We start from the raw sequence: 112,684 nt of genomic DNA, 5'->3' as shown, positions 1-112,684 counted from the left end.
CAGGATCATTGCCCGGCCCGCCGGTGCAAGGTTACCAGCCTGATTTCGGTTTCGGTTAATTCGGGGCGGTTGATCACCTGTATCAATGCGTTTGCGGGCGCTTCGCGGTTGATCAGCAGGTGCAGCACCACCGGCTGTGGCAGGTTTTGCAACGCCACGTCCAGCAGGTCCGGGGCGACCTCGTTGCCGTTCAGGTCCCACGTCCCGTCGGCGTGGATCACCAGGATGGGGGAGGGCAGTTGATCCAGCGGCAGCTCGGACGTTTGGGACAGTTCAAGATCGGGGCCAACAGGGTTCAGCAGCCGCCCTGTGGCCAGAAAGAAGAAGATCAGCAGTAAGACGATATTCACAATCGCCAGCGAAACGTCCAATCGGACAGGGGGCTTGGGTCGGGGCAGGGGACGGGTCATTGCGTCCCCCTGCTGACAATCTGCACTGAGGCCACGTTGGCCGCTGCCAGTATCTCAAGAACCGTGACGATGTCCTGCACGCGCGCCCGGGCGGATGAAATCAGAAGCACCCGTGGTGTATCGGCGGCGACGAGAGCCTGGGCCAGCTGCGGCAGGGACTCGAAGCCGAAGCGCTGCCCGTTTGCGACGATCTCCCCGTTTTCGATGGTCCAGCTGGCGGCGGCCTCCCCCGGTGGTTCCACGGTGGTTTCTTGCGCGCCGGGGGCCGCGCCGGTGCCCGGACCACTTTGCAACGTCAACAGGGAATAGGGCGTCAACGACGACGTCAGCATGAAGAATATCAGCAGCTGAAACATAGCGTCCGCCAACGGGGTCAGCGCAAACGTGTACCGCCGTTCAGAGCGCGGAAGCTCCCGTATGCTGCGCTTGGCCACGGGGGCTAGCGGGCAGCGCTGGTGTCAACGCGGCCGTGGATTGCGGCTGAGATTAGGGTTTCGATCGACTGCCGCTCCCCCTCGATCCGACTTTCAAACCAGTTGGCGATAAAGAAGGTTACCAGCGCAATGGCCAGCCCGACGGCAGTGGTGGTCAACGCGGTCCAGATGCCTCCCGCCAATAGGGCCGGGTCGACCGCGCCCTGGCTGGTGGACAGGGTGCCGAATGCGTCAATCATCCCGATCACGGTGCCCAGCAGCCCCAGCATCGGGGCGGCCTGAACCACCGCTTCAAGCAGCCGCATGCGCTGCGACATGGCGGCGAGTTCGACCAGCGCGGTTTGGCGGCCCAGCTCTTCGGCGTAGTCCTGATCGTTGGGACGCGCCCGTAATCCCGACAACACAGCCTGCAGCACCCGCGCCAGCACCGAGTCGCGGGTACCAGCGGCGCGGATCGCCTCTTCTGGGCGGCCATTAAGCCAGTTGTCGATGATACTTTCAGCGCCGGTGGTACGCCCCACTCCCAACCGGTTGAACTGGATCACCTTGTAGAAGCTGACGGTGACGGCCATCACCGACAACACGGCCAATGCGGCAAAGACGACAATTGTGGTAGGATCAAAGGCAGCCAGCATGGGCGGTCTCCATGGTCAATTTGGTGTGGTGTGATTCAATTGGGCCTAGATGCCAAATTGAACCTCCGTGCGTGAACTGGTAACCAGCCCGGTCAGGCAAAAATCGGCGGGTTGGCCATCCGCCAGCGTGCACTCAGCCACGTCATTCACAATGATACGTGAAATATCTGTGCAGCTTTGGTCGCCCAGATCAAACAGCACGATGCGGGTTTTGCCATTGGTCAGCGCGCCAAAGCCAAGCACCAGAATGCGGGTCACGACGCCCTCGGCGTTGAACACGCCCACCTGATAATCTGTCTTCGCCAGATCCTGCCCGCTGCGGTTGGTGGCAACATAGGTCAGCCTGCATCCGCCAGTATCGGTGTTGGCCGCGTTATTCAGCTCGAGGCTAAATTTTGCGTCGGCGTCCTGCGCCGCCGCGCCAAAGGCCGCAACCGAAGCTGCCAGCAAAACAGCAGATAGTGTCCTGAAAACCATCTCTCTCATCCCTCAAATTAGGCGACCCGCGGCCAATATTACAGCACACCGCAGGCGGATCATTTGCCGTCAGTTGGGACCATGTTCAAGTGGGGTGTCAACAGATATCAGCGGTAAACGCCGATGATCCAGGTCTTCGCGAGCTCCTGCTCCTGAAATTGGCGCTGAGGGGCTTCGGTGAGCCCCAAGCTACCGTTTTCGGCGGGCTGCGAGGTCGTCAGACTGTCCAGAGCCAGCCCTGCGAAGGGGGAGATGTTTGGCTCGGACGTTGAGGGGCCAAAGTTTTGCGTACCGACGTCAACCGGTGTCGCCGCAGTCACAAGTGGTTCGGATTGCGGAACAGAAACGCGCGCTGGTGCTTCAGCGACTGGGGGCGTCGGCAAGGGGGGCTTGGCCGCCACTTCTGGGCTTTTTGGCCCCACAACAGGTCTTGCTGGTCGCTTTGCACTGGGCGAAATTGTGCCGAAATCAGGTGAAACCAGCGCGGTTTGCGGGACCACATGCCGTTTTACGCTGCTGTTTTGCGCCATGACCAAAGCCAATGCGCCGCCTACAGAGACGCCGCCAATCAGCAAAACAAGGGCAATATTGCGATACATTTGCCCTCCTTTCTTAGCTTGGATGGCGATTCAAAGACCCTACGCCGATCACCTGCTTTTTTCAATGATACTCACTGTTGCGCTCGCGTTGACAATCGATTGTTGTATCTTTGTGTTCGGCGATATTATCGCCATGATTTGAGTCTACACATATGCCGATGCTGAATAAATTTGCCATATTAGCTGCCCTTGGACTGCCGTTTTTCGGTGGCACGGCCCCTGCGCAAGCCCAGTTTTCGGTCTGTAACCAGTCCTTCGACGTGGTGAATGTGGCGGTAGGGCAACTCAACCGCGGTGCGTTTCGCACACGGGGCTGGTGGAAAATCGGGCCCAACCAATGCGCAAACGTCATCCGCGACCCGTTGGACACACGCTACATCTACGTTTTTGCCAAGGATGTGTTTGGCAAGGAAATCCTCAGCGGGGCGGTGTCGATGTGCGTGGCCCCGGACCGGTTCGTCATTGATGGGGAGCAGGACTGCCTCGTGCGTGGATACCTTGACGCCCCGTTCATCGAGGTTGACACCCAAGACACAGAGCGTTGGACGCTCTTTATTGCGGCGCGGCCAGAATGACGCAGAACCGCAAGCATAAGTGGCGGGGCCGGGCAGAATCTGGCATGATGCGCGGCATGGGGTTTACGGTTTTGTTCAAACGCCTGCTGTTTTCGCTGGCCACATGCATCTTCTGCGCTGCTCCTTTAGCAGCGCAGGAGCGGCTGGCTTACGTAATTGGCAACGGCGCGGATCAACCGGCCAAGGATGCCGTCGCCGTCTCTCGCGCGCTGCTGGGCCTTGGCTTCGACGTCATCCGACGCGCAGACGTGTCGCCCGCCAGCCTTCCGCTGGGCAACCGTGCCGCCCGCACCGTCGCGTTATACTTCTCCGGCCCAACTGCCATAGAAGATGGCCGCACACGGTTAATGGCGGCTGATGGAACCGGGTGGGATCTGCTCGACACGGCACGTGGCTTCCGCGCGAGCGGGGCCGATCAGGTGTTGGTGTTTGTGCAGACCTGCTACACGGATGATGCGGGCGTTGCCCCGCTGCCCACCGACGACATGTCCGGTATTTTCATGGCACTGTCCGCCAGTGCTGAGGAGGGCTGTGCGTCGTCAAATGCACCGCGGTTCACGGACCGCGTTTTGGTCGCACTCGCAACCCCGGATACCCCGATCTCGGCGGCGTTTGACGCTTCTGGCGGCGCGGGGGTGGCTGTGTCCAACCTGACAGCCCCTCTCATCCTTTGGCAGAGCGAGACGCAGAACATCACTCTGTCCGAAGACGATATGAAAGTGCTCGACCGGCTGGCCCCGGCTGACCGCGACCGGATGCGCGCGCTTTGGCAAAGCGCCGGGCTGATGGGGGAGGCATCATCGCCCGCGCCCCAGGTCAAGAAGGTCGAAAATGAGACGATTGTGCTGACCGGGCGCGTTGCGGCCGTGGATATGGGCGCGGTCATCGCGCCAGCCGCTGTCGCCAAGGTCGAACCCGTTTCTTTCACCCCAAGCACCGGCGGCGTTCAGATATTCAACGCAGCCCCACGGTCAGAGGTTGCCGCGCTGCCGACAGCCGCTGGCCTGCCGCGCCCTTCTGTCATTGTCGGGCGTATTCAATCCGACGACCCGGCGCAGGCCGCGACCCAAACCGGGGGCGCGTTGACCGGAACGGCGCTGGACGGGTCCAACTTTGAGGCGCGCCAGACCATTCGCAGCCAAGATGCGGAACTTTACGCCGAATTGGTCAACAGCGGGGCGTTTGATCCTGCCGAGGCGCAGCTTGCCGTCGCATTGCAGACCGAGCTGAAGCGGATGGGCTGCTACACCGGCGGTATTGACGGCGACTGGGGTCCGGGCTCGCAAGGCTCTGTCGACCGGTATTTCCAGCAAATCGGCGAAACCCCGGTCAGCAGGGCCGCCACGATTGACCTGTTCAGGACCATCGCGCTGAGAGATGACGTGACCTGCCCAAGGGTCGTGCAGGCCCGCGCCGCACAACCGCGCGCAACCACGCGGTCCCAGCCCAGAACCACGACACGTGCCACGACAGCGGCGCGCAAACCTGCACCTGCGGCCAAAAAGCCCGCCACGACCGGCAAGATCAATGCAAACGCGCTCAACGGTGTGTTCCGCTAGGGGGCGCCTGTTCCTATAGTCATATTTCTATGATCAAGGTTGATCCGAGTTTTCAAAAGGGCCGCAAGCACGCGCGCTCCCGCCGCAACCGCAAGTTGGCGGGTCGGCTGGCTGTCGCGGCCGTTGTGCTGGTCGTTGTGGCAATTCCCGTAGCGCTCTTTACCACTCTGCCAAGCCAACTTGCCGGGTGGGTATCTACATCCGAGGATGACTTCGATCTCGTACAGGTGGAAACGGATTTCGACGTTGCGCCCGTGGTGCAGAACAACGCGTTTATCGACATTGCGGGCGACCCGACCATCCTGCGCTTTGCCGAGGTTGATGAGGACGCGGAGGAACGCCAAAAACTGATTGAAGGACCGGGCATTCTTGACATTTCGCGGTTCGGGCTGCCGCAGGCAGAGCGGCTGGTGATCGTGCGGGACAATCTGGTGGTCAAGGAAACGCGTTTGATCACTGCGCTGCCTTCCTCCCGTGAAGATTTCGCTTTCTTTCAGGCGCAGCGCAACCGTGCGCTTGCCGACCCGTTGAGCCAGCTGGAAGACGCTGCCGTAGAAGAGCTGACCGCCCTGGACACCACGGTGGAATTGGGTGACTTGACCGACAGCTACGGCACCTCCCTTGAAGCGGGGGAAACTGCGGCGACAGATGCCGTTGCAAAAACGGAGATCGAGAACACCACCTCCGTCACCTATGTCAAACCGGAAGCATTCCGCGCCGAGTTGTTCAAAGATGTGATTGTGCAGGTAGAGCTGGACCGCGACCTGGCGGGGCTGATGGCGGAAAACGACCTGTCCGAGGGGGACACTGCGGGGGTACTGGCGCTCTTTCCACAAGCCGAGAATCTGAAACGTGGCTCAATCGTTGCGCTGAGGACCACCGGCAAAGGCAGCGCCAGCCGGATGCTGCAGCTGTCCTACTACGCGCAAGAGGGTTACGTCGGCACCGTCGCGCGCACCCGCGCTGACACGTATCTGCCCGGCTCCGACCCGTGGCTGAAAGAGAACCTGATGGCGCTGTCGACGCTGGGACGAGACGGCAACAACGCTGAAACCACTGACGGCAAATTCCGACTGCTCGATGCGGTCTATAGCGCTGCCATTCGCAATGGGGTCCCCACCGCGCTGGTGGGAGAGATCGTCGCGATGATGTCCAAAACGCATGATCTGGATAAGCTGGCTGTGGACGGGGACGAGGTCACCATTGCCTTCTCGCGGCAACATGGGCCCAACGGGCAATTGGCGGGGCAGGTCATGTTTGCGGGCATTCGCGGGCCATCCGGGACGATGCCTTGCTATTTCATCCCCGATCGTGCGGAGGGTGGGTTCAAATGTTTTGCGCCGGGCCGGGCCGGCCCGCGCGGAGGCGGGGCGTTCATTTCGCCGGTCACCGGTATCCTGACCTCGAAATTCGGCCCCCGCAAACACCCGATCCACAAAGTGGTGCGGCTTCACGCTGGGGTTGATTGGGCTGCCCCAACGGGAACACCGGTCTACGCCGCCGCTGCGGGGCAAATCAGCCATGCGGGCGACGGAAAGGGCTACGGAAATCTGGTGATCATCAAGCATCCCGGCGGGTTGGAGACGCGTTACGCGCACCTCAACAAGTTTGGCCCCCGCAGCAAGAAAGGGGAGCTGGTCGCCCAAGGTGAGGTCATCGGGTACGTCGGCACCACCGGTCGCTCCACCGGACCACACCTGCATTTCGAGACGCGCCAAAATGGTGAACCGATCAATCCGATGCCGCTCTTGTCTGGCGGGCAGGTGGTGGTGGCCTCCGGTGCAGTCGACGCTTTGGTGCAGCAAATCATCAAGGTGGAAAGTGCGGGCAACCCCAACGCCAAGAACACCCGGTCAACGGCAACGGGACTTGGCCAGTTCATCGAAAGCACCTGGTTGCGTATGATGCGCAGCTACCGTCCCGAGCTGGTTGCCACCATGTCCCGCGCCGACCTTCTGAACCTACGCCGCGATCCGACGATATCGCGCGACATGGTCACCAAACTGGCGCAGGAGAACGAGGCTTTCTTGCGCGCGCGTGGCCACCAGTCCACGCCGGGCCGCCTGTATCTGGCCCACTTCCTTGGCCCCGCCGGCGCCCATACCGTGCTGGGGGCCAATAACGAGCGGACCATATTGGATGTCATGGGCGCAAGCGTCGTGCGCGCCAACCCATTTTTGAAGAATTACACCGTGGCCGACCTCAAGGCCTGGGCCGACCGCAAGATGCGGCGCAAAGGCAGCGGCGCGACCACGATCGCCGCGGCGCCGCCGCCCGCTCCGATTGAGCCGGAGGTGAAGCTCTACAAAGACATTGTCGACCAGATTTTGCGGGAGACCAGTTAGACCAATCCGATGCTGGACTCTGGGGACAGACCAGCTAGATTCGACCCAACAATTTTAGATCGAACGGTGAGAATTATGAACCAATGCATTATGCCGCGAAGTGATGTCTGGGGCGGCGCCAGCTCCCACTCCCTGATGCGCTTTGACCCGCAGAGCTGTTCAACGGAACAGCAGAAAGTCGCAAATTTGCGCACCCTGGTGGCCGATGTCGAGGCTCAGATCAAAGAGGTGGAAACCCTCGCCGACAAAATGGAATTCTACGCCACAGGCGAACTGGTTGCGGCCATCGTCATGGAAACCTCGATTGGCTTTCTGGATCTCGCCGCCTCCGCGTTTTCGTCGCTCAACCCGGCGGCGTCCCGGGCCGCCAAGGCGGGCGTGCTGTCGATCAAATCCGCTGAGACCGCGGGTCAGGCCTATACCGGGCAAATCAGCGGATCAGCCGCCGCCGCAAACCTTGCAAACAACGCCGTGCAGCTTGGGTTTTCCCAGGCGACCCCCAACACGATGGGCGGGAAAGTGATGCTCAACAAGGCGAAGATGGCCTACGACTCGGCGGTGCTGGGCGTCAAATCGGCCACCGGCGCAAGCGAGGCGGACATGCGGCGCGAGGGCATCGACTACCTGGCCGGGCAGATCAGCGACAACGGAAATCTGATGGCTGATGGCCTGGAAAAGGCGGGCATGGACACCGCATCAAATTCGCTCAAAAGCCTCGTCGTTGTGGGCGATATGTATGTCGCAGCCGGGCGGTATCAGGAAGCGCTGGAAAAGCGTTTTGATGCCCGGATCGAGCAGATGGTGAACACGCAAACCTGGGTCATGAACCAGAAGATGACCCTTTCTACGCTGCTCACCACTTTGCGCAGCCGGTTGGACGAGGCGGTGCGGGCGCTTGAATCCTGCCAGCTCGCCACATCCTGATTTGCAGGCAAGCAGCTAGCTGAACTCGTAGTGATAGGTTCCGTCCTTCATCACGATCTCGACGCTGGACATCTCGTTGCCTGACACCATGCGACCCAGCACTTGCCGCGAAAGGTCCGGCAGGATTGAGTTGGTGATGATGTTGTCGATCATCCGCCCGCCGCTGTCGGGGTCGCGGCATTGCTCGACAATATGGGCCAGCACCTCGTCGCTGTAGGTCAGCGTCGCGCCATGCGCGTCCTTCAGGCGTTTTACCACTGCGTTCAGCTTCAAACGAGTAATGCCGCCCAAGACCTCTTGGCCCAGCGGAAAATATGGAATTGTGACAATCCGGCCCAGCAATGCTGGCGGGAACACATCTGTCAGGAACGGCTTCATCGCGGCATTCAGTTCGTCCATATCTGGCGTGGTTTTGCCCTCGTCCGCCATCTCCATGATCACATCGGTGCCCACGTTTGAGGTCAGCAATATCAGCGTGTTCTTGAAGTTGATCGCGCGGCCGTTGCCGTCCTCCATGATGCCCTTGTCGAACACTTGAAAAAACAGCTCGTGGATGTCGGGGTGGGCCTTTTCGACCTCGTCCAGCAGCACCACCGAATAGGGTTTGCGCCGCACAGCTTCGGTCAGCCGTCCGCCTTCGCCGTAACCGACATAGCCCGGAGGCGCCCCTTTCAGCAGCGACACGGAATGCGCCTCCTGAAACTCCGACATGTTGATGGTAATGATGTTCTGTTCGCCGCCATACAGGCTTTCGGCAAGCGCAAGCGCGGTCTCGGTCTTACCAACGCCCGATGGGCCGCACAGCATGAACACCCCGATGGGTTTGTTCGGGTTCGACAGGCCCGCACGGGAGGTTTCAATCCGTTTCGCAATCATCTTCAGCCCGTGATCCTGCCCGATCACGCGCTCTTTCAGGTGATCCGCCAGCATCAGGACTTGCTGCAATTCGTCTGTCACCATCCGGCCCGCCGGGATGCCCGTCCAGTCGGAAATCACCGAGGCCACGGCCTGCTCATCCACATGCGCATAGACCATGCGGTCGTCGGGGTCGGTCGCGTCCAACGCCTCCATTTTCTCGGCCATCTCGGCGCGCAGGGCGTCTTCGTCGACCTCTTCTTCCTCGTCGGACGCAATCGCCAAACGCAGCTCCAAGATCTTGTCGACCACGCCCTTCTCGGTTGCATAAAGCGCCTCAGCGGCTTCCAGTTCTTCCTGCTTTTTCGCCAAGGCTTCTTCCGCCTCTTCGCGGCGGTCCTCATTGGCCTCGCCCAGATCACGCTGCGAAATCTTGCCTTCTATCTCTTTCTCTAACGCTGCGATGGATTGCTTCAGATCCGCAATCCGCGCTGGGGTGGAGGCCTGAGAGACAGCCACCCGCGCGCAGGCTGTATCCAGCAGAGACACCGCTTTGTCTGGCAATTGCCGTGACGGGATATAACGGGCCGACAGGCTGACGGCGGCCACAATCGCCTCATCCGAGATGCGCACCTTATGGTGGTCCTCCATCGGGGCCAGTATGCCGCGGATCATGTAGCAGCATTTCTCGATATCCGGCTCATCCACATTTACCGGCTGAAAGCGCCGCGTCAGGGCGGGGTCTTTTTCAAAATAATTGCGGTACTCGGCGAATGTCGTCGCCCCAATGGTCCTGAGCGTCCCGCGCGCAAGCGCCGGTTTCAACAGGTTGGCGGCGTCACCCGTCCCTTGCGCCCCGCCCGCGCCGATCAGCGTATGCGCTTCGTCAATGAACAATATGATCGGGGTGGGTGACGACTGGACCTCGTCGATCACCGATTTCAGCCGCTGCTCAAACTCGCCCTTCATCGAGGCACCGGCCTGCATCGATTGGATATCCAGCATATGCAGCCGCGTACCTTGCAACTTGGGCGGCACGTCATTCGCGGCCAACCTTTGCGCGAAGCCTTCGACCACAGCCGTCTTCCCGACACCGGCTTCCCCCGTCAGGATCGGGTTGTTCTGGCGGCGGCGCAGCAGCACATCCACGATCTGCCGTATTTCTTCGTCACGGCCGACAATCGGGTCCATCGTCCCGCTTTCCGCATCCGCCGTCATATCCACCGAATACTGACCCAGCGCGGTAGATGCGCCGCCTTCTGCACGGCCCGGCCCACCTGATGCGCCGCCCACGGACGTGCCATCCATCGGCTGCATCTGCTCCTCTTCCGAGGTCGACCACAGGTTGCGGGCCTCCTTGCCGATATGCTCCGCCGTCATCTCCCGCATTTCAGGCGCGGCCTGGCCCAGTTCGCGTTTCAGGTTGGCGTCGTTCAGCACAGCCACCAGAACATGTCCGGTGCGTATCTGCGCTTCGTTGAAAAACAGCGATGCGTAGGTCCAGGCGTGGTTCAGTGTGTCCGACAGGCTTTCCGAAATGCCCGGCGTCTCGGTGACGTTCTTTTGCAGCTTGGCCATGGCCTTATCGAGCGACTTCAGCACTGCGCCGCGGTCGATCCCCAGCTCTTTCAGTGTGACCGAGATGTCGGCATTCTGGTTCGACACCGCGTGAAACAGCCAATGCGCCAGCTCGACGTTGCGGTTCCCTTCGCCACGCGCGTAGCGCATCGATTGCAGGAAGGCGTCGTAGCCCGCGCGGTTCATCTTGCCGGCGAATTTTTCAATGCTGATTTCGGTCATCTAAATAATCCTATTCTTTAACGGCTCACGCGGCCTTGGCGTTCGGGTCTAATGTGTATCGGGCGACCGCCACAAATTCGGGGGTCTCAGGGTCGTTGGAGGGTTCAAGCGCCGCCATCCATCCAAGTTCGACAGTCTGTCCAAGCTGCGCCTGCGGCACCTCAGAGGAGGGCAAGGACAGCTCAACCCCCACTTCCGTGGTCTTGCCGAGGTACCAAAACACGATGTCGGACAGGTTGGCATGGGCATCGCCGCCGGGCAGGTAGCGGCGGTAATCCTGCAGGCTGTCGGTTTGGATGTGCAACACCACGCGCTCGCTGACGGACTGCAGCCGCGCGCCAAGAAACATGTCCCGTCCGAGGGTGGAACCCTGCATTCCCATACGGTTCTGGTCGCCCTTCTCAAAGTCCAGCCAGGTCGGCGCATGTTCTTCAACCTGCACCTGCGCGCTGAGATGGTGTTCGATCATCTGGCGCAGACGGACTGGGCTTTTGATGCGGCTGGCATGCAGCGGCACCATCGACGTCTTGAACATGTCGGGGATGCTGTCGCGGCCGCGAAACGCCTTAGTACCGACCCCGCTGAGCGCGCCGATAAATTCCTGAAACCGGTCCTTGTCGGGGTGATCGAACTGGCTGATCGCATGGGCGTCCGACCAGGACCGGAAAAACAGCTGCAGGAAGCGGGCGTTGAAAATGTCGGCAAACTTGACGAAGGACTCGTCGCCGCTATGCACCCACCTGGTGACTTCTTCTGTCGTGTTGATCGGTAGCGCGCCTTGCGGGCCGAAAAAGCCTAGCACGGGGGTGCGGATGTCGGTCCGCGCGCCATGTTCCAACCTGGTGATGTCGGCGTCGGGGAAGGTCAGGAACGGGTCCTGCCCCATCGACACATATTCCTGCTTGAGGTTGTGGCTTTGGCCAATGCGGGGGCGGTCCGGGTGTTCGCGTTCAAGGCGGCGCAGCAGGGCCAGCAGGCCATGGCGGCCGGCAATCGCCTCGGGGGTGTCCTCGGCCGCGCTCATAGCAGCGGCCCGCTTCCGGTGCGGGCGGGCCAGGTCTTGATGACCCCGCGCTGCCGCGACGCAATGACGGTCTGGGTAAAGCTGTTGATGGTGGCGTATTCGGCAAAGAACCGGTCCAGAATTGCGCCCATCAGGATGATGCCGCTGCCCTCATACGCCTCTTCGTCCAGGGTCAGTTTCACCTCGACGCCACGGGCGGGAAAGAAGCCATCGCTGCGTTGGATGGACCGGGTGATCTGCCGGGTGTCGAGGCCAATGATGCCCTGCACCTGCGCCTCGACCGAGGCGTCGCCAAGGTCGGCAAACAATGACAGCACTTCGCGCAACGCCGCCCCGCCGTCGTCCCCGCCCCGGTCGTCCAGCCCGAAATGCGACAGCGACAAATAGCTGATGATCCGCCAGTACACGTCGCCTTGAATGGCGCGGTGCGGCGCGGATTTTTCCAGCTCGCTCATCGGTTCGCGCGGCGGGGTGGGGCCGCCCACGCAGGCCAGCGAGACCGTCACATCGTCGGTCATGTGAAAGTCGTCCAACGAGCCCGCAATCGGCAGGTATTCCGGCAAATGCCGATTGGAGCACAGCGTTTTGATCTGCAGCCGCTGTGCCGCCGCGCCGTCTTCGGTGTTGGGCGGTTCGTAAAGGGCGACAAAGGTTTCGGTGCCGCGGTACCGGTGCCGTCGGCCAAACCGTTTTTCGTGGTCGGTCAGGCGGCGCTCTTTGCGCTTGGTGGTGAAGTACAGGGCGGAGCGCGGGTTGGTCGCGTCCTCAGGCAGCCCGTAAAGCGGGGCGACTTTCACCTTGGTCTGCGCACCGGTGTAGTGGGCGAAAACCTCGGTGATCTGGTGAATCTCGTAATGCGTGACCGGGCTGCTGTCAGGGGTCACCACAAATTCGTGCCGCTTCTGGTCCAGCCGCACCTGGCTGGCGGATTCCTCAAATAGGTTCACGGCGGTTGCCACATGGATGCGCACGTCGTCAGATTTCAACCGGGCCGCCAGGGTGGGGCTGGACGTGTCAAACTCGAACACCAGCTGGCAGGTGTCCGTCGCCACGCTGCGCAGCGCGTCCTGCAGCCCGGTCAGCCGGAACCCGAGGTACTTGCGTGGGAAGACAAACGCCTCCCGCAGCTGCGCGAAGCCGTCGAACAATTTGCTGGAGCGGGGGAAAGCGCGTTCTTCTGGGTCAAATCCGATCTGTTCGATCTGATGCGGGGCAAGCCGCACGAAAACCGGGTCGCCGTTGCTGTTGAGGTACCGCAGAGATACCCGCAACAGGTCGCAATGGATCTGTTCGTAAAGTGCGACAGCGTCAGGCATCGCGGCGGTGAAGTAAAACGGAAGGCTGTCCAGCTTGAGGTCGGACAGCTTGCCCCCACCCGCTGCAGCGGGGCGCTGCAATTCGATGGACAGGCCGGCGACGGTGCTGTCGGTGATCTCCAGCCCGGTCGCTGCTACTGGGGCTGGGCTGGGGTGGTATTCCATGGCGGATAGTTTCAGCGGCCACAATGTCAGTGGCGCGCCCAGACGAAACCGGCATGACACGCGGCGGTCGCTGTCGACAAATCGGGCATCCAGGTAGTCGCCTGGTTTGAAGGAAATCCCGTTCTCAAGGTCCTTGTTCTCGAAGGGTGGGTTGGCCTGAACCAACATAACGGACGGGATTGGCGCCAAGGCGTCAGGGAAAATCTGTTCCAGCAGCTCGGTGGTGAAGTTACGGAACTCTTCGTCCATTTTCAGCTGGACGCGGGCGGCCAGAAAGGCGCTGCCTTCCAGCAGGCCAGCCACGGCGGGGTCGGTGTTTTCGCGCAGCAGCCCGCCAAGGCGGTCGGCGATGCCCGGGTATTCGGCCGAGAATTCCGCGGCGCGTTCATAAAGCAGCGAAAGCTCGCGGTTATAGGCGTCGCGGAAGGCCTTCTTCATGTCTGCACCCGCAGGCGTTTCATCACCATCTTGCCCGCGCCCAGGTCAACCTCGGCAACGAAATCCAGCGGGATGTCGACGGGGTCGGCCACCATCTCGGCAGAGATGTCAAAGGCCACCTGCTGGGTCAGGGCGCGGTCGTCCTTGCGGATCACCACTTCGATGCTATCGGGGATGAGGCGGGGTTCGTGGTTGATCAGCGACTCACGGATCGAGGTGGCAATTTTCTGGTCGGTGAGATGCGACTGGGTCAGGCTGCTCATGTCGGCAAAGCCGAAATTGAGGACCGATTTTTCGACGCGTGGATGGTCTTCCAACTCTACTGTGGCGTCCAGCCTGATGGTGTTCATCAAGTTGTTGAGATCGGCGTTCAGATGGCGGCGCAACTCGCTTTCATCCACCCCTTCGCGGCGCTGCTTGGCGCGCACGTTGATGGACCGGTCGCCGTCCTGATAGTCCTTGCCGTCTTTGCGTGCGTCGCCGCTTTCGGCGGAGGCGCGGAACACATGCATCAATGAGACCTGCCGCTGGTTTGACCGCGACGGGTCGCGGTTCGGGGGAACGGTTAGGTCATATGGTTTACGCATGCGGCAGCTGCAAAGTCAGGTTCGGTGTAAAAAAGGCCGGCGAATAATAATCGCCGGCCTCAAATTCATTCCAAAAAGGGGGGAGCTTACGCGCTCCACTCTTTGTTTTCTGCAACGTCCCAGCCGTGCATGGAGGATGCGCCGGTTGCGCCTGTTTCTTCCTGCAGGGTGTACTTCACCTCGAACTTGCGGAAGTTCAGGGTCAGCGTCTCTTGGATGCGGTCCAGGCCGTCCTTGGAGCCGCCGGTGTTGTAGGACGTGATCATGATGTTTTCCATCGACAGGATGAAATACTCAACCGGTGCGTCGCCGCCGGATTTGCGCACGATGAGCTTACCGTCGTCGATATGCGCGCCGGAAGTACAGCGTTTGATCAGGTCGTTGGAGGCCAGGTCAACGTATTTGGTCAGTGTGATGTCCTGGACATTCACTTTGCCGCCGCCGCCGCCGCCGCCAACATGCGTAGTGCCGGACTGGGTCATACCCCAGGACCATGCCAGCACATCAATGTCATCGCGGTATGTGGAATCTTGGGATTCGCCTTTGATTTTGTTGGAAAGTGTCAGAAAAATATCGACAGCCATTAGGTAAGCTCCTTGTTACGGCATTAGTAGTTCAATGTGAGCAGCGCTTCGCGCCTTATTTATTGTTGGGCAATTTGGACACCAGGCTCATCCCGATATCCATCCCCTCCAGTTGGAAATGAGGCTTAAGGAAGAACTTGCCAACATAGTAGCCGGGGTTCTCCTCGTCTTCAATCACCTCAACTTTTGCACCAGCCAAAGGTTGTTTTGCCTTTTCCTTCTCGCTCGCGCTTTCCGGGTTCGCAGAAACGTATTTGTTCACCCAGGTCTGAAGTTCGGTTTGCAGCTGGTTGCGGTCAGGGGACTGACCGATTTTGTCACGCACCATACACTTCAGGTAATGGCTGAACCGTGACACTGCAAAAATGTAAGGCAAGCGGGACGACATGTTGTCAGAGGCCGTGGCCAGCTCGTCTACATATTTCTTTGGTTTGTACAACGTCTGCGCGCCGATGAAGGCGGCTTTGTCTGTGTGTTTGCGATGGATCAGGCCCATGATGCCTGCCGCGCTCAACTCGCCTTCACGGCGGTCGGTGATCGACACTTCCGTCGGGCATTTCAGGTCCTTGGACCCGTCGCCGGTGTCAAACGTATGGGCCGGCAGGTTCAGAACCTCACCACCCGATTGCACGCCGCGGATTTTCACGGTCCAGCCGTGTTCCTTGTGGGCGCGGTTGATGTTGACCGCCATGGCATGCGCTGCGTTCATCCAGGCGTATTTCTCGCCCTGATGGCCGTCAGTCTCTTCCTCGAAGTTGAACTCTTCAACGATGGAGGTCGAGTTCTGGCTGTAAGGCTCACGCGCCAGGACGCGCGGCATTGTCAGTGCGACGTAGCGGGAGTTCTCGCTGTCGCGCAGGCCGTTCCAAGCCGCAAAGTCGGGCGTGTCGAAAATCTCGGATAGATCAGGCGGGGTGCCGATCTCGTTCCAGCTGTCCATGCCCAATGCTTCGGGCGCAGCCGCCGCGATGAACGGGGCATGTGCAGCAGCGGCAATCTTGCCGATGTCGCGCAGGAAGGCGACGTCGCCGGTGCCGGGGCCAAAGTAGTAGTCCCCGATCAGCGCGCCGTATGGCTTGCCGCCCAGCGTGCCGAATTCCTGTTCGTAGATCTTCTGGTGCAGCGGGCTCTGGTCCCACTTGGCGCCGGGGTAACGGCGCATCACGGCCTGAAGTTCCGACTTGGATGCGTTCATCACCTTCACGCGCAGCGTGCTGTCGGTTTCCGAGTTGTTGACCGTGTAGGCCAGCCCACGCCAGGACGATTCCAGCTTCTGGAATTCCTCGTGGTGCATGATCTCGTTCATCTGGTCGGTCAGCTTTTGGTCCAGCTTGCCCAGGATGGCGTCAATCGTGTCGATGACGTCGTCGGCAATAACCGTCTGGTCGTCCATCGCTTCGCGGACAAGGGCCACAACGGCGCTGTCAACTTCTTTGGCGGCCACGTCGGTGCGGGGCTTGATGGTCTGGCGCAGAATGTCGGAGAACTCGTCAAGCTCCGTAAGCTGTTCGCCGCCGGCTGTTTGTGAACTGGTGTCGCTCATCTTATTCGTCCTCCTCGGCCTTCTGGCGTTCTGCCAGGGCCGCCATCAGGTCAGGGTCGTTGAGAAGCTCTTTGATCTTCTCCTGGGCCTTTGGCTTGCTGTTCATGTAACGCTGCAAATTGGCGAGGTGTTCCCGCGCTTCAAGCAGCTGCTTGAGCGACGGCACCTGGCGCGCGATCTTGGCAGGGTTGAAGTCGTCCATCTCTTTGAAATGCAGTGACACACCCAACTTGGTCTCGCTGCCTTCATCAAGCTTGTTTTCGACGTTGAAAGACACGCCCGGCTGGATGTCTTCCATGAAGGTGTCCAGCGTTGCGCCGGTCACGTCGCGGAAGTCGCGCTCTTCAACCGGGGCCTTCTCAACTTCGGAGGCGTTGCCCGACAGGTCGGACATGATGCCCATCACGAAGGGCAATTCCACCATCTTCTCGGAATCGTAGGGGTCTTCGTAGGAAATGTTCACCCGTGGGGGGCGATTTCGCTTGATAAAATCTGTGGCTTTATCCGAGGCCATAATCAATCTCCTTAGTTGGGCTCAGTGAACCCGCGACGATGGGTCAAGTCAACGCTTTTTGGTTAATCTAATTGGGATTAGGGGTCAGTTGTCCTCTTTGGGAGCCATTGGGATAAGCTCGGCAACAATTGCGTCAAAATCCTTGTCCAAATAGCTGCGCGCCCGCACCAATAGGGTGGGGACGGGGCTGGTGGGCTCGTTGCCCCGAAAGTAGTTCTCGACGGACCGAATGTGGCTGGCCACGTCGGCGCGGCTGGTCAGCTTCGGCGGGGTGGGGTCCGGCTCTTCCTCGATGGCGATGCCGGGGGCCTCGCCGGACAGCGCGCGCAGCCGGTCCATGTTTAGCGCAAACCCGGTGGCCGGGCCAAAATCCACAATCGCGCGGCGCGATTCCTCGGGAAGCAGGGTCTCAAGCGCCTCAATCAACGGCTTGCCGATCAGCAGCCGGGCTTGGGTCACCAGTAACAATGCGGCGGAGGATGGCTCTTTGCTGCGCAAATACCCTTCGACGGCCTGCAGTGTCACCTTGGCAGCGTTCTGTCCGGTGATCTCGCCCGCCGGGCCTGCTTCGCCAACGGCAACCGCTGCGGCTGCTGGGGCATCAGACCCGCCGCCATCAGCATCGGAGGCAGGTGCAGGCTCGTCAGCGGCCGGCGTTTCTTCAACTTCGGCCGCCGCAGCCGCACCAGCGCTGTCCCAGCCGGACAGGTCAGGCCGCGCCAGCTGAATCAAGTCCTGCATCTGGGAAATCATTCCCATAAGGTCTTCGAAATTAAGGGACATCGGCTTGTCCGGATGCGCTTTGCAGGCGCGTTTGATACGGTCCAGGCCATCGGCGGCCCGCGTCAGATCGTCTTGCGTTTTGGTAACCTTGGCTTTGTTGCCGTCGTTTTTCAGCGCATCGAGAATGCCCGAGCTCGTCGCTTCGCTTTCACCAGCGCGCGCCGTCACGGTGCCCGTCGCCACCTGATAGAGGCGGAACGTCACATCGGCCTCGCCCGTCAGAGACACGTATTGCAACGGAATGACGGACGTCACTGGGGTTGCCAAATTGTCGATCGCTCCGCGCCGATCGCTGTTGGATCCGGCAATCACCGGGTGCACAGCTTCCGGGAACGCTTCCAGCAGATCCGCCATACCGGCAATAGCGTCCGCAAACCCAGTCGTGCGACCGGCAAGAACCTCCCATCGCGCCATCAATGACAGCAACCGCAAGTCGCGCGACCGTTTCAGCAGCCCGTCAATCGTCGCACGTTCTTTCTTGATGTCCACAGATTTCGGGTCGAACAGCTTGTCGTCGCTGCCCTCTTCCCCGTCGCGGCCGGACCGCATGCCTGGGATGAAGTAGCGTTCGGGCAAGCGGCCTTCGGCTTCGAAGTAATATTCGACAAATTCCGGGTCATCGGCCTGCTCAAGATCCGGCCCGCAGGGCGTGTCCTCTGACAGTGGCTCTTTTAGCCAATCCAATACCATCAACCAATTCCCCCGCGCAGGATGCGCCGTACTATTTCGCGCATAATCAAAGGACTAGCCCGCCGAGTCAACCAAATGGCAGGGAAACGACCCGTTTCCGTTAAAGGGTGGTATTTGGGTACTATCCCGGCACTAACCTTGCTCTGGCCCAACCATGTCGGCATAGGCTTTGGCGAAGTGGACCAGAAACTCGTCAAGGATGCCGTTTTCGTGCGGATGGGTCTTGGAATCCCATCGCGCCACGTAGGTGTCCCATGATTTGGCGCGTTTGCCGCTGCCCAACACCGACCCTTTGGTGTCGTCCTCAATGGCTTCGGGGGCCAGGTCGCCCACCAGCTTGGCAAGCGCCGGTTGGATCGCGGCAAAAACGGCGGCTTGATGGATGCGCACGTCGCGCAGCGCCTCGGCCAACCCGTCCGGTCCGGTCAGGAACCCGGCGCGGTATTTCAGAAACATCGCTTCGATTGCCTGATCCGCATCGGGCAGAAATTTCAGCGGGTTGTTGTCCGATCCGCGCCGCTCCGTGCGTTCGCCGCCGCGGGTGAAATACTTCGCCTCCGCCCGCGATTGCAGCATCGCCATCACCTCGGTCGAAATCACACGCAGGGACTGCCCGAGCATCTTGGCCAGCTCTTCGGGGGGCACGTCGCCATAAGCATCGGGTGACAACCCGGCCCCTTCGCAAAAGGCGCGTACAATATCTGTCGGTCCGCTTGGGACCGGGTTGGCGTCGGGATGCGGGGCCGCCGCGACCGGCTGCGGCACGGCGGGAATGGGCGGAGATTGCACAGGCGCGGCCGCAGGGGCGGGAACCGGCATGGGCACGGATGGTGGCACATCAATGGCGGGGACTGCAGCCGGGACGGGGTCGGTGGGAACGGCGGCAGGCGCAGGCGCTGCCACTGGTGTGGAAATGAAGTCGTCGGCAAAGTCGTCCCGCCGTGCGTTCGGGTCCGGCGGGTTGGGGTCAATCGGGTCGAACGACCCGCCAACCGCCCAAGGGTCGCTGTTGTCGACGCCGGCGCCTGCGCCGGTCCCTGTGCCCCACACATCGGTATGTGGCGCCGGGGACAGGCCCGCAGGCTGGGTCGCGCCGACTTGCGCGACGATGATGTAATGACCCACCTGAAACCGTTCGCCGTTGGACAGCTGGTGGGCGCCCTCGATGCGATAGCGCTGCCCTTGCAGGAAGGTGCCGTTGGTGGACACGTCGCGCAGCCAGTAGGTGCCGCCCTCAAACACCACGTCGAAATGGTGGCTGGAGATGTGGCGGCTGGCGTCCGGCAGCACCCAATCCATGCCTGCGGCCCGCCCGACATGGCAGCCGCGCCCCTCCAGCACAATCTGCGCCGGTCCGCCGTCCTCCAGGACGTCATAGTTTTCAATCTGCAGGACGAGCGTCATCTGGTTCTAATCATTCAACTGAAGGCACATTAATAGACGCGATATAGCGATTCCGCCATGTCGATAAACCGCGCAAGGTAGATCGGGCGGCGCGACAAATCGGCCCGTGCAAGGCAGCTCAACACCGCCGAGTTGATCGACCGCGGAGCGCGGTAGGCGGGCACGGGAGCGGGGTCATTAGGGGCGATGGAGCCGCCCGACCAGCCGACGGCCAACCCCAGCATGACGGCAGGGGACCGAGTCTGGGCCCAAAGCGCCTCTTTCATGACGCGGTGCCGCAGGTCCTTGGTGGGGGTGGACACCCAGCCGCCCACCATCTCCAGGATTTCGCGGTCGCGGGCGTCCAGCACGTCGGGCATGCAGCGCAGGCATTCGTGCCCCCACCAGATGGCCATTTGCGGCAGGGCAGCGAAGGCGGTGTAGGTCACCGCTTCCTCCGGGGTAGTGGATGAACGCAGCCGCCCCATGAACACCATAGCGTCCTCACCGTCGCGTGGCCGGTGTTGGGTCAGTTCGGCCAGCTGCGGCAAAGCAGCGTAAAGGTCCTGCGGGGTTTCAAAGCGCAAAGCGCCCGAGGGTGGGCGGGTCTTGTCCGAATCGTCGACCCCGTGAAGGGCGCCAGGAGGCAAGGTTTTGTTCATGCGGCGTGGCCCAAAAATCAGCTAAAGCAATGCGATGCCGGCGCAACTGTCCTTGCAAGCGGCTCTGGCGTCAAGGTCAACTGCGCAGCAAGGCGCAATAGCAAGACTATTGGGGTCCACCCGATATCAAGACATCGAAGTTATGACGTCAGATGACGATTGTTTGTCAGTTGTCGCCAGAGGCAGGAACTTTGCGTGGTTGCTTCGCAGAAATTCTATCTGCTGGGATCAATACCATTTCGCGACAGGGGGCAGGCTCATCAGCACCGCGTTTGCGTCGTGGCCAGTTTCCAGCCCAAACTTGGTGCCCCTATCATAGACAAGGTTATATTCTGCATAGAGCCCACGATGCTCTAGCTGGATATCCTTCTCCTTTTCGCCCCACTCCATGTCCCGCCGTTTATCAACCAGCGGCACAAAGGCTGGCAGAAATGCCGTGCCCACGTCCTGCGTCAGCTTGAAATCCGCCTCCCAATCGCCGGTGTCGCGGTCATCATAGAAGATGCCCCCAACCCCGCGCGCGCGGTGCCGGTGGGGAATATAGAAATACTCGTCTGCCCATTCCTTAAGCTCGGCGTAAAGCGTGTCCCCGTGAGGATCACACGCAGCTTTCATTTCATCATGAAAATGCTGCGTGTCCTCTGCGTATTCAATGCAAGGGTTCAGGTCCGAGCCGCCGCCAAACCACCATGCATGCGGTGTCCAAAACATCCGGGTATTCATATGGACTGCCGGAGCATGCGGGTTCTGCATGTGAGCGACCAGCGAGATACCCGACGCCCAGAACCGAGGATCATCCTTCATCCCCGGAATGCCCTTACGCGCCGCCATGGCGTTCTGCGCCCGTTCGCCCAACGTGCCGTAAACGGTTGAGATGTTGACGCCCACCTTCTCAAACACCCGCCCGCCGCGCATGACGTTCATTTCGCCGCCGCCAGCATCAGATCCATCATCCGACGTCCGTTTGGTCTTGGTCACCTCAACGCGGCCAGCCGGATTGTCGCCGCCGTGCCGGTCTTCCAGCGCATGAAACTCCGCCACGATGCGGTCCCGCAATTCTCGGAACCATGCGGCGGCGCGGGTTTTTTCGGATTCAAAGTCGTTCACTGCGTCCAACATCATATTGCCTTTGCTCATTCATCTTCGGTCATAACTGTCAGGAGGGCCATCGGTTTTCTTTGATTCACATCAATTCAGCCGGCTGTTCAGAAAGCTAATTATGTGGCTCGCTACTGCCTGTCCGTCTTCTTCATGCGCGAGATGTCCAAGACCCGCAATTTCGATGACTTTGGCGTCTGGCATGATCGCCGCAATTTTCGTCGAAGTCGTCGGAGGCACAGCTTTGTCTCCGCTGCCCGTGATGAACAAAGTTGGCGCGCACATTTCCGGAAGCGCAGCCAGCAATGGGTCCAGTCGCCACTGCGCCATCATGGCCAGCGTGCCTTCAACATGGGCTTTGTCGCTGATCAACCGCCGATAGAACACCTGGTCTTCGGGCGTCAAAATCGACCCTGTTCCCGCCAAAAGTCGATCTACCGAGTGCGGGCGCGATGTGGATGCCGTAAAGAGTTGGGCCACCCAAGGCGTGGATGCCAAAACTTTTGCGATCAGGGGAAACGCGACGCCAGCAAGGCCCTTGAAGTTCCCAAGCGCTGGGTTGATGCCAATGACCGGCGGTGACGGTGACAATGATGAGGCCAGCTGAAGCGCAATCGCTCCCCCCGCGGAATGACCTACAACGGCGTCAACGTGCCATCCTTCCTGGTTGCAGAGCCTGGCAATATCTTCGCTCATTGCCTCTAGGCCACAACGCTTGGGTGTGCCCATCTTGGTGAAGCCCTGGCCTGGAAGATCGATTGCGATGATGCGGTAGTGCCCAATCAGTTGGTCATACATATGCCGCCACGTCTGGGTGGCCCCGCCAGCCCCGTGCAAAAGCAACACAGTAGGCCCATGCCCCAACTCCTGCACGTGCCATTTATGGGGTTTGCTGAGCACGAAGCGCGAATGACTTGCCTTCGGCCAATCGGCATTGCGCGCCCAATCCATGACTTTAGCGGTCCAGCGAGATGGTCACGGCGTCCGACAATTTCCGCGCGTCCGCTCGCGGCAAGGCAATGTAGGGCGCATCCATAACGCAGGCCAGCTCGTTTAACGCGGTTGCCGGTCTGTTGCCGGTATCTATGACAAGTGCGTCAATACCTTGGCTTACAAGCGCACGGGCCATGTCGGTTGCGTCCTGCCCCGCCTTTGTCCGGTCCGAACTGCCATCCAAAGCGATATTGCTGCGCCCATCCGTCAGCAAAACAACCGTTGGGGTCAGACCCTTTCGGGCGGCGGTTTGGGCCATGGTCAATGCAGCGGCCAACCCAGCTGCCGTGGGTGTGCCGCCGCCGCCGGGCAAGTCGGCCAGGCGCCGCTTGGTTTGGACCAGTGATCGCGTTGGGGGCAGTAAAACGTCTGCTTCAGTGCCACGAAACCCGATCAGGGCCACGTGGTCGCGGCGGGCATAGGCCTCGGCCAGCAACAGCTCGACTGCGCCCTTTGCCTCGCCCAAGCGCGCAAGCGCTGCGGACCCCGACGCATCCACTGTGAAGATCAGCAACCGATCGGAGAGTTCTTGGTAACGTTTGGCGCGCAGGTCACCGGGTTTTACGATGGCACCTGTCCGGTGCGGCGCGGCGTCTTTACGAAGTTTTTGCCATGGGATCGCGGCGCGCAGTGTGGCCATGAGATCAACACGCGCACCTGGCTTTGCCCGCACGTTTCGTGCAGGGAGCGGCCGTCCGCGTCGATTTCCAAGGCGGCGCTTGCCGGAGCCAGAACCAGTACCTGTTTTCGCGGGGCCCGCACTCAGCTGGTCCAATAGATTGGCGGGAAGTGCCGTTTTTACTGCGTCGAGCAACAATTCCTCAGGCAGGTCTAGCTGGTGTTCTTGTTTGGGAGTTGTATCGGGTTCGGCCGCCTCGGCCTCCGTTTCTGGGTCGTCCACATTTGGCAAAATGGTCGTTCGGTGCGCGTAGACCAACGCCACGGCTATTGCGACATCGTCTTCGTTTACAACGCCCCTACCGGAGAATGCCGCATGCGCCTTGGCAACACGAAGCGCATGCATTGGTGCGCGCAAGCTGGTGATGCCAAGGCGCACTGCCAATGCCACCAGCGTCTCGGGCAGTTCGTCAAAGAAGTCTACGGCGGGCAATGGTGACGGGACCGTCTGGATTTCGGCGGAGGTCAATTCCGATACCTGCACCCCGTCGAGGCTGACTTGCATTGCGATCCGGTCAGAAAGGGTCGCGGGGATACATTCGCCGTCGTCGACACCTTCGTCGAGGCAGATGAACGCGCACTCTTTGCCCTGGTCAAGAGCGGCGGCCAATTGGCCAGCCATCTGCGGTCCCGTGCGTTCTGCCATGGGTAACACAAAACAGGCTCTATCTCGGCCCAAAAGCCCACTCCTGTATGTCAAACTTCCAGAATTCAACGTCGCCGCCAGATCAATGCCGCCGGTCAGGTCTTCGGTGGACATAGAGGGGTGAAGTCTGACCATTTCCGGGAAAATGTCTTGGGCAAACCTCATTGCCGCATCCCGCGCCGGGCCTGCTCGGGCGCGCAGCACAACACCTCCCATGCCAACGGGGTCAATCGCCAAAAGGCGCAGCGCTGTCATTGTGAGATGCCACGGCGTCATCAGGTGCCGAGGACGTCTTCGACGATGCGGCTAACACGCGTGCCCGACCCTGCCTCGTCAAGCGGGTCACGACGCAAACGATGCCGTAGGGCCAGCGGAGCTACGTCACGGATATGGGCGCGCCCCAGAATAGTATCTTCTCGGTAGGCCGCATATGCGCGGGCGGCCTTAAGCAGTGTCAGCTCGCCGCGAAGTCCGTCAGATCCCAGTTTGACACACAGCTCCGCGACGTCGTGAAGGCTCTTTTCCGGCGTTTTGAGTTTTTTCAGCGCTTTGCGCGCCTGCAAGATCTGGTTTTGCAACGCGGCGTCCTCGGCCTGCCAGCGAAGCATGAAGGCTGCGTGATCGTTGTCATACGCATCTCGGCGTTTGATCACGTTGACGCGTTCTTTGATGTCGGTGGGCGAAGCCACGTCAACGGACAGGCCGAACCGATCCAGAAGTTGCGGACGAAGTTCGCCTTCTTCCGGGTTGCCGGAGCCGACCAGTACAAAGCGGGCAGGATGTCGGATGGACAGGCCTTCCCGCTCGATTACGTTTTCGCCGGATTGGGCCACATCCAAAAGCAAATCGACAATATGGTCTTCCAGCAGATTCACCTCGTCAATGTAGAGATATCCCCGGTTGGCAGCAGCTAGTAAGCCGGGCTGGAACGCCTTTTCTCCGTTGGTGAGAGCCTTTTCGATATCCAGCGCCCCGGTCACCCGATCCTCAGACGCGCCCAGCGGCAAATCTACCACCGGTGTGGGCAGCTCTTGTGTTTTCTTCGAAGTTACGTTGGCCCAGTCCGGGCAATCTGCCGCTCGCTCGCTGTGAACCGGGCAGCCTTTCACCGCGCGTATCGGGGGCAGCAAGGCAGCAAGTGCGCGCACGGCTGTTGATTTGCCCGTGCCGCGGTCCCCAAAGACCAGGACGCCTCCGATTGACGGGTCAATCGCGGTCAGGATCATGGCGCGTTTCATGTCAGCCTGCCCGACGATCGCGGAAAAGGGGAAAGGCTGTTTCATACGGTTTCCAGTACCTTTAATGGAGACCCGCCGTTCCAGGTCCCTTGGTCGGATAGGACATGGAACCTGGCGTACAATTCTTCGCTGAACCAGCCCTCTTCCCGGACCGACTTAATGGCTTCGGCGTGATGCCCCGTTCTGGCGAAATTGGCCATTTTGGTCGCGTCTGGCCAAATCGAAAATGTCACTTGGTGAAGCCAAGGCACTTCCCCGATCCCAACCTTGAATGCCACATTCGGATCGTTGCCGATGACGCGGGAAATATCGGGCACCCTTTTCCAGAACCGCATCAGTATGCTGGGCCGGATTGTAGCGCGAGTGAGGACGGCCAGAGGGCCGTTGTTAGCCAACTTAGACACTATAAACGGGGTTTGGCCCGCCCATTCGCCCCGTACAGAGCCGGCCGACATATACACGGTCCAGTTTTCTACGGATTTAGTGCGATATCTTGCAAATGTTCTCTCTGATTGCGTTTGTTTCCGTGCCGTCTTTTCGTCAGGCCAAGTCGCTAGAATTGCATAGACCGATGTATTGGGAATAGGTGTAAATCCTTCGCCGGTGCCAGACCCGCATAGCTTCCAAAAGCCGATTTCTGGCACTCGGGACATCGCTCGCCTTGCAAGTCCCATCATTGCGAACGCCCAGATGCGCGCGGCCATCGAGTCGAAGCGGAAAAAGCTGAGGCTGACAACTTGAGTCATGTTGCACAGATTCCTTTAGTGTAAACGTAGGCTTACACAATTTGGCCTGCATGGGAAGATATCTGACAGATTTATTGTAAACCAAACTAGACAGTAGTAGCGTTTTGGTAAGATGACAGAATCTTCCTCACATATGTTCGACAACCGGGCCATCGTGATTGGCGCGGGACTAGGTGGGCTGGCGGCGGCGATGCGGTTGGGCGCAAAAGGCTACGCGGTTACGGTTCTGGATCGCCTCGACCGGGCGGGTGGACGTGGCAGTTCAATTGAGCAGGACGGGCACCGATTTGATCTTGGGCCGACCATTGTGACGGTCCCGCAGGTCTTTGAAAAGTTATGGCAGGACTGCGGGCACCGCTTCCACGACGACGTAGATATACGCGCCATTGAGCCGTTCTACGAAATTCGCTGGCCTGACGGTACCAAATTTGAGGCCTATGGCGAAACCGAGCGGATGAAGGCAGAGGTCGCAAAGATCAGCCCGTCGGATGTCGCAGGTTATGAAAAGTTCCTAAAGGACAGTCACACGCGTTACGTGGTTGGATTTGAAGGAATGTTGACCAAACCGATGCATCGCCTTTGGGAGACAGTGAAGGTCTTGCCGCTCTTCGCGTGGCTGCGCGCTGACCAATCCATTTACAAGCTGGCCAGCAAGCGGGTCCGGGACGAGAAACTGCGCATGGCGCTGTCCTTTCATCCGCTGTTCATAGGCGGCGACCCCACAATGGTGACCTCTATGTACGCTTTGGTCGCCCATCTCGAAAAGGAATTCGGGGTGCATTACGCAATTGGCGGTGTTCAGGCGATTGCGGATGCAATGGCGCGTGTGGTGCGGCGTCAGGGCGGGGTGGTGCGCCAAGGCGCTGAGGTCGACGAAATTCTACTGGAAGGGCAAAGAGCCCGGGGAGTTCGTCTGACAACCGGTGAGACGCTCGAGGCGCCGTTGGTCGTCAGCAATGCCGACGCCGGGCACACCTACGACCGTTTGCTGCGAAACCATAAGCGCCGCCGCTGGACCGCCACGAAGCTGGGCAAGAAACGGTGGTCGATGGGGCTGTATGTTTGGTATTTCGGAACGAAAGGGACGGCGGGGAAATGGCCCGACCTTGGTCACCATACCATTCTGAATGGCCCCAGGTTCAACGGGTTGCTGAAAGACATTTTCATAAAGGGCAAGCTGTCCGATGACATGAGCCTGTACATTCACCGACCCGCAAAAACAGACCCTAACGTTGCCCCAGCGGGGGATGACACGTTCTATGTTCTCTCCCCTGTGCCACATATGGGCTGGAAGAACGCGGTCGATTGGCAGGCGGAAGAGCCGATCTACCGCAAGAAGGTCGCCGCGGTTCTGGAAACGGTGATGCCAGGGTTTCAGGATCGTATCTCAACCGAACTGGTCTTCACTCCGGACACCTTCCGCGACAGATACTTGTCGCCCCATGGTTGCGGTTTTTCGATCGAGCCTCGCATCCTGCAAAGCGCCTGGTTCCGGCCCCACAACGTCAGCGAAGAGGCGGAGGGGCTGTTTCTTGTCGGGGCGGGAACGCATCCCGGCGCAGGGTTGCCGGGTGTTGTATCCAGCGCCGAGGTCATTGCAAAGCTTATCCCCGATGCGCCGGTTGTCGATCTTCAGGCACGGGTGGCCGCAGAATGATTGACCCCCGCGACCTTGAACATTGCCGCAATGTGATCCGGACAGGGTCCCTGTCTTTCCATGCGGCCTCGAAGCTTTTGCCGAATTCCGTTCGCGATCCGGCTTTGGCGCTTTACGCGTTTTGTCGCTTGGCCGACGACGAAGTGGACGAGGGGACCCAAAAGGGCCGTGCCGTGCTGGATTTGCGCGACCGACTGGACCTTGCCTACAACGGAACGCCCCGCAATGCGCCCGAGGATCGGGCATTTGCAGCAATCATCGACGAATTTGACATGCCCCGCGCCCTGCCGGAAGCGCTTCTGGAAGGGCTGGCATGGGACGCGATGCAGCAGAGATATGACACTCTTTCGGGCGTGCGGGACTATTCCGCGCGGGTGGCAGCCGCTGTTGGCGCAATGATGTGCGTCCTGATGCGGGTGCGGGACGCGAATGCCCTAGCCCGGGCCTGCGATCTTGGTGTGGCGATGCAGCTGACAAACATCGCTCGTGACGTGGGGGAGGACGCCCGTGCCGGGCGCATCTACCTGCCGCTTGATTGGTTCGAAGAGGCGGGGCTGGAACCAGACCGCTTCCTGTCCAATCCGGAACCAACGCCCGAAGTAAGGCGCTTCGTCCGTCGTCTGCTTGCGGAGGCGAAGCGGCTCTATATTCGCTCAGAAGCGGGGGTCGGCTCGCTGCCATTGTCGGCGCGGTCTGGTATTTTTGCAGCGCGATACATCTACGCCGGCATCGGCGGAGCGGTCAGGCGCAATGGTCATGACAGTGTGACGATGCGTGGCCGGACGTCAAAGGCGCACAAGATCGGGCTTATCGGTAAATCTGCTTTGCGCGCGGCGGCGACAGTCATTTTGCCCCAGTCCCCGGTCATCCTGGCGCGGCCACTGTCCGAGGTCGCATTTCTCGTCGACGCCGCGGCAAATGGCACGCCGAGTGCCGCGCATTGGGAACACACGCGGGCCGGCGCTTTGCTGGGCGTCTTGGCCGAACTGAAAGCGCGCGAAAGCGGTTCAACCGGAGCGGCGGGCGTTGCGGCGGAGTGATTGCCGCCTTAAGGGTGAGACATGGATCTAGTTCTTTTTTCGATCTTTCTAATCTCTTGCGGCGCGGCAGGCGCGACGGGCGGCGTATTCCCTCCCGGGCCTTGGTACAAGACCCTGAACAAGCCAAGCTGGACGCCTCCCGACTGGGTGTTTCCAGTCGCATGGACCACAATTTACCTGTTGATCTCCTTCGCAGGGGCTCGGATCGGCGGCATGGAAGGCAACGGTTATGCGCTCGCGTTTTGGGCGATGCAGCTTGGGTTCAGCACGTTGTGGAGCCCTGTGTTCTTTGGCCTGCGCAGGTTGCGGGGCGCGCTGATTATTATGGTGCCGCTTTGGTTGGCCGTGCTCGGCGCGACCCTTGCCAATTTTCAGCTGGATTTCTGGGCCGGCCTTGCGTTCGTGCCTTATCTGGTTTGGGTCACCGTTGCAGCCGCGCTGAATTTCACTGTCTCGCAGATGAATCCCGACCAGAAGCCAATTGACCTGGCCAGCCTCTAGAAGCGCCAGTTTGATCGGCGCGGGACGCGGACAGCCAGCATTGGCTTGAGCAGCGGGTTTGCATAGCGTCTGAGATCCAACGCCTCGTGAACGCCCTGCACAGTTTCGCCGTTGATCTGCGTTTCCACCAAGGATCGCGAGTAGAACGGCGCATCCAGCATAGCCTTGATCTGCTTCGGGGTGGTCCCGGGGTCGGCCCGTGCCTCCCGCCGCAGCGCCCAAAGGGTGCGTTTGAACGGCGTGCTTTTTGGTGCATCGATGATCCTGCCATGCCCGTCCGGGCCAAACGCAATGGCGGCGTGCAAACTTGTGCCGTCCAGCCTTTGCGCGTCATAGAAACAGGTTGATCCGCCCGCGGTCGGGAACCGGCCCCATGTCCAATAGCTGAAATCTTCCTCAAGTGACCTGGTGCCAAAATTCGCGTCAAAATATCCGTGCCCTTCAAATTGCCAGCCGTTGGCCTCAAGGTCGACCTGGATGCGGGACGTCGGCGCAAAGGGTCGCCAAACATGTGCGCCGTCCGACGTGAGCGGCAGCTCCAGATCTGTGACAGCAGACGGGGTCACTGCAATGGTTCCCCGCACGCGGGAAATCAGTGGAAGAGAAGACATCTCGTTGATGGATATGACCAGCTCAGACCCTGTCCACTTCATGCTGGAAGGGCCAACCTGCAATATGTCGCTGCTTTGGCGTAGCGCCGTTTCGCCGCGGTCCGTCATCGTGAACCGGCCGCCGGGTCCGTAGGTGGCCACGTTGATACAGCAGTTATTAGCGGGATTGCCGCGACCGGACCAATGGTACCAGGGCGAAAAAACAGACCCTATGAAGCCGATGACCGAGACGGCGCGCTTGCCGTCGTCGCTGACGCCGTCGACATACCACCACGCGTAGCCGCCTGCGGGGACGTCGATGTTGAAGTTTGGTCGTGCAACATCGCCTCGACCGCATGCTTGGCGGAGAGCGTGGCCATCGGAACCCCCGCGCCCGGATGTGCCCCGCCGCCCACCAGATAGAGGCCCTTCATTCTGGTCCGCGCCGTTGGTCGCTTGAACGCCGCCATCAGCCCGTGCGGGGATCGCCCGTAAAGTGACCCGTTCGATGCCGGGAACATTTGGGCGAATTCCGCCGGCATCGTCAGGGTGCCGGGGTTCGGTTTGGGCGTGAAGGTCAGACCGAACGCCTTTAGGCGGCTGAAGACCAGTGTCTGACATTGCTGCCTCTCTTTCTCGCTGGGCGTGGTGGGGTGCTGTGCCGGGGGACCATTCAAAATGATCTCGAACCGCTCGTCCCCCGTTGGTTGCCGCCCGCCAAACCTGTCTTGCGAGCAGATGTAGAGGGTTGGATCATGCGGCATCCGACCCTCGGACAGTGGCAGGAATTCCCCATCTGATGAGTCGCCAAAAAACACCGTGTGCGGTGCCAGGTCGACGCCGACGGCCTTCGCGGCAAACGCATGCACATATGCCGACAAGCTGCGGGGCGCTGTTGCGTCCGAGGAAACAGCGTTCTTTGCGTGCTCACCTAAAGCCCCTGTCGTCAACGCATTCGGGTCGCCATTGAAAAGGGTCTGATCAACTGCAATGCGCGCCCCTTCGACCAACACCGCGTCCGGCTCAAGCGCTGTCACCGGAGTATCGTAATGGAAGGTTACGCCCAGCTTGATGGCAAGCTGTTCCATCGCCTGCGCCAATCGGTGCATGCCGCCGTCAACGTGCCAGACGCCCTGCGCTTCTGCATGCCAGATCAGGCTTAGGATCGCGGGGGAGGCGTCGGGCCTGCCGCCAACATAGGTCGCATATCTGCCAAAAAGCTGGGCGAGCTTTGGCTCTCTGAACTGCGTAGCCAATGATCCGGCCAATGTCTGATGCGGGGCCATGTCACGGATCAATGATGGGTGCCGCAAAACCCGCGCGGTCAGCGACAGCGCGGAAGGGTTGCCAGCATGCATCATCGGCACATCAAACGCGTCAAACAAGCGGGCGGCGCGGGCGGAAAAACGCTCAAACTCAGACGCCGCGCGCTTGCCAAATGCCGCCGCGACATTGGCAATGCTGTCGCTCTGGTTGGCCATCAAATCCAGCGTTGTGCCGTCAGACCAATAGTGACGCGCAAGCAGCGGTTCCTTGGTCAGAGTGACGTGATCTTCCAGCCGCTCCCCTATGTCTGTGAACAAGCTGTCAAACACCGGTTTCATAGTCAAAACGGTTGGGCCCGCATCCACAGGACCAGCGGCAGATGGGACCGTCCGCATTTTCCCGCCGGGCGTCGAATGTTGTTCAAAGACCGATACTTTTGCGCCAGAATGTGCCAAACGCAACGCTGCCGCCAAGCCGCCGATCCCGGCGCCTACGATGGCGATATGCGAGGTGGAGCTTGGCATCGGTGACTTTGGGTTCCCGGATGAATACGTTGACAGTCCAGACTCAATGTGTCCACTTTAGTTGACACATGTGGAGCGATCAATAAGTTACGCTCAACCGCCTTTGGGAGACACATATGGGCTTTGCAGACCGAATTGACGCGGCGATTTCCAGCGCAATCCGACAAGGGCAAGCAGCCCCTTCCCCCGGAAAATTGGCGTCCGCGTTGCACTACACAGTGACGCCCGGCGGTGCTCGTATCAGGCCCACAATCCTGATGAGTGTGGCAACAGCTTGCGGCGACGACAAACCCGCTTTGACGGATGCGGCGGCAACGGCACTGGAACTCATTCACTGTGCGTCACTGGTTCACGATGACCTGCCTTGTTTCGATGATGCAGACACCCGTCGCGGCAAGCCCTCTGTGCACCGCGCCTTCGGTGAGCCGATAGCAGTGTTGACGGGCGATAGCCTGATCATCATGGCCTTCGATGTTCTGGCGCAGGCCGCGCCGTCCGATCCGATGCGGGCCGTTCAGCTTATGTCGGTTCTGTCGAAGCGCACCGGCATGCCAAACGGTATCTGTGCAGGCCAGGGGTGGGAAAGCGAAACCAATATCGACCTGTCGGCATATCACCGTGCCAAAACCGGGGCGCTGTTCATTGCGGCGACGCAAATGGGGGCGATTGCAGCCGGTCAGGATGCAGAGCAGTGGGAGGAGCTTGGCGCCTGCATTGGTGAGGCCTTTCAAGTCGCAGATGACCTGCGCGATGCACTTTATGACGAAGACACGCTTGGCAAGCCCGTCGGTCAGGACGACTTGCACGGACGTCCGAACGCGGTGACCGAATTGGGCATTGAAGGCGCGATTGAACGTATGCGCGACATCCTAAGTGGCGCGATATCGTCGATTCCGCGGTGCCCGGGCGAGGCCATGCTGGCCAAGATGGTCACCGCGCAGGCTGAGGCCCTGACACCCCTCAAATGGCGTGCAGATCAGGCGACCGCTTCACGGGAATGAAACGGTGAGCGCTGCGCCGCCCGACGCCCCAAAACCCACGACAGGCCTACTCCGCGGAGGGTGGGCAAATAGGCTGATCGCGTCCCGCCGGTTTCAGACATGGGCGGCCCATTTCCCATTCACCCGCAACATGGTGCGCCGAGAAGGCGAAGCCTTGTTCGACGTTGTCGCCGGCTTTTGCCATTCGCAGGTATTGATGGCGCTTGTTCAGCTCCAGATTTTCGACGCCTTGATGCTGAGGCCGGAAACGGCCGGGGCCTTGGCCCGGAAATGTGCAGTCCCCGATGACCGCATGGCCGTCCTGTTGCGGGCCGGGGTTGCGTTGAAGCTGCTCAAGAAAAAGCGTGGCGATAGGTTCGCCATGACGTCCCGTGGCGCCGCATTGGTCGGCGTGCCCGGCCTGACGCAGATGATCATCCACCACGACGTATTCTACCGTGATCTTGCCGACCCGGTCGCATTCTTCCGCGGTGAGGTCGAAACGGAGCTGGCCGATTTTTGGCCATATGTGTTCGGTGGCGAGATGGACCCGCAGGTTGCCGCAAATTACTCGGATCTTATGGCGCAAAGCCAAATCCTGGTCGCGGAAGACACCCTGAAGACCGTGTCCTTCAAGGGCACCAAAACGCTGATGGACGTGGGTGGCGGAACCGGCGCTTTTCTTGAAGCGGCGGGCCGAAAGCACAAAGAGCTTGAATTGAAGCTGTTTGACTTGCCACAGGTTGCACCGGCCGCGAGGGAACGGTTCGCAATGGCTGGCATGTCCGCGCGTTCAGAGGTTATCAGTGGGTCGTTCCGGTTGGATGCAATTCCGCACGGTGCCGACACGTTGTCGTTGGTAAGGGTGCTTTACGATCACTCTGACGACACGATCCGCCAGCTGTTGCAGAACTGTTATGAAGCGCTGCCAAACAATGGCCAGCTGGTCATATCGGAGCCAATGTCGGGCGGCGATAAACCCCAAAGAGCAACGGACGTGTATTTCGCGCTCTACACCATGGCGATGCGTACGGGAAGAACTCGGTCTGCGGCCGAAATCGCGGCGCTCTGTACTGAGGCCGGCTTCTCGGAAATTCGAATTTTTGCGCCTCGCAGGCCATTTGTAACAAGCTGCCTGGGCGCCAAAAAACTCTGACAAATCAGTTGTCCAATTAAGTTGACACATAAAAGTGTCAGCTTTACCTTACAGTTATGACATCTAGCCAACCGCTGAGTCTCTACGCTCGCGCGACGGCGGAATTGAAATTCGGGGGAGACGAATTGCAAGCAACAGCCGTCACACTCAGAGGCCCGAAGAAATTGGGGCTTTCCCAGCTGGAGGTCACCCCACCTCAAGCAGATGATGTGGTCGTAAAGGTTGCGCATTCAGGGATTTCCACCGGAACTGAAAAACTGTTCTGGACGGGTGAGATGCCGCCGTTTCCCGGAATGGGTTACCCGCTTGTGCCGGGCTACGAAGCCTCTGGCGAAGTTGTCGAGGCTGGTCCAGAAACCCATTTCAAAGCGGGCGATCATGTCTTTGTCCCCGGGGCGAATTGCTACGAAGGCGCATTCGGCTTGTTCGGTGGCGCCTCAAGCCTGCTGGTCAGTGCGGCTGATCGGATCATCAAGATTGATCCTTCTCACGGACCGGAAGGTGCGTTGCTGGCATTGGCGGCCACAGCGCGGCACGCGATTGCTGGTCCGGGCAACACATTGCCTGATTTGATCGTTGGTCACGGTGTTCTGGGTAGGTTGCTTGCGCGATTGACGGTCGCAGCAGGCGGGTCTGCGCCTACAGTCTGGGAAATCGACCCAAGCCGGCATTCCGGTGCCAACGGCTATGCGGTGACGACCCCCGACGATGATGATCGCAACGACTATTCTTGTATCTACGATGCGTCGGGGAGCGCCGCCGTTCTTCCGCAGCTGATTGGCCGCATCGCCAAGGGCGGGGAGATCGTTCTGGCGGGCTTCTATTCCGACCCGATCAGCTTTGCGTTTCCGCCGGCCTTCATGAAAGAAGCGCGTTTTCGCGTGGCAGCGGAATGGACCCCGGACGATCTGAGCGCGACGCGCGCTTTGGTTGATGAGGGCGCGCTAAGCCTAAACGGGTTGATAACGCATACCGCAAACGCGGCAGACGCCGCACAGGCCTATCAGACCGCGTTCACTGACACGACTTGCCTGAAAATGGTCCTCGACTGGAAAGGGTACGCATGAGCCTCGATGTTCCAAATCTGAAGAGCTACGACAGCAACCTGAAGGCGGAGGCCGCCGAGCCCACGCTGGAAGTGCCTCAGTCTGAGCCGACCTCCAAAACGCAGATCATCGCGATCTATGGCAAGGGAGGCATCGGCAAATCCTTCACGCTCGCAAATCTCAGCCACATGATGGCCGAGCAGGGTAAGCGGGTGCTGTTGATTGGGTGCGATCCTAAGTCTGACACCACGTCTCTTTTGTTCGGTGGCAAGGCCTGCCCGACGATCATCGAGACGTCTTCGAAGAAGAAGCTGGCCGGTGAAGAGGTCAAAATCGGCGACGTCTGCTTCAAGCGCGGCGGCGTCTTCGCGATGGAACTTGGCGGGCCGGAGGTCGGTCGGGGTTGTGGTGGTCGTGGGATCATCCACGGGTTCGAATTACTGGAAAAGCTTGGCTTCCATGATTGGGATTTCGACTACGTCCTGCTTGATTTCCTCGGCGATGTTGTGTGTGGCGGCTTCGGCCTGCCGATTGCGCGGGACATGGCGCAGAAGGTTATCCTGGTGGCGTCCAATGACCTGCAATCGCTGTATGTCGCGAACAACGTGTGTTCGGCGGTCGAATACTTCCGCAAGCTTGGTGGCAACGTCGGGGTGGCAGGGCTGGTCATCAACAAAGATGACGGCACGGGGGAGGCAGCAGCCTTCGCCGAAGCGGTAGACATTCCGATCCTTGCGGCAATCCCGCAGGACGATGATTTACGCAAGAAATCAGCAAATTACCAGATCGTCGGCACTGGCGAATCCCAGTGGGGCGACCTGTTCGCGTCCCTCGGTGACAATGTCGCCGAAGCACCTCCAGTGCGGCCGGTGCCATTGGACCAGGACGGGCTTTTGGGCCTGTTCGACGCGTCCGAGACGGGCGGCGATGTGGTGCTGGAACCGGCGACCGATCAAGACATGCGCGGCAAGAACGCGGCCCCGAAAGAAAGCCTTGAAGTGGTGTATGACGATGTTTGATTTCGAGAAACTGGATCAGTTCGAAGAGGGCCTCAATACCGCCTCCGCGTTGGGGGTCCGCGCCAGCGAGGCGAGTGAGCACTTTCAATCAAATATGAAGGCATCCCGCGCCATACGGGCGAATAGCGAACGGCTGCGCAGTCGCTCCGACTCCAACCGCGACAGAGACATATCGAAGTGAGCAAGGCGGTCACATATGACCACGCTGACGCGGTAGAGGTCGAAACTGGCACTGAGGTTGAGGGGCGCGATGCGCCTTTGCCGGAGGGTGGTTTGGGCTGTCACTCGGGGTCCGAGATGGAAGACGCCGCGCGGATGGCGGGTAAGTCGGACATCCTGGATCAATACGCCAGGGACTACCCGCAAGGGCCACATGACCAGCCGCAATCCATGTGCCCGGCCTTCGGGTCGTTGCGCGTTGGGCTGCGGATGAAGCGCACGGCGACGATCCTGTCGGGGTCAGCTTGCTGCGTTTATGGGCTGACTTTTGTGTCGCATTTTTATGGGGCGAGACGGTCTGTCGGGTACGTGCCGTTCAACTCCGAAACGTTGGTGACCGGCAAGCTGTTCGAGGACATCCGCGAGAGCGTTCACGACATGGCGGACCCAGAGAAATACGACGCCGTTGTCGTGACAAACCTTTGTGTTCCAACGGCTTCTGGTGTTCCACTGCGGCTGCTGCCCGAGGAAATCAACGGCGTGCGCATCGTTGGCATCGACGTGCCGGGCTTTGGGATTCCGACCCATGCCGAGGCGAAGGATGTGCTGGCCGGCGCGATGCTGAGCTACGCCCGCAAAGAGATTGAGGCGGGGCCTGTGGCGATGCCTGCGAGCGGGAAGTCGGACCGTCCGACGGTGTCATTGCTGGGCGAGATGTTTCCTGCCGACCCGATGATGATAGGCCAGATGCTGGAGCCTTTGGGCTTGGCGGTGGGGCCTGTGGTGCCGTGCCGTGAGTGGCGTGAATTATATGCGGCATTGGACTGTGGGGCGGTGGCTGCGATCCATCCGTTTTACACCGCATCAGTGCGGGAATTCCAAGCTGCGGGTAGGCCTGTGGTGGGGTCTGCGCCGGTTGGGCATGACGGGACGGCCAATTGGCTGGCGAATATTGGTGAGGCATTTAACCTTTCGAAACAACAGGTTGGGGAGGCTCAGAACAAGTTCCTCCCAGCGATCAAAGGCGCGCTGAGCGCAATGCCGATCAAGGGCACAATAACGCTGTCGGGCTATGAAGGGTCCGAGCTTTTGGTGGCCAGATTGCTGATCGAAAGCGGGGCGGATGTGCCTTATGTCGGCACCGCGTGTCCCAAGACGGAATGGTCGAAAGACGACTGCGCTTGGCTGGAAAGCAAGGGCGTGAAAGTCAAATTCCGTGCGTCTCTGGAAGACGATTGCGCGGCGATGGAGGCGATCAAGCCGGACCTTGCGATTGGAACCACTCCGGTTGTGCAGAAGGGAAAAGAGCTAGGGATTCCAAGCCTTTACTTCACCAATCTGATCAGCGCCCGACCCTTGATGGGGCCTGCTGGCGCAGGGTCATTGGCGCAAGTGGTCAACGGTGCGATGGCCAACAAGGACCGCATGGATCACATGCGGGCGTTCTTTGAAGGTGTGGGCAATCAGGACACTGCAGGGGTCTGGGAAGGCACGCCGAATGTGCAGCCTCAGTTCCGCGCGCAGAACGCTAAAAAGCTGGAACGTGCCGCGAAAGCGGCCAAAGCGGCGGAGATGATTTAGTGGCGATCTTTCCGCATAAATTGCCCGTACACAACGCGTACACAGGCTGTACACACCCCGTACATACGTTTGGCGGTGCGCCATGCTGATCCAGGACCACGACAGAGCGGGCGGATATTGGGGCGCGGTCTACGCGTTTTGCGCCGTCAAAGGTCTGCAATGTGTGATCGACGGACCCGTCGGGTGCGAGAACCTGCCGGTGACGTCCGTGTTGCATTACACCGACGCGCTGCCGCCGCATGAGCTGCCGATTGTCGTCACCGGATTGGGTGAGGGCGAGATGGGTTCGGGGACCGAGGACGCGATGAAGCGCGCCTGGAAAACGCTGGACCCTGCATTGCCTGCTGTGGTGGTGACGGGTTCTATTGCCGAGATGATCGGCGGTGGCGTGACACCGCAAGGCACCAACATTCAGCGCTTCCTGCCGCGCACCATTGACGAGGATCAGTGGGAGAGCGCGGACCGCGCGATGACGTGGATCTTTACCGAGTTCGGCATGACCAAAGGTCGGATGCCGCCGGAGAAGAAGCGCGAAGAGGGGGCTGCCCCACGGGTCAATATTCTGGGTCCGATGTATGGCACGTTCAACATGCCGTCTGATCTGGCCGAGATACGCCGCTTGGTCGAAGGCATCGGGGCCGAGGTCAACATGGTGATGCCGCTGGGCGCGCATGTGGCGGAGATGCGTGGGCTGGTGAATGCGGATGTAAACATCTGTATGTATCGCGAGTTTGGTCGGGGCCTGTGCGAGGTTTTGAACAAGCCGTATCTGCAAGCGCCGGTTGGGATCGATTCAACCACGAAATTCCTGCGCAAGCTGGGCGACCTGCTGGGGCTGGACCCCGAGCCGTTTATCGAGCGTGAGAAGCATTCGACCATCAAGCCGGTTTGGGACCTGTGGCGGTCGGTAACGCAGGACTTCTTTGCAACCGCGTCTTTCGCGATTGTCGCGAATGAGACCTATGCACGCGGCGTGCGGAACTTCCTTGAGAATGATCTTGGGCTGCCCTGTGCATTCGCCGTTGCAAGAACGCGGGGCAAGAAGACCAACAATGACGAAGTGCGCGCCTGGATGCACCAAAAACGCCCGCTGATTGTCATGGGGTCGATCAACGAGAAAATGTATCTGGCCGAGATGAAAGCGGGCTTTGGCCCGGCCCCGGCCTTTATCCCCGCGTCTTTCCCCGGCGCCGCGATCCGTCGCGCCACGGGCACGCCGTTCATGGGCTACGCCGGGGCGACTTATCTGGTCCAAGAGGTCTGCAATGGTCTCTTTGATTCACTGTTTCATATCCTGCCCTTGGGCACGGATATGGATGCGGCGGAAGCGACGCCAACACCGCTTCGCCGTGACTTCCCCTGGGATGCGGATGCCCAGGCCAAGCTGGACGAAATTGTGTCCAGCCATCCGATCCTGACGCGGATTTCCGCCGCCAAAAGCCTTCGAGACGCCGCAGAGAAACGTGCGCTCGACCAAGGGGCAGAGCGGGTTGTTCTGGAAACCGTGGAAGGACTTCAACCAGCTTCGGGAGGAGCATCATGACTGATTTTACACATGAGACACCCGTCAAGGAGCGGCGCGTCAGCTACGTGCCGACGCGCGAATACTACGCGTATTTCGCTCTGATCTTTGTGGCCACGCTGCCGCTGTCGATCCTGACATGGGTGTTGAGCGCAGCACGGCGGCTTGAGCTGCCCGAGCGCGGTCCGATCAAGTCTGCGTGGAGCCAAGCGCAGATCATCACGCCGAGAATCTTCTCAGCGTAAATTCTTTCAATCCGTCGGGTCGAGACGATGGGTTACTTCGAATTCGCCATTCCCCCCCGGAGTGGTGGATTAGGGCAGCGGATGAGCCGTTGTCGTAACCCAGCCGCGGGGGGAGCGCGGCGTCAGTACAGACTTTTCTTAGGAGAAAACCATGGCTGATAGATCCGACCTGTCCTTCACAGGTCTTACAGACGAGCAAGCGCAGGAGCTGCACTCGGTCTATTTGAGCGGATTCTACCTGTTCACCTCGGTGGCGGTGGTTGCGCACATCCTGACCTACATCAGACTGCCCTGGTTCAACTGGTAAAGGAGAGGATTTGAAATGGCACAGTTCTACAAGATCTGGCAGATTTTCGACCCCCGTCGCGTGTTCGTGGCGCAGGGCGTCTTTCTCTTCTTGCTGGCAGCGATGATTCACCTCGTCCTGCTGAGCAACCCAGAGACCAACTGGTTCGAACGCGCCTTCGGTGCGGAACAGAGCGAGTAAGTTCGGCTTCAACAACAGCTGCGGGCGGGCACGCCCCCGCCCGCAGCAAACGACGAGAATTTGACAGGCGGCCGGGCATCGGCCCGCGCCTAAGAGGAGACTGAAGATGGCACAGCTCAGCTTCGAGAGAAAATATCGCGTCCGGGGCGGCACGCTGATCGGCGGCGACCTGTTCGACTTCTGGGTCGGTCCGTTTTTCGTGGGGTTCTTCGGGGTCACCACCTTCTTCTTCGCCGCGCTTGGCACCATCATGATTTTCTACGGCGCCGCCTTGGGCGACACTTGGAACCCGTGGCTGATCTCGATCGACCCGCCATCCCTTGAGGTGGGCCTCGGCGTCGCGCCGCTGGCCGAAGGCGGCATCTGGCAGATCGTCACCTTATGCGCTACCTTCGCCTTCATCAGCTGGGCGCTGCGCGAGGTGGAAATATGCCGCAAGCTGGGGATGGGCTACCACGTGCCGTTCGCCTTCTCCGTCGCGATCTTCGCCTACGTCACGCTTGTGATCATCCGCCCCGTGTTGCTGGGCGCGTGGGGGCACGGCTTCCCATACGGCATCTTCAGCCACCTCGATTGGGTCAACAACGTGGGCTACGCCTACGGCAACTTCCACTACAACCCGGCCCATATGGTGGCGATCACCTTCTTCTTCACCACCTGCCTGGCGCTGGCGCTGCACGGGTCGCTGGTGCTGTCGGCGGTCAACACGCCGAAGGGCAAGGAAATCGCAAGCCCGGATCACGAGGACACCTATTTCCGCGACCTGATTGGATATTCGATCGGGCCGTTGGGCATCCACCGTCTGGGCCTGTTTCTGGCGCTGAACGCCGGGTTCTGGTCGGCGGTGTGCATCGTGATTTCCGGCACCATCTGGTTCGACACCTGGGCCGAGTGGTGGGACTGGTGGCTGTTCCTGCCCTGGTGGGCTGACCTTCCTGGGGGGGTAAACGGATAATGGAATATCAAAACATCTTCACCCAAGTGCAAGTTCAAGGCCCCCCCGAAATGGGGGTGGACCCTGAGGGCAAACTGGACCGCGAGCGCACCAAGGGCGCCAGCTTCAACACACTGGCGGGCCTCTTTGGCAACGCGCAGTTGGGGCCGATCTATTTGGGTCCGTTCGGCGTTGTGTCGCTGGCCACCGGCTTCATCTGGTTCTTCATCGTCGGCATGAGCTTTTGGGCGCAGGCGGGGTATTCGCCGGGCGTCTTCGTGCGGGACCTGTTCTGGATGGCGCTGGAACCGCCGTCGTCGGATTACGGGTTGGGCATGGCGCCGTTGAACGAGGGCGGGTGGTGGATCATTGCGTCGTTCTTCCTGCTGATCTCGGTCATCAGCTGGTGGATACGCACCTACCTGCGCGCTGAGGAATTGGGCATGGGCAAACATGTGTCCTGGGCCTTCGCCTCCGCCATCTGGCTTTTCCTTGTGCTGGGCCTGATCCGGCCCATCATGATGGGCAGCTGGGAGGAGGCAGTGCCCTACGGCATCTTCCCGCATCTGGACTGGACCAACCTGTTTTCGCTGACCTACGGCAACCTGTTCTACAACCCGTTCCACGCTCTCAGCATCGCGTTCCTCTATGGGTCCGCCCTGCTGTTCGCGATGCACGGCGCGACCATTCTGGCGGTCAGCCGCTACGGCGGCGAGCGAGAGATCGAGCAGATCGTAGACCGTGGCACGGCATCCGAACGCGCGGCTTTGTTCTGGCGCTGGACCATGGGGTTCAACGCCACGATGGAGGGCATTCACCGCTGGGCGTGGTGGTTTGCGGTGCTGACGACGCTGACCGGCGGCATCGGCATCCTGCTGACCGGCACGGTCGTGGATAACTGGTTTATCTGGGCGCAAGAGCACGGCTACGCGCCGCCAGACGAATAAGGAGACGGATGAGATGAAAGAGAACCACGACTACCTTAGCTCCTCCGGCGGCTCCAACATTGCGCGGCTGCGCGAAGAGGGACTGATGTTGCACATGAAGGGCGCGGGCTACGCGTTTATCTTCTGCTTCGCTGTCCTGACTGCGATCCTCATCTTGATGTGGATTGGCAATAACCTGCTGCCAGCGGAATCCCGGGATACCGAGGATCCGACACCGTTTTCCTATGTGATCGAAACCCCGGAGGTTTTGAACGCATAGGCACAGAGACAGGCGGGGCATTCGCCCGCTCCGCCTACCGATGTTCAGGCTGCCCGGTCCCTTGGGTGGTTTGGATGGTCAGGGGCTCGACACCCTGACACCTCCTGTTGGCTACGGGAGACAGGTGGCGCTTTCCCTTGGTTGGCGTCCCTGTTCCCGGGCCAGCAGGAATACCACAAATGTCGAAATTTGTCCCTACGTCGAGAAAGGACACCCTAAATGACCAACACTCCGCACCTTGATCGTGTGTCGCTGCCTTCTGATTTGAAGGCGTTGACGGATGCCGAATTGACCGCTTTGGCGGACGAGCTGCGATCCGAAGTGATCGAGGCCGTTGCCACCACGGGCGGGCATCTTGGGTCGTCATTGGGCGTGGTGGAAATGACCGTCGCGATCCATGCGGTGTTCGACACCCCGCGCGACAAACTGGTCTGGGACGTGGGTCACCAATGCTACCCGCATAAGGTGCTGACCGGTCGGCGCGACCGAATGAACACCCTGCGTCAGGAAGGTGGCATTTCGGGGTTCACTAAACGCAGCGAGTCCGAGTTTGACCCGTTTGGCGCGGCGCATAGCTCCACCTCCATTTCCGCCGCTTTGGGCTTCACCGTCGCACGCGACATGGGGCAGCCGACGGGCGACGCGATTGCCGTGATCGGCGATGGGTCCATCGGCGCGGGCATGGCCTATGAGGCGCTGAATAACGCCGGTGCCGAAGGGCGGCGGATGTTCGTGATTTTGAACGATAACGAGATGAGCATCGCCCCGCCCGTGGGTGCCATGTCGAAATATCTGTCCAGCCTATATGCCTCCCCCGCTGGTGATCTGCACAAGATGGCCGAAGGGTTCGAGGCAGCGTTGCCCGGCCCCATCCGCGACCACGCGCGCCGCGCGCGGCAGTTGGTGACCGGCGCAGTTGGCGGGCAGGGAACGCTGTTTGAAGAATTAGGCTTCCAATATATCGGGCCGATTGACGGGCACGATATGGGGCAGCTGCTGCAAGTGCTGCGGTCGGCCCGCACGCGGGCGACGGGGCCAGTGGTTATTCATTGCTGCACGGTGAAGGGCAAGGGCTACGCGCCCGCGGAACAATCGGCGGACAAATATCATGGCGTGTCCAAGTTTGACGTGGCCAGCGGGGCGCAGAACAAGTCACGCCCCAACGCGCCGAGCTACACCAAGGTGTTCGGGCAGGCCCTGTCGAAACATGCAGAGACGGATTCCAAGATTGTCGGGATCACCGCCGCCATGCCATCGGGCACGGGCATGGATATCTTTGGCGAGCGCCACCCAAAGCGCATGTTCGACGTGGGCATTGCCGAACAGCACGGCGTGACCTTTGCCGCCGGGATGGCGGCGGGGGGTCTGAAGCCGTTCTGCGCGATTTATTCCAGCTTCCTGCAACGCGGTTACGACCAGATTGTGCATGATGTGGCGTTGCAAAACCTGCCAGTGCGTTTCGCCGTGGACCGCGCCGGGTTGGTGGGGGCCGACGGCCCGACCCATGCGGGCGCGTTCGACATAGGCTACCTGTCGGCCTTGCCGAACATGACCGTGATGGCCGCGTCAGACGAGGCCGAGCTGGTGCATATGGTGGCCACAGCCGTGGCGCATGACAGCGGCCCCATTGCCTTCCGCTACCCGCGCGGCGAAGGCGAGGGCGTCGAGATGCCGGAGATTGGCGAGGTGTTGGAGATCGGCAAAGGCCGGGTGATCCGCGACGGCTCAGACATCGCGATCCTGTCCTTTGGCGCGCATCTGGGCGAGAGCCTGAAGGCGGCGGATTTGATGGAAGCGCAAGGGCTGTCCGTGACCGTGGCCGACGCGCGGTTTGCCAAACCATTGGATAAAGCGCTGATCCGCAAGCTGGCCAAATCGCACCGCGTTTTGGTCACGGTGGAACAAGGGGCCGAGGGCGGATTTGGCGCGATGGTGCTACACGCGCTTGCCAATGAAGGGCTGCTGGACGGCGCGCTTGCGGTGCGCACGATGACCTTGCCGGATCGGTTCATTGACCAGGCCGCGCCGGATGCCATGTATGCCGACGCAGGGCTGACCGCGACCGACATTGCAGCGACTGCGATGCAGGCGGCGGGCGTGAAGGTGGCGGAAAGCGTCTAAGCGGCGGCGAGATTGCCGAACAATATGTCGGCGTGTTTCTCAAGATAGATGCGCATCCACGGGGTGAAGCGGTCGGGGTAGTCTGCTACCTCTTGCTTCAGCTCGAAGAAGTCGACCCAACGGGTCTCCATCACCTCGTCGGGGTTCAGGTTCATCGGCAGGGTTTCGATGCTTTGGGCGATGAACAGCTCCACCACCTCATGCTCGATCAACCCGTCGCCGACATCGGCGCGGTATTCGACCTGGCCCATATGCACGGGGATCAGGCCGGTGATGCCGAGTTCCTCGTTCAGCCGGCGCAGGGCGCATTCGGCGGGGTCCTCATCCCATTCGGGGTGGGTGCAGCAGGTGTTCGCCCACAGCCCCGGCGTGTGATATTTGCTGAGCGCGCGGCGTTGGATCAGCACCTTGGATTTGGCCATCACGAAGACCGACACCGCCTTGTGGCGCAGCCCGCGCATATGCGCATCCAGCTTTTCGACAGGGGTCAATTGGCCCTCGACCCAGGTGGGGATCAGGATGGTCATACGCGTGTCTCGCTGACGAGGCCGGTCAGGTGGGCCAGGTTTTTTATGCCGATTTTCAGGTGCGCCAGCGGGCGGGCGGCGACCAGTTTCTTGTTCATATAGGCCTCGAATGTCAGGCGCTGCACGTCGACGTCGTGGCATAGCGACACGAACCGTTCACGGCGTTCGTCGCTGCGGTAATAGGCGTTTTGCATGGCGCCCAGCACCTTGAAGACGCTTTTATGCTCGGACATGAAGAGCTTGCGGGCGAGTTTCAGGTCCTTCACGCGGCCGGTCTTCAGACAGGCGGCGGCGGCGGTTGCGGCCACCCGCCCGCCGAGCATGGCATAGTAGATACCTTCACCGGATGAGGGGGCCACTACACCGGCGGCATCGCCTGCCAGCACCACATCTTTGCCGTTGTCCCACCGGTCCATCGGGCGCAGCGGGATTGGCGCGCCTTCCTTGCGCAGGGTTTTGCAATCGGTCAGGCCGGAAGCCGCGCGCAGGTCGGCGGTCGCCTGTTTCAGGTCCACCCCGTCGATGCCGGTGCCCATGCCAACGGAACAGGATTTGCCATGCGGGAACACCCAGCCGTAGAAATCGGGCGAGATCGCCCCGTCATAAACCACGTCGCAGCGCAGCGGGTCGTATTGGTCGGTGGCTTCAGGTGCCTCGATGATTTCGTGATAGGCGATGACGTAGTTGATCTTTTCGCCGCCGGGTACCTCGTCGCGGGCCACGTTTGACCGCGCGCCGTCCGCCCCGATGACCAGCCGGGTCTCGATGGTGACTTCCTCGCCGCTGGCCTTGTCGCGATATGTGACGAAGGTTTTGTCGCCGTCGCGCGTTATGCGGCGGTAGGTGCCGGTTAGCCCGATGGCTCCGGCGCTGATCGCGCGGTTGCGCAGAAACGGGTCGAAATCCTTGCGGTCCACCATGCCGACGAAGCCGTTCTCAATCGGGATGTCCACCTCCCGCCCGGTGGGGGAAATCATGCGCGCGGTGTTGATCTTGGCGATGATCTGGCTGTCGGGAATGTCGAAATCGGCAATGAGCCGGGGCGGGATTGCGCCGCCGCAGGGCTTGATGCGCCCGTCGCGGTCGATCATCGCCACCTTGTGGCCGGAGCGCGCCAGATCTTCGGCTGCTGTGGCCCCTGAGGGGCCTCCTCCTACAACGACGACATCATACATATCTTACTCCCCCGGAACCATTGCGCCCGCCGGGGCGCGGTTATCGTCCATGATGCGCGCGGCCATCAGGGCCGCCGCCAAAAATAGAAATGCCTCGCCGGTGAAGACGATGCCGAAGGCTGGGCCATCGGCCAGCAGGTGGCGCATGGCGTCGACTGCCGCCGCGCCGGTCAGCCCGCCGAAGCCTGCCGCGATTGCCTGCGCCGCCCCCCAAAGCCCAATGCGGGTGCCTTCACGTTGGCCGCGCCCCTCGGACGCCAGCGCCATCATCGACCCGATGGCCGCGACGGCGAACATGCCGTTGAAAAAGCCCAGCACCACGACCAGCGGTGTAAGCGGTAGGGAAAGCGCGCCGACGCCATTGGCGGCGATTGCCACCAGCGCCGCGCCTGATCCCAGGCAGCCTGCGATGACCCATGTGCGCAGCGCGCCCAAACGGAGCCCGGTGGCGGCGATGCCGACAGTCAGCATGCCGATGAAGACGCCGCCATTCTGCGCGCCTGACAGCGATGTGGATTGGCCGGGGGTAAAATTGAAAACGAGGCCTGCATAAGGCTCTAATATGAGCTCCTGCATGAAATAGGCGTTCATGGCGAGGAAGACAAAGAGCGTGAAATTGCGGGCCTTGGTTTCCGCCCAGACCTCTTTGAGGCCTTCTATGAAAGGGGCGCCGGGTTCTGCCTTGATGGCGACCACGCTGCGTTCCAATCGGCCAACGGCGAGAATTGTGATCACAGAGGCCGCAGTGACGACCACGGCAACGACCGCAAGCAGCCGCGCTGGGGAATATGGATCGAGGAAGATGCCGGCCACCCCAGCGGTCATGGCGATGCCGAAGATCATCATCAGCCATGTGATAGTCGCCGCCGCGGCGCGGCGGTCGGGTGCCGTTGCTGTGGCCAGCAAAGCCAGAAGTGAGGTGCCGGACGCGCCGACGCCAAGGCCGATCAGCGCATAGGCCAGAATAGAGACGAACAGGGCGATCCAGTAGCTGGTCGCAAACAGGGTAACAGCGAAGGCGGCGATGAAACCGCCCAATGCGAGCGCCAGCATGCCGCCGATGATCCACACGGTACGATTGCCGCCAGTATCAGAGGTGAAGCCCCAACGCGGGCGCGACAGTTGGATGCCGTAATGCAAGCCCACCAATGCACCGGGCAGGACGGCAGGCAGCGTGAATTCTACCACCATCAGGCGGTTTAGGGTCGATGTTGTCAGCATCACGACCGCGCCCAGGCACATCTGCACCAAGCCAAGTCGGACGATCTGAGCCCATGTCAGCGTCATGCTACCCCCCGCAGCGCGAAGGCGGCAATCATCATGCCAGAGACGTAAAGCGTGACGCCGGTGCCGTTATACCAAGGGGCCCTGCCCTTGGGGTCACGCAGCAGGACGCGCATCGCGAAAAGTTGGGCGATCAGAACGGCGGCGACGCCCAGCGCGTGCAGCGGTTTGCCCCACGACAGCAGCAGCGCCACGATGGCAACCTGCGGCAGCGCCATGATCCAGCAGGCGGCCTTGGCGGCTTTTTCGGGGCCCAGCGTGACGGGCAGGGAATTGACGCCCGTCTTGGTGTCGCCCTCCAGCGCTTTAAAGTCGTTCAGCGTCATGATGCCATGCGCGCCGATACCGTAGATCAGCGCTGTGATCACAATCGGCCAACCGGGCGCGCCTGCGGACAGGACGGCGGCGCCGGTGAACCATGGCAGGCTTTCATAGCTGAGGCCGACAAGCCCCGGCCCCCACCAGCCCGACCGTTTCAGGCGGACGGGTTCGGCGGAATAGGCCCATGCGGCGGCGACGCCAATGATAGTCGCGCCAAAGCCCCATGGGCCAAGCTGGTACCCCACCAGAAGCGACAGCGCGGACATGGCCAGCGCAATCCAAAGCCCCCAGCGACCGGGGATGCGGCCCGATGGTATGGGGCGGTCGGGTTCGTTGATCGCGTCGACATGGCGGTCGCACCAATCGTTGGCGGCCTGGCTCATGCCGCAGACCACGGGACCGGCCAGGATGACGCCCAGAATGACCAGCCCCCAGTTGCCTGAAACGGCAACGCCCGCAGAGATGACGCCGCACAAATAGGCCCACATTGGCGGGAACCAGGTGATGGGCTTGATCAGGCGCAGCATCGCCGCCGGTTCCGGCAATTTGCGTGTGGGGAGAGTCGTGGAAACACTCATACTGTCAAGTTAGCGTTACACTCTGAGTCGGTGCAAGTGTAATGTTGTTTGGACATATGGCGTTTCCGGGGTCAGTCGCATTGTTTGAGAGCGTCCGCGTCGGCAAGGTCCAAAACCTCTGTGATTGGAGCGTTGCGGATCAGGGGGAAGAAGGCCCCGTCCTGCGCCGTGCGCATGTTGATCGATATGACCGCATCCGGCGTGGGGCCTGCCCCTATGGCGCAACCTTCCAGTCCCACCGAAAGAGAGCCACTGGTGGCGTCGTCTGCGACCTCTTTCCAGCCTCTGATCAGGCTCTGTTGCGCCCTAAGTCGCTCAAAATCGCTGTCTGCGACCGCATAGACGGTGGAGCCGTCGCTGCCGGGGCTGGCGGACAAGATATACGTCCCGGCGGAGGTCTGATCCGTGTCTGTTCGGGTTGCGGTCAGGGTGAGTTTGGCGGATTGCGGCCGCACGCCGATGCCGTCTGGCAGATCCAGCGCGACCGCGATGTCGCTTGGGTCCGCCTCCATCGGCGAGAGGGCGTAGAGCCGCGCGACGGCGGAGGGAACCACGTTGCTGCAACCTGCGGCGAACAATAACGCTATGAGAGGGTATTTCATCAGATGCTCCATTGATTGCGATCATTACTTATCGTAAAACAATAAAAAATGATTCGAAAAGGTAGAAAATGATGGAACTGTCAAACCGCTTCCGCGCCCTTGCGCAGGGTCTGTTCTGGATTTCAACTGTGGCCATGGCCGGGATGGTGCTGCTGGTAGTGGGTGTCGCCGTCATGCCTGACTTGGCGAAGACGGCCTTTGTCGACAACGCCCCCGCCGGGTTGAATGTGCAGACGGTGCCCAGCACCGGCACGGTTTATGCCCTGCTTGCGGCGGGAAGTATCGCGTTGGGGCTGCAGCTGTTTGTGCTGTGGAACATGCGCGCGCTGTTCAGGATGTATGCGCGCGGCTACGCGTTGAGCGCCAAGTGCGGCACGCATATTGCCCGCATTGGGGCCGGGGTCATCGCGATGCCGTTTGCGTGGATGTTTTACGACGTGGTGTCGTCCTACCTGCTGACCCGCAACAACCCGGCTGGCGAAGGGCAAGTTACCCTTGGTATCTCCGGGTCCAGCGTCGGGCTGATAGTGGGCGGCGGCATGCTGCTGCTGGTGGGCGCCGCGATGCTGGAAGCGTCCAGACAGGCCGAAGAAAACCGGAGCTTCGTGTGATGGAGATCATTGTGCGGCTCGACGTGATGCTGGCCACCCGCAAGATGAAGTCGCGGGAGCTGGCGGAGCGGATTGGTATCACCGAACAGAACCTGTCCTTGCTGAAGTCTGGCAAGGTGAAGGGCATCCGGTTCGAGACACTGGCCAAGATCTGCCGGGAACTGGACTGCCAGCCCGGCGATCTGCTGGAGGCGTCCGAGGCGGGTTAGAGCCTTACCCTTCCCACAGCGCGGTTTCGGGGTGGAATTGCGACCATGCGAACCAGAACGCCTCGTGGCTGCCCAGGTCCGTGCCGTCTTTGTCGAGCGCCCGGATGCCGCCGGCGTCGAGTTCCAGCTTCACGTTTTCAAATGTGATCTCTGCGCCTTCGCGCAAAGCGACCAGCGCAGCGCTGCGCCGGAACGCGACGGGGGTGCCGGAGGCGGTGACCACGCCGATGATGTCCTCGTGCACATCAAGGCGGGGGTCGACATTGCCAACCGGGAAGATCGGGCCATCCGCGTCGCGGCCATTGCGGAAATCGGGGTCGCGGCCAAGGGCGTGGCGTTCCAGCAGGACGGTGGTTTCGGGATGCTGCTCTTTCCATGTCTTCCAATCGGTGGTCACCACGGTGGCCTGTTCCAGCTGAATGCCCTTGTCGGCCAAGGGCCCAGTGACCGCGTTGCCCAAAAAGGTGTCGAAGACGGAATAGGTGGTCAGGTCATACATCACCTTGTTGGACCGGATCAGCATGCCCGAGGTCCGCAGGATCGGGCGCTCCACCCCTTCAGGCAGCCCGTCCGTGAAATAGGCCTGCGCAGAGCCGCAGAGCGTGCAATAGGGAATGCCCAGATCGCGGCCGCCCAGCGTGTCGTTGACCATCTCGCGGACTTCCATGATCTGGCGGGGATAGGCGCGGGATTCGCCGTTCAACGTGATGCCGAAGACCACGTCGTCATCGTCAAGCCACGTCGCTTCAGCTGCGGTGCTGACCTCGGGGTTGTCGGCGGCGGGTATGCAGTTGCAGGGGCTGTCGGTGGTGTCATAGGGCCGGTCGTCGATCAGGACGCCGCCCCAGGACACGTGGCGCCAGTCAATGTCGCCCTCGACGAACAGCCGGTCAACGTCCGGCAGGAAGCGGGTGAAAATCACCTTCTTGGTGTCCAGGTAGCCCGGGTATTCGGGGATGTCCCATGCGATCAGGTGGTCGGTGATCTCGTGCCAGCGGCGGATGGTCTTGTATTCGATGCCCAACAGCTTGGCGGCGGCGTCGGCCAATGCGTCGTCAAATTCCTGCCGCCACGTGAAGCGCATCATGTCGGAGATGACCCATGCGATACGCGGGTCGCCCGCCTCGACGATCTGGAAGAGGCCCGCGTCCTGATCCCGAGCCCAGCTGGATTGCACGATGCTGTCTTCGAAAACGGCCTTCACGGCGGCGCGTAGGTCACTGGACAGCGGGCCTTGGGGAACTGCGGGCGGCTCGCCATAGGCTTCAATGACATAATCGGGCAGCGGGTCCGCCTGCTGCGCCTGAAGGGATGTGGCGGGTATCATCAGGGCAGAGACCAATGTCATCATGATGAGAGCGCGAAGGCGAGAGGCGGGGCGGGATGTCATGGGCACGGTCCTTTACAAGGCGGGTCTGAAACGCAACGCGAGCACAGTCAGCCGAAACCGGATTTGCCTCAAATCACGATTGCATCAGGGAAAGGTGATTTTACGCCGCTCTGCGGCGACGAATTTTCTTGCACGACTCGCCCGATTCCTGTTTCGTGAAAAAAAGCCGTGAAATTTCACGGCCAATCATTTCATGTTTGGTGCTATGTTGCATTCCGACCCGTCTCAGCCTCAATCGCTTGGTGCCGATCTTCGTGCGCTGCGCAAAGCGCGGGGGCTGACGCTGGCGGATTTGTCCGACATTCTGGGCCGGTCTGTGGGGTGGTTGAGCCAGGTGGAACGCGGCATGTCCGACCCCAGCGTCACCGACCTGCGGATGATCGCGCGGGCGCTGGACGTGTCTGTTTCCAGCCTGTTCCGGCAGGAGGCGATTTCGGCCAAAGAACAGGGCTACATCGTGCGCGCTAACGTGCGCCGCCCCATCGGGTCCCGCGAAGAGGGGCTGATTGAAGAGCTGTTGTCGCCCGACCTCACCGACGATTTCGAGGTGGTGCATTCCACTTTTGACGCCGGATCCAAGATCAGCAAAGCGGTGACCCGTGCGACGCAAGAAGTGGCCTATGTCGTCTCGGGTCGATTGAATCTTTCAATCGACGGTGTAGAGCATACCGTGGGCGCAGGCGACAGTTTCAGGCTGCGCGGTGAACCCTACAAATGGAGCAACCCCTACTCGGAACCGGCGGTTCTGATCTGGGTCATCTCCCCACCGGTGTATTAGAGGAGCGGCATTGGATGAGCGTTGAAGGTTGGATCGTATTTGCGTTGTTCTGGGTGGTCTTTGTCATCACGCCGGGGCCCAATGCCGTGAACTGCGTGACAAACGGGATGGTGTACGGGTTCAAGCGCTCGCTTTGGGGCGTGTTGGCGATCCTGACGCAGGCCGCGCTGTTCTTGGTGTTGTCGGCAGCCGGGGTCACCGCGCTGCTGGCCTCCTTCCCGGAGGCGTTCTTTTACGGCAAGCTGATTGGCGCGGCCTTCCTGATCTATCTGGGCGTGCGCGGCTGGCTGAACGCCACCAAACCCGTGGCCCCGCGGGCGGTGTCGGCCACGTCGATTTACGGCAAGGCCTTCTTGATCGCGACCATCAACGTCAAATCCATAGCCGGCTATTTCGCGGCCTTCACCCAGTTTGTGCAGCCCGACGTGCCGGTCTGGACGCAGATGTGGGTGATCATGCCAACGGCGCTGATCATCACGGCGGCGAGCTACCTGATCTACACAGCGATTGGGGCGGGCATCGGCCGGTCGGCCATGAGCGCGATCCTGAACGTCTGGGTCCGCCGCGTGATGGCGGTGTGCTTCGTGATCTATGGCGTTGCGTTGGGCAGCGCCTCCACGCCGGAGAGAACGTGATGAAAGGGTCGTGCAACTGCGGCGCCTGCAGCTTCGAGGTCAAAGGCAAGACATGGAGCGTGTCAAACTGCCATTGCGGCCAGTGCCGCAAGCAGTCGGGCAATGTCTGGGCGTCTGCCGTGGTGGAACAGGCCGATATTGAGATTCAAGGCGACGTCAAATGGTACGCCTCATCCGACAGCGCCAAACGCGGCTTCTGCGCCAATTGTGGCTGCAACCTGTTCTGGAAGCACAATGACGAAACATCCATGAGCTTTTCGCTGGGGGCCATCGACGGACCCACCGGCCTGCGCATCGAGAAACACATCTTTGTCGCCGACAAGGGCGACTATTACGACATTGCGGACGGAATACCGCAGCACGAACAATAAGGGAGACGTTCATGTCTGATTTTCCAACAACGGCCCGCGTGGTCATCATCGGCGGCGGCGTCGTCGGTACCTCGACGCTGTACCATCTGGCCAAGGCGGGCTGGAAAGACTGCGTGCTGTTGGAGAAGAACGAGCTGACCGCCGGATCGACCTGGCACGCGGCGGGCAACGTTCCGAACTTTGCAGGCTCCTGGGCGGTCATGAACATCCAGCGCTACGGCGCCGCGATGTACCGCACCCTCGCTGACGATGTGGACTACCCGATGAACTACCACGTCACCGGGGCGATCCGGCTGGCGCACACCAAGGAGCGGATGCAGGAATTTGAGAAGGTGGCGGGCATGGGCCGCTACCAGGGGCTGCAGATGGATATCTGCACGCCGGACGAGCTGAAGGAATTCAACCCGTTCATGGAAACCCACGACCTTGCAGGCGGCCTTTGGGACCCGCTGGACGGCGACATCGACCCCGCGCAGCTGACGCAGGCCTTGGCCAAGGGCGCGCGCGACAATGGCGGGCGGATTGAACGGTTCTGCCCTGTTACCGGCATGGACCGCGACGGCGACGAGTGGATCGTGAAGACCGACAAGGGCGAGATCCGCGCGCAATACGTGGTCAACTGCGCGGGCTATTATGCGCAGCGCGTGGGAGAGATGTTCAAACCGTTCGGCGGGCGCACCGTGCCGATGGTGGTCATGTCGCACCAGTATTTCCTGACCGAACCAATTGCGGAGCTGGAGGCGTGGACCAAGGAAAAGGGCCACAAGATGCCGATGATCCGCGACGTGGATGTGTCCTATTACCTGCGCCAGGACAAAAACGGCCTGAACCTCGGGCCGTATGAGCGCAATTGCAAGGCCGCCTGGGTGACGCCCGATGACCCGATGCCGGAAGATTTCTCCTTCCAGCTGTACCCCGACGATCTGGACCGGCTGGAATATTACATTGAAGACGCGATGGAGCGGCTGCCGATCCTTGGCACCGCCGGCGTCGGCCGCAACATCAACGGGCCCATTCCTTATGCGCCTGACGGCTTGCCGATGATCGGCCCGATGCCGGGTGTGAAGAACGCGTTTGAGGGTCATTCCTTCACCTTCGGGATCGCGCAGGGCGGCGGGGCCGGCAAGGTGTTGTCGGAATGGATCATGCACGGCGAGACCGAGGACGACATGTGGGCCGTCGACCCGCGCCGCTACACCGATTTCGCCGACCACGACTATTGCCTGTCCAAGGCACTGGAAACCTATGGCCACGAATACGCGATGCATTTCCCGCATCACGAATGGCCGGCCGGGCGCGACAAGAAGCTGTCGCCGAACCACGCTACTTTGCTGGCCTCCGGGGCGCAGATGGGGGCCTATAACGGCTGGGAACGCGCCAACTGGTTTGCGCAGGACGGCGACGATACCTCCGAGGAGGCGACCCATACCTGGGACCGTCAGGGCCCATGGGCCGTGCGCATCAAGGAGGAGGTCGAGGCCTGCACCAACGGCGTTGGGGTTTTGGATATGCCGGGCTTCTCACGCTACACGCTGAGCGGCGAAGGCGCTGCCGAATGGCTGCGCGGCCAGGTTGCGGGCGCGCTGCCGAAAGCCGGCCGGATGAACCTTGGCTATTTCACCGATACGCGGGGTCGCATTGTCACCGAGGTGACCATCATCCGCTTCGGCGAGGACGATTTCTGGTTGATGACCGCCGCCGTGGCGCAATGGCATGATTTCGAGTTCCTGAAGGGTCGGTTGCCTGAAGACGGCTCGATCACCATGACGGATATTACCCGGGAGTGGTCGGTTGCGCTGGTTACAGGCGCGCAGTCCCGCGCGCTGGTGCAGGGGTTGGCCCCCGACGCCGATCTGACCACCGGTTGGCTGACCCACCAAGACAGCGAGATTGCCGGCAAGCCTGTCAAGCTGATGCGCATTTCCTTCGCGGGAGAGCTGGGCTGGGAAATCCACTCCGCCTTTGACGACAGCGCGGCGGTGTATGATGCGGTGCGCGCGGCCGGGGCCAAACCGTTTGGCATGTACGCGCTGAATTCGATGCGGATCGAGAAAGGCTACCGCACCTGGAAGGGCGATTTGTCGACCGACTACACCTTGCTGGAAGGCGGCATGGAGCGGTTCCTGCGCCTGAACAAGGAGCAGGACTTCCCCGGCAAGGTCGCCCTCGCCAACGAACTGCAGCAAGGCCCCAAGAAGGGCTTCGTCACCATGATCGTGGACGCGCCCGACGCCGACGCCCCCTACATGTCGACCGTGTGGAACGGCGACGAGGTTGTGGGGGAGACCACGTCGGGCGACTGGGGGTACCGGATCAACAAATCCGTGGCCCTGGGCGTCGTGAAGGCGGAGCTGTCCAAACCCGGCACCGAGCTGGAGGTCGAAATCTTCGGCAAGCGCTGCAAAGCGGTTGTGCAGGAAGACGCGCCTTTGTGGGACCCCGAAAACGAGCGTATCCGCGCATGACCGGTGTCTCGCCCTTTGCCTGTGGCGGGCCCTCCCGCCTCCCCTCCATGCGTGACCGCATGTCACCTGCGGGGGCGCCGCTGCGCGGCGCTTGGGTTGCGCCATGAGCGTGACCATTCTTGATGGGGGCATGGGGCAGGAGCTGATTGCCCGTGTGGGCGAGGCCACCGGGCTGTGGTCGGCGCAGGTCATGATGGACCGGCCCGATCTGGTGCGCGCGGTGCATGACGACTTCTTCGCCGCCGGGGCCGCCATTGCCACGACCAACGGATACAATGTGCTGCCCGACCGGCTGGACAATCACGGCATCCCCGAGAAGCTGCAGGATCTGACCGAACTGTCCTGCCAACTGGCCTGCGACGCACGCGACGCGCATGGCGCAGGTCTGGTCGCGGGCGGCTTGGGGCCGCTTGGGTTTTCCTACCAGCCGGACAAGGCCCCGCCGTCCGACGTGGCGGCGGAGATTTACGCCCAGCTTTGCGGCTACCAGCTGCCCTATGTGGACATGCACCTGCTGGAAACCATGTCATCGGTCGATCAGGCGCGCGGCGGGTTGATGGGGGCGTCGACCACCGGCAAGCCGGTCTGGGTCGCGGTGTCCGTCGACGATAATGACGGCACCAAGCTGCGCTCGGGCGAGCCGGTGTCCGACATCCTGCCGCTGATCGCGGAATTCCAGCCCGAGGCCTTGTTGGTCAACTGCTCCAAGCCAGAGGCGGTGACCAAAGCCATCCCAATCATCGCCGGATGCGGGCCGCTGATCGGGGCCTATGCCAACGGCTTCACCTCCATTGCCGACAGCTTTGACCATATCGGCGCGACCGTGGATGTGCTGACCGCACGCACTGATCTGGGGCCTGATGCCTATGCCGACCACGCGCAAAACTGGGTCGACGCAGGCGCGCAAATCGTTGGCGGATGCTGCGAGGTGGGGCCTGCCCATATTGCCGAGCTGGCGCGGAGGTTTGCGGCGTGATCCCATCCTCGGTGCAAGAGCTGATCACCCGCTGGCGGCTGGGCAACATCGCCACGGTGACACCGGGCGGGCGGCCCTCGGTCAGCCCAAAGGGCACGTTTCTGGTGGTCGATGAGCAGACCATCGCCTTTGGCGAAATCCGGTCGCCGCAGACGGTCACCAACCTGACCCACAACCCCGAATGCGAGGTCAATTTCGTGGATGCCTTCACCCGCAAGGGCGCGCGGCTGCGCGGGCAGGCCGCCATGGTGCGCCGTGACACCAAGGAATTCGACGCGCTCTACCCTCGCTTCCAGGAGGTCTGGGGCGATCTGTGCGACCGCATGAACCTGATTGTGAAAATTGACGTCACCGAGGTGAAACCTCTGACGACCCCCCCTTATGACACTGGTGCCACCGAGGACGAAATGATCGCCCTCTACAAAGCCAAATTCTCGGAGATGTACCCATGAGCCTTCCCACATCCGCGCGCGTCGTCATCATTGGCGGCGGCGTTATTGGCTGTTCCGTTGCCTACCATCTGGCCAAGCAGGGCTGGACCGACATCGTGTTGCTGGAGCGCAAGCAGCTGACATCGGGTACCACGTGGCACGCCGCCGGGCTGATCGCGCAGCTGCGGGCCACCAAGAACATGACGAAGCTGGCGAAGTACAGCCAGGAGCTTTACGGCGACCTGGCCGCCGAGACCGGGGTTGAGACCGGGTTCAAACGCTGCGGGTCGATCACCGTGGCGCTGACCGAGGAGCGTCAGGAAGAGATCATGCGCCAGGCTGCAATGGCGCGGTCCTTTGGCGTTGAGGCCGAACCGATTTCCCCCGAGGAAGTGAAGAAGCGCTACGAGCATATCAATATCGACGGCGTGGTGGGCGGGGTGTACCTGCCGCTGGACGGCCAAGGCGACCCGGCCAACATCGCGCAGGCCCTGGCCAAGGGCGCGCGCCAGAACGGGGCGCTCGTGAAGGAAGGCTATCTGGTCACTGGGGTCCAGAAGGAAGGCCGCCGCGTCACCGGCGTGACGTGGGAAGACAAGGACGGCGAGACCGGTTCGATTGAGGCGGATCACGTGGTCAACTGCGGCGGGATGTGGGGCCATTCGGTTGGCAAGATGGCGGGCGTGAACGTGCCGCTTCATGCCTGCGAACACTTCTACATCGTCACCGAAAATGTGCCCGGCCTGACCCAGCTGCCGGTGCTGCGGGTGCCCGATGAATGCGCCTATTACAAGGAAGATGCGGGCAAAATGCTGCTCGGCGCGTTCGAGCCGGTGTCCAAACCGTGGACCTTGGACATCCCGAAGGATTTTGAATTCGACCAGCTGCCCGAAGATTTCGACCATTTCGAGCCGATCCTGGAGGCCGCCGTTGAACGGATGCCGATGCTGGCGGAGGCGGGGATTCACACCTTCTTCAACGGGCCGGAAAGCTTCACGCCCGATGACGCCTATCACCTTGGCCTTGCGCCCGAGCTGGACAATTTCTGGGTCGCGGCGGGCTTCAACTCCATCGGTATCCAGTCGGCGGGCGGCGCCGGTCAGGCGCTGGCGCAGTGGATGGATGCGGGCGAGAAGCCGTTTGATCTGGGCGACGTGGATATCAGCCGGATGCAGCCGTTTCAGGGCAACAAGACCTATCTGTTTGAGCGCTCCAAGGAGACGCTGGGCCTGCTTTATGCAGACCACTTCCCGTATCTGCAAAAGAAGACTGCGCGCGGGGTGCGGCGCACGCCGTTCCACCATCATCTGATGGAGCGCGGCGCCGTGATGGGCGAATTGGCCGGTTGGGAACGCGCCAACTGGTTCGCGCGGGAGAACCAGGAGGCGGAATACCAGTACAGCTGGCAACGGCAGAACTTCTTCGACAACGTGCGCGAGGAGCATATGGCGGTGCGCCAGAATGTGGGCATGTATGACATGTCCTCATTCGGCAAAATCCGGGTCGCGGGGCGTGACGCGGAAGCGTTCATGAACTACGTCGGCGGCGGCAATTATTCGGTCGACAACGGCAAGATTGTCTACACGCAGTTCCTCAACTCCAAAGCGGGGATCGAGGCGGATGTGACCGTCACGCGGATGGGCGAGTTCGAGTATCTGGTCGTGACCCCGGCAGCGTCTCGGCTGGCGGATCAGACATGGATGGAACGCGCGGCGCGGGCGAAGGATTTCGACGTGGTCATCACCGACACCACCGCCGCTGAAGGCGTGTTGGCGGTGATGGGGCCTCGGTCGCGGGAGCTTCTGCAGGCGGTCAGCCCGAATGACTTCGGCAATGACGTGAACCCGTTTGGCACCGCGCAGGAGATCGAGATCGGCATGGGGCTGGCCCGCGTGCACCGCGTGACCTATGTGGGCGAGCTGGGCTGGGAGGTCTACGTGTCCTCCGACATGGCGGGCCACGTATTTGAAACGCTGGCTGAGGCGGGCTTCGATTTCGGGATGCGTCTGTGCGGGATGCACATGATGGACACCTGTCGGATCGAGAAGGGCTTTCGCCACTTTGGCCATGACATCACATCAGAAGATCATGTGATGGAGGCGGGGCTGGGCTTTGCGGTCAAGAAGGACAAGCCTGATTACATGGGCCGCGACGCGATCCTGAAAAAGCAGGATGAGGGGCTGCAAATGCGGCTGCTGCAATTCAAGCTGACCGACCCTGAGCCGTTGCTGTACCACGCGGAACCCGTGTTCCGGAACGGCGAATTGGCGGGCTATCTGACGTCGGGGTCATACGGCCACCAGCTGGGTGCCGCCATGGGCATGGGCTACATCCAGTGCCCGGGCGAAAAGCTGGCGGATGTGCTGGAGGACGACTTTGAAATTGATGTGGCCGGCAAGATGGTCAAGGCAGAGGTGTCCTCCAAGCCGTTCTACGATCCGACCTCAGAGCGGGTGAAGGTCTAACGCGCAAAGCGTGGTTTCGCCGCGCCTTTGGCGCGTCGATCCGCCGGGGGGCCAGCCCCCCGGACCCCCCGGCATATTTTCGGCAAAAAGAAGCATGACCGGGAGGGACCGGCGGTACGGAAATATCAGCCAGCGGCATTTGCTGCACGCCAAAACCGGCCCTTGCGCCGCGGTGCGCGCAATGATCAAACGCTGCCATGGCACAGGCACCGACCGCGCAACCGCGCGCAACAGATGGCGGCGACACAATGGCGGGCTTCGGCTTTGCGCTGGGGTCCTATCTGCTGTGGGGGTTTCTGCCGCTCTACATGAAGTTGCTCAGCCACGTGCCCGCGGCGGAGGTGGTCGCGCATCGGGTTATCTGGTCGATCCCGGTTGCCGGGCTGGTGCTGATCGTGATGCGGCGCACCGGCGACATCCGAACCGCGTTGACGACACCCAGGATGCTGGCGATGGGCTGCGTGACGGCGGCGTTGATCTCGGTCAATTGGGGGATCTACGTGTGGTCCATCGCATCGGGCAACGCGTTGGAGGCGGCGCTGGGGTATTACATCAACCCGCTATTTTCGGTGTTTCTGGGCTTTGTGCTGTTGGGCGAGCGGCTCAGGCCGTTGCAATGGGTGGCAATCGGGTTGGCCTTCGCCGCCGTATTGGTGCTGACCTTTGACGCGGGCCGGCTGCCGTGGGCGGCGTTGGGGCTGACCCTGTCTTGGGGGTTTTATGCGTTCTTCAAAAAGTGGCTCGCCATCGGGCCGAATCAGGGTTTCCTGCTGGAGGTGCTGATCCTCGCCATCCCGGCTTTGGGCTACTGGGTCTATCTGGGCGGCACCGGGGCCAGCCATTTCGGGTCCGACATGTGGCTGCTGCTGGGCTGCGGGGTGGTCACCGCGATCCCGCTGATGCTGTACGCCAACGGGGCCAAGCGGCTGCGGCTGAGCACCATCGGCATCATGCAATATATCGCGCCAACGATGATCATGCTGGTCGCCGTCTTCATCTTTGGCGAGCCCTTCGGGCAGGCCCGCGCCATAGCGTTCCCGATGATCTGGGGGGCGCTGATCCTGTATTCCATCTCGATGTGGCGGGGCAGGGCATGAGCAGCGACTACACCCCGCCCAATGACCCGCTGGAGGTGATCCACGAGGATGCGGAGCTGCTGATCGTCAACAAACCGCACGGGCTGCTGTCGGTGCCGGGCAAGGGGGAGCATTTGGCGGACTGCCTGATCTCCCGCGTGCAGGCCGCCTTCCCCACAGCGTTGCTGGTGCACCGGCTGGACCGCGACACATCCGGCGTGATGGTCTTCGCGCTGACCAAGGCGGCGCAGCGCCATCTGGGGCTGCAGTTTGAGAAGCGGCACACCAAGAAAACCTATATCGCGCTGGTCCATGGCGCCGTGGCGGAAAAGTCCGGCAGCATCGACCTGCCGCTGATCGTGGACTGGCCCAACCGCCCGCTGCAGCACGTGAATTTCGAGACCGGCAAACCGGCGCTGACCGAATGGCGACGCGGGGCGGTCAAGGACGGGGTGACGCGGATGCGGCTGTTCCCCAAAACCGGCCGGTCGCATCAGCTGCGGGTGCATATGAAGGAGCTGGGCCACCCGATTGTGGGCGACCCGTTCTATTCCGACGATTGGGAAAACCACCCGCGCATGATGCTCCACGCAGAAAGCCTGAAGCTGCGCCACCCCGAAGGCGGGCGCGCGCTGGAGTTCAAGGCCAAGGCCCCGTTCTAGCGCTTGCGGGCGACGATGAAGCGGCTGGGTGGCTTGGCGGGGTAGGACCCGGTTTCAATGATGTCGAAGCTCTCGAAGGTGATTGCGCCTTCCAGCTCAGTGATGGACAGGCGCTTGATGTAGGGCGCTTTCCCAAGCAGCTGCATCACCGGGATGGCCAGCATAAGCAGCCGGTTGAAGTGGGCAAGGCAAGGTGTTTTGGTGATGAACAGCCCGCCCGGTTTCAGCAGCGTTGCGGCCTGCGCCACCAGCGCTTCGGTGTCCGGGATCAGGTGGATCAGGTTGAAGGCGGTGACCACGTCCATCTTGCCCGCCAGGTCGGTCAGGGCGTCCGGTGTGGCGATGCGGAAGCTGACGTTTTCGCCGCCCTTCAGCCGCGCGTTCGCCTGCGCGATCATGCCAGGGGAAATGTCGGTGCCGGTGATATGGGCCGCGTGCGGCGCCAGTTTCAGCGCCGTTGCGCCGGTGCCGCAGCCCAGTTCAACCACGCGGTCGTTGGGGGAAAGGTAGTCGCGCACCCGCTCCATCGTCTGCTCATAGGCGTCTAAGTCTTTGATCGGTTGTTTGGCGTATTTGGGGGCAATGCCGTCCCAGAAAGTCGCTTGGGTCATGGGTCTCATCCTTTCTCAGGCCAAGATACCCATGCAAATACAAACTATAAATTGCCGAAATCTGTCCATCTGATATACAAAATTGTATGAATTGGAAGGCGATCAACTTTGACTGGAATCAGGCGCGGGCCTTTCTGGCGACCGCGCAGGAGGGGTCTTTGTCCGCCGCCTCCCGCGCGTTGGGGCTGACCCAGCCCACGTTGGGGCGGCAGGTCTCGGCGTTGGAAGACAGCCTTGGTGTGGTGCTGTTTGAACGGGTCGGCAGGTCGCTGGTTCTGACCGATGCGGGCCGCGATGTGCTGGGGCATGTGCAGGCCATGGGCGACGCGGCGTCCAGGTTTTCGCTGGCGGTGTCAGGGCAATCGGAACAGGTGGACGGCCATGTCGCCATCACGGCCACCGACATCATGTCGTGCTACCATCTGCCGCCGATCCTCAAGCGGTTGCGCGAGGTGGCGCCGGGTATTGATGTAACTGTGGTGTCGAGCAATTCGATCCAAAACCTGATGCGGCGGGAGGCCGATATCGCCATTCGCCACGGCCGCCCGACCGAGCCCGATCTGATCGCCAAGCTGGTGGGGGAAATGACCGGCCATCTTTACGCCACACGGGACTATCTGGAGCGTGCGGGCTGGCCCAAATCGGCCGAGGAGGTCGCGCGATGCGATTTCGTTGGGTTCGACGATCACGACCGGATGGTCGCGCTGCTCAATGCCAACGGGCTGCCGGTGACGCGGAAAAATATCCGCTATGCTTCCGCCGATGGGGTGGCGGCTTGGTCGATGATCCGCGCAGGCCTTGGCGTAGGCCCTATGAGCCAGTCCGCCGCGGAATTCGCCCCGGAAGTAGAGATGGTCTTCCCCGAACTTAGCATCCCGTTCCCCGTCTGGCTGGTGGTGCACCGCGAATTGCACACATCAAAACGCATCCGGCTGGTGTTCGATCTGCTGGCGGACAGCTTTGCTTAGCGGTCCTTGTCGAGCATCTTCTTGGCGGCAACCAGCAGGAACACGGCCAGCGTGATCAGCCCTGTCCCGAGGTTGGGGCGATAGGTCACTGGTGCTTCGACCGGGCCTGCGGCCTTGACGACGACCTGCTGGAATTGCTCCGCCTCGCCGGTGCCGATTTCCAGCGCCTCGCCCTCTTTGGTGATGTTTTTTAAGGCGTGTTTCAGCGCGTTTGCCATGGCGATGCCGTCGCGCTCAGGGCCGTTCAATTTGCTGAGCAGCTGGGCCAGCTCTTCCAGCAAAGTCAGGCATTGGTCGCGCAGCCCGGCAATGTTGGCCGATTTGTCCCGGTGGCTTTGCTGGGCCGAATAATCGCCGCGGGTGGCGGGTGCCATCTTGTTCAGCAGCCCCTGCTGCGCCTCAAGCCCCCGCGCAATGGCGATCAACGAGCTATGCCACATATCGATTTTCTGGCTCAGGCTCTGGTGGCTATGGGTGCCCGGCTGCGGCAGCGCCTTGGTGTCGAGCGCAATGGTCTCTGTCTTGATCCCCGCCGAGATGCGGCGGAGCGTTATGAGCTGGGCTTCGTAATTCATTCCGGAAAACCTCGTGCTGAAAATATCCCGGTCAATCTGACCTGTCGGTCGTCCGGTGCCAAGTAAAAGTTCTAATACGGGTTTTTCGGGCTGCGGTCGTCCGACAGGGTGCCTTGGGTGCGTTCCACCAGTGTTTCAATCGCGTCGGCAAGGTGGATTTCCTGAATGTTGTAATCGCCCGCTTTGACCCGCGCCTTATGCGCCTCGATCATCACGTCGGCATGGGTGCAGCCTGCGGGCGGCTCAAACTTGTAGCAGGCGCATTCGATCAGGAAGCCCAGCGGGTCCTTGAAATAGATCGAATCCATAAAGCCCCGGTCCTTGGGCCCGCTATGGCGGATGCCCCGGTCGTTCAGCCGCGCCTCGATCTGGCGGAAGCTGGCCAGCGAAACGTTGATCGCCAGATGATGCACGCACCCCGCATCCGTCGGCGTGCGGGTGTGCACCGGTTTTCGGGTCTCGTTGGTAAAGATGGTGATCAGCCGCCCGTCGCCGGGGTCGAAATACAGATGCCCCTCGTCGGGGTCGTCCAGATTGGGCTGGTCGAAGATGAAAGGCATGCCCATCACGCCTTCCCAAAAATCAATCGACGTCTGCCGATCCGCCCCCATGAGGGTGATATGGTGGATGCCTTGGGATTGAATTTTGCGCATGGGCCTACCTGTATTTTGCTGCGGTGATAAACTCCCCGAAACTTTCGCACCAGATCACGACGGTATTGTAGCTTTCCAGATCGGTGCCCTCGGGGACGGCCAAAATGAAACCGCCAAAGGTTTTAACGTCGCCCAATTGCAGCGCGTCGGCTTTGATGGCGTTGAAGCCGTCCTCGTCATCGGCAAATTCCTTGGTCAGATACAGCTTGTAATCCGGCCCCGGGGACAGCGCGCCGGTATGCACGATCTCGGTCGCGGACAGGCTGATGGTGCCTTCGCCCCAATGCAGGAAATCGCTGCCGGGCAGGTCGCGTGTCAGTTCAGCGGTGAATAGCGCGCCTTGCGCTTTCTCCTCCAGCATCGCGCTGTCGGGGGAGGGCGGGGCGGTCAGGATCGGCAGCAGGTAGATGCCAAGCGCAAAGCCGATGGCCAATGCGACCCCGTGGGTGAACAGTCCAATGATGAAGCGGCGCATGGTAATCCTCCGGTCAGGATGTGACCGCTGAAGTCTGCCCTATGCGCCGCCTTTGGTCTAGGTCAGCTTGTCCAGCCTGATACGGCCTTCACTTCGCAGAACTCTTCCAATCCGAACATGCCGCCTTCGCGGCCGTTGCCCGATTGCTTGTAACCGCCAAAAGGCGAGCCTTGTGCAAAGCCCGACCCGTTGGTCTCCACCATGCCCGACCGGACGCGGCGCGCCACGCGGCGGCGCTTTTCGTCATCGGCGGTCTGGATGTAGTTGGTCAGCCCGTAGGGCGTGTCATTGGCCAGCTCAATCGCATGCGCCTCGTCGTCAAACGGCATGATCGACAAAACGGGGCCGAAAATCTCCTGTTTGTAGATTTCCATGTCGGGGGTCACATCCGCAAACACTGTCGGGCGGCAGTAATAGCCGCGGTTCAGGTTCTCGGGGCGTCCGACGCCGCCGGCCATTAGCTTGGCGCCTTCTTTGATGCCCTGCTCGATCAGGCCTTGGACCTTGTCGAACTGCATTTCGCTGACCAAAGGCCCGATATGTTTGCCTTCCTCGGAGGCCGGGCCAACCACGGTGGCGTTCGCCATTTCGGTGGCCTGTTCCACCGCCTCGTCATAGCGGGAGCGTTCGACCAGCATGCGGGTCGGCGCGTTGCAGGATTGCCCGGTGTTGCGGAAGCAGCGGATGACGCCGGATTTCACGGCCTTCTCATCCGCGTCGGCAAAGATGATGTTCGCGCCCTTGCCGCCCAATTCCAGCGACACGCGTTTCAGCGTTTCGGCGGCGGCGACAGAGATCAGCTTGCCCGCGCGCGACGAGCCGGTGAAGGACACCATGTCGACCTCGGGGTGCGCGCTTAGCTGGGAACCCACGCCCGGCCCGTCGCCATTGACCATGTTGAACACGCCAGCGGGGAAGCCCGCCTCGTGCACGAAGTCGGCGAACAGGATGCCCGACAGTGGCGAGATTTCGGATGGTTTCAGCACCATGGTGCAACCCACGGCCATGGCGGGCACCGCTTTCAGCACGATCTGGTTCATCGGCCAGTTCCACGGGGTGATCAGGGCGCAGACCCCGATGGGTTCGTACAGGGTCTTTTCGGTCGCGGTGAAGTCGCGTTCGAATTCGAATGTCTCCATGGCCTTCAGGAAGCCGCCCAGATGCCACGATCCTGCGCCCACTTGCTGCGCGCGCGCCAGATCCTGCGGCGCGCCCATCTCCAAGCTGATCGCCTGCGCCATTTCTTCGGCGCGGTCGTTATAGACTTCGGACAGGGTTTTCAGCAGCGCGATGCGCTCGCCCTTGTCGGTCTGGGACCAGTCGTCAAACGCGGCGCGGGCCGCGGAAACGGCGGCGTCAGTGTCGGCTTGTCCACCTAAGGAAATTGTCTCGCACACCTCCTCGGTCGAGGGGTTGATGACGTCCAGATCATTGGCCTTGGCAGGGGAGACCCATGCGCCGTTTATGTAAAAATTCTTCGCGTTTTTCATGGGGCCTCCAGTATGGGTGTGCGGCGGGGTGTTCAATCGCCGCCAATGGCGACTATATTGAGGGCAAGCTAGTTTCAATAGAAAGGGAACGCCATGGGGCTTCGCATAAACGACACAATTCCCGATTTGACCGTGACCACTGACAAGGGCGATATCTCGCTGCATGACTGGGTGGGGGACAGCTGGGCGGTTATCTTCAGCCACCCCAAGGATTTTACTCCGGTCTGCACCACGGAATTCGGCGCGGTCGCGCAGCTGGCCGATGAATGGGCCAAGCGCAACACCAAGGTGTTGGGCGTCTCCGTCGACGGGGTCGAGGATCACGTCAAATGGAAGGCCGACATTGAAAAAGTGGCCGACGCCAAGGCCGAGTTCGCCATCGTCGCGGATGAAGGTCTGGAGGTTGCCAAAGCCTTCGATATGCTGCCCGCCGAATACGTGCTGCCAGACGGGCGCACCCCTGCCGACAGCGCCACGGTGCGGTCAGTGTTCATCATCGGGCCGGACAAGCAGGTTAAACTGATGATGACCTACCCGATGACCGTGGGCCGCAATTTCGCGGAAATCATCCGCGCGTTGGACGGGCTGCAAATGTCGGCCAAAGGCGTGGCCACGCCCGCCAACTGGGAAGTCGGCCAGGACGTGATCGTGCCGCCCGCCGTGTCCACCGAGGACGCGCAGGCCAAGTTCGGCGACGTCACCACCGTGCTGCCCTACCTGCGCACCGTCAAAGCGCCGGGCTGACCGCAACCCAAAGGAGCGGCTGCGCCGCGCATGTTTTTCTGTGCTCTTTGAAGGACTTTGTCCTTCAGCCGCACGGGCAAACTACCTAGCATATTTTTGGCAGAAAGAAGCCCGCCAGAATGTGAGCTTTGACCCCAAAAAGAAAAAGGCCGGTCCCAGTGACCGGCCTTTCCTATTTTCGAAAGAGGTGCCGCGCCTAGTGCAGCACAACTTTCGTGCCCTTGGGCACTTGCTGGTAGAGATGCGCGATATGGGCGTTGGTCAGCCGCACGCAGCCGTTTGAGACGGCGGAGTTGATGGTCCATGGCGCGGAGGTGCCGTGGATGCGCAGGAACGTGTCGCCGATGCGGGGCGCAAACAGGTACAACGCGCGCGATCCAAGCGGGTTGTCGGGGCCGCCTGGTTGGCCGTCCTCCCATTGCTTGTATTTCGGGTCGCGCTTGATCATGTCCTGCGTCGGCGTCCAGGAGGGCCACTCTTTCTTGGCGCCCACGGTGAAGGTGCCGCTTTCATAAAGGCCGGCGCGGCCGATGCCGCAGGTGTAGCGGAGCGCCTTGCCCTCGGCCAGGGTCCAGTACAGCGCGAAGGCGCGCGGGTCGACATGGATTTCGCCCGCAGGCAGATCGCCCGCCAGGTTGATGACGCGTGGTTTGAATTGCTCCGGCATCACCCAGGCCTTGCGTTGCGCCAAAGCGGGCGTCGCGCAGAGGGCGGCGGAGGCAAGGCCGGAGGCCAGTAGTGTACGACGGTTAATCATTAGGGTCCCCTTATTGCCAAAAAACCTTGGCCCAGACTAGCAGTTTGCGGATTTTACCGGCTTTTCGGGGAAGTTGGAATAACAGGATCGTGAGGCCGCAAGCTGTGACCACAATGGCACGGTTTTGGGTCAAACGTCCCGGGGGGCGGGTATCAGGGTCTCCGCCATCAGCTCCTCGATGAACAGGCTCAGCAGCTGCAGCCGCCCGGTGACGCCCGCCTTGCGGTAGACGGCGGCGCATTGGGCCTTGATGGTGCCTTCCTTGGTGTCGCGCAGTCGCGCCATGTCGGCAATCGACAGCCCCTTGATGGCCAGCATCGCAACCTCCGCCTCCGAACTTGTCAGTTGCCATTCCTCGAACTGGCGTTCCAGCAATTCGGCAAACGCGCCCGAGGCCACGTCAACCTGCTGCTTCAGCCGTTTCTGGCGGCCTTGCATCTTCACGATTTCCCGCGCCGTGATGGCGAGGCTGACCACCAGCACGGCGGCGAACACATATTCGTACACATCCATGTCGCGCAGGGGGGACTTGGCCTCCCAGCCAAGGAAGTCCGACACGGCGTCAAACGCAAAGAAGGCGGCGCAGGCCGCTTGCAGGATGAACAGCCCCCAAAGGCTCTTTGTGGATTGGTGCATGATCGCCTCCCTGCCGCTGTTTTGGCAGGGAAGCGTGGGGGAGGGCAAGCCGGTCCGGCCCGCCCATCCGTTCTCAGTCGTCGTCGCCGTCTTCGTCATCCAGCTCGATCTCGATGATTTCGCCGGTGGCCGCTGCCAGGGTCAGTTCGTATGCGACCCCGTCCAGGGTGGCTTCGACTTCGATTTCGTCCGTCTCCAGCTCGATTTCCTCGATCTGGTAGCCCTGGGTTTCCAGCATGGTGCGGATGTCGGCTTCGGCCGTGGGCAATGTGTCGCCAAGGTTGAACTGGGCAAAGGCCGCGGCAGGCAAGGCGACGATTGCGGTGGTCAGGGTAAGGATCTTGGATGTCATAGTCAGTCTCCGTTTCAGGTTGGTTATCGCGGTGTTGCGATGATCAGCATGTGAGGAGAAATCGCCTATGTCCCATTGGCCTTTCGGCGCATCTCGGGCGGCATTGGACCAAGGTTTATGCGGGGGATGCATGAAAAAGGCCCCGTCGTCGCCGAAGGGGCCTTTCTGGCGTTGTATCAGCGGTCTTAGGCCTCGGCGTCGGCTTCGGCGTCAAGCAGGCCCGATTTGAACAGCAGGCCCGCGGCAACCGCGCCGATGATGGGGGCCACGATGAACAGCCACAGCTGGACAATCGCTGTGCCGCCGGCAAACAATGCGGGCCCGATCGACCGCGCGGGGTTCACCGACACGCCGGTGATGTTGATGCCGACTAGATGGATGACGACCAGTGCCAGACCAATGGCCAGCCCGGCCATGGCGGCGGGGGCGCCTTTGCCTGTGGCACCCAGGATCACCACCATGAACAGGAAGGTCGCGACGACTTCAAAGATGAAGGCGGAGGCCATAGTGTATTCACCAAGGTAGCCCGCGCCCCAGCCGTTCTGGCCCAGCCCGTTTTCCGCCACCGAATAGTCGGCCTGGCCCGATGCGATTGTCATCAGCACCAACGCTGCGACGATGGCGCCCGCAACTTGGGCGATCATGTAAGGCACCGCTTCGGCGATGGTCATGCGGCCCGCGGCGACCGCCCCGAGGGACACGGCAGGGTTGATATGGCAGCCCGACACGGCGCCGATGCCGTAGGCCATCCCGATCAACGCCAGCCCGAAGGCGAAGCTGATGCCGGTCAGGCCGATATCGGCTCCGGCGAAGACGGCAGATCCGCATCCAAGCAGAACCAGTGTGAAGGTTCCGATAAATTCAGCGAGTGGTTTTTTCATGGTTTTGTCCCTCATTTACGCGTGTGAGGCGACTGTCAGAGATCAGGCCGCCAAAGAAACGGGGAAACTGGCACCAAAAGAGGCACCAACTTGCGTTGGAGCCTCTCCTGCGGGGTTGGCCCCCGCAGCTCTGTCGGCACTGCTCTTGACTGGAGTGGGGGCTAAAAGCCGAAGCGCAGGCCAACATTGACGTTCACGCTGCCAATGTCGTCGCTGACCGTCCCGGTCAGTCCGCCCGCCGGGTTGAAGCGCGGCACATCAACGCTGAAGTCGCGGATATAGCGCACGTCGCCGGTCAGGCTCAGGTTGTCGCTCAGTGCGTAAGACGTCCCCAGAATGAGCTGCGCGGTCACGCCTTCGCTGCGGTCATCCAGCCGGACGCCGGGGCCGTAGATCAGGTTGGTGCTGGTGGACGCCACGCCAAGCCCGAAGCCCGCATATGGTGTGAAGCTGCCGCCGGTCGGCAGGTCCGCGATCAGGTTGCCGAAGACGCGCGTCGTCGAGATGTCGCCCGCAACATTGACCTCCGCCGCTGGCCCGTTGCCGGAGAAGAAGATCTGGTCAACGTCATCGGTATTGTATGACAGTTCAACCTCGCCGCGAACTCGGAAGCTACCGAAATCAAGCGAGGGCAGCGATTTCCCGAATGCGGCCCCAATGTTGTAGCCGCCGCCAAACCGGGTATCGACCGACTGCTGGCCGCCGGGCGGGGTGACGACGCCGGTGAAGTTGGGGTCTTGAATGGCGGAGTAGCCGCCAAAGACATGGCCATACAGGTCTTGCGAAAAAGCGGGGGAGGAAAGGGTGACGGCTGCGGCGGCCGCGGTGAGGATTAGGCGCATTTTGGTCTCTTTCGGGTCAGGTGGCACGGTGACGATTTATGCCGCCACACCAACCTTATGCGCTCGTCCCGCGGCCTTGGTCATTAAACAGATTTTCACAAAACGGGGTCCATTTCGTGTGGTCCCGTGAACATAAAAAAACCGAATATTTGTGGGTCGCGGAGTGTTGGCCGCTGCCGAAAAGAAAAAGCCCCGGCGTTTCCACCGGGGCTTTCTGTTCTCAAAAGTCCGAGGGCTTAGTCAGCCGCTTCTTCCTTCTTGATCTCTTCGCCGGTTTCCTGATCGACGACTTTCATCGACAGGCGCACCTTGCCGCGATCATCGAAGCCCAGCAGCTTGACCTTCACCTCTTGGCCCTCTTTCAGGACGTCGGAAGGATGGTTCAAACGGCGGTTCTCGATTTGCGAGACGTGCACCAGCCCGTCGCGCTTGCCGAAGAAGTTCACGAAGGCGCCGAAATCGACGATCTTCACGACGGTACCGGTATAAACCATACCCTCTTCCGGCTCAGCCACGATCGAGTGGATCATGTCATAGGCCTTCTTGATGGCCTCGCCATTCGGGCTAGCGATCTTGATGATGCCGTCGTCGTTGATGTCGACCTTGGCGCCGGACACTTCCACGATCTCGCGGATGACTTTGCCGCCCGTGCCGATGACTTCGCGGATTTTATCCGTTGGCACCTGCATGGTCTCGATCCGTGGCGCGTGGATGGAGAAGTCGCCAGCCGAGGACAGCGCCTTGTTCATCTCACCCAGAATGTGCATCCGGCCCTCTTTGGCCTGCGCCAAAGCGGTTTTCATGATCTCAGGCGTGATGCCCGCAACCTTGATGTCCATCTGCAGCGAGGTGATGCCGTTTTCGGTACCAGCCACTTTGAAGTCCATGTCGCCCAGGTGGTCTTCGTCACCCAAGATGTCCGACAGAACAGCGTAGCTGCCGTCGTCTTCCAGGATCAGACCCATGGCCACACCTGCAACCGGCGCTTTCAGGGGCACGCCTGCGTCCATCATCGACAAGGACCCGCCACAGACCGAAGCCATGGAGGAGGAGCCGTTCGATTCTGTGATCTCGGACACCAGACGGATGGTATAGGGGAAGTCGGTCGACGCCGGCAGAACCGCCTGCAACGCACGCCACGCCAGTTTCCCGTGGCCAATCTCACGACGACCCGGAGGGCCGAAGCGACCCACTTCACCAACCGAATAGGGCGGGAAGTTGTAATGCAGCAGGAAGTTCGACTTATACATGCCCTGCAGGCTGTCGATCATCTGCTCGTCATCGCCGGTGCCCAAGGTGGTCACAACCAGACCCTGCGTCTCGCCACGTGTGAACAAAGCGGAGCCGTGCGTCCGTGGCAGCAAGCCAACCTCAGACACAATGTCGCGGATCTCGTCCAGGTTACGCCCGTCAATGCGCTTCTTGTTCTTCACCACGTCGCCGCGCAGAACGGTGCTTTCCAGCTTCTTCAGTGCGGACCCAAGGTTCTCGTCCTCCAGCTGCTCTTCCGTCAGCTTCGCAATCGCGGTCTCTTTCGCGGCAGCCACAGCAGCGGTGCGCTCCTGCTTGTCGGTGATCGCGTAAGCGGCCCGCATGGCTTTCTCGCCCGCTTTCGCAACGGCCTTATACAGGTCGCTGTAGTCCGGAGGCGTAAAGTCAAACGGCTCCTTCGCGCACTCTTCGGCGAAGTCCAAAATCAGGTCAATCGCAGGCTGAATTTGCTCATGCGCAAATTCAACAGCGCCCAGCATCTCGTCTTCGGTCAGCTCGTAGGCTTCCGATTCAACCATCATCACGGCGTCTTTGGTGCCTGCAACAACAAGGTCCAAACGCTGCTCAGGGTTCATGCGCAGGTTGTGCATGTCGTCCATCTCAGGGTTCAGGATGTATTCGCCATCCTCAAAGCCCACGCGGCAAGCCGCAATCGGGCCCATGAACGGCGCACCGGAAATGGTCAGCGCGGCGGAGGCCGCAACCATCGCAACCATGTCAGGGTCGTTAACCAGATCGTGCGACAGCACGGTACAGATCACCAGAACCTCGTTCTTGAAGCCCGGCACAAACAGCGGGCGGATCGGACGGTCGATCAGACGCGATGTCAGCGTCTCTTTCTCGGTCGGGCGCGCCTCGCGCTTGAAGAAGCCACCCGGGATTTTACCGGCGGCGTAGTATTTCTCGTTGTAGTGGACGGTCAGCGGGAAGAAGTCCTGACCGGGCTTTTGCTTCTTGGCAAAAGTGACGGCGGCCATAACGGAGGTCTCGCCGTAGGTGGCAATCACGCAGCCGTCCGCTTGACGGGCAACTTTGCCGGATTCGAGCGTCAGAGTTTCCTCACCCCACTCGATGGATTTTTTCGTTACGTTGAACATGTATCGTTTCCTATCAGGGAGCACTCGCGGGCCTTCCCGCGTCTCCCATTTTGAATGGCGGCCCCATTGCCGCCGACCCCTTGGTCCTTTGTATGGTGCCGGGGTCGAGGCACCACGTCTCAGATGTGGGGTCTATAGAGGGGTTTTGTGCGTTTGGGAAGTGGGGGAATGCCTTGGGGTCTCACTGCCTATTTTGCCATTGGCGGAGTCGTCCGTGTGCTTGCATTTCCCTTTTTCTTTGGGTGGCTCCGGAATTTGCCCGAGGCGGGAACTGTGAAGTCCAATATGAAAAAACCGGCATTATGGAGCAAGCTCACCAAATATGATGTATTGTTAAGCGTACGTAGTGATTTATCGTTTCAGCTTGTGTGCGTTGTGCGTCCATTGCACGATGATCCCTCATTTTAAGGGGAATACTAACAATGAAGAAGTGTTTTGTCGGTTTGATTTCGGTACTAGCAATTTCGGCCTGCGACGTAACCGAACCGATTGTGTCCGACTTTAATGGAGATAGCGTGACTGTTGTGACTGGCGGACTGGACTCAAAAGAGTACCAGCGGGAGACCGCAGCAAAAGAAGCCAGCCGGATATGCGGTAAGGTGGGCAAGAAGGCGGAATATGCGTCAACTAGGTCCGACCCAAACACCTACCAAAACTACAACCTTTACCTGTGCCTCTGACCGCATAGCTCAGCAAACGTAGGGTGGGTGGTTCTGCGCTGAAAGCGCATGGTTCACCCGCCTGACACCACCCAGCCCGGAATCAAGCCGTAGGCGCCGGGCCAGTGGCAGACCGTCCGGCGGGCTGCCGCTTCTGCCACTGACGCGCGCCGCATATTTGGAAGATGTACTTGGCCACTATAAAGCGCCACAGAAATACCGAAGCAGCGGCACCCCACGGTCTGCCATCGGCCCGGCTACGCGTTGCAGCGCCCATTCTCCAATAGCGGCCCAATCGGGCACCCCACGCCCCATAAGCAGAAGAAGTCATCAATCGGGCTGGTATAGCCAACCACGAATGCACCCGGTCCGGCTTTGCCGGGTACGACATCATAAATCATGACGGCCCCGCCTATGGAGCCATCATAGATTATATGGTCGGCGATATTTGCCGCGTGTTTTGCGGGGATGCGGCTGCAGTGTTCTGCTACGTATTCTAGATGATAGTGTTTGGGCACGCCGCTAATGCCGTTCTGGAACCAATTGGCAATGACCAGCACGATCAGGCCATATATCGTTGCCGATAGAAAGAGCACCTTTCGACTCATGCCTAAACAACCCGATCCAGTACCTTCACAATGCCAATCCCCTCAATCAATTCCACGGTATTCGAAAGCGGTTCAGCAACCGTAGGGTGGGAGTTTCTGCGCTGCAAGCGCATGGTACACCTACCTCATACCTTGCACCCCATAGTTCGGCCAAGCCCGAACCATGTCGAAAAGGTTAACCCCAAAACCGCCCCCAAAAAATTACCCCGGAAGGGCCGATATTAACCGAAATGAAACCGAATAATTTTGGGACAATTTGGGTTTTGCCGCTTCGAAAACTGCCCCATTTTGTACAAAACTCCGTGCAAGACGCGCATTGAGGCAGAAATGGCGAAGGCCGTGTCAATCGCCACATATGTTGAGGTCAGGTAAAACCCCAAGCACAAAGGTTAACTGTAGGGCGGGGTTCACCCCGCCGTCCCGGTGAAGAAAAAGGCCGCACCCCGATATGAGATGCGGCCTTCTCTAAACTGATAGGGAGTGCCGGCCCGCCGAAAATTCTGCGAATTTTCCGCTACACCGCACTCGGTCAAAACAGGGTTTTGACCGTCTTAACGACGAATACCGAGCTTCTTGATCAGGGTCTGATAACGCTCTTCGTCTTTGGCTTTGGTGTAGTCCAGAAGCTTACGACGAAGTGCCACCATCTTCAGCAACCCGCGACGACCGTGGTTGTCTTTTTTGTGGGTTTTGAAGTGCTCTGTCAGGGTGGTGATGCGCGATGTCAGGATGGCAACCTGGACTTCTGGCGAACCGGTATCGCCTTCCTTGGTGCCGAACTCTTTCATCAGGCGTGCTTTTTCTTCAGCAGTAATCGACATCGGGGTCTCCTTTAAGGTTAAGGGTTATGGCGCAGGCCGGGATGTCGTCCAGCAAGGCCCGTGGAGCTCCGTCACATGAGGTGCGGATGGGGGCGTATAGGGTGAATACCCCTAAATGAAAAGAAGAATCTTCTCCCCCCTATTAGGCGAGCCTTGCGCCGTCTTTGCCGCTTTGAGGTCACCCCTGGCCCTACAGCAACCCCAATGCGAAGCGATTGTTTCCAATGGGGAAACAACGAAAATGGAATGCGGCGGAAACGAGGCGAAATCGGGTTTTTTTGTGGCGCTCGGGGCAAAAGTTAACATAGCATTAAGGCGAAACGAGTTTTGCATTAGGGGATGTGCAGCCATGATCGGTCTTTATACGCTACTTACCATACTGGGTGTCGGGCTCATAATTGACGCCTTTAACGATGACGACGACAACACCTCATCCGGGCCCGTAGAGGGCAACGAGATCAACGGCACCCCCGGCGACGACGTGCTGACGGGCACCACGGTCGGCGACATGATCAACGGGCTGGACGGCAATGACACGGTGAACGCCGCCGAAGGCAACGACACCGTTCGCGGCGGCCTCGGCAACGACGTGCTGAACGGAGGTCAGGGCGACGACACCGTCAACGGCGCGCAGGGCGAGGACCGCATCAACGGCGGTACCGGCAACGACATTTTGAACGGCGGCAATGACATCGACATCGTGAATGGCGGTGCGGGCGACGACGAGGTCTCCGGCGGTGCCGGGGCGGATATCGTGCGCGGCGGCGCGGGCAATGACATTGTGAATGGCGACACCAGCAACGACCAGGTGTCGGGTGGCCTCGGCGACGACATCGTTAACGGGGATAATGGCGACGACATGGTCTTCGGCAACTTCGGCAATGACGTCGTCAACGGCGGCGAGGGCAACGACACGGTCGACGGCGGCGACGACGACGACGTGGTTAACGGAGACGCCGGTAATGACACGCTTCTGGGCGGGCCCGGTGCCGATATTCTGAACGGCGGTACGGGTGACGATACGCTCACAGGCGGTGCCGGCAACGATATCATCAACGGCGATCGCGGCTCTGATGACCTGCGCGGCGGTGCTGGCGATGACGTCATCCACGGCCTGGATGACGGGGTCGCGGATGGTCTGGTCGGCGCGTTTGATTTCGACGAGGCTGATACCTTGTCAGGCGGGGAAGGCGACGACACGCTCTGGATCGGCAATGCGGATGTTGCGACCGGCGGGGCTGGTGCGGATACGTTCACGTTGGGGACCTGGCTGACTGCGGATAACACCTCGGTTGTTGATGATTATAACGCGGCTGAGGACGTGTTGCAGGTTGTGTATGAGGACGGTACGACGCCGCCGGCTGTGACCTTTGCGACAACGGCCACCGGGCAGGATATGCTGCTGGATGGGGAGATCGTGACCTCCATCACAGGGGCGTCCGGATTGACCGCGGTGGACGTTATGTTGGTGGCGGCAGTGCCGGGGCCATCAATGGCGGATCCGCTTCCCCCGGTCGCTTAGGCTTCCGTCATACGCACAGAATGGCCCGCTGGTTCAGCGGGCCTTTTTTGTCAGCTCTCGGTCCACGGAACGGGCTGCTGGGAATAGCTGATATAGAGCGGGTGTTTGGGGTGCCCGGCCTTGCTGAGACCAAGGTGATAAAGCGGCTTGCCCGTTTCGCGCATCAATGCGCCGACAGCGGGCCCGCGTTCCAGATGCTCCCCATGGGTGCCCCAGGCGCAGACGATGGTGTCCGCCCACGCGCAGGCCTCTACAATTGCGGCGTCGTTCAAAGGCCCGACAGGGTCCGCCGCTTTGCGCATTTTTCGCGGGTCAGTGTCGCGCCAGGCGAAAATGTTGCAGACCCTGAAAGACCCGTAGCCAAGCGCGCGGGCGCGGCGTTCGCAGCGCTCTACCGTTGGGTCGTTTTGGACCTCGGTCGCCGTTGAAGGGTTCAGCATGACGAAGGCAATCTTGCGCTGTGACGCGTCCCAGATGCGGGTCAGATCGTAGCGATAACGCTCACAATCGGAATAGTTTGCGGTGCTGGCCGCATCGTCTTTGAGGTGGGTGCGCGTGATCATGGCCCGCGTTGTGGCAGGCCATGATCCGGGGGGCAAGTGTCAGGCAGCAGCGGTGCCCATCGATTGGGTGCGGGGCTTCAGTTCAATCACCGCCGCCAAGACAACCGCGTAGAGGATATGACCCCACAGGGCGACCCAGGTGATGCCGGTCCAGCCAAGGAACGGCTTGTTGCCGGCGATCAGATGCGCAACGCCGTAAAGCGCGAAGATCCACAGGCCGATGCCGTAGACCACGGCCGTGACGAGCCACGGCAGCGATGGAAGGATTTTCTGTTGAATGGGGCGGGCGACCAACACGTAGCCCAACGAATAGATCAGCAGCCCGTTGACGATATGAACGATGTCGCCAATGCCTTTCGGCGCCGCGCCAAACACCGTCTTGATGGTGGCCTGCGCAAGGCCGACCGGCGCCAGCTTGGCAAAGCCCGCCAGCGGGGCCAGCCCCTGCCCGAAGAGATCGAAGGCAAGCGTCGCAAGTGCGCCTGCGGTGAGAATGGTCCAGATGTTGGTGCGTGTCATGTGTCTGCGTCCTTGGATGAATATGTTTGTTGGACGCAGTTCTACACAGGCGGTGCGCGGCGGGGATACCCACCTCACGAGGAGCTTATCAGCCGCTGCCAATTATGTGCGATTTTGTAACAATTGGCGCTTTTGGTGGCAATTTCTCTAACATGATGCACTATAATTCGTGCGTCCATGCACCAATATGTAATAATCGAGGGCCTTGTACGCGATTTATGCCTTGAAAACGCGGCTAGGGTGCAATTCACCGGCTTTGTAGCGGCCTACGGCAACGGCGGTGCCGCTTAGCGACGCCCATGCCTCGTCTCCGTATTCAACATCAGAAGCCAGCACCATGCCGGGATTGCCATTGCGCAGTTTCGCAGCGGCATCCTGCGTGGTTGGAAGCTCCGGCAAATCCGCCAACCCGGTTTCCAGGGGCAATAACAGCGCATCCAGCTCTGGCGTTTTGGCCAGCTCGTCGATTTTGTCCAGTGTGACGGCATCTTCCAGCTCGAACGGGCCGGACCAGACGCGGCGCAATTCGCGGACGTGGCCGAGACATCCCAAGGCCTCCCCCAGATCGCGCGCGATGGACCGGACGTAGCCCCCCTTGCCGCACACCATATGCAAGGTCACATGATCCGCATCCGGCCGGTTCACGAAGGATAGTTCGTCGACATAAAGCGGGCGTGGTTCCAGCGACACATCTTCACCGCCACGAGACAGCGCATAGGCGCGTTTGCCATCCACCTTAACGGCGGAGAATTTTGGCGGCACTTGAAAGATGTCGCCTTGAAATGGCGCCAGTGCCACTTTGATGTCGTCATCTGACGGCCGGAGTTCCGAGGTCGCAACGACCTCCCCTTCCTGATCATCGGTGTTTGTGGCCTCTCCCAGACGGATGGTGAAGTCGTAAGCCTTCAGCGCTTCGGTGATGTAGGGGACGGTCTTTGTGGCCTCTCCCAGCGCCACGGCCAGAATGCCGGTCGCGTCCGGGTCCAAGGTGCCCGCGTGGCCCGCCTTGTTGGCGTTGAATGCCCACCGAACCTTGCCCACCACATTGTTGGAGCTGATGCCCGCCGGTTTGTCGACCACCAGCCAGCCAGAAATATCGCGTCCTTTTTTGCGGCGTGCCACGGTTGATGATCCTTTTCAGCAGGTAAGGCGGGCGTGCTATCTGCGGTGCCCTGTCAGGTCAATCCCTTGTGACAACGCCAAGGATCGGTCCCATTCGCGCGCCGCGGTCCGAGCGGCCCAGGCTTGGCGCATGCATTCGCGAAATGGTGCCATCCAGAAAGAGGGCATTGGGCGCGTTCAGCACATCGCGAAACAGCGTGGCGAAGTCGTGAAACCTGACGGCGTTGTCCGAGATCGCGAAATGCACCGCGCCTGCCGCATCGACGCCCACACCATTGCGCCATTTCTTCGACGGGCTGTCGGGCAAGAACTTTGGGTGCAGCTGCCCGTCAATAACCAGCATGGGCCCCGACTGTGTCGCGATGCGGCAGTCCGTTGGGTCGCGCTCAAACGCGCGGCTTTCGAAGATATAGGCCGTGTTGCCGGTCACACAGAACAGCCCGTTTGGCAGCAGCCCGAAATTTCCGGGACCTTCGCGCGTCATCAGCGACTGTTGCTGGCCTTGCTCGTTGATGAACAGGCCGACGGCGCGGCGGTCGTCATGGTACATGCCGCCATTCATCGCGAAGGACAGCGTTTCCCCCTTGGCCGCAAGCAGTCTGTCCAGCGCCTCGAAGTCGCCAATGACCGTGCCGTCCTCGTCCAGCAGTTCCAGGACGATGCGGGTGGGGTCGGTGGTCGTGCAAATGGTGTACTGGTCGCCCAGGTGGTCCACTTGCCGGCAGGTGTCCGCATGCAGCGCGGTGCTGAACGCCCAGGCCAGAAGAAAAGTTAACAGGCTAGGCTTCATCGCTCGGTGCCGAGACGTCCTTGCGCACCGTCTCGTCGCTCAGCAGGCGGTTGGTCTCGTCCATCCGATCAAACGTCTCATCCAAAACAAACCGCAAATCCGGCGTATGCTTGGTGGTCATCTCCTTGGACAGTAGCCTGCGCAGCTCGCCCTTGTTGGCGGCTAGCGACGCGATCGCCTCGTCCTTGCCTTTGCCGCCCAAGGGCAGCACGTAGGCGGTCGCGATCGACAAATCGGGGGTCACACGCACCTCCGATACGGTGATCGACATGCGGTTCAGGTCGGGGTCATGCACGTCACCGCGGATCAGGACCTCTGACAGGGTCCGGCGGATCAATTCACCGACCCGCAGCTGCCTTTGCGACGCACCGCCGCCCGAGAATTTCTTGTTCTTTGCCATGTGTCGCCACTTAAGCCCCTTGCCTGCGCCTTGCAATGGGTCCTACATCCTGTCCAACTTTTATTCGGGAGCACGCAATGACCAATTTGCCAGGTATTGTCATCACAGGCGCATCGGGCCGCATGGGGCAGATGCTGATCAAAACCGTGCAGGCCTCCGACAAGTGCCGGTTGATTGGCGTGACGGAGCGGGACGGCCATGACTGGGTCGGCCGCGATCTTGGCGCCTGCATGGGCGGTAGCGATTTGGGCGTGCCAGTCGTATCGGATGCCATTGACGTGGTGAAAGATGCGCAGGCTATCATTGATTTCACTTCGCCTGACTCCTCGGTGGCCCATGCCGAGCTGGCGGCCCAAGCGCGCGCGGTCCATGTCATCGGTACGACGGGTTTCGACGCATCACATATTGCCAAGATTGATGCCGCCGCGCGCCATGCGCCGATCATCCGTGCCGGCAACATGAGCCTCGGGGTGAACTTGCTGTCGAAACTGACAAAGATGGTTGCCCAGGCGCTGGACGAGGATTTCGACATCGAGATTATTGAAGGGCACCATCACCACAAAGTTGACGCCCCCTCGGGGACCGCTCTGATGTTCGGCGAAGCTGCAGCTGAGGGGCGCGGTGTGGCGCTGGAAGATGTGCGTGATAGCGGGCGCGACGGCATCACCGGCGCGCGCAAGCGCGGCGATATCGGTTTCACCGCAATCCGTGGCGGTGACATTGTCGGAGAGCATGACGTCATGTTTGCTGCCGCCGGAGAACGTATCGTGCTGCGCCATATTGCGACGGATCGTTCAATCTTTGCGCGGGGTGCTCTGAGGGCGGCTCTTTGGGGGCAGGACAAGGGGCCCGGGTCCTACGATATGATGGACGTTCTCGCGATCTGAGAAATTTCTTCAGAGAAATTTGAAACTGAATCAGATTTCGCCACGTATACCAGATACGCCACTGGAGAATCTGTCATGCCAACCAACAATTCATTGAATGCGCTTGCCGCATTTGTTGTCGCTGTCTCTGCGCCCTTTGGTGCGTTCGCATTCGAGAAAGTGACCACCCGCAACCAGTTTGTGGAAATTGTCAGCGGCAAGGATCTGAAGCTGACGGGCATCACGGTGAACGTGACACCTGGCGGTCAAATCAAGGGCAGGGCCTACGGATTTGGTGTGAAGGGCGAGTGGAAATGGCAAAACGGCTACTTTTGCCGCTCGTTATTCTGGGGGAAAAAAGACCTTGGGCCGAACTGCCAAGAGGTGAAGGTTCATGGCAACAAGATCAGATTTACGTCTGACAAAGGCACCGGGCAATATGCCGACCTGACACTGCGGTAACCGGTCAAAAGTCGACCGCTATCCCCTTCTTTTCCCAATCCCCGTAGCGCACGGGTTCCGGACCGTCCCTGCCGCCTAGCTCGGTGGGCAGGTCCAGCGCCTTCGCAGCTTTGCGTCGGGCTTCTGCCTCGGCAAGGGCGCGTTTCGCGGCGGGAGGCAAGTCTTTATCTGGCTCTTTGCTCATAGCTCCTGATATACGGCGCAAGCTGAAGGAGACAAGGCATGACGGATCAACCGCGTTCAAAATCTGACAAAGGCGGCTTTGCTGCGCGCGAAGGTGCGCTGGGGCTGCTGAGCGGTGTGATCGAGGATCAGGAACAGCTATCCGATCTGCTGCGCGGTATTGGCCCGCTCTCTGGGCTGGCACCGGCTGACAAGGCGCGCGCGCAGCGTCTGGCATTAACGACCCTGCGCAATGTCGGGCGGGCGGACGCGCTGATTTCCCAGTATGTCGATAGGCTGCCACCCGTTGCCGCGTTAAACGTTCTGCGTCTTGCAGTAGTGGAACTTATTGTCGAGGGCGAGGCCCCGCATGGCGTGGTCGACAGCAGCGTGTCATTGATGCGCCGCAGCCGTCAGTCTCGCAAGATGTCGGGGTTGGCAAATGCTGTGTTGCGCAAAGTGGCGACCGAAGGGTCTGAGATTTGGGAGACGCTGCCCGTTCCGTCATTGCCAAAATGGTTGCGCCGCCGCGTGGTCCACATCTTCAACGAAGAGATCGTCCAGTCGATCGAGGCCGCCCATCTGGCTGGCGCGCCGGTGGACCTCACGCCGAAAGACGCCAGTCATGCGGAAGCGATAGCCGCCGAGGTTGGGGGCAAGGTTTTGCCAACGGGCTCAGTTCGGTTGGAGCGCGCGGGGCAGGTATCAGGTTTGCCGGGATATGAGGAAGGGCACTGGTGGGTGCAAGACACCGGCGCTGCCCTGGCAGTGAAGCTGTTGGCACCCCAAGTAGACGAAACCGTGTTGGACTTCTGCGCCGCACCCGGCGGCAAGACGATGCAATTGGCCGCGGCAGGTGCACAGGTCACCGCGCTGGATATCAGCAAGGCGCGGATGGCGACGGTGCAAGAGAATCTAATGCGCACCGGGTTGCAGGCCGAATTGGTCGTGGCGGATGCCATGGAATGGGAGGCGCCGCAGTATTACGACGCGATCTTGTTGGACGCTCCGTGTTCGGCGACCGGCACCATCCGGCGCCACCCTGATTTGCCTTTCGCCAAACGGGGCAAGGACCTGGACGAGATGTTTGCCTTGCAGGAGGCAATGATTGATCGCGCCTTGATCGCCCTGAAGCCGGGTGGCCGGTTGGTCTATTGTACCTGCTCATTGCTGACGGAAGAGGGCGAACGGCAAGCCAAAACCGCCATGGCACGGCACGATCTGACCGAGATTGCGCCCGACCCAAAGGCGCTTGGCATTTCCCCGGACTGGCTGCATCCGAATGGCGGCATCCGGCTGCGACCCGACTATTTGGGGGAGTGTGGCGGAATGGACGGCTTTTTCATGATTTCGCTGCGCAAACCCGGCTGAGCGGTGACAAACAGCCGCCCCGCTGGCTAAACTGGGGCCAATAACAACAAGCAAGAAGTTGCTGGATATGGGCATTGGGGCACAAAAGACCCTGTCTCAGGATATGGGGCAGCGGGTCTCCTTCATGGATCGCGTGCATGCGCGATTGAGCGGGATGCGCAGCCAAGTGACCGGCTTCGTGTATCAACCAGAGCCGCGCTCGATGGGCTCGTTTGCCAAAGGCAAACAGTTAATAGCGGGCAATTTTCAGTTCGGCGGGCATTTGATCCAGCAACCCGGCGTCGCGCTTTGGGACCTGCCCGCACCCGACGCAACATTCGCCAACGAGCTGATGGGCTTTGGCTGGCTCGATGATTTGGCGGCAGTCGGGGACGGCGCGGCGCGCAAGCTGGCGCAGGACTGGACGATGCGTTGGATTGCGCAGCATGGCCGAGGCAAAGGCGGCGGGTGGTCGCCAGACTTGACGGGCCGCAGGCTCGTGAGGTGGATCAACCACGCTATCTTCCTGATGAATGGCCAATCCGTTGAAAACAACGACAAGTACTTCCGGTCACTGGCGCAGCAGACGGCATTCTTGAGCAGGCGTTGGTCCATGGCGTCCCCGGGCTTGCCGCGCTTCGAGGCGCTGACTGGATTGCTCTATGCGGGTATTTCGCTCAACGGGGTGGAGCATTTCGTAGAGCCGACGGCGAAAGCCCTCGAACAAGAGTGCAACGTTGAAATCGACGCTGAAGGCGGTTTGACAACGCGTAACCCTGAAGAGCTGATGGAAGTGTTCACATTGCTTTGTTGGGCGGAGCTTGCCCTGAAAGACGCAGGACACGCACCGGAAGCTGGTCACAAGGCCGCGTTGGAGCGGATTGCACCGACATTGAGGGCTCTGCGCCATACCGATGGCGGATTGGCTAGATTCCACGGCGGAGGGCGCGGGGATGACGGGAGATTGGATCAAGCGCTGGCAAATGTGGATGCCGTCACTAGACCGTCGGACAAGCTGGCGATGGGCTATGCGCGGCTGAGTTGCGGCCGGACAAGCGTTGTTGCTGATGTGTCGGCCCCGCCGAAGCGCAAATCTTCGCTGAATGCACATGCCAGCACTTTGGCGTTTGAGCTGACCTCGGCAAGGCGGCCGGTCATCGTCAATTGCGGGTCAGGCGAGTCATTTGGCCCTGATTGGCGGCGCGCCGGTCGCGCAACGCCGTCCCACTCGACTGTGTCGATTGACGGGGTTTCCTCGGCAAAGCTCGCGGCTGGCCCAGACGGTGAAACGCTAACCAATGTGCCCGCAAAAGTACCCGTGCAGCACGGGTCCGATGCTACTGGAATGCGAATCATGGCCAGCCATGACGGGTACCTCAAGGACTTTGGGCTAACCCATGTGCGCAAATTGGAACTGAGTGCGGATGGCAGGGTCGTGACGGGTCAGGACACGCTTGGCGCGTTATCGGACGCCGACCGCGTTACGTTTGAGCATCATATGGACCGCATTGCTCTGAATGGTGTGAGATTTTCCCTCCGGTTTCATTTGCATCCGGATGTTGACGCCTCCGTTGACATGGGCGGCAGCGCCATATCCCTTGCACTCAAAAGCGGCGAAATATGGGTGTTCAGGCCCAGCGGAACGGCCGATATGGCGCTTGAGCCCAGTGTTTATCTCGAAAAAGGGCGATTAAAGCCCCGCGCAAGCCAACAGATCGTTTTATCTTCCCGCGTGATGGAGTATGCGGCGCAGGTCAGCTGGGTTTTGGCCAAGGCGCAGGACACCCCGTCCTATCTGCGCGACTTCGAGCAGGACCTGCAGCTGGCATTGGATCAATAGCTGCTGACCTGACAAAGGATTTCCATGACCGATCTCGCGCCCCTCCGCCGCGCCCTGCTTTCCGTATCTGACAAAACCGGCCTTCTGGACCTTGCCCGTGCACTGTCCGAGCGCGGAGTTGAGTTGCTCTCGACCGGAGGGTCGGCGGGCGCGTTGCGCGATGCGGGGCTTGCGGTGACGGATGTGGCCGACGTGACTGGCTTCCCCGAGATGATGGATGGTCGCGTAAAGACGCTGCACCCCGCAGTGCATGGCGGCCTGCTGGCATTGCGCGATGACGAGGGCCATGTCGCCGCAATGGAAGAACACGGTATCGGGCCAATCGATCTGCTGGTGGTCAACCTCTACCCGTTTGAGGAAACCGTGGCCAAAGGCGCGGATTACGATACTTGCATTGAGAACATCGACATTGGTGGCCCCGCGATGATCCGGGCGGCGTCCAAGAACCATAAATTCGTGAGCGTTGTGACCGATGTGGAAGACTACGCGGCATTGCTGGCCGAGCTGGACGCGCATGATGGGCAAACCACATACGCATTTCGGCAGCGACTGGCGTTGACCGCCTACTCGCGCACCGCCGCTTATGACGCCGCTGTCTCTGCTTGGATGGCGGATGCGTTGGACGAAACGCCGCGCCGCCGCGCCGTTTCTGGAACGCTGGCACAAACATTGCGCTATGGCGAGAACCCGCATCAGAGCGCGGCATTCTACGTTGATGGGACCTCCCGTCCCGGTGTTGCGACCGCGACGCAGCATCAGGGCAAAGAGTTGTCTTACAACAACATTAATGACACCGATGCTGCGTTTGAATTGGTCTCGGAATTTGATCCCAAGGACGGTCCGGCAGTCGCGATCATCAAACATGCCAACCCCTGCGGCGTGGCGCGAGGCGCGACGGTGGCGGAGGCCTATGAGAAGGCGTTTCAGTGCGACCAGACTTCCGCCTTTGGCGGCATCATCGCAGTGAACCAGCCGTTGGATGGGCAAACTGCAGAGGCTATCAGCGGGATATTCACCGAGGTTGTGATTGCGCCCGGTGCAGATGCGGATGCGTTGAGCATATTCGCCAAGAAGAAGAACCTGCGATTGCTGACCACGGATGGCTTGCCGAACGTGTCAGTTGGCGGCCTGACCTATCGGCAGGTGTCGGGCGGCATGTTGGTGCAGGACAAGGATGTCGGCCATATCGGCGCATCCGACCTGAAAGTGGTGACCAAGCGGGCGCCAACTGATCAGGAAGTCGCGGATATGCTGTTTGCCTGGACTGTTGCCAAACACGTGAAATCCAACGCCATTGTCTACGCCAAGAACGGGGCGACTGTTGGTGTGGGGGCGGGTCAGATGAGCCGGGTTGATTCAACCCGTATCGCGGCGCGCAAGGCGCAAGATATGGCTGACGTTATGGGATTGAGCGAAAGCCCGACCATCGGGTCTGTCGTCTCCTCGGATGCGTTTTTCCCCTTCGCGGATGGGTTGATCACAGCGGCGGAGGCCGGTGCCACGGCGTTGATCCAACCAGGCGGCTCGATGCGTGATGACGAGGTGATTGCGGCAGCCGATGAGTTGGGTCTCGCCATGGTCTTCACTGGCATGCGGCACTTTAGGCACTGATGCGGGTTTTAGCGCTCTCGGCCCTGTTTGCCTTCGTTACGGATCAGCTGTCCAAGCTCTACGTCATGTTTGGACTGCAGATGCAGGTTGGTGACGAGTTGGAGGTGTTGCCTCCGTTGGTGGTCTTCAAGTTCGGTTGGAACCCCGGGATCAACTTTGGCCTTTTCGGAAACAGTCCCGAGTTTGCGCGATGGATCTTGATCGCGCTTGCATTGGGAATTTCCGCTTTTTTGGTATGGTGGGCCAACCGATCCCTGACAAGAACCATCACCTTCGCCGGCGCTGGTTTGATCATTGGTGGCGCGATTGCCAATGCGTTGGACAGGGTGCTGTATGGCGCTGTGGCTGATTTCTTGAATATGTCGTGCTGCGGGATCAGCAATCCTTATATCTTCAACATTGCCGATATCTGGATATTTGCGGGCGCCTTTGCGCTGATCATTTTCAATGACGACAAGAGTGATAACAACACCACGTGACGACCGGGTCGGAATGGGCTAAACAGGGCCAAAAGCAGGCCAGTAAACGGGCAAAGGAGCATGAGGCATGGGACGCAAGGCGATGATCCTGATTGGCGCAGCGGCAGCAGCCCTGACGTTGTCGGCCTGTGACCGGAACAAAGACCCGCAACTTCTCAACGTTAAAGCCAATGGCGACGGACCTGACGAGTTCGCGATTTTGCCGAACAAACCCTTGGTCCAGCCAGAAGACTACACAACCTTGCCACCTCCGACCCCTGGCGGTTCAAACCGTACAGACGCGACGCCTGAAGCTGATGCCATCGTTGCGCTGGGCGGAAACCCGAATGGCGGGATCAGAGATGGCGGCCTGGTGAACTACGCCTCTCGCTACGGCGTGGCGCCATCCATTCGCGGACAACTTGCAAAAGAAGACCTTGAGTTCCGCAAAAAGAATGACGGGCGACTTTTGGAGCGGGTTTTCAACGTAAATGTCTACTTCAAGGCCTATCGCAAGCAGTCTCTGGACCAATATGGCGAACTGGAACGCTTGCGTCGTCTGGGTGTTCGCACGGTGTCTGCGCCTCCGGAAGGGTATGAAGAACCTGAATAGGCGACGCGTTGACGTCCCGGTCACAACGGCGTTGGTGTGGTTGAAAGATTTGCCGACTGCTCCATACTTATTTTTAGATTTCATTTGAGAAGGACGATCATGCTGCGCCTGACCCTGTTTGCCTTGGCTTCCCTTGTCACACTCCCCGCTGCGGCGGCTGAGAATGTCACCACATTCACGCTGGATAACGGTATGGAAGCGGTCGTGATCGAAGATCACCGCGCGCCTGTCGTTGTTCATATGCTTTGGTACAAGGCCGGTGCCGCCGACGAAAAGCCGGGGGTCTCTGGCATTGCGCATTTCCTAGAACACCTGCTGTTCAAGGCCACCGACAAGTTGGAGGCCGGAGAATTCTCCGCAATTGTTGAGGCAAATGGCGGTTCCGACAATGCCTTCACGTCCTGGGACTATACCGCCTACTTTCAGCGGGTGGCGGCAGACCGTCTGGGTCTGATGATGGAGATGGAATCGAATCGGATGCGCAATATCCGTTTGACCGAGGAAGACATCCTGACCGAACGCGACGTCATATTGGAAGAACGCAACCAACGCACCGACAGCGAACCAGGTTCGCTTTTCAGCGAGCAAAGACGGTCCGCCCAATACATGAATCATCCTTACGGCATTCCAATCATTGGGTGGCGTCATGAAATGGAACAGCTGGACCGCGAAGACGCGCTTGAATTCTATCGGACATTCTACGCCCCGAACGCCGCTGTTTTGGTGGTTGCCGGGGACGTCGACCCCGCCGAAGTCGAAGCGCTTGCAAAGAAACATTACGGCCCGCTTGAACCAACCGTTGGCTTGCCCGACCGTGAGCGACCGCAGGAGCCGCCCCAATTGGCTGAGCGCCGCGTTATGTTCGAAGATGCGCGTGTCGCGCAGCCCTATGTGATCCGCACCTACCTTGCGCCAGAACGCGACGCCGGTGATCAAAAGGAAGCGGCGGCGCTGACCATATTGGCTGACATCCTGGGTGGCAGTTCCGCAACCTCCGTCTTCGGGCGGGCCTTGGAGCTGGGAGAACGAAAGGCCGTTTACACCTCCGCCTTCTATTCTGGCATGAATTACGACGATACCAACTTCGGTGTTCTGATCGTCCCGACACCAGAGCTTAGCCTTGAGCAGGCAGAGGCCGAACTAGACGCCGTCATCGCACAGTTTATCGAGGACGGCGTTGACGCGGCTCAATTGGAGCGGGTGAAAACCCAAATCCGCGCATCCGCGATTTATGAGAATGACAATGTTGGCGGTCTGGCGCGGCGGTACGGTGCCGCTTTGACCTCCGGCCTCACAGTTGAGGACGTGCAAGCCTGGCCAAGCATTCTAGAAGCTGTGACCGAAGAAGACATTATTGCCGCCGCGAAATCGGTCTTTAGCCGTAAGAATGCGGTCACGGGCTGGTACCAAAAACCATCTGCTGAGGTGACCCAATGATCCGTTTTCTGCTGGCCGCACTGGCTGTTCTTACCATATCACTTCCCGCTCGGGCGATTGAAATTCAGGAAGTGACCTCGCCCGGTGGCATCAAGGCGTGGTTGGTTGAAGAACATTCGATCCCGTTCACAGCTCTTGAAATTCGATTCAAAGGGGGCGCATCGCTGGATCGCGACGGCAAGCGCGGGGCGATACACCTTATGGCCGGACTGATCGAAGAAGGGACCGGGGAGCTGGATTCGACGACTTTCGCAGCGGCCCGAGAAGCGCTTGCGGCAAGTTACGATTTCGATGTCTATGACGATTCCTTTACCATTTCTGCGCAATTCCTCACCGAGAACCAGCCTGAAGCGCTTGCATTGTTGCGTAGTGCGGTCGTTGAGCCCCGCTTTGACCAGCCCTCCATCGACAGGGTGCGTGGTCAGGTGGTGTCGATCATCAAGTCGGACGAAAAAGACCCGTCAGCCATTGCGCGGCGCGCTTTCACCAAACAGGCATTCGGGGACCACCCCTATGGCTCGCCCAAGGAAGGGACGATCGAGAGCCTGAACGCCCTGACACGCGACGACATTGTCGCCGCACATCAGGACGTGTTTGCCCGCGACCGGCTGTTCGTCGGAGCGGTTGGCGACATCACCGCGGAACAGCTTGGTGTTGTGCTTGATGACCTGCTAGGCGACCTGCCGGCGACGGGTGCGCCATTGCCGCAGAAGGCGGAGATTGGTCTGACGGGCGCGCAGACTGTGGTGCCCTTTGACGTTCCGCAATCGACCGCAATTTTTGGGCATGAGGGCATAGACCGCCACGACCCGGACTTTTTTCCCGCTTATGTCATGAATCAGGTGCTTGGCGCAGGTGGTTTCGGCTCCCGTCTAATGGAAGAAGTGCGCGAGAAACGTGGCCTGACATATGGCGTTTCCAGCTTCCTCGTTCCAAAGGATCACGGCTATCTGATAATGGGGCAGGTCGCCTCGTCAAACGATCGGATCGCCGAGGCAATCGACGTCATTCGGGACGAATGGGCCAAAATGGCCGCTGACGGTGTGACAGAAGAAGAATTGGCCGACGCCAAGAAATACCTGACTGGTGCTTATCCTCTGCGGTTTGACGGCAATTCGACTATCGCCGGCATCCTTGTCGGAATGCAAATGGACGACTTGCCCATCGATTATGTCAACACGCGCAATGACAAGGTCAACGCGGTTACATTGGACGACATCAAGCGGGTCGCAGCGCGGTTGCTGAAGCCGGATGCGTTGCAATTTGTGGTTGTTGGCCAGCCGGAAGGTTTCGAAAGCACCAACTAGGTCCTGCATAGCCGAATCGGCGATGGACATGCTACACCTAGGGGTATGAACGCCCCTGACCGCAACATAAGCCCAGGACCGCCTAAAATCAGGCAGTTAGACGATGTCGCCGTAAACCGCATCGCGGCTGGCGAGGTTGTGGAGCGCCCGGCCTCTGCCGTGAAGGAGTTGATCGAGAACGCGCTAGATGCCGGGGCATCCCGCATCGAGCTGGCGGTGCAGGACGGCGGCAAGACGCTGGTGCGTGTCACCGATGATGGCCACGGGATTTCGGAAGCGGATCTTCCGTTGGCGCTGTCGCGCCACGCCACCTCGAAAATTGATGGATCGGACCTTCTGAATATCCATACATTCGGCTTCCGAGGGGAGGCGTTGCCGTCTTTGGGGGCGGTCGGGCGGTTGACCATCACCTCCCGCGCGCGAGGAGCCGACACAGCATTCCAAATTTCAGTGAGCGGGGGTGCACATGACGCTGCGCGTCCTGCGGCGCTTAATGCCGGCACCGTCGTCGAATTGCGCGACTTGTTTTATGCGACACCGGCGCGGCTGAAGTTCCTGCGCACCGACCGGTCTGAGATGCAGGCGATCAGCGATGTCGTCAAAAGGCTCGCCATGGCGGAGCCTTACGTTGGCTTTACCATTCGCGACCTGTCCGGTGGCGACCAAGGGCGCGTCACTTTCAGGGCGGACCCGCAAACCGGCGACATGTTCGATGCGCTCGGCGGCCGGTTACGCCAAATCTTGGGAAGTGAGTTCGCCGAAAATGCCTTGCAGATTGATGCGGAACGGGAAGGCATCACCCTGACCGGTTTTGCGGCATTGCCCACCTACTCGCGCGGATCAGCAATTGCCCAGTATCTGTTCGTGAACGGCAGGCCGGTTCGTGACAAGCTGCTTGTTGGCGCGTTGCGCGGGGCCTATTCGGACTTCCTGTCGCGGGACCGTCATCCCGCGGTCGCACTATTTCTCGAATGCGACCCGCAAAAAGTCGATGTGAATGTCCATCCAGCCAAGTCAGAGGTCAGGTTTAGGGACCCGGGGGTCGCACGCGGCCTGATCGTATCAGCCTTAAAGCACGCACTTGCCGAGGCAGGGCATCGCGCCTCCACGACGGTAGCGGATGCGACACTCGGCGCATTTCGACCTGAACCTCAAGGGCGCATCTACCAAATGGACCGCCCTTCACAGCAGGCGCTGAGGGCCTCTTACCAAGCACAATCGCCGGGGTTCGCGGAAGCCGCCCCGGAGTTCGCCCCCGCAAGCGGACGCGTCGAAGAGGTTTTGGAGGAGAACCCGCAAGATACTCCGTTGGGCGCTGCGCGTGCGCAGGTTCACGAAAACTACATCATTGCGCAAACCACGGATGGGATGGTCATCGTGGACGGGCACGCCGCCCACGAGCGGTTGGTGTATGAAAAGCTGAAACGCCAGATGTCGGAAAACGGCGTCGCGAAGCAGGCTTTGCTGATCCCCGAGATCGTGGAGCTGTCCGAAGGGGATGCTGCAAGGCTGCTGGGACATGTAGACGCACTGGCCTCCTTTGGGCTGGTGATCGAGCCCTTCGGCCAAGGTGCCGTCGCGGTGCGCGAAACCCCGGCGATATTGGGTGTCATTAACGCTGAAGCGTTATTGCGCGACATTCTGGATGAGATCGATGATCTCGGGCAGACCCAGAAACTGGCCGATAAGATCGAGGCCGTCTTGAGCCGGGTTGCCTGCCATGGATCAATCCGCACAGGCCGCATCATGCGGGCCGACGAAATGAACGCCTTGCTGAGAGAGATGGAGGCGACCCCTCATAGCGGCCAATGCAATCACGGGCGACCTACTTACGTTGAATTGAAGCTGGCCGACATCGAGAAGTTGTTTGGGCGCACATGATCCAGATCGGTGAAAATAGCTATTCGCTGAGCGATCCGCTGGTCATTGCGACCCTTACCGGAGCTGCAATCGTTCTTCTGATCGTTGTGTTGCTCATCTTGGCGCTGCGTGCATCTGGGCGCTCTGCCCGGGCGGCAGAACCACTTATGGGGCAGGTCAACCAGTTGACCCAAGTTGTTCAGGGCCTCAGCCAAGGCCAGGCTCAGCTTTCGGGTGGGCTCGATTCCGTTGCGAAGTCGCAAACCATGACGATGCAAACGATGGAAGTTCGCCTGGCGGATGTTCAGCAGAAAATGGCGGAGCGATTGCATGACAACGCCATCAAAACCGCGCGTTCAATGTCTGACCTGCAGGAACGGATGAACGACACGCTACATGGCTCGTCCGAGAAAACCACGAAATCGCTGACCCAGCTGCAAGAACGCCTTGCGACAATTGATAAGGCTCAGACCAATATCGAGAAGCTGTCAGGCGACGTGTTGTCGTTGCAGGATATTCTGTCCAACAAACAGACACGTGGGGCGTTTGGAGAAATCCAGCTGAACGACATCGTGTCCAAGGCATTGCCGGCGGACAGCTACGCGTTTCAAGCGACACTGTCGAACGGGAAGCGGGCGGATTGTCTGATCCACCTGCCAAACCCGCCGGGCCCAATCGTGATCGACGCGAAGTTTCCGCTTGAGGCCTACGAGGCGCTTGTCGCTGCGGAGACGAAAGAGGATCAGGCGCGGGCACTGACGGCTTTGGGGCAGGCAGTGCGGGTGCACATCAAGAAGATTTCGGAGAGCTACCTTATTGAAGGCGAGACGGCCGACGGGGCGCTCATGTTTTTGCCGTCAGAAGCGGTTTATGCGGAGCTTCACGCCAAGTTGCCCAACATCATCCGAGAAGGGTTTGCGGCGCGGGTCTGGATCGTGTCACCGACGACCTGCATGGCCACACTGAACACGATGCGGGCGATCCTGAAGGACGCCCGGATGCGGGAGCAGGCGGGGGAGATCCGGAAGGCATTGAAGCACCTGCACCGGGATGTGGAAATTATCGGCGAGAAGGCCGGAAAACTGGAGACCCATCTGAGGCAGGCAGGCGATGATGTGGCGGGGGTCATCACGGCGGCCACGCGGGCCGGAAAACGAGCGGATCGGTTGGATAACTTCGATTTCGAAGAGCTGGCCCCGGATGCGGACACCAATGTGGTGCCACTGGGCAAAGCGGGCGACTAGGCCGGATTGCCCAAATTCAGGTGTCGCCTCGTGCGCAGAGGATCAGCTAAATCGCTGTTTCCCACATTGTCGATTTTGAGCCAACATCAGTCTTGGCGGCGAGGCGTCGTGCCGATTGTCGATTCCCAGGTCTTGGGAGCGCGGGCCTTTGCCCACATGTCCTGAAGACCGCGTTGCATATCCCAAATGATCAACGGCATCACGCGGCCATGAACATGGTGTGCATGGACACGCTGTTTTGCAGACTAATCTGATCAGCGGTTTGATCCAGACGCGTCGCCAATCTGGTGACACGCCCTTTGACAGCAGAGGAGCGGGGCTTGTGAGTGGAGCTAAGTGCTTGGAGGCGGTTGTAGCGGGCTTTTTGTTTCAGGGTCATGGCAGTAACCTTGCAATCGATGAGGCCCCCACCCTGATCTGTTAACCCAAAGTTAATGCATCCCCTGTTTCCGGCAAGTATCTGATTCCTTACCCAAATTATGGCGGAAATGGGGCAGGTGCTCCGATTGGACCACCACAGGGAAGACCGCCACCCTAAAGAAAGTTGTTTGGCCAGATCAGCGTGCGCCACATATGGGCGACAGGGCTTTTGTCAAAGCCCAACCCTTCGGAAGGTTGGTCAAATGCGCGGGCGATGACATCTGCAAAATCGTCAATGTCGAGCGTCACGTTGGGGTCGAACGCGTAGAGATCGTTGACGACGACCTGCATGGCGGTGTCGAACCATTTGTGGGACTGGCAATACGCCCATTCTTCTTTGACGTAGGCAGGCGGGTCGTATTCCTCGCCGAAAACCTCGGTGTAGAAGGCGGGGTAGTCGTAGTCATAATCGGGGTCAGCACGGAAGCGCAGGGATTGGTGGTGCTTGATGGCCCATGCGACCTCTGGCTCCACGTAGGGTTCGACCATTTGCGCGGCCCAATGGCCGTGGTCGTTACGGATCAACCCCACGACCGAGATGTCATGCAACAGGCAGGCCAGCACGACGTTGTCAGAGCAGCCTTTGGTGCGGGCCAGATGCGCACTTTGCAACAGGTGGTTGCCGCCGACCTTGTCTTTGAGGAACCGGTGGCGGAAAAAGTCGGCAAGGGTCGGCCTTTCGGGCATCGGTTCCAGCCGTGGATCGTCGCCCATCAGCCAGCGGCCGGACGCGCGTTCCATGCCACCTGCGACGGTGGTACCGACCCGACCCACGAAGGGTTTCATCACCTGGATGTCGAGCAGTTCCGCCATGGTGTGTTCGAGAATGTCCACCTTTTCGTCGAGATCCATCTTGTCGGTGACACGGGACCGCGCGAGGTCGCGGGCCTTTTGCAGCAGGTCATCGCGGTGCATGTCAGTCCTCCCTCAGATTGGCGGCGATGCGGTCCTGAAAATCCTTGGTGGTGTTGCCGGACGGGTAGTCCGCGTCGGGGACAGGCAGGCCGAAGAAATCGCAGAGCGGCCGCCAGCCTGCGCCAACCGGCAGCACCAGCAGGTGGTCGTTGGGGATGGTGGCTTTGACGGTTTCGATATGGGCTTCGAACACCGCCTTGGCATGGGCAGGGTCGTCCAGCTTGCCACCGAATTGCTTGGTGAGCATGAGATCGACAAATTCCGCGATATCATTGCGATGCGGCGGATGGTGGCGGCCCTTGAGGGCCACGAATGGCAGGATGGTTTGCTGCATGGAGGCGTACCAGCCGTCAAAGCCACGCGTGGTCAGGATGACTTTGGCGTTTGGCGCCCAGTCTGCAAGTTCGCGCCAGTAATAGGCCCCCGGCCAGTCAAGCTGGGATGTGAAGCCTTCGAGCGCGGTGTCGAAGTCGGGGGTGGCGCCGGATTGTATGGCGGTGAGCCAGGGTGGGACCAGCGCCGCGTCGGCGCGCAGTTCAACCATGTGGTGGCACGGGCCCAAGTCGAGGATTTGCAGCGCGAGGCGCAGCGATTCTGTGCCCGTGCGGCCCATGCCCGCGCCGATAACCTCAAGTGTCATGCAAATCCCCCTGTTGCTGCGCATATCTCAACGCAGCGGCCCCGCATTGGCAAGCCCGCTTAGCGGGCAGGCGGGGAGGGGGACGTCAAACTAGGTATAGCTGCCCTAAATCCGGGCGAAGCGTTGCGCGATGCGGGGGAGCAGACCACGGAACTTCAGCGGCGCGTCAGTGGCGGAGAGGCAGATGCAGTCCTCTCCGGCCTCGGCGATGGGCGTGTGGTGATCTGCCTCGGTCGCGATTTCGATGTCGCCCCGGGCAAAGCGGTCGTGTTCATCCTTGAAGGCACCTTTCAGCACCAGTGTGAGTTCGGTGCCGTTGTGACCGTGATCCGGCATCGCGGCCCCCGCGGGGATCCGCAACAGCCGGACAGAGGCGGTCTTGGAGGTTTTCAGAATGGCCTGCTTCACACCCATGCCCACGGGGCGCCATTTGACGGCATCCAGGTCGCCTCCGACGTAATCCTGCAGGGCTGAGGGAAATACGCCAGTCGACGCCGGGGTGACTTGGATTTCGCTGTTTGTTGCCGCGATTTTGGCAAAGATCGCTTCCATATCGGCGCTCACTTCAACCTCGTCGGCATCTTCAAGGAGCGCGCCGCCGACGGCCTCGAACGCGCCGAGGCGCGCGCGGCATTCGTCGCACAGCGTGATGTGGGTGGCGACAACCAGATTGAACGCCTCGGCCAAAGTACCGGCGGCATAGGCCATCAACAGCTCGTCAGTCAGGTGGTGTTTTACATCTGTCATAACATGTTCACTTCATTGCGTGGCGCAAGCGTTCCAGCGCCAGTCTAATTCGGGATTTGATCGTGCCGAGCGGCAGACCAGTGTTCGCGGCAATCTCGCTGTGGGTGAGATCGCCAAAATAGGCTTGCTGGATCAGCGTGCGTTGCTTCTCCGGCAGGGTTGCGAGCGCGTCGCGAAGTTGCGCGCTTTCTTGTTGCAGTCCCAAAGCGTCGGCCTGTTCGGGCTCGGGTTCAGGCCCCCATGTCAATTCGTCCGGCTCCGGCCGGCGTTCTTTGCGGATCAGGTCGATCCGGCGGTTCCGTGCGATGGTGAAAATCCAAGTGGACACCGAGGCCCGGGAGGGGTCGAACATATGCGCCTTGCGCCACAGCGTGACCATCACGTCCTGCGTGCATTCTTCCGCCATTGTCATGTTCGAACCGGATTTCATCAAAAACGCCTTCACCCTAGGTCCAAAATGACTGAACAGCTCGCCAAACGCCTCCCGGTCCTGGGAGGCGCGGATACGGGCCATGCAGTCGATCCATCGTGTCTCTTCGGTCATGTTGGCCGATACATATCTACGTTTCGCCTTCGTCTTCTTCTCCACCGACGCAGCATATCCTGCCGCCGGGGGCAAGGTGTCGGGGCGCTCTATCGTGTCAACTTCGCTCAACATGAAACTATTACGGGCCGAACACGTGTCTGGATCACAATTTCCTTTTAATCCACCTGAGGGCTATGACCGTATGACTTATAACAAAATAATCCGTGCTGGAGACCTGAATGCCCTTTGAAAATGCCCCCGTAATGCCGAAGCGAATTGCAGTGATAGGTGGCGGGATATCTGGGATGGGCGCGGCGGACCTGTTGTCGCGCGATCACCAGGTCACCCTGTTCGAGGCCGAGAAGCGTTTGGGCGGGCACGCGCGCACAGTGTTGGCGGGCAAGCGGGGCGACCAGCCGGTGGATACCGGGTTCATCGTGTACAACGAGGTGAACTACCCACATCTGACCCGGCTGTTTGCCGATCTGGATGTGCCGACGGTTAACAGCAACATGAGCTTTGGCGCGTCGATTGCCGGGGGCCGTTTGGAATACGGGCTGGCCAGCGTGGACGCGATTTTTGCGCAGCGCAAAAACGTGGTGGACCCCCGATTCCTGCGCATGCTGAGCGATATTAACCGGTTCAACACCAAAGCTGGTGCGCTGTCGGAGACGTCCGACGTCAGCGTCGGTGAGTTTCTGAGTATTCTGGGCACCGGGCGTTGGTTTCGGGAGCATTATTTGCTGCCGTTTACCGGCGCGATCTGGTCCACTCCGCTGGAGCGGATGTTGGAGTTCCCCGCGCAGGCGCTTGTGCGCTTCATGAAGAACCACGGGCTGATGGGGTATAACGACCAGCATCAGTGGCGAACGGTTCAGGGTGGCTCGGTGCAGTATGTTGACCGGCTAAAGGCGCAGATGGCCTCAGCTGGGGTTGATATCCGTCTGGGCGCGCCGATGGCATCAGTCTCGCGCGATGTGCTGGGCGTACAGGTGACGCCAGAGGGTGGTGTGGCTGAGCAGTTCGATGAGGTTGTGTTTGCCTGCCATTCCGATCAGGCGCTGAATATGCTGGCGGATGCGTCTGAGCATGAAAAAGCGACGCTGGGTGCGGTGCGTTACCAGCCAAATCTGGCTGTGCTGCATGCGGACGCGTCGATGATGCCGAAGCGGCGCAAAGTGTGGTCGAGCTGGAGCTATTGCGAGGCGGCGACCGGTGCGCAGGACCAGATTGACCTGACATATTGGATGAACTCGCTACAGGACATTCCGGCGGATGATGAGATGTTCATCACGTTGAATTCCAACCGCCCGATCAAGGAAGAGCTGATCTATGACACCAAGATGTTCATGCATCCGGTGTTCGATATTGCCGCTTTGGACGCGCAGCAGAAAATTGCGGCGATGAACGGTACCAACGGCACGTGGTTCTGCGGCGCATGGATGAAGAATGGCTTCCACGAGGACGGGCTGGCAAGCGCGGTAGACGTGGCTGACGCGATGACCGCGTTCAACACGGGCGCGGTTGCGGCTTGAGCCAGATCCACCATATCGCGGGAACCACGTTCCACGGGCGGAAGGGCAGCGTTGAGAACGCGTTCTCTTACGGCGTGGATTACGTCATGCTGGACCCTGAGGCTTCGGCCCTCGGGCCTGCGCTGTTCTCGCGCAATGGTGGGAATTTGGTGTCGCTGTGGGACCGTGACCACGGTGGCGCGCCCAAAGACGGCAGCGGCGCCGCTTGGTTCCGTGAGGTGCTGGCGGCGCATGGGCTGGCTGACGTTGTTGAGCGCGTCGCGCTGTTGGCGCAGCCGCGCGTGTTGGGCCATGTGTTTAACCCGGTGTCCTTCTGGTTGGGCTTTGATGCGAATGGCGGCTTGCGGGTCGTGGTGCCAGAGGTCAGCAACACCTATGGCGACCGGCATTCATACCTCTGCGCCCATGAGGACCAACGGATCATCGCGGCCACGGACACACTGACTGCGACCAAGATTTTCTACGTCTCGCCGTTTCAGCCGGTCGAAGGCGGCTACAAGTTCCGCTTCGACATTCGCGACGACAAGATCGGTATTTGGATCGATTACAACGCGGGTGAGAACGGGCTGTTGGCGACACTTACGGGCAAGCGGGCGCCGCTGTCTAACACATCAATCCTACGCGCCTGCCTGCGGCGGCCTTTGGGGTCCCGGCGAGTGCTTGGATTGATCCATTGGCAGGCCTTCAAACTGTGGTGGAAGGGCGCGATGTTCCGCACCCGTCCGGTGCCTCCGACCGAAGACGTTTCAAGATGAGCGCCGTGATCCAAGCACAAGCGGCCCGCTTGCCGGCGTGGTCGCTGTTCGGCGCAGTGCTGTCTGGCGCTGGGTTGCCGATCTATATTTACGCGCCGAAATTCTACGCCGACAATTTTGGGATCAACCTGACCCTGCTGGGCGCCGTGCTGTTCGGGTTGCGGCTGTTTGACGTGGTGCAAGACCCCGTTTTGGGCTGGGTCAGCGAAAGGCTGGGCAAGCTGCGCCGCTTGGCGGTTTGGTTTGCAGGACTGGTGCTGGCCGCGTCGATGTACGGGCTGTTCGCGATAGAGCCGCCGATAGGCGCGGTGTGGTGGTTCGGGCTAACAATTACCGGGCTGTTCACGGCGTTTAGCTTCATGTCGATCAACTTCTATGCGGAGGGCGTGACGAAAGCGTCCTCAATGAATGACGGGCATACGCGGCTCGCGGCGTGGCGGGAAACGGGGGCCTTGCTGGGCGTCTGTTTGGCCGCAGTTGCACCCAGCGTGTTGGAGCCGGTGGTGGACGCGCCATTTGCGATCTTTGCGGTGTCTTTCGGCCTGTTCGTGCTGGCTGCGCTGATTTGGATGACGCCGGAATGGACGGGCGGCGGGACGCAGGACCCGACGCCGATCCGCGCGATTCTGAATGACACGGTGGCCAAGCGGCTGCTGATCCTGGCGTTGGTCAACGCGACGCCTGTGGCGGTGTCGTCGACCCTGTTCCTGTTCTACGTCGAAAGCCGCCTTGATGCGCCGGGGTGGGAGGGACCTTTGCTGGTGCTCTTTTTCTTCGCTGCCGCTGCGTCGAGCCCATTTTGGGCGCGCCTGTCGGACCGTGTTGGGCCGAAGCGCGCACTGCTGAGCGCCATGGTTCTGGCCATTCTGTTTTATGCCTGTGTGCTGGCCCTTGGGGCCGGTGACGTATGGCTGTTTGCCATCATTTGCGTCCTGTCGGGCGCAACTATTGGGGCTGATCTGACCCTGCTTCCGGCGATGTTCGCCAGACGCATGGCGCAGGTCTCTCCCAACGGGGGTCAAGGGTTCGGGCTGTGGTCCCTTGTGTCGAAATTTACCCTCGCCTTCGCCGCCGCCGTGCTGTTGCCAATCTTGCAGCTGGCGGGCTTCACCTCTGGTGCGACGAACAATCCTGAAACAGCCCTGAGCACGCTGACGTACTTATACGCGTTGGTGCCGTGCATCCTGAAACTCGTAGCCATTGGCCTTCTGGCCGCCACCCCACTGGAGGACTGACTTATGGAAGCTCTCACCTATCTCCTTGTCGGCGCAGCAATTGTGCTGTCGCTGGCTTATCTGCGCCGAAGCAAGATGACGTTCATCTCGCAGCACCCTGACGATTACGTCGAACACGGCCATGTCTTGAATGTGCGTGAGCATCTGAATGGGCCGTTGATCTGTGAAGGGGTTCTATATGGGCCGCTGGGCAAGGTGACTTCGCGCTTTGTGGCGGACATGAACGTCACCTGGGAAGGCAATGTTGGCACCATGACGGAGCATTTTCGTTATGATGACGGATCGACGCAGGACCGGTGTTGGACGCTGGCGCTGGGTAATGACGGGTCGGTCAAGGCGACGGCACCAGATGTCATCGGTGAAGGGCAGGGTATGGCCAAAGGCCATGCGTTGCAGCTGCTGTACAAACTGAAGTTGCCCGACAGCGCCGGCGGTCACGTGCTGGATGCGGTTGACTGGATGTATGTTGTTGAGAACGGGTCCATCATGAACCGCAGCCAGTTCCGCAAGTTCGGCATCAAAGTTGCCGAGCTGGTGGCGACCATGCGCAAGGTAGATGTCGAGGTGAAAAAGGCCGCGTGAGGGAGTTTTCGGGCAAACGGTACTGGTTGGTCGGCGGCTCTGCCGGCCTTGGCAAGGCTCTGGCGCACAAGCTGGCGCGGGTGGGCGCAAAGGTCGTGATCTCTGCGCGCAGCGAAGATGACCTGAAAGCCGCGGTTGCCGAGATTGGCCCGAACGCGTCCTACGTAACGATGGATGTTAGTGATGCGGAGGACGTGGCGCGGGCCGTGGACGAGGTTGGCGAGATTGACGGCTACGTGCATCTGGCAGGCGTCTACTGGCCGATGGCGGCGCAGGAGTGGGACGTTGAAAAGGCGACCGCTATGGTGGACATCAACTTCACCGGCATGGTGCGCGTTCTGGGTCATGTCGTTGCCCCGATGGTGGCGCGGGACGAAGGGCATATCGTTATCACTTCGTCGCTTACAGGGTTCCGGGGGCTGCCGGGGTCGATTGGCTATACTGCATCTAAAGCCGCCGCGATGAGCCTTGCGGAATGTATGGAATGCGACCTGCGCAGCACGGGGGTGGATATGCAGGTGGCCAACCCGGGCTTCATCAAAACCCAGCTGACCGACAAGAACGAATTCAACATGCCGTTCATTATGGAACCTGACGAGGCGGCGGAAATCATGTTCCAGCACATGCAATCGGGCGGTTTCAAACGCAGCTTCCCGACTCTGTTCAGTTTGCTGTTCAGGGGCAGCCAGTTTCTGCCGGATTGGCTTTATTTTCGGGTGTTTGGCAAGTAGCACGCCGCAAATCGGCGTGTTCAAGTCGCGTGTGGAGGGCTGATTGAGCGCCTCCTCGGGTCTATACTCCGCGCAAGGGAGACCCGCATTATGTCTGACAGCATCAAATTCACTTTGGACGGTAAAGAGGTTGAGGCCGAAAAGGGCGAGACCATTTGGGAGGTCGCCAAGCGGGTCGGCACCACCATCCCGCATCTGTGTCACAAGCCTGAGAAAGGCTACCGCAGCGACGGCAACTGCCGTGCTTGCATGGTAGGCATTGAGGGCGAGCGCGTGCTTGCCGCGTCTTGCATCCGCGAGCCATCTGAGGGGATGGTTGTCTCCTCCCAAGGTGAGCGGGAAACCAACGCGCGGCGCATGGTCATGGAGATGCTGGTCACCGACCAGCCGGAGCGTGACGTGGCGCATGACAAGTCCTCTCACCTTTGGGACATGGCGGATGAACAAGGCGTGTCCTCCAGCCGCCTGCCGGAGCTTGAAGTTGAGCGTGTGCCGCTTCTGGACAATTCCCATGTCGCAATGAGCGTGAACCTGGATGCTTGTATTCAATGCGGGCTGTGCGTGCGGGCGTGCCGCGAGGTTCAGGTCAACGATGTGATCGGGATGGCCGGTCGTGGGCATGATGCCTATCCGGTGTTTGATATTGACGACCCGATGGGCGCGTCATCCTGTGTGGCCTGCGGCGAATGTGTGCAGGCTTGCCCAACGGGTGCTTTGATGCCGTCGACTGCAGTTGATGAGAACCAGCAAGGTGACCTGAAAGACTTCGACCGTGAAGTGAAATCGGTTTGTCCCTATTGCGGTGTTGGCTGCCAGCTGTCGTTCAAGATCAAGGACGACAAGATCGCTTGGGTGGATGGCATTGACGGCCCCGCGAACGAGAACCGTTTGTGCGTGAAGGGCCGCTTTGGGTTCGACTATATCGACCACAAGCACCGCCTGACGAAACCGCTGATCCGCCGCGACGACGCGCCGGCGAAGGGGCTGAATGTGGACCCCTCGGATCTGTCCACCCACTTCCGGGAAGCGACGTGGGATGAGGCACTGGACTTCGCCGCGAATGGTATGAAGGGCCGAGGCCGCGAGATTGCGGGCTTTGGTTCGGCGAAATGTTCGAACGAGGAAGCGTACCTGTTCCAGAAGCTGATCCGGCAGGCATTCAAACACAACAACGTCGATCACTGCACGCGGCTGTGCCACGCGTCTTCGGTTTCCGCGTTGTTGGAAAACGTGGGCTCCGGCGCTGTGACCGCGACGTTCAACGAGATTGAAAACGCGGACGTGGCAATTGTGATCGGGGCGAACCCGACGGAAAACCACCCCGTTGCGGCCACGTATTTCAAACAATTCACCAAGCGTGGCGGCAAGCTGATTGTTATGGACCCGCGCGGCCAAGGGCTGAAGCGCCACGCGTCGCATATGCTGCAATTTCGGCCCGGCGCGGATGTGTCGATGCTGAACGCGATCATGCATGTGATCGTGGAAGAAGAGCTGTACGACCAACAATATATCTCGGGCTTCACCGAGAACTGGGACGAGATGAAAGCGCATCTCAAGGGGTTCTCGCCCGACAAAATGTCGAAGATTTGCGGCATTGAGCCTGACGTGCTGCGCGACGTGGCGCGGGTTTGGGCCGGTGCCAAGGCTGGCATGATTTTCTGGGGTATGGGCGTGTCGCAACACATCCACGGCACGGATAACTCCCGCTGCCTAATCTCGCTGGCGCTGATGTGTGGCCATGTCGGTCGTCCGGGCGCGGGGCTGCATCCGCTGCGTGGGCAGAACAACGTGCAAGGTGCGTCTGATGCAGGGCTGATCCCCATGTTCCTGCCGGACTATCAGAGTGTGACTGATGACGGCGTGCGGACGGCGTTTAATGAGGTTTGGGGGTCTGACGACTTCTCCAACGAAAAAGGCCTGACGGTGGTTGAGATCATGGATGCGATCCATGCAGGCGAGATCAAAGGCATGTATGTGCTGGGCGAAAACCCTGCCATGTCCGACCCTGATGTGGACCACGCCCGCGACGCTTTGGCGAAGCTGGATCATTTGGTGGTGCAAGACATCTTCCTGACGGAAACCGCGAACTATGCGGACGTGATCCTGCCTGCATCGGCATGGGCGGAGAAGACCGGCACCGTGACGAATACCAACCGTCAGGTGCAAATGGGTCGCCCTGCGGTGCAGCCTCCGGGTGAGGCCAAGGAGGACTGGTGGATTGAGACCGAACTGGCGAAACGGCTGGGTCTGGGCTGGGACTACACCCACCCCAAACAGGTCTTCGCCGAGATGAAGATGAACATGGGGTCGCTGGACAACATCACATGGGAACGTCTGGAAGGGGAGGCCGTGACCTATCCGTCGCTCAGCCCCGAAGACCCCGGCCAGCCGATTGTATTTGGCGACGGTTTCCCGCGCCCTGAAGGCCGTGCGCGGTTTACCCCGGCTAACGTGATTGCGCCGGATGAAAGCCCTGACGCGGACTACCCGTTCATTTTGATCACCGGTCGGCAGCTGGAGCATTGGCATACGGGTTCCATGACCCGTCGTGCGACGGTGCTGGACGGGCTGGAGCCCGAGGCGAACTGTTCGCTGCACCCTAAGACCTTGCGCAAGCTGGGCGTTGAGCCAGGTGGTATGATCCAGCTGACCACGCGTCGCGGCTCGGTCACTGTCATGGCCCGCGCTGACCGCGCGGTGTCGGAAGACAACGTGTTCCTGCCATTTGCCTATGTGGAAGCGGCGGCGAACATCCTGACAAACTCCGCGTTGGACCCTTACGGGAAAATTCCCGAGTTCAAGTTCTCGGCCGTGCGGGTTGAAAAACCGGCGGAAGCAGTTGCGGCGGAGTAGTCGCTTAGTAGCTGCCGAATGCGCCGCGTATCAGTGGCAATACGATAGCTGAAACGGCGCCAACGGCGGCGCCGACGCCCAGACGTACATATAACGTGCCGAGTTGCGGCGCGAAGATGCTAAGACAGCCGCAAACGACCGCGTAAAACCCGAGTGCAATGATATCCATCTGGATTTGATAGCATAAAGGGTGGGGCGCGCCTACTGCCCGCTAGATTTGCCAATCCACCTCACCCACAAAGATATACCCTGCACCGTAAATGGTGCGGATCAGCTTGGGCGATTTGGCGTCGTCTTTCAGCTTCTGGCGAAGGCGGGACACCCGGACATCCAACGCGCGAACGGACTCAATTTGGATGTCAGGTGATCTTAGAATTTCATCGCGCGACAACAGCCGGTTCGGCATTGCGAGGAACAGCTTCAGAAGCGAGGCCTCGGCAAGTGACAATGGGACCGACTTGCCACCTGCTTTTGGGAGCAACTCAAATAGATCAAACCGAATAGTCCAAGATCCGAATTGGGCGGATTGCGTCTGCAAAGGGCGATCCAGCTGGGCGTCCTGCCGCGTCGCAGATATGTCGGTCGATAGGATGTAGGCGCCGGTGACCGTGTTGTTCGAACTTGTATCAGGCGTGAAAGCGGAGCGGATGACACGGCCGTCTTCGGGCAAGGTGAATTCGACGACCTTAGCATTTCCCCCGAGCGCGGCGTGCAACGCTGGCGCAATTTCCTGGTAGATCTCGGGTCCAAGTATGTCCTGTGCCTTGTGGCCAATAATATCTTCGGCTCCGTTCGCGGCCGACAGGGGCAGGCGCTGGTTGGTGTAGGTGTACCGCTCTTCTCTGTCGAGGCGCGCGATGTGGGCAGGCGTGGTTTCAGCCGCCAGCCGGACCCGGGCCTCGGTCGCCTCGAGATGTTGTTGAGTTTCATGCAGCCTGCTGATCGTTGCTTCCAGCGCCCGGTTCGTCTTGGCCAACTCTTCAGACCGGTCGAGCAGCTTGTCGGACAGCTCGTCCGATCTGGCGCGCATCATGTCTTCCTGGCGCTTGATGTCAGTGATGTCGGTGTACACCGTGACCCATCCACCCTGGCGCAATGGGCCGCCTTCGACGGAAATCCATCTGCCATTTGACCGTCTGCGCTCGATATAGTGCTGCTCAAAGGTGAGGGCTTTCTGGACGAGCTCTTGGACAAAAGATGGGATGTCGTCAATTTTTCCGTATTCGCCGGTCTCCGCCAAATATGTGATTGTGTCGGAAAACGCCGCGCCAGGTTCGCAGAGGTTTGGTGACAATCCGAACATCGCACGGAACCTCTGATTGGCAAAAACCAGTTTCAAATCATTGCTGTAGATCGAAAGCGCCTGCTGAATGAGATTCAGTCCGGACCTCAGCAGAACCGACGTGTCCTGTGACCTGTGGCGAATATCGGGCAGCTGCATCACACACTCCAGAGCTGTAACATTTGGGTACATTTATGACAATATTACGAAAGATTTGACAGGTCTAGAGGTTGCCGCGAGTTTGATGTGCGGGAATCACGTATCCCGCAAAATCAGCCGGAATTGGCTACCAGGGAGGACATTACGTGACAGCCGAAATGGCCACTACATCGGGGACGAAAACAGTCCCTGCCTTGCTTGCAAAGAACGTCGCACAGCATGGCGGGCAACCCGCATACCGTGAGAAAGAATTCGGGATCTGGCAAAGCTGGACCTGGGCGGAAACCGCGAAAGAAATCGAGGCGCTTGCGCTTGGGTTGATGACGCTGGGTATCAATGAAGGCGACCATGTCGCTATCATCGGTCGAAACCGGCCGTACCTCTACTGGTCGATGGTCGCCGCACAAATGTGTGGCGCAGTGCCGGTGCCGTTGTACCAAGACGCCGTTGCCGACGAGATCGCCTATGTTTTGGACCATTGCGGTGCGCGGTTCGTCATCGCGCAGGATCAGGAACAGGTCGACAAGGTGGTCGATGTTCAGGATCAGCTTCCGGGCTTGGATCATACCGTCTACCTGGACCCGCGGGGCTTGCGGAAATACGATCACGAAAAGCTGACGCGTTTCCAGACATTGCAGGAAAACGGCCTCGCCGCGAAAGAGACCCATGCGCCCGAGCTGGCTGCCAGGGCCAAGCGGCAGGACTACGACACGACATGTGTGATGCTTTACACCTCCGGGACGACTGGCCGGCCGAAAGGTGTCGTGCTGTCAAACCGGAATGTGATTGAGACGTCGAAGAACTCGTCTGAATTTGATCACCTGCGTCCGGGCGACGAAATTCTGGCTTATTTGCCAATGGCGTGGGTCGGTGATTTCATCTTCTCCATCGGGCAGGCTTATTGGACAGGGTTCTGTGTCAACTGTCCCGAAAGCCCTGACACGATGCATAGCGATCTGCGCGAGATCGGGCCGACATACTATTTTGCTCCGCCGCGTGTGTTCGAAACGCAGCTGACCAATGTGATGATCCGCATGGAAGACGCCGGAAAATTCAAGCAATGGCTGTTCCACCACTTTATGGCCCATGCCAAGAAGGTCGGACCGGACATGCTGGATGGCAAGGCGGTCGGGTTCGCCGATCGGCTGAAATACAAGCTGGGCGAATTTTTGGTCTACGGGCCGTTGAAGAACACTTTGGGTTTCTCTCGCGTCCGCGTGGGCTACACCGCCGGTGAGGCCATTGGCCCTGAGATCTTTGATTTCTACCGGTCTCTGGGGATCAACCTGAAGCAGCTTTACGGCCAGACCGAGGCGTGCGTGTTTATCACGCAGCAGCCCGACGGGGAGGTGCGCTCCGACACGGTGGGCGTTGCGTCGCCAGGTGTGGAGCTGAAAATCGCAGAGAGTGGCGAAGTGTTTTACCGCTCTCCTGGCGTGTTCGTGAAGTATTTCAAGAATGCGGAAAGTACGGCCGACACCAAGGATGCCGAAGGCTGGGTTGCGACTGGGGATGCCGGCTTCATCGAAGAAAAGAGCGGCCACCTGCGGATCATCGACCGGGCAAAGGACGTTGGCAAAATGGCCGACGGGGCATTGTTTGCGCCGAAATATGTCGAAAACAAGCTGAAGTTCTTCCCTAATATTCTGGAGACCGTGGTCTTTGGGAATGGCCGGGACAAATGTGCAGCCTTCATCAACATCGACCTGACGGCTGTTGGGAACTGGGCGGAGCGCAACAACATTGCCTATTCCTCCTATCAGGAACTTGCAGGTCACCCGCAGGTGTTGGCGACCATTCAGGGCCATGTCGAAGAGGTGAATGCCTCCGTTGCGGAAGATCCGATGTTGGCGGGCTGCCAAATTCACCGGTTCCTCGTGCTGCACAAGCAGCTGGATGCGGATGACGGCGAGTTGACGCGGACGTTGAAAGTGCGCCGACGGATCATCGAAGAGAAATTCGCCGACTTGATTGCTGCGCTTTACGATGGGTCCGACACTGTCTCAACCGAGACAGAAGTCACCTATGAGGACGGCCGCAAAGGGGCGATCAAAGCAACTTTGGAGTTGCGGGACGCCAAGGTGTTTTCGCCTGTGAAGATGGCGGCAGAATGATGGATCGACGCTCGGTTTCACCTTCGCCCCGCCCACCATCCCGTGAGGTCTGGATATGAATGATATGAGTGGTGGAAATTACGTGACGGCGGATGGTCGCCAGATCGGTAATACCTTGATGGAGATGAAGAATATCACGCTTCGGTTCGGAGGCGTGGTCGCGATCAAGGATATCTCCTTCGATATCCATGAAGGCGAAATACGTGCCATTATCGGGCCAAATGGCGCCGGTAAATCGTCGATGCTGAACGTGATCTCTGGCTTCTATCACCCGCAAGAGGGTGAGGTCTGGTTTCGCGGGTCGAGGCGGCCGTCGATGAAGCCTTATCAGGTTGCGGCGCAGGGGATTGCGCGGACGTTTCAGAATATTGCGCTGTTTAACGGGATGTCGGTGCTTGACAACGTGATGACGGGGCGGCTGACGCATATGAAGACGGGGCTGTTTGCCCAATCTTTCTGGAAAGGCAAAGCCGAACAGGAAGAAGTTGAGAATCGGGAGGTCGTCGAAAAGATCATCGACTTCCTCGAAATTCAGGCGATCCGCAAAACGCCTGTGGGGCGTTTGCCTTATGGTCTCAAGAAGCGGGTGGAGCTGGCGCGCGCGTTGGCGGCCGAGCCTAAGTTGTTGTTATTAGACGAACCTATGGCCGGCATGAACGTCGAGGAGAAGGAGGACATGTCCCGCTTCATCCTTGATGTGAATGACGAATTCGGCACCACTATCGCGCTGATCGAACATGACATGGGCGTGGTGATGGACCTCAGCGACCGGGTGGTCGTGATGGATTACGGCAAGAAAATTGGTGACGGCACCCCGGATGAGGTGCGCAACAACCAAGAGGTGATCGACGCCTATCTGGGGGTCAGCCATGACTAAAATCGGCGTACACAACGCGTACACACCCTGTACACAGGTTGTACCGACAGTTTGTGCCGCCATGATGCTGGCCGGACTGCTGACGACGGGTGCCCATGCGAGCGCGTGGGACGAATTTGAAACCCGCTGTCTGGTTCCGATGGAAAATATCACACCGTTCATCACGGAAGGTCTGTCTGAGGGCACGCCGACCTCGCTTGGGGATGTCGCGTGGATGCCGGATATGGAGGGGATGCAATACGCGATCCCCGACCAGCCATTGGTGATGGTGGTGGCCAGCAACTCGGTCACCTGCATGATGATCCAGACCGAGGCGTCCGGGGGCGATGCGTTTGCCCCGGCTGAGGCCTGGGCAGAGAAGAGCCGGGCCAGCGGACGGTACGAAGATTTGGCCGCCATCCGGATGGGTGTGCGCAACATCAATATGGGCAGCACCGAGTGGCGCGAGCCGCGCATCGACATGTTCGGTGACGCCCGCGAGGACGGCACGCTGCCGATTTTCTATGTGATGGAGACGGACCTTGAATCGTAACCATCGCCTGCCAAAACAACGAGGAATTGCAATGTTGAGACATCGGGGGTGCGCGTAATGCCGGACCAACTACTATTTGCGATGGAAGTGACCCTGAACGGGTTGATGGCGGGTGTGCTTTACGCGCTGGTGGCGCTGGGGTTCGTTCTGATCTTCAAGGCGTCGGGGATATTCAACTACGCCCAAGGCGTGATGGCGCTGTTCGCGGCGCTGACGCTGGTGGGGATCATGGAGGGGCAAATTCCGTTTGCCCATTTGATCAACGCGATATTCGGCACAGATTTGCACCATTTTGGCTGGCATGTTCCGGCGGTGGTGGCGATTTTCCTAACGGTGATCGTGATGGCGGTGTTTGCGTGGCTGGTGCAGCGCTACATCTTCCGACATCTGGTCAACCAGGAGCCTATCCTGCTGTTTATGGCGACCATCGGTCTGGCCTTCGTGCTGGAAGGCGTGGGCGACATCATGTGGGGGTCCGACATCAAGAAGCTGGATGTGGGCCTGCCGCAAGGTATCAACGACTGGATCGACCAAACGACCTTTGAGGCCTTTGGCTACGGGTTCTTTATCGACAACCTTGATATCTCGGCCACGATTGTGGCGATCATTCTGGTGGCGGGGCTGATCATGTTCTCGCAATATACCAAGCAGGGCCGCGCCCTGCGGGCGGTGGCGGATGACCACCAGGCGGCTTTGAGTGTCGGCATTTCGTTGAACTTCATCTGGATCCTGGTGTGGACCATCGCAGGCTTCGTGGCCCTTGTTGCGGGGATCATGTGGGGGGCCAAATCGGGCGTCCAGTTCTCGCTGTCGCTGATCGCGCTGAAGGCGCTGCCGGTGCTGATGCTGGGCGGCTTTACCTCGATCCCCGGCGCGATTGTCGGCGGGCTGATCATCGGGGTCGGCGAGAAGCTGTTTGAATTTTTGATCGGGCCCATGGTGGGCGGCGCGACGGAGAACTGGTTCGCCTATGTGCTGGCGCTGCTGTTCCTGGTGTTCCGACCGCAGGGGCTGTTTGGGGAGAAGATCATTGAGCGTGTTTGATCCGTTGCGTGTGCGTGACTGCGTGTCACTGCGTTCCACGACACCCACCCACCCGGCAACCTTCATAGGGGATTTCTGAGATGTTTTATCGTGAGGCCGGGGATTTCTCGACCACTTACCCGCAGGACAGCCAGACCTTTCCGATCAAATTTGACCGGTATCGGTACTATATCGTGCTTGCGATCGCCTTTCTGGTGGTGCCGTTTTTCATCAACGACTACTGGGCGAACGCCGTGTTCGTACCGTTTCTGATCTACGCGATTGCGGCGATTGGGCTGAACATTTTGACCGGTTATTGCGGGCAGGTCTCGCTGGGGACCGGGGCGTTCATGGCGGTAGGTGCCTATAGTTGCTACAAGCTGATGACCGCCTTCCCCGAAGTGTCGATTGTCATCCATGTGCTGCTATCGGGCGGCGTGACGGCCGCGGTTGTCACCTTGTTCGGCTTGCCATCCCTGCGGATCAAAGGGTTCTACCTGGCGGTGGCGACATTGGCCGCGCAGTTCTTCCTTGTGTGGCTGTTCAACAAGGTCGGGTGGTTTTACAACTACTCCGCCTCCGGCCAGATCTCATCGCCGGAGCGCAGCGTGTTTGGCGTCATCGTGACCGGCCCAAACACCGACGCCTGGGCGAAATACATGATCTGCCTCGTGTTCGTCACCCTTTGCGCAATTGTCGCGCGCAACCTGACCCGCGGGTCGGTTGGGCGCAAATGGATGGCCATCCGCGACATGGACATCGCCGCCGAAATCATCGGGGTGAACCCGCTGACCGCCAAACTGACCGCCTTCATGGTGTCGGGCTTCTTTGTGGGAATTTCCGGGGCGCTGTTTTTCAGCGTGTACCTTGGGGCCGCCGAAGTGGGGGAGAGCTTTGGGATCGACAAGTCGTTCCTTGTCCTGTTCATGGTGATCATCGGCGGGCTGGGCTCGATCTTCGGCTCCTTTGCGGGTGCCGCGTTCATGGTGCTGCTGCCGGTCTTGCTGAAGAACGTGCTGGTGGGCTGGTGGGGCTGGCCCACCGACCTGGCGGCGCATTTGCAATTCATCATCTCCGGCGGTTTGATCATCATGTTCCTGATCATGGAGCCGCATGGGCTGGCGCAGCTGTGGCGGCTGGCCAAAGAGAAATTACGGCTGTGGCCGTTTCCGCATTAACCAACCCGAGGCGGGGATAACCCCGCCCGTAACTCAGAAATCCAATGGGAGGATTACCAAAATGAAACTACTTGCAATGGCAACAGCGGCCGTGATGGCTGCCAGCCCCGTGATGGCGGACCTTGTGTTCCCGTCGCTGTCTTACCGGACCGGGCCCTATGCTGCGAACGGCATCCCGTTTGCGGATGGGTATGAGGACTACTTCACCCTGCTGAACGAACGCGACGGCGGCATCGGCGGCGTCCCCGCCCGGGTCATCGAATGCGAAACCGGCTACAACACCGAAAAGGGCGTTGAATGCTACGAGGCCACCAAAGGCGAAGGCGCGTTGGTGTACCAACCGCTGTCGACCGGCATCACCTACCAGCTGATCCCGAAAGCCACGGCTGACGGCATCCCTGTGCACTCGATGGGCTACGGCCGGACATCTGCCAAGAACGGCGCAGTGTTCAGCAACATCTTCAACTACCCGGCCAACTACTGGGACGGCGCATCACACGCGGTGAACCACGTGCTGAGCCTGAACGGCGGCGACGTGTCGGGCAAGAAGATCGCGCTGGTTTACCACAACTCCGCCTACGGCAAGGAGCCGATCCGCACCTTGGAAGAGCTGTCCAAGAAGCACGGCTACGAGCTGATGCTGGTGCCAGTGGACCACCCCGGCCAGGAGCAGAAATCGCAATGGCTGCAGATCCGCCAGCAACGCCCGGACTACGTGTTCATGTGGGGCTGGGGCGTGATGAACCAGGTGGCGATCCAGGAAGCGGCGAACATCCGCTATAACATGGAGAACTTCATTGGCATCTGGTGGTCCGGCTCGGAAAATGACGTGCTGCCCGCTGGCGACGGCGCCAACGGCTACAAGGCGTTGACCTTCCACAACCTGGGCAAGGACTACCCGCTGTTTGCCGACCTGCAGAAATATGTGGTCGACGCAGGCAAGGCGGCTGGTGCTGGCGACCAGATTGGCACGGCGCTTTACAACCGTGGCATGTACGCGGCGATGCTGGCAGCTGAGGCCGCTAAAACCGCACAGGAGCTTTCCGGCAACGCGGAAATCACCCCAGCAGAAATGCGCAACGGGATGGAAGCGCTGGAAATCACAGAGGCCAAAATGGAAGCCCTTGGCCTGCCAAACTTCGGCCCTGAGTTCAAAGTCTCCTGCGAAAACCACGGCGGCAACGGTCTTGGTGCCGTGGCGCAGTGGGATGCAGCTGCAGGCGAGTGGAACCTGATCACCGGATATGAAGCGTCCGACCAAGAGGTCATCGGCGCGCTGGTTGAAGAAGACTCCGCTGCATTTGCTGCTGAAAGCGGCATCACAGCAGGCTGCTAAACGACACTGCCAGCCGCCGCCCATCTCGGACGCGGCGGCTGGCACCTACTTTTACCTCGCAACTCCCCAAAGGTTTCAAACGCGCGCGATGACACTCGTTTCCAAAATATCGGTGCTTCTCGCGGCTTTGTTTTCGGCTGGGGCCTGCACATTGGACAGAGGGGACGGGCTGATGTGCAGCGCGATCACCGGCGCCAATGCTGCGACTGTTGCGCAATCCGATTTTGACCCGACAACCACAACGCGGCTGCCAATCATGGCAATGAGCGCGGATGAGGTCGCCCCAAGCATGGCTGACGCCTTGCGCCAATCGGTGGGTGCAGAGCTGCGCCCCGCCGCCGCGACGCGGACATCGCGCAAGCCAATTGTCATTGACGTGTTGTCGCTGTCGGCGGGCGGGCAATACGGATCGTTCGGCGCAGGGTTCTTGCGCGGCTGGTCGCAAAACCCAAAAACGCCGCGCCCCAAATTTGATCTTGTCACCGGTGTCAGCGCGGGCGGCATGCTGGCCCCCGTCGCGTTTTCCGGCAACCGGCATGATGCCGCATTGGACGTGTTTCGCGGGCTCAGCAAGAAGGGCGTGTTCAAAGGCAGGCCGGTGTTCGCCCTTGGGAATTCGTCTTCATTCTTCGACCCGGCCCCGCTGGAAAAGACGCTGAAAACCCTACTGACCGACGGCATGATTGCAGACGTGGCCAAGCAGCATGAGAGCGGCGCGCGCCTGTTGGTGATGGCCGTTGATCTGGATACGACCCGGGCCACGGTGTTTGATTTGGGAGAGATGGCGGCGTCAGACCTGCCGCTGACGCAAAGGCGCAATTGCATGGCCGAGGTCATGTTGGCCTCCGCCGCGATACCGGGCGTTTTCCCGCCGCGCAACATAGATGGCACGCTTTACGTCGATGGCGGGCTGCGCGACCAGATCTTCCTGCGCGAGGTGGAAACCGCACGCACCCTATTGGTGCGCGACACCGGGCGGGCGGTGAAGATTAGGGCGACAATCGTGGTGAACGGCTCGTTGAAAGTGCCGGAAGGCAAGGTGAAAGACAGCTTGATCGGGTACGCTGAGCGGTCTCTTTACACGCTGTCGGACGAGGTGTTGCGGGACTCTATCATTGAGACGTTGAGCTTTGCCGAAAAAAATTCGAACTGGGAGGTGCAAGGCGTGATCGCCGAGCTACCCGTCGAGGACATCTGCCCATTGGGCGAAACCGTTGGAACGTTTGACGCCTGCGTCACGACCGCACTTTTCGATTCCGGGGTGAAACTGGGCAAAACCGCGCCCGTTGATTTCATGACATCCGCCGAGCTCTACGCTTTGGCGAACGCATATTAAGGGAGGCTGCATCATGGAAGCCGCAGTAAAACAAGACAATGACGCCGCAA

115 protein-coding genes (2 of these 115 only partly in view) are annotated in these 112,684 nt (G+C 60.3%); 61 read left to right on the top strand and 54 right to left on the bottom strand.

What is annotated here, in order from left to right; translation table 11 throughout:
• The 6 genes from Q0899_RS12995 to Q0899_RS12970 form a co-directional block, all read right to left on the bottom strand.
• A protein-coding gene (locus Q0899_RS12995; protein WP_298294612.1) for a hypothetical protein crosses the window boundary here: on the bottom strand, nt 1-9 show its 5' portion. 1,209 nt of this gene lie to the left of the window's left edge; only the first 9 of its 1,218 coding nucleotides appear in the window; its start codon is at nt 7-9; its stop codon lies off the left edge, out of view.
• Nucleotides 6-410, bottom strand: coding sequence for a biopolymer transporter ExbD (locus Q0899_RS12990; RefSeq protein WP_298294610.1), 405 nt, complete (start codon nt 408-410; stop codon nt 6-8). The genes Q0899_RS12995 and Q0899_RS12990 overlap by 4 nt, the downstream gene beginning before the upstream one ends.
• Nucleotides 407-844 (bottom strand): biopolymer transporter ExbD, encoded by a 438-nt coding sequence (locus Q0899_RS12985; protein ID WP_298294608.1) that lies wholly within the window; start codon nt 842-844, stop codon nt 407-409. Before Q0899_RS12985 ends, Q0899_RS12990 begins: the two co-directional genes overlap by 4 nt.
• Before the next feature lie 5 nt (nt 845-849).
• Complete coding sequence (locus Q0899_RS12980) at nt 850-1,479, bottom strand: MotA/TolQ/ExbB proton channel family protein (protein ID WP_298294606.1); 630 nt, start codon at nt 1,477-1,479, stop codon at nt 850-852.
• Between the two features lie 45 nt (nt 1,480-1,524).
• Nucleotides 1,525-1,956 (bottom strand): hypothetical protein, encoded by a 432-nt coding sequence (locus tag Q0899_RS12975; protein WP_299193276.1) that lies wholly within the window; start codon nt 1,954-1,956, stop codon nt 1,525-1,527.
• 107 nt (nt 1,957-2,063) lie between these two features.
• Nucleotides 2,064-2,555, bottom strand: coding sequence for a hypothetical protein (locus Q0899_RS12970; protein WP_299193274.1), 492 nt, complete (start codon nt 2,553-2,555; stop codon nt 2,064-2,066).
• A 152-nt stretch (nt 2,556-2,707) separates the two neighbouring features.
• On the opposite strand from Q0899_RS12970, the gene Q0899_RS12965 reads away from it, so the two are divergent.
• The 4 genes from Q0899_RS12965 to Q0899_RS12950 all read left to right on the top strand — a co-directional run bounded on the left by Q0899_RS12965 (nt 2,708) and on the right by Q0899_RS12950 (nt 7,958).
• Complete coding sequence (locus Q0899_RS12965; protein ID WP_298360882.1) at nt 2,708-3,130, top strand: DUF1036 domain-containing protein; 423 nt, start codon at nt 2,708-2,710, stop codon at nt 3,128-3,130.
• On the top strand, nt 3,127-4,689 hold the full coding sequence (locus Q0899_RS12960) for a hypothetical protein (protein WP_299193272.1): 1,563 nt from the start codon (nt 3,127-3,129) through the stop codon (nt 4,687-4,689). The genes Q0899_RS12965 and Q0899_RS12960 overlap by 4 nt, the downstream gene beginning before the upstream one ends.
• Nucleotides 4,690-4,718: 29 nt before the next feature.
• Nucleotides 4,719-7,034 carry a M23 family metallopeptidase gene (locus tag Q0899_RS12955; RefSeq protein WP_299193270.1) on the top strand — a complete coding sequence of 772 codons (2,316 nt, stop codon included), beginning with the start codon at nt 4,719-4,721 and terminating at the stop codon, nt 7,032-7,034.
• Nucleotides 7,035-7,109: 75 nt separating this feature from the next.
• Nucleotides 7,110-7,958: a hypothetical protein gene (locus Q0899_RS12950; RefSeq protein WP_299193268.1), complete on the top strand. Its 849-nt coding sequence runs from the start codon at nt 7,110-7,112 to the stop codon at nt 7,956-7,958.
• A 15-nt stretch (nt 7,959-7,973) separates the two neighbouring features.
• On the opposite strand, the gene tssH is transcribed toward Q0899_RS12950, so the two are convergent.
• The 15 genes from tssH to crtA form a co-directional block, all read right to left on the bottom strand.
• The gene (gene tssH, locus Q0899_RS12945; protein WP_299193266.1) at nt 7,974-10,613 is read right to left on the bottom strand and encodes a type VI secretion system ATPase TssH; all 2,640 of its coding nucleotides are present in this window, start codon (nt 10,611-10,613) and stop codon (nt 7,974-7,976) included.
• A 25-nt stretch (nt 10,614-10,638) separates the two neighbouring features.
• Nucleotides 10,639-11,637 carry a type VI secretion system baseplate subunit TssG gene (gene tssG, locus Q0899_RS12940; RefSeq protein WP_299193263.1) on the bottom strand — a complete coding sequence of 333 codons (999 nt, stop codon included), beginning with the start codon at nt 11,635-11,637 and terminating at the stop codon, nt 10,639-10,641.
• A complete protein-coding gene (gene tssF, locus Q0899_RS12935; RefSeq protein WP_299193260.1) occupies nt 11,634-13,556 on the bottom strand; it encodes a type VI secretion system baseplate subunit TssF in 1,923 nt (640 codons plus the stop codon). Before tssF ends, tssG begins: the two co-directional genes overlap by 4 nt.
• Nucleotides 13,553-14,143, bottom strand: a complete 591-nt coding sequence (gene tssE, locus Q0899_RS12930; RefSeq protein ID WP_299193258.1) for a type VI secretion system baseplate subunit TssE — start codon at nt 14,141-14,143, stop codon at nt 13,553-13,555. Before tssE ends, tssF begins: the two co-directional genes overlap by 4 nt.
• A gap of 86 nt (nt 14,144-14,229) precedes the next feature.
• On the bottom strand, nt 14,230-14,727 hold the full coding sequence (locus tag Q0899_RS12925) for a type VI secretion system tube protein Hcp (protein ID WP_298294584.1): 498 nt from the start codon (nt 14,725-14,727) through the stop codon (nt 14,230-14,232).
• A 55-nt stretch (nt 14,728-14,782) separates the two neighbouring features.
• Entirely contained in the window at nt 14,783-16,270 is a 1,488-nt protein-coding gene (gene tssC / locus Q0899_RS12920) for a type VI secretion system contractile sheath large subunit (RefSeq protein ID WP_298294582.1), read from the bottom strand.
• A 1-nt stretch (nt 16,271) separates the two neighbouring features.
• Nucleotides 16,272-16,784 (bottom strand): type VI secretion system contractile sheath small subunit, encoded by a 513-nt coding sequence (gene tssB / locus Q0899_RS12915; protein WP_299193255.1) that lies wholly within the window; start codon nt 16,782-16,784, stop codon nt 16,272-16,274.
• Between the two features lie 84 nt (nt 16,785-16,868).
• Nucleotides 16,869-18,257, bottom strand: coding sequence for a type VI secretion system ImpA family N-terminal domain-containing protein (locus Q0899_RS12910; protein WP_299195373.1), 1,389 nt, complete (start codon nt 18,255-18,257; stop codon nt 16,869-16,871).
• A 132-nt stretch (nt 18,258-18,389) separates the two neighbouring features.
• On the bottom strand, nt 18,390-19,661 hold the full coding sequence (gene tagH, locus Q0899_RS12905; protein ID WP_298294579.1) for a type VI secretion system-associated FHA domain protein TagH: 1,272 nt from the start codon (nt 19,659-19,661) through the stop codon (nt 18,390-18,392).
• A 29-nt stretch (nt 19,662-19,690) separates the two neighbouring features.
• Entirely contained in the window at nt 19,691-20,302 is a 612-nt protein-coding gene (locus Q0899_RS12900; RefSeq protein ID WP_298294578.1) for a hypothetical protein, read from the bottom strand.
• 228 nt (nt 20,303-20,530) lie between these two features.
• Nucleotides 20,531-21,439 carry an oxygen-dependent coproporphyrinogen oxidase gene (hemF, locus tag Q0899_RS12895; protein WP_299193253.1) on the bottom strand — a complete coding sequence of 303 codons (909 nt, stop codon included), beginning with the start codon at nt 21,437-21,439 and terminating at the stop codon, nt 20,531-20,533.
• Nucleotides 21,440-21,490: 51 nt separating this feature from the next.
• Nucleotides 21,491-22,351 carry an alpha/beta fold hydrolase BchO gene (gene bchO / locus Q0899_RS12890; RefSeq protein WP_299193251.1) on the bottom strand — a complete coding sequence of 287 codons (861 nt, stop codon included), beginning with the start codon at nt 22,349-22,351 and terminating at the stop codon, nt 21,491-21,493.
• A 4-nt stretch (nt 22,352-22,355) separates the two neighbouring features.
• Nucleotides 22,356-23,972 carry a magnesium chelatase subunit D gene (locus Q0899_RS12885; RefSeq protein ID WP_366942107.1) on the bottom strand — a complete coding sequence of 539 codons (1,617 nt, stop codon included), beginning with the start codon at nt 23,970-23,972 and terminating at the stop codon, nt 22,356-22,358.
• Nucleotides 23,973-23,992: 20 nt separating this feature from the next.
• Complete coding sequence (bchI, locus tag Q0899_RS12880) at nt 23,993-25,000, bottom strand: magnesium chelatase ATPase subunit I (protein ID WP_298294569.1); 1,008 nt, start codon at nt 24,998-25,000, stop codon at nt 23,993-23,995.
• Entirely contained in the window at nt 24,997-25,701 is a 705-nt protein-coding gene (gene crtA, locus Q0899_RS12875; protein WP_298360858.1) for a spheroidene monooxygenase, read from the bottom strand. The genes bchI and crtA overlap by 4 nt, the downstream gene beginning before the upstream one ends.
• 112 nt (nt 25,702-25,813) lie before the next feature.
• Between crtA and Q0899_RS12870 the strand changes: the two genes are divergently transcribed.
• From Q0899_RS12870 to Q0899_RS12860, 3 genes are read left to right on the top strand one after another with little or no spacing between them, the layout of a single operon-like run.
• Nucleotides 25,814-27,358, top strand: coding sequence for a phytoene desaturase (locus Q0899_RS12870; RefSeq protein WP_299193247.1), 1,545 nt, complete (start codon nt 25,814-25,816; stop codon nt 27,356-27,358).
• A complete protein-coding gene (gene crtB / locus Q0899_RS12865) occupies nt 27,355-28,398 on the top strand; it encodes a 15-cis-phytoene synthase (RefSeq protein ID WP_299193245.1) in 1,044 nt (347 codons plus the stop codon). Before Q0899_RS12870 ends, crtB begins: the two co-directional genes overlap by 4 nt.
• Before the next feature lie 21 nt (nt 28,399-28,419).
• Nucleotides 28,420-28,899: a TspO/MBR family protein gene (locus Q0899_RS12860; protein WP_298360852.1), complete on the top strand. Its 480-nt coding sequence runs from the start codon at nt 28,420-28,422 to the stop codon at nt 28,897-28,899.
• Here the strand turns inward: Q0899_RS12860 and crtC are convergent.
• Nucleotides 28,896-29,732: a carotenoid 1,2-hydratase gene (crtC, locus tag Q0899_RS12855; protein ID WP_366942116.1), complete on the bottom strand. Its 837-nt coding sequence runs from the start codon at nt 29,730-29,732 to the stop codon at nt 28,896-28,898. The two genes, Q0899_RS12860 and crtC, sit on opposite strands and share 4 nt — an antisense overlap.
• Complete coding sequence (gene crtD / locus Q0899_RS12850; RefSeq protein ID WP_299193242.1) at nt 29,720-31,279, bottom strand: 1-hydroxycarotenoid 3,4-desaturase CrtD; 1,560 nt, start codon at nt 31,277-31,279, stop codon at nt 29,720-29,722. Before crtD ends, crtC begins: the two co-directional genes overlap by 13 nt.
• Before the next feature lie 116 nt (nt 31,280-31,395).
• Between crtD and Q0899_RS12845 the strand changes: the two genes are divergently transcribed.
• The 14 genes from Q0899_RS12845 (at nt 31,396) to dxs (ending at nt 43,735) form a co-directional block, all read left to right on the top strand.
• Nucleotides 31,396-32,280: a polyprenyl synthetase family protein gene (locus Q0899_RS12845; protein ID WP_299193240.1), complete on the top strand. Its 885-nt coding sequence runs from the start codon at nt 31,396-31,398 to the stop codon at nt 32,278-32,280.
• 154 nt (nt 32,281-32,434) lie between these two features.
• Complete coding sequence (locus Q0899_RS12840) at nt 32,435-33,415, top strand: methyltransferase (protein ID WP_366942106.1); 981 nt, start codon at nt 32,435-32,437, stop codon at nt 33,413-33,415.
• 125 nt (nt 33,416-33,540) lie between these two features.
• On the top strand, nt 33,541-34,482 hold the full coding sequence (bchC, locus tag Q0899_RS12835; RefSeq protein WP_299193238.1) for a chlorophyll synthesis pathway protein BchC: 942 nt from the start codon (nt 33,541-33,543) through the stop codon (nt 34,480-34,482).
• Nucleotides 34,479-35,480: a chlorophyllide a reductase iron protein subunit X gene (locus Q0899_RS12830; protein WP_298294552.1), complete on the top strand. Its 1,002-nt coding sequence runs from the start codon at nt 34,479-34,481 to the stop codon at nt 35,478-35,480. Before bchC ends, Q0899_RS12830 begins: the two co-directional genes overlap by 4 nt.
• Nucleotides 35,473-35,661 carry a hypothetical protein gene (locus Q0899_RS12825; RefSeq protein ID WP_299193236.1) on the top strand — a complete coding sequence of 63 codons (189 nt, stop codon included), beginning with the start codon at nt 35,473-35,475 and terminating at the stop codon, nt 35,659-35,661. The genes Q0899_RS12830 and Q0899_RS12825 overlap by 8 nt, the downstream gene beginning before the upstream one ends.
• Nucleotides 35,658-37,220 carry a chlorophyllide a reductase subunit Y gene (gene bchY, locus Q0899_RS12820; protein ID WP_299193234.1) on the top strand — a complete coding sequence of 521 codons (1,563 nt, stop codon included), beginning with the start codon at nt 35,658-35,660 and terminating at the stop codon, nt 37,218-37,220. The genes Q0899_RS12825 and bchY overlap by 4 nt, the downstream gene beginning before the upstream one ends.
• Nucleotides 37,221-37,302: 82 nt before the next feature.
• Complete coding sequence (gene bchZ / locus Q0899_RS12815; protein ID WP_299193232.1) at nt 37,303-38,763, top strand: chlorophyllide a reductase subunit Z; 1,461 nt, start codon at nt 37,303-37,305, stop codon at nt 38,761-38,763.
• Nucleotides 38,760-38,987, top strand: a complete 228-nt coding sequence (gene pufQ, locus Q0899_RS12810) for a cytochrome PufQ (RefSeq protein ID WP_298294546.1) — start codon at nt 38,760-38,762, stop codon at nt 38,985-38,987. The genes bchZ and pufQ overlap by 4 nt, the downstream gene beginning before the upstream one ends.
• Nucleotides 38,988-39,138: 151 nt before the next feature.
• Entirely contained in the window at nt 39,139-39,294 is a 156-nt protein-coding gene (gene pufB / locus Q0899_RS12805; RefSeq protein ID WP_298294543.1) for a light-harvesting antenna LH1, beta subunit, read from the top strand.
• A 15-nt stretch (nt 39,295-39,309) separates the two neighbouring features.
• Nucleotides 39,310-39,474 (top strand): light-harvesting antenna LH1, alpha subunit, encoded by a 165-nt coding sequence (pufA, locus tag Q0899_RS12800; RefSeq protein WP_298294541.1) that lies wholly within the window; start codon nt 39,310-39,312, stop codon nt 39,472-39,474.
• A 106-nt stretch (nt 39,475-39,580) separates the two neighbouring features.
• Nucleotides 39,581-40,429: a photosynthetic reaction center subunit L gene (gene pufL, locus Q0899_RS12795; protein WP_298294539.1), complete on the top strand. Its 849-nt coding sequence runs from the start codon at nt 39,581-39,583 to the stop codon at nt 40,427-40,429.
• Entirely contained in the window at nt 40,426-41,355 is a 930-nt protein-coding gene (pufM, locus tag Q0899_RS12790) for a photosynthetic reaction center subunit M (RefSeq protein WP_298295927.1), read from the top strand. The genes pufL and pufM overlap by 4 nt, the downstream gene beginning before the upstream one ends.
• A 13-nt stretch (nt 41,356-41,368) precedes the next feature.
• Nucleotides 41,369-41,614, top strand: a complete 246-nt coding sequence (gene pufX, locus Q0899_RS12785; protein WP_298294537.1) for an RC-LH1 core complex protein PufX — start codon at nt 41,369-41,371, stop codon at nt 41,612-41,614.
• Between the two features lie 219 nt (nt 41,615-41,833).
• Entirely contained in the window at nt 41,834-43,735 is a 1,902-nt protein-coding gene (gene dxs / locus Q0899_RS12780; protein ID WP_299193229.1) for a 1-deoxy-D-xylulose-5-phosphate synthase, read from the top strand.
• Here dxs and idi read toward each other — a convergent pair.
• The 5 genes from idi to Q0899_RS12755 all read right to left on the bottom strand — a co-directional run bounded on the left by idi (nt 43,732) and on the right by Q0899_RS12755 (nt 48,222).
• On the bottom strand, nt 43,732-44,262 hold the full coding sequence (idi, locus tag Q0899_RS12775; RefSeq protein ID WP_298294533.1) for an isopentenyl-diphosphate Delta-isomerase: 531 nt from the start codon (nt 44,260-44,262) through the stop codon (nt 43,732-43,734). The two genes, dxs and idi, sit on opposite strands and share 4 nt — an antisense overlap.
• Entirely contained in the window at nt 44,259-45,437 is a 1,179-nt protein-coding gene (locus Q0899_RS12770; RefSeq protein ID WP_299193227.1) for a geranylgeranyl diphosphate reductase, read from the bottom strand. Before Q0899_RS12770 ends, idi begins: the two co-directional genes overlap by 4 nt.
• Nucleotides 45,438-45,440: 3 nt before the next feature.
• Nucleotides 45,441-46,724: a BCD family MFS transporter gene (locus Q0899_RS12765; protein ID WP_299193225.1), complete on the bottom strand. Its 1,284-nt coding sequence runs from the start codon at nt 46,722-46,724 to the stop codon at nt 45,441-45,443.
• Complete coding sequence (gene chlG / locus Q0899_RS12760) at nt 46,721-47,620, bottom strand: chlorophyll synthase ChlG (protein ID WP_299193223.1); 900 nt, start codon at nt 47,618-47,620, stop codon at nt 46,721-46,723. Before chlG ends, Q0899_RS12765 begins: the two co-directional genes overlap by 4 nt.
• Nucleotides 47,621-47,691: 71 nt before the next feature.
• Nucleotides 47,692-48,222, bottom strand: coding sequence for a hypothetical protein (locus tag Q0899_RS12755; protein ID WP_299193221.1), 531 nt, complete (start codon nt 48,220-48,222; stop codon nt 47,692-47,694).
• A 68-nt stretch (nt 48,223-48,290) separates the two neighbouring features.
• Between Q0899_RS12755 and Q0899_RS12750 the strand changes: the two genes are divergently transcribed.
• Nucleotides 48,291-48,833, top strand: coding sequence for a DUF2975 domain-containing protein (locus Q0899_RS12750; RefSeq protein ID WP_299193219.1), 543 nt, complete (start codon nt 48,291-48,293; stop codon nt 48,831-48,833).
• Nucleotides 48,833-49,042 carry a helix-turn-helix transcriptional regulator gene (locus Q0899_RS12745; protein WP_298295925.1) on the top strand — a complete coding sequence of 70 codons (210 nt, stop codon included), beginning with the start codon at nt 48,833-48,835 and terminating at the stop codon, nt 49,040-49,042. The genes Q0899_RS12750 and Q0899_RS12745 overlap by 1 nt, the downstream gene beginning before the upstream one ends.
• 4 nt (nt 49,043-49,046) lie before the next feature.
• Here the strand turns inward: Q0899_RS12745 and Q0899_RS12740 are convergent, their stop codons facing one another.
• Nucleotides 49,047-50,432, bottom strand: coding sequence for a DUF3179 domain-containing (seleno)protein (locus Q0899_RS12740; RefSeq protein ID WP_298294519.1), 1,386 nt, complete (start codon nt 50,430-50,432; stop codon nt 49,047-49,049).
• Nucleotides 50,433-50,637: 205 nt separating this feature from the next.
• Between Q0899_RS12740 and Q0899_RS12735 the strand changes: the two genes are divergently transcribed.
• The 9 genes from Q0899_RS12735 (at nt 50,638) to Q0899_RS12695 (ending at nt 60,291) form a co-directional block, all read left to right on the top strand.
• The gene (locus tag Q0899_RS12735; protein WP_298294515.1) at nt 50,638-51,210 is read left to right on the top strand and encodes an XRE family transcriptional regulator; all 573 of its coding nucleotides are present in this window, start codon (nt 50,638-50,640) and stop codon (nt 51,208-51,210) included.
• Between the two features lie 14 nt (nt 51,211-51,224).
• Nucleotides 51,225-51,845, top strand: a complete 621-nt coding sequence (locus tag Q0899_RS12730; RefSeq protein WP_298294513.1) for a LysE family translocator — start codon at nt 51,225-51,227, stop codon at nt 51,843-51,845.
• Entirely contained in the window at nt 51,845-52,216 is a 372-nt protein-coding gene (locus Q0899_RS12725) for a GFA family protein (protein WP_299195368.1), read from the top strand. The genes Q0899_RS12730 and Q0899_RS12725 overlap by 1 nt, the downstream gene beginning before the upstream one ends.
• A gap of 11 nt (nt 52,217-52,227) precedes the next feature.
• Entirely contained in the window at nt 52,228-54,681 is a 2,454-nt protein-coding gene (locus tag Q0899_RS12720; protein WP_299193216.1) for an FAD-dependent oxidoreductase, read from the top strand.
• Between the two features lie 103 nt (nt 54,682-54,784).
• Nucleotides 54,785-55,657: a homocysteine S-methyltransferase family protein gene (locus Q0899_RS12715; RefSeq protein WP_298360812.1), complete on the top strand. Its 873-nt coding sequence runs from the start codon at nt 54,785-54,787 to the stop codon at nt 55,655-55,657.
• Nucleotides 55,654-56,109 carry a pyridoxamine 5'-phosphate oxidase family protein gene (locus tag Q0899_RS12710; RefSeq protein WP_299193214.1) on the top strand — a complete coding sequence of 152 codons (456 nt, stop codon included), beginning with the start codon at nt 55,654-55,656 and terminating at the stop codon, nt 56,107-56,109. The genes Q0899_RS12715 and Q0899_RS12710 overlap by 4 nt, the downstream gene beginning before the upstream one ends.
• On the top strand, nt 56,106-58,553 hold the full coding sequence (locus Q0899_RS12705) for an FAD-dependent oxidoreductase (protein WP_298294500.1): 2,448 nt from the start codon (nt 56,106-56,108) through the stop codon (nt 58,551-58,553). The genes Q0899_RS12710 and Q0899_RS12705 overlap by 4 nt, the downstream gene beginning before the upstream one ends.
• A 248-nt stretch (nt 58,554-58,801) precedes the next feature.
• The gene (rarD, locus tag Q0899_RS12700; RefSeq protein WP_299195366.1) at nt 58,802-59,650 is read left to right on the top strand and encodes an EamA family transporter RarD; all 849 of its coding nucleotides are present in this window, start codon (nt 58,802-58,804) and stop codon (nt 59,648-59,650) included.
• A complete protein-coding gene (locus Q0899_RS12695) occupies nt 59,647-60,291 on the top strand; it encodes an RluA family pseudouridine synthase (protein WP_299193212.1) in 645 nt (214 codons plus the stop codon). The genes rarD and Q0899_RS12695 overlap by 4 nt, the downstream gene beginning before the upstream one ends.
• Here the strand turns inward: Q0899_RS12695 and Q0899_RS12690 are convergent.
• Nucleotides 60,288-60,902, bottom strand: a complete 615-nt coding sequence (locus Q0899_RS12690; RefSeq protein WP_298294495.1) for a class I SAM-dependent methyltransferase — start codon at nt 60,900-60,902, stop codon at nt 60,288-60,290. The genes Q0899_RS12695 and Q0899_RS12690 overlap by 4 nt on opposite strands.
• An 86-nt stretch (nt 60,903-60,988) precedes the next feature.
• Here Q0899_RS12690 and Q0899_RS12685 point away from each other — a divergent pair, with 86 nt between their 5' ends.
• Entirely contained in the window at nt 60,989-61,870 is an 882-nt protein-coding gene (locus Q0899_RS12685) for a LysR family transcriptional regulator (RefSeq protein WP_299193210.1), read from the top strand.
• Here Q0899_RS12685 and Q0899_RS12680 read toward each other — a convergent pair.
• The 4 genes from Q0899_RS12680 to Q0899_RS12665 form a co-directional block, all read right to left on the bottom strand.
• Entirely contained in the window at nt 61,867-62,445 is a 579-nt protein-coding gene (locus tag Q0899_RS12680) for a hypothetical protein (RefSeq protein ID WP_298360805.1), read from the bottom strand. The two genes, Q0899_RS12685 and Q0899_RS12680, sit on opposite strands and share 4 nt — an antisense overlap.
• 71 nt (nt 62,446-62,516) lie before the next feature.
• A complete protein-coding gene (locus tag Q0899_RS12675) occupies nt 62,517-63,098 on the bottom strand; it encodes a VOC family protein (protein ID WP_299193208.1) in 582 nt (193 codons plus the stop codon).
• Between the two features lie 4 nt (nt 63,099-63,102).
• On the bottom strand, nt 63,103-63,573 hold the full coding sequence (locus Q0899_RS12670) for a DM13 domain-containing protein (RefSeq protein WP_299193206.1): 471 nt from the start codon (nt 63,571-63,573) through the stop codon (nt 63,103-63,105).
• Between the two features lie 62 nt (nt 63,574-63,635).
• Nucleotides 63,636-65,063, bottom strand: a complete 1,428-nt coding sequence (locus Q0899_RS12665; RefSeq protein ID WP_299193204.1) for an aldehyde dehydrogenase family protein — start codon at nt 65,061-65,063, stop codon at nt 63,636-63,638.
• Nucleotides 65,064-65,156: 93 nt separating this feature from the next.
• Between Q0899_RS12665 and Q0899_RS12660 the strand changes: the two genes are divergently transcribed.
• Complete coding sequence (locus tag Q0899_RS12660) at nt 65,157-65,807, top strand: peroxiredoxin (protein ID WP_299193202.1); 651 nt, start codon at nt 65,157-65,159, stop codon at nt 65,805-65,807.
• 196 nt (nt 65,808-66,003) lie between these two features.
• On the opposite strand, the gene Q0899_RS12655 is transcribed toward Q0899_RS12660, so the two are convergent.
• The 6 genes from Q0899_RS12655 to pnp form a co-directional block, all read right to left on the bottom strand.
• On the bottom strand, nt 66,004-66,564 hold the full coding sequence (locus Q0899_RS12655) for a L,D-transpeptidase (protein ID WP_299193201.1): 561 nt from the start codon (nt 66,562-66,564) through the stop codon (nt 66,004-66,006).
• A 129-nt stretch (nt 66,565-66,693) separates the two neighbouring features.
• Nucleotides 66,694-67,200: a helix-turn-helix transcriptional regulator gene (locus Q0899_RS12650; protein ID WP_298360799.1), complete on the bottom strand. Its 507-nt coding sequence runs from the start codon at nt 67,198-67,200 to the stop codon at nt 66,694-66,696.
• Between the two features lie 73 nt (nt 67,201-67,273).
• Nucleotides 67,274-67,552, bottom strand: coding sequence for a PepSY domain-containing protein (locus tag Q0899_RS12645; RefSeq protein WP_299193200.1), 279 nt, complete (start codon nt 67,550-67,552; stop codon nt 67,274-67,276).
• Nucleotides 67,553-67,737: 185 nt separating this feature from the next.
• The gene (gene aqpZ, locus Q0899_RS12640) at nt 67,738-68,433 is read right to left on the bottom strand and encodes an aquaporin Z (protein ID WP_299193197.1); all 696 of its coding nucleotides are present in this window, start codon (nt 68,431-68,433) and stop codon (nt 67,738-67,740) included.
• A gap of 161 nt (nt 68,434-68,594) precedes the next feature.
• Entirely contained in the window at nt 68,595-69,275 is a 681-nt protein-coding gene (locus Q0899_RS12635; protein ID WP_298294465.1) for an outer membrane beta-barrel protein, read from the bottom strand.
• 236 nt (nt 69,276-69,511) lie between these two features.
• Nucleotides 69,512-71,644: a polyribonucleotide nucleotidyltransferase gene (pnp, locus tag Q0899_RS12630; protein WP_298294462.1), complete on the bottom strand. Its 2,133-nt coding sequence runs from the start codon at nt 71,642-71,644 to the stop codon at nt 69,512-69,514.
• A gap of 422 nt (nt 71,645-72,066) precedes the next feature.
• Between pnp and Q0899_RS12625 the strand changes: the two genes are divergently transcribed.
• Nucleotides 72,067-72,324 carry a hypothetical protein gene (locus Q0899_RS12625; protein WP_298294458.1) on the top strand — a complete coding sequence of 86 codons (258 nt, stop codon included), beginning with the start codon at nt 72,067-72,069 and terminating at the stop codon, nt 72,322-72,324.
• 236 nt (nt 72,325-72,560) lie between these two features.
• On the opposite strand, the gene Q0899_RS12620 is transcribed toward Q0899_RS12625, so the two are convergent.
• Together Q0899_RS12620 and rpsO are read right to left on the bottom strand one after the other, a co-directional pair.
• Entirely contained in the window at nt 72,561-72,899 is a 339-nt protein-coding gene (locus Q0899_RS12620) for a hypothetical protein (protein ID WP_298294455.1), read from the bottom strand.
• A gap of 563 nt (nt 72,900-73,462) precedes the next feature.
• Complete coding sequence (gene rpsO / locus Q0899_RS12615; RefSeq protein ID WP_298294452.1) at nt 73,463-73,732, bottom strand: 30S ribosomal protein S15; 270 nt, start codon at nt 73,730-73,732, stop codon at nt 73,463-73,465.
• A gap of 349 nt (nt 73,733-74,081) precedes the next feature.
• Here rpsO and Q0899_RS12610 point away from each other — a divergent pair, with 349 nt between their 5' ends.
• On the top strand, nt 74,082-75,254 hold the full coding sequence (locus Q0899_RS12610; protein ID WP_299193193.1) for a calcium-binding protein: 1,173 nt from the start codon (nt 74,082-74,084) through the stop codon (nt 75,252-75,254).
• Between the two features lie 50 nt (nt 75,255-75,304).
• On the opposite strand, the gene Q0899_RS12605 is transcribed toward Q0899_RS12610, so the two are convergent.
• The 5 genes from Q0899_RS12605 to rbfA all read right to left on the bottom strand — a co-directional run bounded on the left by Q0899_RS12605 (nt 75,305) and on the right by rbfA (nt 78,648).
• The gene (locus tag Q0899_RS12605) at nt 75,305-75,817 is read right to left on the bottom strand and encodes a DUF1643 domain-containing protein (RefSeq protein ID WP_299193191.1); all 513 of its coding nucleotides are present in this window, start codon (nt 75,815-75,817) and stop codon (nt 75,305-75,307) included.
• Nucleotides 75,818-75,856: 39 nt separating this feature from the next.
• A complete protein-coding gene (locus tag Q0899_RS12600) occupies nt 75,857-76,336 on the bottom strand; it encodes a hypothetical protein (protein ID WP_298360791.1) in 480 nt (159 codons plus the stop codon).
• Nucleotides 76,337-76,552: 216 nt separating this feature from the next.
• Nucleotides 76,553-77,458 carry a tRNA pseudouridine(55) synthase TruB gene (truB, locus tag Q0899_RS12595; protein ID WP_299193189.1) on the bottom strand — a complete coding sequence of 302 codons (906 nt, stop codon included), beginning with the start codon at nt 77,456-77,458 and terminating at the stop codon, nt 76,553-76,555.
• 58 nt (nt 77,459-77,516) lie between these two features.
• Nucleotides 77,517-78,248, bottom strand: coding sequence for a phosphodiester glycosidase family protein (locus tag Q0899_RS12590; RefSeq protein ID WP_299193187.1), 732 nt, complete (start codon nt 78,246-78,248; stop codon nt 77,517-77,519).
• On the bottom strand, nt 78,238-78,648 hold the full coding sequence (gene rbfA, locus Q0899_RS12585; RefSeq protein ID WP_298294435.1) for a 30S ribosome-binding factor RbfA: 411 nt from the start codon (nt 78,646-78,648) through the stop codon (nt 78,238-78,240). Before rbfA ends, Q0899_RS12590 begins: the two co-directional genes overlap by 11 nt.
• Nucleotides 78,649-78,725: 77 nt before the next feature.
• On the opposite strand from rbfA, the gene dapB reads away from it, so the two are divergent.
• Together dapB and Q0899_RS12575 are read left to right on the top strand one after the other, a co-directional pair.
• Nucleotides 78,726-79,535 (top strand): 4-hydroxy-tetrahydrodipicolinate reductase, encoded by an 810-nt coding sequence (gene dapB / locus Q0899_RS12580; RefSeq protein ID WP_298360785.1) that lies wholly within the window; start codon nt 78,726-78,728, stop codon nt 79,533-79,535.
• A 75-nt stretch (nt 79,536-79,610) separates the two neighbouring features.
• Nucleotides 79,611-79,976 carry a dihydrodipicolinate reductase gene (locus Q0899_RS12575; protein WP_299193184.1) on the top strand — a complete coding sequence of 122 codons (366 nt, stop codon included), beginning with the start codon at nt 79,611-79,613 and terminating at the stop codon, nt 79,974-79,976.
• A gap of 4 nt (nt 79,977-79,980) precedes the next feature.
• On the opposite strand, the gene Q0899_RS12570 is transcribed toward Q0899_RS12575, so the two are convergent.
• Entirely contained in the window at nt 79,981-80,160 is a 180-nt protein-coding gene (locus Q0899_RS12570) for a DUF1674 domain-containing protein (protein WP_298294426.1), read from the bottom strand.
• Between the two features lie 38 nt (nt 80,161-80,198).
• Here Q0899_RS12570 and Q0899_RS12565 point away from each other — a divergent pair, with 38 nt between their 5' ends.
• From Q0899_RS12565 to rmuC, 9 genes are all read left to right on the top strand, one after another.
• Entirely contained in the window at nt 80,199-81,509 is a 1,311-nt protein-coding gene (locus tag Q0899_RS12565; protein ID WP_299193182.1) for a transcription antitermination factor NusB, read from the top strand.
• 67 nt (nt 81,510-81,576) lie between these two features.
• Entirely contained in the window at nt 81,577-83,328 is a 1,752-nt protein-coding gene (locus Q0899_RS12560) for a heparinase II/III family protein (protein WP_299193180.1), read from the top strand.
• A gap of 24 nt (nt 83,329-83,352) precedes the next feature.
• Nucleotides 83,353-84,939 carry a bifunctional phosphoribosylaminoimidazolecarboxamide formyltransferase/IMP cyclohydrolase gene (gene purH / locus Q0899_RS12555; RefSeq protein ID WP_299193178.1) on the top strand — a complete coding sequence of 529 codons (1,587 nt, stop codon included), beginning with the start codon at nt 83,353-83,355 and terminating at the stop codon, nt 84,937-84,939.
• Complete coding sequence (locus Q0899_RS12550; RefSeq protein ID WP_299193176.1) at nt 84,939-85,418, top strand: signal peptidase II; 480 nt, start codon at nt 84,939-84,941, stop codon at nt 85,416-85,418. Before purH ends, Q0899_RS12550 begins: the two co-directional genes overlap by 1 nt.
• A gap of 67 nt (nt 85,419-85,485) precedes the next feature.
• Nucleotides 85,486-86,010, top strand: coding sequence for a DUF3035 domain-containing protein (locus Q0899_RS12545; RefSeq protein ID WP_298294408.1), 525 nt, complete (start codon nt 85,486-85,488; stop codon nt 86,008-86,010).
• 99 nt (nt 86,011-86,109) lie between these two features.
• Nucleotides 86,110-87,447: a pitrilysin family protein gene (locus Q0899_RS12540; RefSeq protein WP_299193174.1), complete on the top strand. Its 1,338-nt coding sequence runs from the start codon at nt 86,110-86,112 to the stop codon at nt 87,445-87,447.
• Nucleotides 87,444-88,754: a pitrilysin family protein gene (locus Q0899_RS12535; RefSeq protein WP_299193172.1), complete on the top strand. Its 1,311-nt coding sequence runs from the start codon at nt 87,444-87,446 to the stop codon at nt 88,752-88,754. Before Q0899_RS12540 ends, Q0899_RS12535 begins: the two co-directional genes overlap by 4 nt.
• A 45-nt stretch (nt 88,755-88,799) precedes the next feature.
• Nucleotides 88,800-90,635 carry a DNA mismatch repair endonuclease MutL gene (gene mutL / locus Q0899_RS12530; protein WP_299193170.1) on the top strand — a complete coding sequence of 612 codons (1,836 nt, stop codon included), beginning with the start codon at nt 88,800-88,802 and terminating at the stop codon, nt 90,633-90,635.
• Nucleotides 90,632-91,858, top strand: a complete 1,227-nt coding sequence (gene rmuC, locus Q0899_RS12525) for a DNA recombination protein RmuC (RefSeq protein ID WP_298294401.1) — start codon at nt 90,632-90,634, stop codon at nt 91,856-91,858. Before mutL ends, rmuC begins: the two co-directional genes overlap by 4 nt.
• A 199-nt stretch (nt 91,859-92,057) precedes the next feature.
• On the opposite strand, the gene Q0899_RS12520 is transcribed toward rmuC, so the two are convergent.
• The 5 genes from Q0899_RS12520 to Q0899_RS12500 form a co-directional block, all read right to left on the bottom strand.
• Nucleotides 92,058-92,237 (bottom strand): hypothetical protein, encoded by a 180-nt coding sequence (locus Q0899_RS12520; protein WP_298294398.1) that lies wholly within the window; start codon nt 92,235-92,237, stop codon nt 92,058-92,060.
• Between the two features lie 155 nt (nt 92,238-92,392).
• Nucleotides 92,393-93,193, bottom strand: a complete 801-nt coding sequence (locus Q0899_RS12515) for an HD domain-containing protein (RefSeq protein ID WP_299193167.1) — start codon at nt 93,191-93,193, stop codon at nt 92,393-92,395.
• A gap of 1 nt (nt 93,194) precedes the next feature.
• On the bottom strand, nt 93,195-93,833 hold the full coding sequence (locus tag Q0899_RS12510) for a sulfotransferase family protein (RefSeq protein WP_299193165.1): 639 nt from the start codon (nt 93,831-93,833) through the stop codon (nt 93,195-93,197).
• 105 nt (nt 93,834-93,938) lie between these two features.
• Complete coding sequence (locus Q0899_RS12505) at nt 93,939-94,580, bottom strand: ChrR family anti-sigma-E factor (RefSeq protein ID WP_298294389.1); 642 nt, start codon at nt 94,578-94,580, stop codon at nt 93,939-93,941.
• 7 nt (nt 94,581-94,587) lie between these two features.
• A complete protein-coding gene (locus tag Q0899_RS12500; RefSeq protein ID WP_298295919.1) occupies nt 94,588-95,124 on the bottom strand; it encodes a sigma-70 family RNA polymerase sigma factor in 537 nt (178 codons plus the stop codon).
• Nucleotides 95,125-95,345: 221 nt separating this feature from the next.
• Between Q0899_RS12500 and Q0899_RS12495 the strand changes: the two genes are divergently transcribed.
• The 6 genes from Q0899_RS12495 to fdhF all read left to right on the top strand — a co-directional run bounded on the left by Q0899_RS12495 (nt 95,346) and on the right by fdhF (nt 102,797).
• Nucleotides 95,346-96,641 (top strand): FAD-dependent oxidoreductase, encoded by a 1,296-nt coding sequence (locus Q0899_RS12495; RefSeq protein WP_299193163.1) that lies wholly within the window; start codon nt 95,346-95,348, stop codon nt 96,639-96,641.
• Nucleotides 96,638-97,396 (top strand): DUF1365 domain-containing protein, encoded by a 759-nt coding sequence (locus Q0899_RS12490; RefSeq protein ID WP_298294383.1) that lies wholly within the window; start codon nt 96,638-96,640, stop codon nt 97,394-97,396. Before Q0899_RS12495 ends, Q0899_RS12490 begins: the two co-directional genes overlap by 4 nt.
• Nucleotides 97,393-98,631, top strand: a complete 1,239-nt coding sequence (locus Q0899_RS12485) for an MFS transporter (protein ID WP_299193159.1) — start codon at nt 97,393-97,395, stop codon at nt 98,629-98,631. The genes Q0899_RS12490 and Q0899_RS12485 overlap by 4 nt, the downstream gene beginning before the upstream one ends.
• Nucleotides 98,632-98,634: 3 nt before the next feature.
• Nucleotides 98,635-99,213 carry a DUF3833 family protein gene (locus Q0899_RS12480; protein WP_298294377.1) on the top strand — a complete coding sequence of 193 codons (579 nt, stop codon included), beginning with the start codon at nt 98,635-98,637 and terminating at the stop codon, nt 99,211-99,213.
• Entirely contained in the window at nt 99,210-99,944 is a 735-nt protein-coding gene (locus Q0899_RS12475) for an SDR family NAD(P)-dependent oxidoreductase (RefSeq protein WP_298294374.1), read from the top strand. Before Q0899_RS12480 ends, Q0899_RS12475 begins: the two co-directional genes overlap by 4 nt.
• A 90-nt stretch (nt 99,945-100,034) precedes the next feature.
• Nucleotides 100,035-102,797 (top strand): formate dehydrogenase subunit alpha, encoded by a 2,763-nt coding sequence (fdhF, locus tag Q0899_RS12470; protein WP_298294371.1) that lies wholly within the window; start codon nt 100,035-100,037, stop codon nt 102,795-102,797.
• Between the two features lie 211 nt (nt 102,798-103,008).
• On the opposite strand, the gene Q0899_RS12465 is transcribed toward fdhF, so the two are convergent.
• On the bottom strand, nt 103,009-104,238 hold the full coding sequence (locus Q0899_RS12465) for a PAS-domain containing protein (RefSeq protein ID WP_299193156.1): 1,230 nt from the start codon (nt 104,236-104,238) through the stop codon (nt 103,009-103,011).
• Nucleotides 104,239-104,396: 158 nt separating this feature from the next.
• Here Q0899_RS12465 and Q0899_RS12460 point away from each other — a divergent pair, with 158 nt between their 5' ends.
• The 8 genes from Q0899_RS12460 to Q0899_RS12425 form a co-directional block, all read left to right on the top strand.
• Entirely contained in the window at nt 104,397-106,352 is a 1,956-nt protein-coding gene (locus tag Q0899_RS12460) for an AMP-binding protein (protein WP_298294364.1), read from the top strand.
• 55 nt (nt 106,353-106,407) lie between these two features.
• Nucleotides 106,408-107,229: an ABC transporter ATP-binding protein gene (locus Q0899_RS12455; protein ID WP_298294359.1), complete on the top strand. Its 822-nt coding sequence runs from the start codon at nt 106,408-106,410 to the stop codon at nt 107,227-107,229.
• Nucleotides 107,222-107,761 carry a hypothetical protein gene (locus tag Q0899_RS12450; protein WP_298360754.1) on the top strand — a complete coding sequence of 180 codons (540 nt, stop codon included), beginning with the start codon at nt 107,222-107,224 and terminating at the stop codon, nt 107,759-107,761. Before Q0899_RS12455 ends, Q0899_RS12450 begins: the two co-directional genes overlap by 8 nt.
• 57 nt (nt 107,762-107,818) lie before the next feature.
• The gene (locus tag Q0899_RS12445; RefSeq protein WP_298294351.1) at nt 107,819-108,805 is read left to right on the top strand and encodes a branched-chain amino acid ABC transporter permease; all 987 of its coding nucleotides are present in this window, start codon (nt 107,819-107,821) and stop codon (nt 108,803-108,805) included.
• A gap of 80 nt (nt 108,806-108,885) precedes the next feature.
• On the top strand, nt 108,886-109,962 hold the full coding sequence (locus Q0899_RS12440; RefSeq protein ID WP_298360752.1) for a branched-chain amino acid ABC transporter permease: 1,077 nt from the start codon (nt 108,886-108,888) through the stop codon (nt 109,960-109,962).
• A gap of 61 nt (nt 109,963-110,023) precedes the next feature.
• A complete protein-coding gene (locus Q0899_RS12435; protein WP_298294346.1) occupies nt 110,024-111,298 on the top strand; it encodes an ABC transporter substrate-binding protein in 1,275 nt (424 codons plus the stop codon).
• 172 nt (nt 111,299-111,470) lie between these two features.
• Entirely contained in the window at nt 111,471-112,634 is a 1,164-nt protein-coding gene (locus Q0899_RS12430) for a patatin-like phospholipase family protein (RefSeq protein ID WP_299193152.1), read from the top strand.
• 13 nt (nt 112,635-112,647) lie between these two features.
• Nucleotides 112,648-112,684, top strand: partial view of an ABC transporter ATP-binding protein gene (locus tag Q0899_RS12425; protein ID WP_298294342.1) — the start only. The gene runs 800 nt beyond the window's last position; 37 of the gene's 837 nt are visible here — the first part of the coding sequence; it begins with the start codon at nt 112,648-112,650; its stop codon lies beyond the right edge, outside the window.

The sequence above is a fragment of the uncultured Litoreibacter sp. genome (assembly GCF_947501785.1).
Classification (GTDB): domain Bacteria; phylum Pseudomonadota; class Alphaproteobacteria; order Rhodobacterales; family Rhodobacteraceae; genus Litoreibacter.
This window is presented reverse-complemented; position numbering and strand designations above follow the sequence as displayed.

Excerpts from the sequence above, each read along its gene's own strand:
- Q0899_RS12990 (WP_298294610.1), bottom strand. The coding sequence starts at position 410 with ATGACCCGTCCCCTGCCCCGACCCAAGCCCCCTGTCCGATTGGACGTT.
- Q0899_RS12980 (WP_298294606.1), bottom strand. The coding sequence starts at position 1,479 with ATGCTGGCTGCCTTTGATCCTACCACAATTGTCGTCTTTGCCGCATTG.
- Q0899_RS12975 (WP_299193276.1), bottom strand. The coding sequence starts at position 1,956 with ATGGTTTTCAGGACACTATCTGCTGTTTTGCTGGCAGCTTCGGTTGCG.
- Q0899_RS12970 (WP_299193274.1), bottom strand. The coding sequence starts at position 2,555 with ATGTATCGCAATATTGCCCTTGTTTTGCTGATTGGCGGCGTCTCTGTA.
- Q0899_RS12965 (WP_298360882.1), top strand. The coding sequence starts at position 2,708 with ATGCCGATGCTGAATAAATTTGCCATATTAGCTGCCCTTGGACTGCCG.
- Q0899_RS12960 (WP_299193272.1), top strand. The coding sequence starts at position 3,127 with ATGACGCAGAACCGCAAGCATAAGTGGCGGGGCCGGGCAGAATCTGGC.
- Q0899_RS12955 (WP_299193270.1), top strand. The coding sequence starts at position 4,719 with ATGATCAAGGTTGATCCGAGTTTTCAAAAGGGCCGCAAGCACGCGCGC.
- Q0899_RS12950 (WP_299193268.1), top strand. The coding sequence starts at position 7,110 with ATGAACCAATGCATTATGCCGCGAAGTGATGTCTGGGGCGGCGCCAGC.
- tssH (WP_299193266.1), bottom strand. The coding sequence starts at position 10,613 with ATGACCGAAATCAGCATTGAAAAATTCGCCGGCAAGATGAACCGCGCG.
- tssG (WP_299193263.1), bottom strand. The coding sequence starts at position 11,637 with ATGAGCGCGGCCGAGGACACCCCCGAGGCGATTGCCGGCCGCCATGGC.
- tssF (WP_299193260.1), bottom strand. The coding sequence starts at position 13,556 with ATGAAGAAGGCCTTCCGCGACGCCTATAACCGCGAGCTTTCGCTGCTT.
- tssE (WP_299193258.1), bottom strand. The coding sequence starts at position 14,143 with ATGCGTAAACCATATGACCTAACCGTTCCCCCGAACCGCGACCCGTCG.
- Q0899_RS12925 (WP_298294584.1), bottom strand. The coding sequence starts at position 14,727 with ATGGCTGTCGATATTTTTCTGACACTTTCCAACAAAATCAAAGGCGAA.
- tssC (WP_298294582.1), bottom strand. The coding sequence starts at position 16,270 with ATGAGCGACACCAGTTCACAAACAGCCGGCGGCGAACAGCTTACGGAG.
- tssB (WP_299193255.1), bottom strand. The coding sequence starts at position 16,784 with ATGGCCTCGGATAAAGCCACAGATTTTATCAAGCGAAATCGCCCCCCA.
- Q0899_RS12910 (WP_299195373.1), bottom strand. The coding sequence starts at position 18,257 with ATGGTATTGGATTGGCTAAAAGAGCCACTGTCAGAGGACACGCCCTGC.
- tagH (WP_298294579.1), bottom strand. The coding sequence starts at position 19,661 with ATGACGCTCGTCCTGCAGATTGAAAACTATGACGTCCTGGAGGACGGC.
- Q0899_RS12900 (WP_298294578.1), bottom strand. The coding sequence starts at position 20,302 with ATGAACAAAACCTTGCCTCCTGGCGCCCTTCACGGGGTCGACGATTCG.
- hemF (WP_299193253.1), bottom strand. The coding sequence starts at position 21,439 with ATGAGCAAAGGCAATATGATGTTGGACGCAGTGAACGACTTTGAATCC.
- bchO (WP_299193251.1), bottom strand. The coding sequence starts at position 22,351 with ATGGATTGGGCGCGCAATGCCGATTGGCCGAAGGCAAGTCATTCGCGC.
- Q0899_RS12885 (WP_366942107.1), bottom strand. The coding sequence starts at position 23,972 with ATGACAGCGCTGCGCCTTTTGGCGATTGACCCCGTTGGCATGGGAGGT.
- bchI (WP_298294569.1), bottom strand. The coding sequence starts at position 25,000 with ATGAAACAGCCTTTCCCCTTTTCCGCGATCGTCGGGCAGGCTGACATG.
- crtA (WP_298360858.1), bottom strand. The coding sequence starts at position 25,701 with ATGACTCAAGTTGTCAGCCTCAGCTTTTTCCGCTTCGACTCGATGGCC.
- Q0899_RS12870 (WP_299193247.1), top strand. The coding sequence starts at position 25,814 with ATGACAGAATCTTCCTCACATATGTTCGACAACCGGGCCATCGTGATT.
- crtB (WP_299193245.1), top strand. The coding sequence starts at position 27,355 with ATGATTGACCCCCGCGACCTTGAACATTGCCGCAATGTGATCCGGACA.
- Q0899_RS12860 (WP_298360852.1), top strand. The coding sequence starts at position 28,420 with ATGGATCTAGTTCTTTTTTCGATCTTTCTAATCTCTTGCGGCGCGGCA.
- crtD (WP_299193242.1), bottom strand. The coding sequence starts at position 31,279 with ATGCCAAGCTCCACCTCGCATATCGCCATCGTAGGCGCCGGGATCGGC.
- Q0899_RS12845 (WP_299193240.1), top strand. The coding sequence starts at position 31,396 with ATGGGCTTTGCAGACCGAATTGACGCGGCGATTTCCAGCGCAATCCGA.
- Q0899_RS12830 (WP_298294552.1), top strand. The coding sequence starts at position 34,479 with ATGAGCCTCGATGTTCCAAATCTGAAGAGCTACGACAGCAACCTGAAG.
- Q0899_RS12825 (WP_299193236.1), top strand. The coding sequence starts at position 35,473 with ATGTTTGATTTCGAGAAACTGGATCAGTTCGAAGAGGGCCTCAATACC.
- bchZ (WP_299193232.1), top strand. The coding sequence starts at position 37,303 with ATGCTGATCCAGGACCACGACAGAGCGGGCGGATATTGGGGCGCGGTC.
- pufQ (WP_298294546.1), top strand. The coding sequence starts at position 38,760 with ATGACTGATTTTACACATGAGACACCCGTCAAGGAGCGGCGCGTCAGC.
- pufB (WP_298294543.1), top strand. The coding sequence starts at position 39,139 with ATGGCTGATAGATCCGACCTGTCCTTCACAGGTCTTACAGACGAGCAA.
- pufA (WP_298294541.1), top strand. The coding sequence starts at position 39,310 with ATGGCACAGTTCTACAAGATCTGGCAGATTTTCGACCCCCGTCGCGTG.
- pufL (WP_298294539.1), top strand. The coding sequence starts at position 39,581 with ATGGCACAGCTCAGCTTCGAGAGAAAATATCGCGTCCGGGGCGGCACG.
- pufX (WP_298294537.1), top strand. The coding sequence starts at position 41,369 with ATGAAAGAGAACCACGACTACCTTAGCTCCTCCGGCGGCTCCAACATT.
- dxs (WP_299193229.1), top strand. The coding sequence starts at position 41,834 with ATGACCAACACTCCGCACCTTGATCGTGTGTCGCTGCCTTCTGATTTG.
- idi (WP_298294533.1), bottom strand. The coding sequence starts at position 44,262 with ATGACCATCCTGATCCCCACCTGGGTCGAGGGCCAATTGACCCCTGTC.
- Q0899_RS12770 (WP_299193227.1), bottom strand. The coding sequence starts at position 45,437 with ATGTATGATGTCGTCGTTGTAGGAGGAGGCCCCTCAGGGGCCACAGCA.
- Q0899_RS12765 (WP_299193225.1), bottom strand. The coding sequence starts at position 46,724 with ATGACGCTGACATGGGCTCAGATCGTCCGACTTGGCTTGGTGCAGATG.
- chlG (WP_299193223.1), bottom strand. The coding sequence starts at position 47,620 with ATGAGTGTTTCCACGACTCTCCCCACACGCAAATTGCCGGAACCGGCG.
- Q0899_RS12755 (WP_299193221.1), bottom strand. The coding sequence starts at position 48,222 with ATGAAATACCCTCTCATAGCGTTATTGTTCGCCGCAGGTTGCAGCAAC.
- Q0899_RS12750 (WP_299193219.1), top strand. The coding sequence starts at position 48,291 with ATGATGGAACTGTCAAACCGCTTCCGCGCCCTTGCGCAGGGTCTGTTC.
- Q0899_RS12745 (WP_298295925.1), top strand. The coding sequence starts at position 48,833 with ATGGAGATCATTGTGCGGCTCGACGTGATGCTGGCCACCCGCAAGATG.
- Q0899_RS12740 (WP_298294519.1), bottom strand. The coding sequence starts at position 50,432 with ATGACATCCCGCCCCGCCTCTCGCCTTCGCGCTCTCATCATGATGACA.
- Q0899_RS12735 (WP_298294515.1), top strand. The coding sequence starts at position 50,638 with ATGTTGCATTCCGACCCGTCTCAGCCTCAATCGCTTGGTGCCGATCTT.
- Q0899_RS12730 (WP_298294513.1), top strand. The coding sequence starts at position 51,225 with ATGAGCGTTGAAGGTTGGATCGTATTTGCGTTGTTCTGGGTGGTCTTT.
- Q0899_RS12725 (WP_299195368.1), top strand. The coding sequence starts at position 51,845 with ATGAAAGGGTCGTGCAACTGCGGCGCCTGCAGCTTCGAGGTCAAAGGC.
- Q0899_RS12720 (WP_299193216.1), top strand. The coding sequence starts at position 52,228 with ATGTCTGATTTTCCAACAACGGCCCGCGTGGTCATCATCGGCGGCGGC.
- Q0899_RS12715 (WP_298360812.1), top strand. The coding sequence starts at position 54,785 with ATGAGCGTGACCATTCTTGATGGGGGCATGGGGCAGGAGCTGATTGCC.
- Q0899_RS12705 (WP_298294500.1), top strand. The coding sequence starts at position 56,106 with ATGAGCCTTCCCACATCCGCGCGCGTCGTCATCATTGGCGGCGGCGTT.
- rarD (WP_299195366.1), top strand. The coding sequence starts at position 58,802 with ATGGCGGGCTTCGGCTTTGCGCTGGGGTCCTATCTGCTGTGGGGGTTT.
- Q0899_RS12695 (WP_299193212.1), top strand. The coding sequence starts at position 59,647 with ATGAGCAGCGACTACACCCCGCCCAATGACCCGCTGGAGGTGATCCAC.
- Q0899_RS12690 (WP_298294495.1), bottom strand. The coding sequence starts at position 60,902 with ATGACCCAAGCGACTTTCTGGGACGGCATTGCCCCCAAATACGCCAAA.
- Q0899_RS12685 (WP_299193210.1), top strand. The coding sequence starts at position 60,989 with ATGAATTGGAAGGCGATCAACTTTGACTGGAATCAGGCGCGGGCCTTT.
- Q0899_RS12680 (WP_298360805.1), bottom strand. The coding sequence starts at position 62,445 with ATGAATTACGAAGCCCAGCTCATAACGCTCCGCCGCATCTCGGCGGGG.
- Q0899_RS12675 (WP_299193208.1), bottom strand. The coding sequence starts at position 63,098 with ATGCGCAAAATTCAATCCCAAGGCATCCACCATATCACCCTCATGGGG.
- Q0899_RS12670 (WP_299193206.1), bottom strand. The coding sequence starts at position 63,573 with ATGCGCCGCTTCATCATTGGACTGTTCACCCACGGGGTCGCATTGGCC.
- Q0899_RS12665 (WP_299193204.1), bottom strand. The coding sequence starts at position 65,063 with ATGAAAAACGCGAAGAATTTTTACATAAACGGCGCATGGGTCTCCCCT.
- Q0899_RS12660 (WP_299193202.1), top strand. The coding sequence starts at position 65,157 with ATGGGGCTTCGCATAAACGACACAATTCCCGATTTGACCGTGACCACT.
- Q0899_RS12655 (WP_299193201.1), bottom strand. The coding sequence starts at position 66,564 with ATGATTAACCGTCGTACACTACTGGCCTCCGGCCTTGCCTCCGCCGCC.
- Q0899_RS12650 (WP_298360799.1), bottom strand. The coding sequence starts at position 67,200 with ATGCACCAATCCACAAAGAGCCTTTGGGGGCTGTTCATCCTGCAAGCG.
- Q0899_RS12645 (WP_299193200.1), bottom strand. The coding sequence starts at position 67,552 with ATGACATCCAAGATCCTTACCCTGACCACCGCAATCGTCGCCTTGCCT.
- aqpZ (WP_299193197.1), bottom strand. The coding sequence starts at position 68,433 with ATGAAAAAACCACTCGCTGAATTTATCGGAACCTTCACACTGGTTCTG.
- Q0899_RS12635 (WP_298294465.1), bottom strand. The coding sequence starts at position 69,275 with ATGCGCCTAATCCTCACCGCGGCCGCCGCAGCCGTCACCCTTTCCTCC.
- pnp (WP_298294462.1), bottom strand. The coding sequence starts at position 71,644 with ATGTTCAACGTAACGAAAAAATCCATCGAGTGGGGTGAGGAAACTCTG.
- Q0899_RS12625 (WP_298294458.1), top strand. The coding sequence starts at position 72,067 with ATGAAGAAGTGTTTTGTCGGTTTGATTTCGGTACTAGCAATTTCGGCC.
- rpsO (WP_298294452.1), bottom strand. The coding sequence starts at position 73,732 with ATGTCGATTACTGCTGAAGAAAAAGCACGCCTGATGAAAGAGTTCGGC.
- Q0899_RS12610 (WP_299193193.1), top strand. The coding sequence starts at position 74,082 with ATGATCGGTCTTTATACGCTACTTACCATACTGGGTGTCGGGCTCATA.
- Q0899_RS12605 (WP_299193191.1), bottom strand. The coding sequence starts at position 75,817 with ATGATCACGCGCACCCACCTCAAAGACGATGCGGCCAGCACCGCAAAC.
- Q0899_RS12600 (WP_298360791.1), bottom strand. The coding sequence starts at position 76,336 with ATGACACGCACCAACATCTGGACCATTCTCACCGCAGGCGCACTTGCG.
- Q0899_RS12590 (WP_299193187.1), bottom strand. The coding sequence starts at position 78,248 with ATGAAGCCTAGCCTGTTAACTTTTCTTCTGGCCTGGGCGTTCAGCACC.
- rbfA (WP_298294435.1), bottom strand. The coding sequence starts at position 78,648 with ATGGCAAAGAACAAGAAATTCTCGGGCGGCGGTGCGTCGCAAAGGCAG.
- dapB (WP_298360785.1), top strand. The coding sequence starts at position 78,726 with ATGACCAATTTGCCAGGTATTGTCATCACAGGCGCATCGGGCCGCATG.
- Q0899_RS12575 (WP_299193184.1), top strand. The coding sequence starts at position 79,611 with ATGCCAACCAACAATTCATTGAATGCGCTTGCCGCATTTGTTGTCGCT.
- Q0899_RS12570 (WP_298294426.1), bottom strand. The coding sequence starts at position 80,160 with ATGAGCAAAGAGCCAGATAAAGACTTGCCTCCCGCCGCGAAACGCGCC.
- Q0899_RS12565 (WP_299193182.1), top strand. The coding sequence starts at position 80,199 with ATGACGGATCAACCGCGTTCAAAATCTGACAAAGGCGGCTTTGCTGCG.
- Q0899_RS12560 (WP_299193180.1), top strand. The coding sequence starts at position 81,577 with ATGGGCATTGGGGCACAAAAGACCCTGTCTCAGGATATGGGGCAGCGG.
- purH (WP_299193178.1), top strand. The coding sequence starts at position 83,353 with ATGACCGATCTCGCGCCCCTCCGCCGCGCCCTGCTTTCCGTATCTGAC.
- Q0899_RS12550 (WP_299193176.1), top strand. The coding sequence starts at position 84,939 with ATGCGGGTTTTAGCGCTCTCGGCCCTGTTTGCCTTCGTTACGGATCAG.
- Q0899_RS12545 (WP_298294408.1), top strand. The coding sequence starts at position 85,486 with ATGGGACGCAAGGCGATGATCCTGATTGGCGCAGCGGCAGCAGCCCTG.
- Q0899_RS12540 (WP_299193174.1), top strand. The coding sequence starts at position 86,110 with ATGCTGCGCCTGACCCTGTTTGCCTTGGCTTCCCTTGTCACACTCCCC.
- Q0899_RS12535 (WP_299193172.1), top strand. The coding sequence starts at position 87,444 with ATGATCCGTTTTCTGCTGGCCGCACTGGCTGTTCTTACCATATCACTT.
- mutL (WP_299193170.1), top strand. The coding sequence starts at position 88,800 with ATGAACGCCCCTGACCGCAACATAAGCCCAGGACCGCCTAAAATCAGG.
- rmuC (WP_298294401.1), top strand. The coding sequence starts at position 90,632 with ATGATCCAGATCGGTGAAAATAGCTATTCGCTGAGCGATCCGCTGGTC.
- Q0899_RS12520 (WP_298294398.1), bottom strand. The coding sequence starts at position 92,237 with ATGACCCTGAAACAAAAAGCCCGCTACAACCGCCTCCAAGCACTTAGC.
- Q0899_RS12515 (WP_299193167.1), bottom strand. The coding sequence starts at position 93,193 with ATGCACCGCGATGACCTGCTGCAAAAGGCCCGCGACCTCGCGCGGTCC.
- Q0899_RS12510 (WP_299193165.1), bottom strand. The coding sequence starts at position 93,833 with ATGACACTTGAGGTTATCGGCGCGGGCATGGGCCGCACGGGCACAGAA.
- Q0899_RS12505 (WP_298294389.1), bottom strand. The coding sequence starts at position 94,580 with ATGACAGATGTAAAACACCACCTGACTGACGAGCTGTTGATGGCCTAT.
- Q0899_RS12500 (WP_298295919.1), bottom strand. The coding sequence starts at position 95,124 with ATGACCGAAGAGACACGATGGATCGACTGCATGGCCCGTATCCGCGCC.
- Q0899_RS12495 (WP_299193163.1), top strand. The coding sequence starts at position 95,346 with ATGCCCTTTGAAAATGCCCCCGTAATGCCGAAGCGAATTGCAGTGATA.
- Q0899_RS12485 (WP_299193159.1), top strand. The coding sequence starts at position 97,393 with ATGAGCGCCGTGATCCAAGCACAAGCGGCCCGCTTGCCGGCGTGGTCG.
- Q0899_RS12480 (WP_298294377.1), top strand. The coding sequence starts at position 98,635 with ATGGAAGCTCTCACCTATCTCCTTGTCGGCGCAGCAATTGTGCTGTCG.
- fdhF (WP_298294371.1), top strand. The coding sequence starts at position 100,035 with ATGTCTGACAGCATCAAATTCACTTTGGACGGTAAAGAGGTTGAGGCC.
- Q0899_RS12465 (WP_299193156.1), bottom strand. The coding sequence starts at position 104,238 with ATGCAGCTGCCCGATATTCGCCACAGGTCACAGGACACGTCGGTTCTG.
- Q0899_RS12460 (WP_298294364.1), top strand. The coding sequence starts at position 104,397 with ATGGCCACTACATCGGGGACGAAAACAGTCCCTGCCTTGCTTGCAAAG.
- Q0899_RS12455 (WP_298294359.1), top strand. The coding sequence starts at position 106,408 with ATGAATGATATGAGTGGTGGAAATTACGTGACGGCGGATGGTCGCCAG.
- Q0899_RS12450 (WP_298360754.1), top strand. The coding sequence starts at position 107,222 with ATGACTAAAATCGGCGTACACAACGCGTACACACCCTGTACACAGGTT.
- Q0899_RS12445 (WP_298294351.1), top strand. The coding sequence starts at position 107,819 with ATGCCGGACCAACTACTATTTGCGATGGAAGTGACCCTGAACGGGTTG.
- Q0899_RS12440 (WP_298360752.1), top strand. The coding sequence starts at position 108,886 with ATGTTTTATCGTGAGGCCGGGGATTTCTCGACCACTTACCCGCAGGAC.
- Q0899_RS12435 (WP_298294346.1), top strand. The coding sequence starts at position 110,024 with ATGAAACTACTTGCAATGGCAACAGCGGCCGTGATGGCTGCCAGCCCC.
- Q0899_RS12430 (WP_299193152.1), top strand. The coding sequence starts at position 111,471 with ATGTGCAGCGCGATCACCGGCGCCAATGCTGCGACTGTTGCGCAATCC.